Below are 115,343 nucleotides of genomic sequence, written 5' to 3'. Positions count from 1 at the left end.
CAAACTACCTACAAAAAATCCAATTTTTTTAGTCATAAAACAATTCCTCCTTCAAACTTTCTATATTTATCTTACAAAAAATAAGTAAACTCAGCAAATAAAAACACTTGAGGAACATAGCGACTAACTTAACTACTTTTTTCGACTACTTATAGTAGTTATTACGTATATATATTTGCTTCACTTGACATGGATCTTCTATAATTAGTGAATAGAAGTCTTGTCTAAAGGAGTTTGTGTGATTTTTTTAGAAAAGAGTGTAGTACATGAACTTTTGATAAAGAATGTTTTTCATTGAAACATCGGTACACATCATCGCATGACTTGGGGTAACGCAGCATCAAATAAAAAGATGAAATTGGTAGGTGGAACAAATGCATATTAACGAGTTTTTACCATTTTTGATCCCGTTAGTGATCATACAACTTGGGTTATTTTTTTATGCCCTTTATCATATTTTGACTCATACGCATTATCGATTTGGCAGTCGAACACTCTGGATCATCGTAATTCTCATAGGATTTCAATTTGTTGGTCCAATCTTGTATTTCGTGTTCGGTAAGGAGGAGGCATAATGGCGATCCTTGAACTAATCGATGTATCAAAATCTTTTGGTGAAAAAAAAGTGTTGAACCATCTTTCCCTTACCGTCAAGGAAAAGACGATCTTTGGGTTTATTGGAAAAAATGGTGCAGGGAAAACGACAACGATGAAATCGATTTTGGGGTTGCTAAAAAAAGATGCTGGAACAATCAAGGTTAATGATGAAACGGTTCACTATGGTCAAACAAAAACGAATCGCTGGATCGGCTATTTGCCAGATATTCCGATGTTTTATGACTACCTTACCGCCGAAGAGTATTTGCAATTATGCGGGGAAATCACCGAGATGCCTAAACATAAAATCCAACAAAAAACGCAAGAGTTATTAGCGTTAGTCGGATTGGCTCACGAGAAAAAAAGGATTAGGACTTTTTCAAGAGGGATGAAGCAACGTTTGGGGATTGCCCAGGGGTTACTGAATGAACCAAAACTGTTTATTTGTGATGAGCCGACTTCGGCGTTGGATCCATTGGGGCGTAAAGAAATTTTGGATATCTTATTACGTGTCAAAGAGCAAACAACGATCCTTTTTTCCACACATATTCTATCAGACGTGGAACAAATTTGTGATGAAGTGGCTTTCTTAAATAAAGGAGAAATCGTTTTAACGGGCACGGTAGCAGAATTGAAAACCCATCCTAAAAATGAAGGATTTGAAATCCAATTTTCAACTGTGAAACATTCTCAAGAATTTTTATCGCTTTTGCCGGGAGCAATCATGAAAAATGAAACCCTTATTTATCCTGGCAGAACTAACGAAGACTTACTTCGTGCACTATCTTTAATTGTTGATCACAAATTACCGATTCAATCGATTCATCGTTTAGAACCTTCCTTAGAACAAATTTTTATGGAAGTGGTGGACAAATGAAGCAATTACTCGCGTTTTCAAAAAAAGAATGGAAGGAAAATTGGCGTACAGGTAGATTATTACTGTTGCTTTCATTAACGATCATTTTTGGGATCATGAATCCACTGATAGCCAAATTAACACCCTACATCGTTCAATCGATGTCAGAAAATTTAGCAGCATCTGGTATGAAAATCGGGGAAGTCAATGTAGATGCGCTGACTTCTTGGGGACAATTTTATAAAAACATGCCTATGTTTCTTTTATTGTTTTTGTTATTGTTTAGCTCGACATTGACGAATGAATATCAAAAAGGAACATTGATTAATCTTTTAACCAAAGGGATGGTTCGCTGGAAAATTTATTTTACTAAATGGATCATGGGACAGTTTTTTTGGGCAGTTGGTTTTTGGGGTTGCTCCTTCATTACTTACTTTTATACTGCTATTTATTGGGATAATGAGCTGGTTATTCAATTAGGGACAAGAAGTTTTTATTATTATTTATGGGGTGTGTGGTTATATACTTTATTTCTATGGTTGTCCTCCTTTATTTATTCTGGCTATTTTGTGCTAGCTTGTGGAGGGATTTGTGTGGCTGGCTGTTATCTGTTATCTATGTTTACAAAAGTTGCTGAGTATTCTCCTTTTTATTTAACGACAGTTTCGAACGCATTGGGGGAAAGGATTGATTCGAGTAACTATTCTTTTTCTTTAGTGGTAACAGGTTTGATGATTGCTGCCTTTTTAGTGACAGGAATTCTTTTTTTCAATAAAAAAGAGAGTTGAAAAAATTTTTTATTAGCTGTAAAGAAAAAAAGCTTTACAGGGTAAAAAAAAACTGTTACACTACAACTTGTGAATAAAACAATGGAGGTGGAAATATATAATGGCAGTTAAAATCCGTTTAAAACGTATGGGTTCTAAAAAGAGTCCTTTTTACCGTATCGTCGTAGCTGATTCACGTTCTCCTCGTGATGGACGTTTCATCGAAACTGTAGGTACTTACAATCCTTTGAAAGACCCTGCAGAAGTAGTTTTAAAAGAAGATTTAGTTCTTAACTGGTTATCTAAAGGTGCGCAACCTTCTGATACTGTACGTAACATCCTTTCAAGAGAAGGCGTTATGCAAAAACACCACGAAGCTAAATTCTCAAAGAAATAAGGTGATCGGATATGAAAGATTTAAGCGAATTAGTCTTAACAATCGTTCGTCCGTTAGTCACTTATCCTGAACAAGTCCAGTTAGAAGTCACTGAGTCAAAAGACTTCTATGAATATAACCTAACTGTGGCTCCTGAAGATATTGGTCGTATCATCGGTAAACAAGGGCGTGTTGCGAAAGCAATTCGGACGATCGTTTACGGGGTACGAACAAATGCACCGAAAAAAGTGCGTTTAAATATCATCGATCATAAGGAATAAAAAAAGCTGTTTCGTCTTGACGAGACAGCTTTTTTCTTTTTGAGGTGACTACTTGGCAAATGATTATAGAAAGCGTATCCTTAATATATAGAAAGGAGTAGATACCTATGAAAAAAGTTGCATTATTGATACCAGCTCTTTTACTTTTAAGTGTCTGTCAAGGGACAAATAATTCTACTGAAACAACTGATACGGTGACACCAGCGACTCATTCAACGAGTCATAGTACTTCCAAAGAAACAGATACTCAATCAACAACCCAAAAGAGTGAAAGCTCTGAGATATCTGGAAATACAACGGAAACGGCGACTACAAAAACAGAAACATCTACACAGAATAAACAAGCACAAACCGCATTTGAAGAACTGAAAGAAAAATACCCAACGACACCGATGCCACAAGAGATTCCGATTACAACAGGGAAATTAAACATCGCTGCTGCCGAAACCAAACAGGGCTTTTCGATCTTATACTATGATCTACCGAAAGCCTATGTCTTAAATGCCAAAGAGTTAAACCAAGAAACCCCGATGGCTTCTTATCTTTACCAATATGGTTTTGCTTCTAGTCAAGAAGCAATTGATGCCTTGCAACCAGTTACGGTTGATACAAACGGCCGACAAGTCGATTTGGGCTACAATATTACTGGCTATCAACAAGGAGCAGCGGGATCTAGTATTCTAGAATGGCAAGAAGGAAATTGGAGTATTCGTGTCCGGGCAAGTAATATTGAAGGACAAGATCCTGTACCGTTAGCCAAAGAAATCGTTGCTTACTTAGAAAAAGCAAGTTTGCCTGCTCCTGAGAAGTACGGGAAAATTACGGTTGAAATGAATGATTCTTCCCAACAAGCTACACAAGTAAGCTGGCAAGAGCCTAAAAATGTTTATACTGTTACCCACAAAGATACTCTTTCCGCATTGAAAATGGCTGTTTCTATGAACCAATAAATGATTGGAAAATGATATAGAAAAGCGAAAAGAAAGTAGAATTGCATATGCACACATGCTAAAATAAGGCAGATACGTCAAAAACACGTTCAGCCATTTAAAAACCATTGTTTGGTTGAAACATGTGTGAAAAGGAAAAGGGGATACAAGTTGACTGAATATTTAAATGTTGGAAAAATCGTAAATACTCAAGGGATCAAAGGAGAAGTGCGCGTCATTTCTACCACAGATTTTCCAGAAGAACGATATAAAAAAGGTGCTGTACTTACCTTGTTTCAAGAGAAGAAAGCGCCAATTGAATTAACCGTCAAAAGTCATCGTAAACATAAAAATTTTGACTTGTTAAGTTTTGAAGGTCATCCTTCAATCAATGATGTTGAAAAATATCGAGACGGTATTTTAAAAGTTTCAAAAGAAGAAACGATTGAGTTGCCAGAAAATGAATTTTATTATCATGAGATCATTGGAGCAAAGGTCGTTGAGGAAAATGGAAATGAATTAGGTAAAATCAAAGAAATTCTTTCACCAGGTGCTAACGATGTTTGGGTAGTCCAACGACCAAAGAAAAAGGATGTTTTGCTTCCTTATATTGACTCAGTGGTTAAAACAGTTGATTTAGAAAATGGGGTCATTTACGTCGAGATTCCAGAAGGATTGATCGATGATGAAAATTGATGTCTTAACACTCTTCCCACGAATGTTTGAAGGACCAATGGGTGAATCGATCATCGGCAAAGCGGTCAATAAAGGATTGTTAGAGATCAATGTTTCTAATTTTAGAGACTATTCCGATAATAAACACCAAACGGTCGATGATTATCCATATGGTGGCGGGGCAGGGATGTTGTTAAAAGTCCAACCTATCTATGACAATATCAAAGCAATTGAACAAGCAAATCCTGAAACAAAAAAACGTGTGATTTTATTGGATCCAGCTGGTAAACGATTTGATCAAGCGATGGCGGAAGAATTTTCGAATGAAGAACATTTAGTATTTATTTGTGGACATTACGAAGGCTATGATGAACGAATCCGTTCGCTAGTTACGGATGAAGTCTCTTTAGGTGATTATGTCTTGACTGGTGGCGAACTTGGCGCAATGGTGATGATCGATGCAACAGTCCGCTTACTACCGGATGTTTTAGGAAATCAAACATCCGCTCAAACAGATTCTTATTCAACGGGATTATTGGAACATCCTCAATATACACGGCCAGCAGAATTTAACGGGATGAAAGTCCCAGAAGTTTTAACAAATGGAAACCATAAATTGATTGAAGAATGGCAACTGAAAGAATCCTTAAGAAGAACCTATCAACGCCGACCTGACTTATTGGAACAATTATCAATGACTCCACAAATGCTGAAATTGTTAGAAGAAGTCAAAAAAGAAGAATCAGACGAAATAGAATAAGAAATATCAATATGACTCTTTACACTAAATTGATAGTATGATAGTATCTTATGGTGAGTGCAAAAGCACTTAACTATTACGATGTTCCGCTGTGAGGGAAAACTCATAAGAATGTTTGGAATAAGGAGAAAAGATCAATGAATCCATTAATCGAAGAATTAACAAAAGAACAACTACGTTCTGACATCCCAGCTTTCCGCCCTGGTGACACTGTACGTGTTCATGCGAAAGTTGTCGAAGGTACACGTGAACGTATCCAGTTATTTGAAGGTGTTGTAATCAAACGCCGCGGAGCTGGAATCAGCGAAACTTATACAGTACGTAAAGTTTCTAACGGAGTAGGCGTTGAACGTACATTCCCATTGCATACACCACGTGTTGCAAAGATCGAAGTCGTTCGCTACGGTAAAGTACGTCGTGCAAAATTGTACTACTTACGTGCATTACACGGAAAAGCTGCTCGTATCAAAGAAATCCGTCGTTAATCTATCGTTATCTGATAGTGGAAGAACCCTTGATTTTCAAGGGTTCTTTTTTTTGATTATTTTTATAAGCAGTAAGTCTAAATTATTTGACATTATAGATTTTGCAAGAGTGGCAAACAAGGAGCAAAAAGTCGAGTCACTTTGGTATATCTTAAATATACGTCAATCAGATGACACGATGACAGTCCTATTCATACCAAAGGGGCGACAGATCTGGTAGGTGAACGTAATCAGCTTATCAAGTTTATATGTACTACACGCAAACGCTATGCGTATTAAAGAGATCAGAAAAAAATCCTGCTAGAGAGTGTCTAAAAATATAAATTGCGACAGTCCTTGAATAATAAGAACTTTTTTTGAATGTTTTTACTAACAATCGTTTTGTCATTGGCAAGTTAACTGAAAATGAGACTGAAGAATCTGTTCTGATTCATCAGTCTCATAATTTCAATTTATTCAAAATGCAACGATGATCCCAAATGTCGGTTGTTAAGAGAATTGAGGACGTTTTTTTACATATTTACTAAACGAGAAAGGCCACTTTTTTAGGAGCGGAGGTGTCAATTATTGATTAGTGATTTCAGCTTCCTTTTGAGCCATTTTTGCCGTTACGTGTTCATCAATTCGTAGGAATGGTAGATAGATAAATACGCTAACCGCAATGATTAGAACTTGCAATACTGCTGCTCGCCAATCCCCACCTGTCGCAAGGAATCCTGAAATAACTGGTGGTGTGGTCCACGGTATCTGAACTACCACATGATTGATTAAGCCGGCTGCAGTCGCAAAGTAGGCAGTTACTAACGAGAAGATTGGTGCTAACACAAACGGAATAATTAGACTCAAGTTAAATACGATCGGTAATCCAAAGATGATCGGCTCACTGATATTAAACATCGCTGGTGTTACCGATAGTTTAGCAAAGTCTTTATAATCTTTTCGGCGACTGAAGATGAAAATCGCAATCAATAAGGCGATCGTATTTCCTGAACCACCCATAACAGCAAAAGTATCCTTGAAAGCCATGTTGATAATATGTGGGATGTGTTCATGGTTTGCATAAGCTGCCATATTTTCTTGCATGTTTTGTAATAAGAACGGATCAAGTAAAGAACCTGAAATTACAGCTTGATGAATTCCAAAACCAAAGAATAAATTGGCGATTGATGTGATTAAGATAAAGCCAGGTAAACCAGTTGTGATGTGACTTAAAGGTCCCGTGATCGCTTTAGTGATCAAGCCATTTACGTCCATGTTGAATAACTGATTGACAGCGAAAGATAGAATCGCAAAACCAGTAACAGTAATCATGATCGGGATCAATACATTGAATGACTTCAACACTGCGGGCGGGATATTTCCAGATAGTTTGATTTGCAATTTTTCATTTGTAGATAATTTAATGAATAGCTCAGTAGCTACTAATCCAACAAAGATTCCGACAAACATTCCTGATGCACCTGTATGGGAACCTGGAATAACTCCGGTTACTTCAATCGCTTTTTTTGCATTTTCCGGAGTGAACATCATTTTCATTGGTGTTAAAACGATGAAAGTTGAGATCGAAACTAAAACCGCTGCGATATGATTTGTATAATTTCTGCTAACACACATATGATAAGATACTGCAGCTACAACTAATAGCGTCGTAATACTCAATGTTCCATTGGCGATCGACATGCCAATTTCTTGAACTTTCATTAATGTTTCGGGTTTAACAATTTTACCCATAAAACCAGTTGGTTCTAAGATAACGTAATTAATCAAAGTCACGAATCCAGCTAACATCATAAATGGCATGAATGTTGCAAATGCATCGCGTAAATGTACGCATATGAATTTGATTTCCTAGCTTCGATGCGATCATACCAAATCGTTCAAACACCTGTTCCTTCTTATTTGTTTTCTTCATGGTATATTCTCCTTGTTTTTATTTGTAAGCACTTACCGTAGTTCAATAATAGAACGGAATTTGATAAAAGTAAATAACTTTTTTTAAAATTATATACTTTAATGAAAAAGGGCAAAAAAAAGAGCTGATTTCCTCAGCTCTTTCAATCATTTTTCAACAAAAACGGCTTCAAAAACAAAATCTTGATATAAATGCCTTGTAATGGAGTATTCAAAAGGAGTCCCGTTTGCCAAAGAAACACTTTTTTCAACTTCGATCATAAAGTCTCCGGCATCAATTCCTAATATAGTTGCATCAAACTCGGTTGCCAGTACGCCCTTCATCCAAACGTGAGAAGCATTGATCTCTAACTGCAGTTCATTGCGAATATAGGAATAAACCGATTTTTTCAAGTGTTTAGGTTCCAAACCAGGAATAATTGATAGCGGCATAAAAGTTTGTTCCAATGAATAGGGTTGTTGATCGACAAAACGACTGCGAACAATATTATAAATGTATTCCTTGTCGTTAATCTGTAATCGCTCTGCTATTTTTTTTGACGGTAATTCAATTGAAAACATATGAATTTCAGAGTCTACATGTTCTTCGCCAACTACGCTCATAAAACCTTCGCTTGGACCGAAAACTTTCGAATTATGGATCGGTTTGCGCAAAACTTCGGTTCCAAATCCACTTCGACTATGTAAAACTCCTTCAGAAACTAACATGTCTAATCCTTTTTTTACTGTCAATTTACTCGTATGATATTGTTTTGCCAATTCGGAACCAGTTGGTAATTTTTCACCGATTGCGTAAGTACCGTTTTCAATTTTCTTTTTTACATCAGAATAAACTTCCATATATTTCGCATTCTTCTTCATTTTTTCCCTCCTATAGTTACCGCGTAAAGATATAAATAATTATATACCTTTCTTTAATTTTAGCAATCTTTAAAGGGTAAAACAATTAACATTTATAAAAAGTATATATTTTTTAATAAAAAAATATTCCAATTTATTGGAAGCGGTGTTATGATGGAGTAGTACTCAAGAGAATGTCATTTTAGGAGGATACAATGAACAAACAACAATTAACATTTCCAGAAAACTTTTGGTGGGGTTCTGCTTGGTCAGCTGAGCAAGCAGAAGGTCGTGGTGAAACTGGAAAAGCCGAAACGGTTTGGGAACGTTGGTACAAAGAACAACCATACCGTTTTTATCAAAGGATTAGTTCAGAAATTACGACAGATCACATTCATCGTTATAAAGAAGACGTTCAACTGATGAAGCAAACCGGACATAATTCCTTTCGGGTCTCGATCTCTTGGGCGCGGATGTTCCCAAATGATGGAGTAGGGGAGGTAAATCCAAAAGCGGTTGAATTTTATCGGGATTTATTTACTGAGATGAATAACAATGGTATTAAAGTATTCGCCAATCTTTATCATTTTGATATGCCAGCAGCCCAACAGGATAAAGGCGGTTGGGAATCACGGGAAGTTGTCGATGCATATGTGCAATTTGCAGTTACTTGTTTCAAGGAGTTTGGCGATCTCGTCTACCACTGGTTCACTTTCAATGAACCGTTGGGGCCGATCTTAGGGTCATATTTGGAAGACTTCCATTATCCAAATTTGATTGATTTCAAACGAGGAGCGCAAGCGGCTCACTTTACTATTTTGGCTCACGCGAAAGCAATTGCAGCACACAAAGAGTTGAATTTGAACAGTAAAATAGGTGTTATCTTGAATTTAAGCCCGACGTTTCCAAGGAGTCAAACCCCCGCTGATGTGAAGGCAGCTGAAATTGCGGATCTTTTTTATGTTCGCAGCTTTTTAGATCCAATGGTCAAGGGTGTTTATCCAGAAAAATTAATTAACCTTTTACGTGAATATGATCAATTGCCAACGGATTATACCGAGGAAGACCTGCGTTGTATCAAAGAGAACACGGCACAAATCTTAGGATTGAACTATTATGAACCACGTCGTGTGAAGGCTCGTTTAACTGCAATCAATCAAGATGGTCCGTTCTTACCGGATTGGTTTTTTGAGAATCATGTGATGCCGGGACGACGGATGAATGAATATCGTGGTTGGGAAATTTATGAAAAAGGTATCCATGATTTATGCATGGATATCAAAGAAAACTATGGGAATATTGAATCCTTTATCTCTGAAAATGGGATGGGCGTAGCAGATGAGGAACGTTTTATGGATGAAAGTGGGCAAGTGATTGATGATTACCGGATCGAATATATCCAAGATCACCTCGCTTATCTTTGGAAAGCAATCAATGACGGCTGTAATATCAAAGGGTATCATCTTTGGACCTTTATTGACTGCTGGTCCTGGATCAATGCATATAAGAACCGTTATGGACTAATTTCTCTTGATCTGCCAACCCAAAAACGGACGATCAAGAAAAGTGGTGAGTTCTACAAACAGTTAAGCAATCAAAATGGGTTTGAGTATGATATTGATCGATTGGTATAGCAAAAAATGAGTGGAAAAACTTGTATTTTTGTTTGAAAATCTTTTATCTAAAAATCATAGAGTTATTCATTCAATGGGATTGTTCAAATAAGCATCGGGACTGGGACAAAAGTTCTCTCAGTATCTTCTAGTATCTCTAAAAACGAATAAACGGTGTTCAAAGAGCTGACCTTCGGCGATAAGTCAAAAAATCTCAAAACATGGGGAGCTGTTTCGAGATTTTCATCCTTAATACTCCTGCGATTACTCGTCGCAGTTTTTACTTGGTGAGTGCTCAGGTCAAGACACTCTTTTCACGACCTCAAGAGAAACACAAAAAACGCTTGGTGTTCGTTTATTTGTTCCCATAGATCTACTGGCTATAAATAGCTCATCGCTTTGTTCAAAAAACCAGAAGCCATTTTCAGTATTGTACACGAATTGTTTAACTATCACACATTGATTAGTAACTGGGATAGTAGTTGAGAGCGTAGCGTATTCTTTTGTAAAATGAAAGGTCTGAAACAATCATTAACCTAAAAAGAAAGTAAGCCTGATCTTGATTCATTACGTCAAAGTCAGGCTTATTTTTTCTGTTCTAGGCACGATCTTTCACAAATTTTCTTCAATTAAGTACCATGAGTGCGAAGGTGCTTAATTAATAGATTCTGTTTTCCACGTAAATGAAAACGACGGAATGTCAATTAGATACCTGATTGTTTTTCTATGTTTTTACTAATTGTTCAAGCAACGATTGAATGAACATTAGCAAGAAATTTCATTTAGCTATACGAACAACTGCAAATTATTTTGAAAATAGAAGATTCAATGAGTAAACCAACGCACCAGTATGTCCTAGTACAGCCGGAAATCAAAAAGCCTAAAATAATTAGGAGCAGTGAGATTGAAGAGGGATCGGAATATTCAGATGGGAAATACCGAAAGAGTTTTTATAGGGTGAGTCATTTTCATTTTTAACAAAACAATTTACTCCGGTTTCAGTGAGGTAGTTTGGTAATGGAATAAGATAAAAATTTTTTATCGTTATTTTAAAATAACGTTTTTAATAGGAAGGTGTATCTCGTTTATTATATGTATCTTTATTCTTAATATTGATAATGTAATTTTTTTGTTGTAATATTTTTTTATGATAACAGACTTTTTGTTTTTATTATAACAAATTTATCTTATTAAATGTTTTCTATTTTTTTATTTTATAAATGAATATACTGAATATATTATGAGATGTGTACTTATGTTATATATGAAGGGGTAGGGAAGGAAAAGGGGACATAAGATGACATAAAATGGCTTTACACTCAGTTCAAAAGGAGGGAAGTGTCCAGTGAGGTTGTAGATTAAGGAGTATCATCTTATTTTGATCAGATCATAAAAGAGCAAGTATACATATCATGTGAAAAATCTGTATGGCATCATGAATTATTCTCTAATTCATTTATAGGAGGAATCGTTATGGCTATTGATCATAAACAAGTGACTCAATTGGAAAAATTAGCATTAAACATTCAACTAGATATTTTGATAAGTGTTAAACAAAGAGGAGAAGAATCAATGGATTGTTCTTTTTCTATGATCAAATTGTTAGCTGTTTTATACGGTAAACAGATGAAGATTGACCCGAAAAAACCAGATTGGGGAAATCGTGATCAATTAGTTTTAGCTAAAAGTCATGCGGTATTGGAATTATATAGTACTTTATCTAATCTAGGGTATTTTGATAAGAAGTGGCTATGGACGATGAGTCATCAAGGGGACAGACTCCCTAAAAAGTTAGATCGTTCAAAGACCCCTGGAATCGATGTGACAATCGGGGACTTAAATAACGGTGTTGCAATAGCTGCAGGTCTTGCGATGGGATTAAAAATAGCAAATAAGGAAAATGATGTTTATTTAGTGATGGATGAAGACGAATTAAAAGATGAACGTTGCTGGCAAGTATTTCAGTGTATTGCTCATTTTAAATTAGATCATTGCTTGGTAATTATTGATAGTGGTTATAGAAAACGAGAACAGTTAAGCAAAAGGTATGAGAAATCTTATCTATTGAAAAGAAAAGCAGAGAAGGCTGGGTTTTATACGTTGCTCGTTGATGGGACAAATATCAAAGCAATCAATGAGGCGATTGAAGAGTATAAAATGAGGACGACACAAGCCTTCTGTATTGTTTTAGAAAGTTATCCAGAGCGAGTGCTATCAGACTTAACAATGGACGATCATGAGGATTCAAGTAAAAAAATTCCTAAAATATTCCATCAAGAGATAGAAAAAACGATTTTGAAATTACAAGAAAAGCTTGAAAGGATGAGTTAAATGGTTCAGTTAAGTAACTCGTTATCTGTAAGGAAAGAACTTCGTACTTGCATAGTTGATACATTAAATGAATTAATGAAAAAAAACCACAATATCGTTGCGTTAGAAAATAAGTTTGAATCATTTAGTAATTGGATTGATTTAAAAAATGAACACCCAAAGAGATATCTCAACATGCCTGTGGATGAAGAGAACATGGTAGGTATTGCAGCGGGGTTAAGTTTAGCTGGCTACCAACCTTTTATCCATCTTTTTGATTCTCATGCGATTCGAAAAATTTTTGATCAATTATTTATTTCCGAAGGATACGGTGGAAATACCATCAATATTTTTGGGGAATATTTCGCTTCTAATCGAAATGGAAAGGAACGCGTCAATGAACTAGGGGAAGATTTAGCGTTGATGACAATGATCCCAAATTCAATTATTTGTGAAGCGACAGATGAGGTACAAATGGCATGGATCATCAAAGAATTTAGCCAATTGAGCGGTATTCACTATGTACGCGGAGAAAATAAAAGGATACCTAATATCTATAAAAAAGAAACGACTTTTCAATTAGGCAAAGGAAACATTGTTTGGCATGGTACAGATATTTTAATTATTGTCGCTGGCAGATTAGTTTACGAAGCTCTCAATGTTGCTAAGCGGTTAAAGTCCTGTCAAATTAGTTGCGAAGTCATTGATATGTTTACGATCAAACCAATCGATAAACAGTTGATCCTTAACGAGTTGAAAGGGAAAACACAAGTGGTCACTATCGAAAATTATGCAGTTATTGGTGGCTTGAGCAGTGCGGTGAACAGAGCTCTTACAGAAAATAAAGCAGCTGTTCCGTTGAGAAAGATAGAGATTGTGAAGCTTAGGCAACAAACGGATGTGCCAATCCAGACAGAAGGTTTTGACTTAGTGGTTCAGTTGATTGTTGAAACAATATTAGCGAATGAGCTAGATCGATAACGGAAAAATTGAGTTAGATCAAGATAAAGGGTAAAATTTCTTGAAAAAAATTAGTGTATCAAAGAAAGCACATGAAATATTGATTCTAATCGAAATACATAAAGAGCCTTGATTGATCAAGGGAATGAAGAAAACGAAAAAGGCAGCGTTTGGATTGGCCCGATGAAAGGGCCATTTGGGCGCTGTCTTCCTTTAATTTTTCGTTTCTTTAACTACTTAAAAGAGTTTTAATCAATTAATAATTGAACATGTTTGCCAAAAGTTTCTTTTTGACTATCGGATATAGCAGAATCGGTAATCAAATAGTCGACTTCTTGGAGTGGATAAAAGCCATAGAAATCTTTTTTATCAAGTTTATGATGATCTGCTACGATATATCGTGTTTCAGCGCTGTTCAATGCGTAACGTTGAGTCAATCCTTCATCTTCATTTGAAGTGAAAACGGATGTTTTATCTAATCCATTTACCCCGATGAAACTTTTTTTTACATGGATATTTGCAATAAAATCATTGGCGATCGTCCCAACGAAAGCGCCGGTCTTATTTCGATAGGAGCCGCCGATCAGGATGATCTCAAATCGAGGATCACTTTTGAATTTGTTAAACACATGGATCGAATTGGTAATGATTTTAGCGTGGTTAATCGTCAAGAAATCATAAGCTAATTCAATCGTTGTTCCAGGTCCTAAAAAGACAGTATCGCCTTCGTGGATATGATTCGCAATGATTGTGGCAATTTCTATTTTTTCTGACAAATGAAGATCCTTTTTTTCCCGATGACTTAGTTCGATCACGGAAGTTTTAGGATTTAATAGTTTGGCACCACCATGAATGCGAATGATTAACCCCTTATCCTCCAATTCCTGCAAATCTCTACGAACAGTCATATCAGCTACTTTCAATTCTTGAACAATATCGGCCACTTTCACGATGCCGTTCTTCTCTAGTTGTGCTAATAAGTATTTTTGTCGTTCTTCTTTTAACATGATATAAACTCCCTGATATTTCGTGGTTCTTATTTTTTTGTTTGAAATAAACATAAAACATTCAGAGGAGGTTGTCAAATATTAAAGGTTTGTATAAGAAAATAGATTGACATGTTAAAAACATTCGGTTACTATTTGTTTGTAAAGGACAAAAACGAACACAAACAAACATAAACTAGAACAAATATAATGTTCTTGTAAGAGAATGGAGGAAGAAAAATGGATAAAGAAACAGTAGCAATGATTGGATTTGAAGTGGTAGCTTTTGCTGGTGAAGCAAGATCGAAATTGATCGAAGCGTTAGCTAAAGCAGAGAAGGGGGAATTTGAAGAAGCCAATGGATTAGTTGAAGAAGCAAATCAGAGTTTGGTTGAAGCGCACAATTCTCAAACTAAAATGTTAGCTGCTGAAGCGAGTGGTGAAACAATTGAAGTAGGGTTTATTATGGTTCACGCCCAAGATCATCTAATGACCACGTTGCTATTGAAAGATGTCATTCAACATCTCTTTAATATTTATAAAAAATCATAGAGGAGCCTGGGTATGAATGCAATGATCAAACGTATCGAAAAAATGAAACCGTTTTTTGAGAAAATTTCTAATAATTCTTATTTAAGAGCAATTAGGGATGGTTTTATCAGTCTTATCCCTGTCATTCTTTTTTCAAGCTTTTTTTTATTGGTAGCATATGTTCCCAACGCATTCAATTTTCATTGGGGAGAAGAAATAGAGTCCATTCTAATGAAAGCGTATAACGGGTCCATGGGGATATTAGGGATCTTAATGGCTGCTACAGTGACCAAGAGTTTGACAGAAAACTTTAATACTAAATTGCCAAAAACGAATCAAATCAATAGTACTTCAACCATGATCGCTGCTTTTATTGGTTTCTTGATTGTTGGGGTTGATTCGTTAGAAGGTGGATTTGCTTCTGATTACATGGGGACCAAAGGATTGATGACAGCGTTCATTGTTGGTTTTATTGTTCCTAATATCTATCGATTCTGTGTTAGCAAGAATTTGACAGTGAAAATGCCAGAGGAAGTTCCTGGTAATATCTCACAGACATTTAAGGATTTGATCCCGATTACACTGTCGACCGTCTTTTTTTGGGGCTTTGATTTGGGTTTTCGTAACCTTGTCGGTAGTGGGTTTTCAGAAAAATTGATTGAGCTGTTCCAACCAATTTTCTCAGCGGCCGATGGCTATTTTGGGTTAGCACTCATTTTTGGGGCAATGGCGTTTTTCTGGTTTGTCGGTATCCACGGTCCCTCTATTGTTGAGCCAGCTGTTGCTGCCATCTACATAACAAATGTAGAGATGAATTTTCAACTGTATCAAAGTGGGGAACATGCACCGAAAATTTTATCTCAAGGCTTACAATACTTTGTTGCCACACTAGGTGGGACGGGTGCGACATTGGTCATTACGTTGATGTTTGCTTTTCTAGCAAAGTCAAAGCAGTTAAAAACAATGGGACGTGCCTCAGCGATTCCCGTTTTGTTTGGTGTGAATGAACCCATGCTGTTTGGTGCACCAATTGTATTGAATCCTATCTTTTTTATTCCTTTTATTCTTGCACCGATCCTCAATGTCTGGATCTTTAAATTTTTTGTTGAGGTATTAGATATGAATGGATTCATCTACAATCTGCCATGGACAACTCCTGGACCAGTAGGGTTGATCTTAGGGACAGGTTTTGCTGGACTATCGATCGTTTTGATGATTGTTTTATTAACCGTTGATTTTGCGATTTACTATCCATTTTTCAAATCCTATGACAATGAATTATTAGTGAAAGAAAAAGAGATAGGGCACGGGGATCAGTTGGAAAGTACAACTGTCAAACCAGCAGTCGTTTCACCGGCATTTGCTAAACAAAAGAATGATCAGACTAATGTTCTTGTACTTTGTGCCAATGGAGCAACTAGTTCGATGTTAGCCAATGCAATTAAAAAGGGTGCGAAGGAATTGAGTATCGGTGTGGATGCGACGGCAATGGCTTATGGGCAACATAAAGATCAGATTGGCGAGTTTGACTTGATTATCTTAGCTCCACAAATGGCTTCGATGCTTGAGGAACTGAGAGAAAGTGCGAAGGACCATAAAACACAAACTGTTTCTACTACGGGAATCGAGTACGTCAAACTTGCAAAAGCACCTACTGATGCGGTCAACTTTGTTTTTGAAAATCTAACATGATGTGGAGGATGCGATGAATAAATTTCCAGAACATTTTATTTTTGGAGCGGCAACGGCCGCTTATCAAGCTGAGGGTGCCTTTTCAGTAGGAAACCGTGGGAAAAATTATTGGGATGATTACCTTAAAAAGACAGGGACATTTGACCCTAGTCAAGCAAGTGATTTCTATAATCGATATGCAGAAGACTTACAAGCATGTCATCAGTTTGGCATCAATGGCATTCGGATTTCGATTGCCTGGTCTAGGATCTTTCCTAGTGGGAGAGAGAAGGTCGATCCGATCGGTGTCCAATTTTATCATCGTTTGATCGATTCTTGTATCAAAAATGGAGTCACGCCGTTTGTGACTTTGCACCATTTTGATACACCAGAGAAGCAATTTAAAGATGGTGATTGGTTGTCTGCAAATATGGTGGATGATTATGTTGACTTTGCGCAATTTTGTTTTAAAGAATACGGGGACAAAGTGAAACATTGGATCACGATCAATGAACCTTGGTCAGTGGTTGCCGGTCAATACATCATCGGTCATTTTCCGCCGAACAATCAATATGAGCTGGGTAAAGCGATCCAATCGATGCACAACATGATGGTTGCCCATGCTCGCGTAGTCAAAAAATACAAGGAAGCTAATTACCAAGGTGAGATCGGGATCGTTCATATTTTAGAATCAAAGTACGGGATAACTGATCAGAGAGAAGATAGCCTGTCAGCGAAGAAAGAACATATCTTGGCGAATCAATTTCTATTGGATGCGACGTTTAAAGGGGAATACTCAGCAGAAACGATGCGTGGGATCAATGAGATCTTATCTGCAAATGGGGCGCAGCTTGAACTCAAAATAGAAGATTTTGATCATCTAAAAGAAGCAGCAAAAATGATTGATTTTTTAGGAGTCAATTATTATGCGAGTCATTTTTTAAAAGGCTATAAAGGAACATCAAAAATCCAACATAACGGAACTGGTGAAAAAGGAAGTAGTATCTTTGCCTTGCAAGGTGTAGGAGAAAGGGTAACAAATCCTGTAATCCCAACGACTGACTGGGATTGGCCGATCTATCCACAAGGGTTGGAAGATATGCTTCTCTTGATCAAACAGAATTATCCGAACTATGGAAAAATCTATGTAACAGAAAATGGTTTAGGGAGTAAGGATCATTTTGAAGCGGGACAAATCAATGATGAGGAGCGGATCGATTATGTTCGTCTTCATCTAGCCGCTATTTTACGGGCGATCGACCAAGGTGTGAGAATTGAGGGATACTTTATTTGGTCGTTGATGGATATGTTTTCTTGGACGAATGGTTACAATAAACGTTATGGATTATTTTACGTAGATTTTGATACGCAGCAACGATTTCCTAAAAAGAGTGCTTATTGGTACCAAAAAATCAGCAAAGAAAAAGTATTGGATCAACCGATTAAAAATGAAACTAGCGAGAAATGAGAAAACTAAACAGGAGGAAAAATGAGTATGCGAGTAGTCATTGGTGCGGATAGCGACGGAATGGAATTAAAAGAATGGTTAAAAGATAAGCTCGTGCAAGAGGGATTTGAAGTAGAAGATAAAAGTATTCAACCAGCAGAAGATTTTATTGCATCTACATTAGCTATCACAACAGATTTAAAAGAACACCCGGAAAGTCTAGGGATCGCTATTGATGGTTATGGTGCAGGGAGCTTTATGGTCGCAACAAAAATAAAAGGAATCGTGGCAGCTGAAGTGTCGGATGAAAGAAGTGCTTATATGACTAGAGACCATAATGATGCCCGAATGATTACCTTAGGCGCAGCGATTGTTGGTAAAGAGCTTGCGTTAAATATCGTTAAGGGATTTTTGACCGCATCTTATAGTGGTGGTCGTCATCAGATTCGTGTAGATATGTTAAATGAAATGGGTTAAGAAAGGAGCAGATAATGAGAATAGCAATTGGATGTGACCACATCGTAACAGATACAAAAATAGCAGTTGCGGATTTTTTGAAATCAAAAGGGCATGAAGTATTGGATGTAGGGACCTATGATTTTACCCGCACACATTACCCGATATATGGGAAAAAAATTGGAGAAGCAGTAGTTAAAAAAGAAGTTGATTTAGGCGTATGTTTATGTGGAACAGGTGTCGGGATTACCAATGCAGTCAATAAAGTACCTGGAGTAAGAGGTGCGTTGGTTCGTGACATGACCAGTGCCATCTATGCAAAAGAGCAACTAAATGCGAACGTCATTGGTTTTGGTGCCAGAATCACAGGAGAATTTTTGATTTGTGATGTCATCGAAGCCTTTATTCAGGCAGAATATCAAGAAACAGATAAAAACAAACAGTTGATCGAAAAAATCAACCAGTGTGAAAGCACAAATGCTTCGCAAGAGAAGCCGGAATTTTTTGCAAAATTTCTTAAAAAATGGGAAATGGGCGAATACGAAGACTAAAAAGGAGCGTGACATAGAAGCAATGGATGGAAAAATGAAACATTTAAAAAAACTCTGGAATAAAGAACAAATCTTTGCTGCTTTAGCAATTGATCAACGAGGTGCATTACGTAAAATGCTTACCAAAGCAAAAGGAGAAGAAGCAAGTGCTAAAGAGCTGGAAGAATTTAAGATGATCGTGTCTTCGCAACTAACAAAAGATGCGTCAGCGATTTTGTTAGACCCAGAGTATGGCTTGCCTGCAGCGAAAGCGAAAGCGCAAGAAGCTGGCTTACTTCTTGCCTATGAAAAAACGGGGTATGATAGTACCGTTCCTGGAAGACTTCCTGATCTTTTACCTACTTGTTCAGTTAAGAATCTAAAAGAAGCAGGTGCAGATGCTTGTAAATTCTTACTTTATTATGATGTTGATGAAAGTGACGAAATCAATGAGCGAAAACAGGTATTTATTGAACGGATTGGCTCAGAATGTCAGGCAGAAACTTTACCATTCTTTTTAGAATTAGTTTCATATGATCAAAACATTTCTGATAGTCAATCAAAAGAATATGCGATGAAAAAACCTGGCAAAGTCATAAAAATGATGGAGAAATTTTCTGAAGAGCGATTCAATGTCGATGTCTTGAAAGTGGAAGTTCCTGTCAACATGCACTATGTAGAAGGATATGGTCAAACGGATTTCGTACATACGAAAGAAGAAGCAGCGAAATTTTTCCAAGAACAAGCTGCTGCTACCCATTTGCCTTATATCTTTTTAAGTGCCGGTGTCGAAGCAGAATTATTTTATGAAACACTACGTTTTGCCAAGGCAGCAGGATCGACCTTCAATGGGGTTCTTTGTGGTCGGGCAACGTGGAGTGCTGGGGTAGAAACTTTTGTCAAACACGGAAAAGAAGCGGCAATGACGTGGATGAACGAAGAAGGAAGTAAAAAAATCCAACAACTCAACCAAGTGCTGCAAGAAACTGCAACACCAGTAGCGTTATAAAAAAGGCTATGAATACCATTTGTTCGGAGGGTATAAACATAGCGGGCAACTTTACTGAATGAACATTTTTTGAAACGCTTCTTCTATTTTTATAATGGAGAAAAATAGACAAGAATAAATAATCAAGAGATATAAAGATAGTGTAAAGAAACGATTTAAAGTTTCACACTATCTTTATATCTTTTTTTGTATGATCAAATCATAAAGGAGAGAGGAAAAATGATGATTATATTTGGTTTGATTAGTGCTTTATTAATGATTTATCTTTTCTGGTTTTTATTTAAGGGGGAAGAGTTATGAGTAGTATCATTTATCAAGGATTGTTTTTTTTATTTGTGTTACTAATTCTAGCGTTACCTCTTGGGTGGTATATTAAACAAATCATGCAAAATAACATACCTAAAGGCGTACGATTTTTGCAACCCGTTGAAAAACTATTTTATAAAATAATCGGACCAGTAAGTCAGAAAGAAATGACGGCGAAACGCTACATTTTTAGTGTATTGTCATTAAGCCTTTTTTCGCTCATTTTACTGATTGGTCTGTTAATGACACAAGAATGGTTGCCGGGAGGGAATACAGTTAAAAATCTTTCTTTCCCATTAGCCCTCAATACGGCAGTTAGCTTTGTAACGAATACTAATTGGCAAGCCTATGCTGGGGAAACTACCTTATCGAATTTTTCGCAAATGTTTGGCTTAACAGTTCAAAATTTTGTATCTGCAGGTGTTGGTTTAGCAGTTTTGATTGCCTTATTAAGAGGTTTGACTCAAGTGAAAAATAAACGACTAGGGAATTTTTGGCAAGATTTAACCAGAGGTCTAGTCTATATCTTATTGCCGCTTTCCATCGTTTTAGCCATCTTATTGATCTCTCAAGGAACGATCCAAACGTTTCAATCAGGGCTAGCTTATCAAGGATTAGAAGGAAAAGATTTGTGGTTGTATCTAGGACCAGTAGCAAGCCAAGTAGCTATCAAGCAGTTAGGAACGAACGGTGGTGGTTTTTTTGGAGCAAATTCAGCTTATCCTTTTGAGAATCCAACGATTTTAGCGAATTTTTTGGAAAATATTGCCATTTTGCTTATTCCTGCTGCATTGATTTTTACACTAGGTTTTTGGGTAAAAGAATGGAAACAAGGGCGGACGATCTTGATCGTTGCAACCACTTTTGTTCTATTAGCGTTTATCGGGGTAACAGTTAGTGAATATTATGGACCAAACTTTATTCAAGTGTTAGGTTCGGCCAACATAGAAGGAAAAGAAGTTCGTTTCGGTGTAGGATGGTCAAGTTTATGGGCTGTCAGCACGACTGCTGCTTCTAATGGTTCGGTCAATGCGATGCTAGATAGTTTTACGCCATTAGGTGGAGCGATCCCACTCTTTTTGATGCAATTAGGAGAGATTATTTTTGGTGGGATTGGTAGTGGATTATACGGCATGCTTGCTTTTCTTTTGTTAGCCGTTTTTATTGCTGGTTTATTAGTTGGTCGTACGCCCGAATATTTAGGGAAAAAAATTGAAGCGTTTGACATCAAGATGGCTAGTTTAGTTATTTTGACTCCTTTAATGTTGACCCTTTTTGGAGCTATGGCCTTGATCAGCCACAGTGAAGTCTTCACTTGGTTAACTAATGAAGGACCTCATGGATTTAGTGAATTATTATATGGTGCAACTTCCTTAGCGAATAATAATGGGAGTTCATTTGGCGGTCTATTAGCAGATACGCCGTTTATTAACTATTTAGGCAGTTTCTTGATGCTGCTTTCCAGATATCTACCGATCGTTGCGATTTTATTCCTAGCAGAAAACATGGGGAATAAGAAAAAAGCAGCGTTGAGTCCAGGGACATTATCAACCGTCAGTCCAACGTTTGTTACGATGTTGATTATTGTCATTTTAGTGATCGGCGCCTTGAGTTTCTTACCAGCATTAGCCTTAGGACCAATTGCTGAGTATTTTACAGTAAAGTGAGTGAGAAAAATGAAAAAAATCTATTTATGGGCTGTGGGTCAATCGTTCAAGAAGTTGGACCCACGACAGCAATTAAGAAACCCAGTCATGTTTGTTGTCTATTTAGGTGCGATTTTGACAACCATTTTGTGTTTTTACCCGATGGATGTACCGTTATGGTTTAGTCTTGCGATTACGGTTTTCTTATGGTTGACTCTATTATTTGCCAATTTTGCTGAAGCCGTTGCTGAAGGTCGTGGGAAGGCACAAGCGGATAGTTTGAAGCAAGCGAAGAAAGAAGTAATGACCTATAAGATCACCCGTTTAGAAGATGTGCAAGAAAAAAACTTTATTGAGATCCGTTCTTCTGATTTGAAAAAAGGCGATCTGGTTTATGTCCAGGCAGGTGAACAAATCCCAGCAGACGGGGACGTTATTGAAGGGGCTGCCTCCGTCGATGAAAGTGCCATTACTGGAGAATCAGCACCAGTCATTCGGGAATCCGGAGGGGATCGAAGCGCTGTGACAGGAGGAACGACAGTCGTCTCTGATTATTTAGTGATACGGGTCACTTCCGAAAACGGGCAATCATTTTTAGATAAAATGATTGCGATGGTGGAAGGCACCCAACGAAAAAAAACACCCAATGAAATCGGGCTGCAAATCTTTTTGATCACTTTGACGATCATTTTCTTAACAGTTTCGATTACGCTGATCCCGTTTACTCACTTTAGTAGTCTGCTAGCAGGAAAAGGTGGCCCGCTTTCTTTAATCATTGTGATTGCGTTATTGATTTGTTTAGCACCCACGACAATTGGTGCGTTGATCTCTTCGATCGGTATTGCTGGTATGAGTCGATTGACAAAAGAAAATGTCATTGCCATGAGTGGTCGAGCAATCGAAGCGGCAGGAGACGTCGATGTCTTATTATTGGATAAAACAGGAACGATTACGCTGGGCAATCGACGTGCAAGTGAATTTTTACCAGTTCATCAAGTGAGTGAACGAGAACTGGCGGATGCTGCCCAACTTTCCTCTTTGGCAGATGAAACAGCAGAAGGCAGAAGCATTGTGATTTTAGCCAAAGAACGATTCAATCTACGGGAACGTGAATTTCAGCAATCTGAGGTGAAATTTATTGATTTTAGTGCCAAAACAAGAATGAGCGGGATCGATTATCGCGGGGACGAAATTCGTAAAGGCGCGGCTGACACTATGAAAAAATACGTGGAAGCAAATGGACATACCTATCCTGAAGAATGCGATCAATTAGTGGCTCAAATCGCACGTGCAGGGGGAACCCCATTAGTAGTTGTCAAAAATTACCAAGTTTTAGGTGTCGTTTATCTCAAAGACATTGTAAAAAATGGTGTGAAAGAAAAATTTGCGGATATGCGGAAAATGGGGATCAAAACGATCATGATCACAGGGGATAATCCCATGACGGCGGCAGCGATTGCAGCAGAAGCGGGCGTTGATGACTTTTTGGCAGAAGCAACACCAGAAAACAAAATGGAATTAATCCGTGAGTACCAAGAAAAAGGTCACCTTGTAGCAATGACGGGTGATGGAACGAATGATGCTCCGGCATTAGCACAAGCTGATGTAGCGATGGCAATGAATACAGGAACCCAGGCTGCCAAAGAAGCAGGGAACATGATCGACTTAGATTCAAGCCCTACGAAGCTCCTGCAAGTAGTTCAAATCGGCAAACAACTATTGATGACTCGTGGAGCGTTAACGACCTTTAGTATTGCCAATGATGTTGCTAAATATTTTGCGGTGATCCCAGTCTTGTTCTATAGCATCTATCCACAACTAGATCAATTGAACATCATGGGACTTAGTACGCCTTTAACAGCTATTTTATCTGCGGTCATTTATAACGCGGTGGTGATTGTGGCATTGATCCCGTTAGCGCTGAAAGGTGTTGCTTACCAGGAAAAACCAGCTAGTCAAATCCTAAGACATAATCTACTTGTCTACGGATTAGGAGGGGTCATTGCACCATTTATTTTTATCAAACTGATTGATGTCATTTTATCATTCGTGATTTTGTAAAGGAGAAAAGTGATGCGAAAAACAGTTATGGGAAGTATTCGTTTTTTATTGTTAAGTTTACTTGTTTTTGGAGGGGGTTATACATTACTAGTTACCGGGGTCGGTCAACTATTTTTCAATGAACAAGCTAATGGTAGCCAAGTTACCAATGATGGGAAAGTCATAGGTTCGAAGTTGATTGGGCAACCTTTTGAATCAACTCGCTATTTTTCTGGACGGAATGAAAAAGTTAGCCAACTGTCACCGGTATCCAAGGAACAGGCTTCACGTGTGGAACAGAGAACGAAAAAACAACTTCAAGAAAACCCAGCGCAAAAAGAAGTTCCGGTGGATCTAGTGACTGCTTCGGCAAGTGGTGTAGACCCGGATATCAGTGTGGAAGCAGCCAATTTTCAAGTGTCAAAAATCGCTCAAGAGCGAGGTCTTAAAGAAGCGGATATCTATGCTATAATAGAAAAAAACAGCCATAAGGATTGGTTTTCAGATCGCAAATACGTTAATGTATTACAATTGAATCTTTCGTTAGATCAGATGTCTGATTCATAATCGGTTCTAGCCATTTTCTTGATTGGTTTTAGCCAATCGGAAAATGGCTCAGACTTACATAAAGGATAAGTTGGAGGGGGAAAGGATGTCGTTATCGAGTGTATCAGAAGATTTTATGCAAAGACAGCAAGGGAAGAAAGGTAAACTAAGAGTATTCTTTGGTTTTGCGGCTGGTGTCGGCAAAACGTATGCGATGCTCTTAGAAGCTAGAGAATTATTTGCCTTAGGTAAAGATGTCGTGATTGGCTATATTGAGCCTCATGATCGACCAGAAACGAATCAACTACTCGAAGGTATGCCTCAGATCCCACCCAAAGAAATCAATTACAAATCAATCACTTTATTTGAACCTGATATTGATCGCTTGATCAAGCGAAAGCCCGAAGTAGTTTTGATCGATGAATTAGCACACACCAATGCGCATGGTTCAAGAAATAAGAAACGTTACCAAGACGTGGCAGAGTTACTGAATGCTGGAATCAACGTTTTTACAACGATTAATGTGCAACATATCGAAAGTTTGAATGATGTTGTTGTTAATGTAACAGGTGTGGAAGTAAAAGAAACCGTACCAGACACTTTCTTTCAACAAGCATCTTTGAAAGTGATCGATGTTGAGCCGGAAGAATTGATCTTACGGTTAGAAGAAGGAAAGATTTATACCAACGAAAATGCAAAACGAGCCTTAAAAAATTTTTTTACCCCACAAAAGTTGAACCATCTGAGAGGTTTAGCGATCCAAAGAGCTTCCGATCATATCAATCAAGTTAGTAGTCAAACCAATCGAATTCAAAGCAAGTTGTTGACTATTGTTAATGACGATTTTCCTAAAATGGCAGAAAAGTGTATACGTTGGACTGCAAGATTAGCGCAAGGCTTAGGTGCGCAATGGGTCGTGATTCAAGTTCGTTCACATGAAGACACGCCGACAAACTTACCACTTGCCGATAAACTTGGTGGAGAAGTGATCAGTATGGAAGAAGAAGGAAGCTTTGAAACGATCGTTGAATACGCTAAGATGACTGGTATCACAGATATTATCATGGGAAAGAATCTACGACAACCATGGTATGAACGATTATTTTTAGAATCGTTTGAAAACCGATTACTGAAGCGATTGAATGATACAGAGATCCATTTGATCCCATTTCAAGAAATTAGACCGTCCTTTTTATTTCATACAAGAAAAATCATTGAAGGCGGCGGGAAAGATCTAGGGTATGCATTAGGTGCTGTTTTTTGTGCCACTTTAATTACTGAGTTGATGCAGTATTTGAACGTCGGTGATCAAAATCTGATGTTGATCTATCTCTTTTTCGTCTTATTAGTCGCTCGGATGACTTCCGGTTATTTTTGGAGCGCTTTAGCATCAATCCTTAGTGTACTATCGTTCAATTGGTTTTTTGTTGAGCCGCTTTATTCATTGACAGTCTATAAACAAGGCTATCCGTTCACTCTTTTGATCATGTTTTTAGTTGCTCTGATGATTAGTAACTTAATGGTGCGGTTAAAAAAACAAGCAGTTTATTCTATGGAAAAAGAGCATCAAATGGAAATTCTTTATGAATTGAATAAACAATATGTGTTGGCACAAGATCAACAACAAATTTTTGATATTACTGCGACGTATCTTTCACGTTTGTTAGATCGGGAAGTGGTTCTCTTTGATTCTGAAGGACAAGTGAAAAGTGTGCATCGTGTCGATCGGAAAAAATCAAGACTTAATATCAGTGAAGAAATTGCAGTAGCTGTTTGGACAGCAAAAAATCAACAGGAAGCAGGAAATGGAACCGATACCCTCGGAGGAGCAAAAGGATTCTATTTGCCGATCCTTACTAATGGAAAAGTCGTAGCTGTTTTAGGAATGGAACGAAGTCATTCCCACGACCTACAAAACGATCAACTAAACTATTTAAAGTTGCTCATTACACAACTGGCAACGATTCTGGAACAAAATCAATTGAAAAATGAGAAAGAGCAAATCGAACTTGAGAATGAGCGAGAAAGAGTCCGCAGTAATTTGCTCCGAGCGGTCTCGCATGATTTGCGGACACCATTAACGGCAATTTCAGGGATTGCGGAGACGTTAAACAATGAAAAAAGTGTGTCGAAAGAAACCCAACAAAAATTATTGCAAGATATTCAAGATGAGTCCCAATGGTTGATTCGGATGGTGGAAAATTTATTATCGATTACACGGATCAACATGAATACAATGAAAGTGAATAAATCAGCGGAACCGATTGAAGAAATTATCGAAGCTGTGTATAGTCATTTGAAAAAAGTGTATCCAGATAGCCAATTAGATGTCGTATTACCAGAAAACATGCTATTCATCCAAGCAGATCCTATTTTAATTGAACAAGCTTTGTTCAATTTGATTGAGAATGCTTTGAGACACGGTGAAAAACAGCAACCTGTACGATTGACTGTGAGCCAAAATGGAGAAGAAACGAGGATTGAGATTAGAAATAAGGGTGAGATTCCTATCGAACAATTTCAAAAAATCCAAAATAATCTGACTCAACCAAATGAGGTGCCTGTTGATTCTAAAAACGGATTGGGAATTGGTTTAAGTATTGTCAACACGATCATTCGTGCTCATAACGGACAAATGGAGATGATTGCCGATAATGGGGAAACGATTGTCCGAATCTATTTAAAGTAAGGAGTTTTTTATGAATAAGATGATCTTATTGATTGAAGATGATCCCAATATTACCGACTTCATGGAAGTGGTTTTTGAGCGAGAACAATATAGATTAACGGTAGCAGCAAATGGGATGGAAGCTTTAACTGCTTTACAGGCAGAAACATTTGATGTCATTTTACTTGATCTAGGTTTACCTGATATTGATGGAATGGATCTCTTGAAAATATTGAGGAAACGGATGGATCTTCCGATCGTGGTGATCTCTGCACGAAAGGACGAAAATGAAAAAGTAGCCGCCCTTGATATAGGAGCAGATGATTACGTCACCAAACCTTTCGGGACTAACGAACTTCTAGCTCGTATAAGAACAGCTTTACGCCATAAGAAAACCAAAGAAGAACAGACGTTGATCGTAGTAAATAATGCATTGAAAATCGATTTTGATAAGCAGTTGGTTTATAAAAATGACCAAGAAATCCATTTAACAAAAAATGAATATCGATTACTTAAATGTTTATTTGAGCAGATTGGTAAAGTAGTCACTTATCAAACCTTAATGACCCAAGTATGGGGACCATACAGCGAAGATTCCCAAATTTTGCGAGTCAATATGTCAAATATCCGCAAAAAAATTGAAACAAATACGTTGAAGCCTGAATATATCATTACTGAAATTGGTGTTGGTTATCGCTTACGTGATTACCGCTCGTAAACATAAAGATGAAACAGTGAAGTCTGTTTAATAAGTATTAGATCCGAGAAAGATAATTAAAAAAGGTTATGAAAGAAGCAAATAGCTCCGAGCAAAGCAGAGCAGAGCTAGCTGTATCTTTCATGACCTTTTTATGGTGTTCATCGTATTACTTCTAGGGAATTAAACCTAGGTTATTCACTTACTCTTTTATAATTAGGCCTAACAATGTAGAGAATTTTAAGGCCTGGTAGGTTGAGACCTGGCAACCTTTTAATTCATTGATCGTAATGCCTAATGTTTCAAAATTAGAGGAGCTTAAATCAACGCCTTTTAAAGAGGTTTGCTGAAAATTCGCTTCGTTCAATTCACAATTGTCAAAAATGATTCCTTTGAAGTGACAATGATAAAGATCGGCGTTTTCCAATGAACAATGGCAAAATTGATTATTCTCCATTTTAGCATAGCCAAAAGCAGCTAGATTGATTAGACAATCTTTAAAAGTAACGTTTTTAATCGTTGATTCTTGAAAGGTTGTCCCAAGTAGTTTGCAATTGATAAATTCTACTCGGTGGATAGAGGCTTTTGTCATATTGACGTTGGAAAGATCACAATTTGTAAAGCGAACATCTACGAACTCGACCTGACTAAAATCGCTATTTGTAAATTGACAGTGATCAAATTCCATATTGTAAAAACGTGGACGATCGAAAAATGCTTCGATTGCTTCGTCATTGACTACTTTGCACATTTCAAGCATTGGTTCCTCTTCGGAATAGATTGTAGAAAAGGGCTTAAGTGGTAATGTGGGAGAAATTTTTGGAGGAACGATTTTCATAGATTCATCTACTTTCCTATATAAGATTTTTCCATATCAGTAACGGAATCATCGCTGTCTGCTTATTATAGCACAAATCATTTGATTACATTTGGCAATTTTTTTGCGACAAAATGCGATATATTGCAAAATATTGCAAAAAGTTGCAAACTGTAGTAAAGTGACTTAAGGGAGGCGGTTTCATGCTGAGGGAAATTCGTTTGAAAAAAATAATCAAAATCATGAAAGAAAAACAAAATGCTGCGATTGATGACTTAGCAGAACAGCTGGAAGTATCTAAAGACACGATCAGACGTGATTTAATGAAGTTAGAAGAAAAAAATATAGTTCGCAGAACACACGGCGGAGCGATTTTATTAGAAAGAGAAGCAACTATTTTTGATTATGAGCAACGTTCAACTAAATTAAATGGAGTGAAACTTCAGTTAGGAAAAACCGCTGCAGCTATCATTAAAGACAATTCATCGGTTATTTTCGATTCCTCCACTACTGTAGAAAGTGTGATCAATCAAATAGGGATGAAACCTTTGACAGCTATCACTAATTCTTTGACTCATGCGATGCTGTTGGCAAAAAGGTCAGCAACTACGATTACGCTATTGCCGGGAAAATTGCACAAAACACAACTTTTTTTACATGGCGCAGATACTATTGAGAAATTAAAACAATACAGTGTAGACTATACATTTTTAGGTGTTTTTGCTTTATCGTCTGAGGGGATATTCATCCATACGGAAGAAGAAGGACTTGTTAAACGCCAAATGGTCAAACAGGCAAAAACGGTGGTTGCTTTAGCAGATCATACAAAAATGGATAAAACCGGTTTTTTTAAGGTTTGTGATTTAAAAGAGATTGATTTTCTAGTAACAGATCAACCTCCCAGCAAGCAGTTGCAACAAGCTTTGATAAATAATCAGGTGGAATGTCTTATATTAGATCAATAAAGGAGTAAGTATGGAAAAGAAAAATATAATTTTAGATGTGTTGACTGAGCCGAAAACATTTGCAGATGTCTCACCGGTTTTCTTAACAGATGAAACGATTGAGATGAGAAAAAAACGAATGATACAAAGGATGAGAGAAGAAGCGATTGACACACTAATCATTTATGCAGATCGTGAGCATGGTAGCAATTTTGAATATTTTACAGGATTTATTCCACGGTTTGAAGAAGGATTATTTGTTATGGAAAATAGTGGAAAAAGTACCTTGATTTTGGGAAATGAAAATCTGAAACTATGTAAACATGCACGAATCCAATCAGAATTGGTTCATTATCCACTTTTTTCATTGCCGAATCAACCAATGGATCACGAACAACCTTTAGAACAATTATTTACCTCGTTAGGGTTCGTTGAAAAGAAAAAAATCGGGGTAGTTGGTTGGAAAATGTTTACTACACGGAAGAAAGAAGCGACCAAGCTATTCGATGTTCCTCACTTTATTATTGAAGCAATCGAAAAAGCAAAAGGTGAAACGACTGAACTACTAAATGCTAGTTCGCTGTTGATTGGGGAAAAAGGAATACGGAGAACAAATAATGCCAATGAGATCGCTCATTATGAATTTGGTGCCAATCTAGCTTCTAGTTGCATGTTACAAGCACTAAACAAGATTGAAGTAGGTGTAAAAGAGTCTGAAATTGGAGCATTGTTAAATGGAAAAGGACAACCGAACACGGTAGTGACAATTGCTGCGACAGGGCAACGTTTCGAATATGCTAATCTTTACCCAACCGATAAAACAATTAAACTTGGGGATGCGTTGTCTTTAACTACTGGGTTTAAAGGTGGTTTATCTAGCAGAACCGGGTTTGTCATCGAACATGAAAAACAACTTCCATCAGAGCAAGCGGATTATTTAGAAAAAGTGGCTAAACCTTATTTTCAAGCAATTGTTCATTGGTTAGAAACAATCAAAGTGGGGATGAGAGGCGAAGAAGTTTATCAACTAGTTGAGACTGTTTTGCCGAAAAAGCAGTTCCATTGGCATTTAAATCCTGGTCACTTGACAGCAGATGAAGAGTGGTTAGCTTCACCTATTTATCAAGAGTCGCAAGAAATACTTGAAAGTGGGATGATTTTTCAACTAGATATCATTCCTTCAGTTCCGGGTTATACAGGTGTTAGTGCGGAAGAATGTGTGGTATTAGCTGATGAGGCACTGCAAGCAAAAATCAAAGAAAAGTATCCAGAATTATGGCAACGTATGATGATTCGTCAAACGTATTTGAAAGAAGTGCTAAATATTGATTTAAGTAAAGACATTTTACCGCTTTCCAATACGGTTGCATACTTACGCCCTTTTTATTTAGCAAAGAATCAAGCATTTCGTGTATAAAGAATAAAATCCACATCTTGATGTACGAGTGAATGATAAGAGAAAATTCGTAGGAGTAACAGGAGCTGTATGGTTCGTTACTTCTCGAATTTTTTAGGTCTGCTAGCTTTTTTGAGAAAAATCCCTTATAGTGAAAGCCGAAAGACTAGATCATTTTTTGTGTGTTGTTTCAAAAGCGACGATGATTATGCATAAAACTTCATTCGTTTATTGGTTTTGGCCAAGCAGATAAATGTTAGGTTAGTCAATTATGAACGAGATGGAGCAGAAAAAAGGGGATATCAACTATGAACATCAAACAAGTGAGCGAAGCGAAAGGGATCTCGCCCGATACATTACGTTATTATGAGAAAATTGGTCTCATTCCACCTGTACATCGCACGAAAGGCGGAATTCGTGATTATACAGAAGAAGACCTCAACTGGGTAGATTTTACAATTTGTATGAGAAATGCTGGTTTATCCATTGAGTCGTTGATCGAATACAATAAATTGTGTAAGCAAGGAGACCAGACAATTGCTGCTAGGAAGCAATTATTGATGACAGAAAGACAGCATTTGATTCAAAAGATCGATGAGATGCAAGAGTGTTTAACACGATTACATAAGAAAATCGAGAATTACGATCGGTATTTATTAGAACAATAAGATATAAGTCCATGTTAGCCAACAGTTGGTTAAGAGAACTTTTATAGCCCAAATACAGCAGTTCTGAAATTTTTACCAATGATGAAATAAAAAATTTTGATGAAAAAGAAGGCATGTCGGAAGTGTCTAACTCTAAGAAATAAGCCGGATAATCCCAAATAGGAGGAACTATTTGGGGATTATCCGGCTTATTTCGATGATAGAACTCACCATGAATATCAGATAGTGAGTGAAACTACATAGCATTTAACGCTTCATCAAGATCAGCGATCAAATCTTCTACATCTTCGATCCCGCATGAAAGCCGAACTAAAGTTTCAGTGACACCCATCGCTAATCGATCCTTTTCAGGCATACTGGCATGAGACATCGCCCAAGGATAAGAAAGGATGGATTCCACACCTCCGAGACTGACAGCTACGATTGGTACACGACAGTGTGTGAATAAGGTTTCAATTTGCTTAACTGAATCTACTTCAAATGACAAAATAGCACCACAGTCTTCGCATTGTTTTTGATGGATCGAATGTCCAGCATGCTGTTCAAGACCAGGATAATAAACGTTTGTTACTTTCGGATGATTGACGAGAAAGTTAGCTAATTCACTAGCGTTTCGAACTGATTTTTCCATTCTTAACCCCAGCGTTTTAACGCCGCGCAATAGTAGCCAAGCATCTTCAGGACCTAAAATCCCGCCCAGTGCTTTTTGATGTTCCTTTAATTGCTGATACAGCTCCTCGTTATTTGTAGCGACCAAACCTGCAACAACGTCACTATGTCCATTGATAAACTTTGTTGCACTATGTATCACGATATCAACACCTAAATCTAAAGGATGTTGTGAAATGGGTGTCATAAATGTATTATCTGCAACTGTTAAAATCTGATACTCGTTAGCCAATTCAGTCACTTTCTTTATATCAGTGATTGTTAATAATGGATTGGAAGGAGTTTCAATGTAAAACATTTTTGTTTCTTTTTTAATCGCTTTTTGCCAAGAATCAATATCCGTTTCATCAACAAAAGTGCAATCGATCCCGAAACGAGCTAAGAAAAGATGGATGCTTTGGAAGGTTCCACCATAAATATTTTTACCTAGTACTAAATGATCTCCTTTGGATAAAAGGAACAGGACAGCGTTAATAGCAGCCATTCCTGATGAAAAGGCTAAACCGAACTGCGCGTTTTCTAATGAAGCAATACATTTTTCCGCCGCTTCGACAGTAGGGTTACCAAAACGAGTGTAACTAAAACCTGTGTGAGTGAAGACATTTTTTTGATGAAACGTGGAAGTTTGATATTTAGGTATCGATGATGCGCCTGTAACTGGGTCGATGACTGGGTAATCGTGTAGAATTTTTGTATTGATATTCATATGGGTTTCCTCCAAACCTACTTCATGTATCTCAAAAATAACACATTCATTTCCGTTATGTCAACGCTTTCTTGATAAAAAATTATCAATGAAATTAATTGCTTGCGTTAGATTTTAAATAACATTAGTTTTTATAATTTTATTTTAAATAAAAGAATTTTTGCGGTTTTTAAAAACTCTGAAAGTGGTTGACTGCCTTAAAAATATATGATAATTTTTTAGTGTAATTGTATTCTATGATAAAAAATTATTAAAGGAGGAAAAGAATGAGTAGCAACAAATTACCGTATGAAAAATACCGCGTGGCGGGAGACTTGATCTTTGTTTCTGGACAGTTACCAATCGATCCAACCACTGGTGAAATCGTTTCTGAAGAGATTAAAGCACAAACGAACCAAATCATGATCAATATATCACAAGTGTTGGAGGAGCTAGACTTGACCATGAATCAAGTGGTTAAAACGACTTGTTTTCTAACTGATATGAATCATTTTGAAGCATTTAATCAAGTGTACGCAGAACACTTTGGTGAACGTTTCTCAGCACGATCAGCTTTTCAAGTCGTTGCCTTACCAAAAGATGCTTTGATAGAAATCGAATGGGTTTTATCTAAAGCATAAGAAAAGAGGAAGAAAGAATGAAAATAATAATCATTGGTGGAATTGCTGCAGGAATGAGCGCAGCGGCCAAAGCAAAGAGAGTCAATCCAGATGCAGAAATCATCGTGATTGAACAAGAGGATTATATCTCTTTCGGCGCTTGTGGGCTTCCTTATTATTTAGGTGAAGAATTTAATGATGAACAAGAGATGTTTGCTCGAACGCCTGAACAAATCGAACGTTTAGGAATTAAATTATTGTTGCGCCATCGAGTAGAATCAATCGAATTTGCCACTAAAACGTTAGCTGTAAAAAATTTAAGTACAAATGAAGTAAGTCATGAAACTTATGATCGTCTGATGCTGGCTGTCGGTGCAAAGCCGTTTGTTCCTAACATTGCTGGTATTGATTCTAGTGATGTGTATACGATTACGAAACTTAATGAAGTCAAACGATTACAGCAAGAATTATCAAATTATCAAAATATTGTCATCCTGGGTGGTGGATTTATTGGCATTGAAGTAGCTGATCAGTTAACGAAAGCAGGAAAAAATATTCATTTGATCGAGATGGCTCCTCACTTGATGAATCGTTCATTTGATCCGGAATTTTCTACTAAAATTAAAGAAGCCATTGAAGAAGAAAATGTAAGGGTTTCCTTGGAGGAGTCTGTTCTAGAGATCGAAAAAAATCATGAACAAGTGGTAGCTGTCAAAACGAATAGAGGAAGTTATCAGGCGGATGCGGTGATCGTTGCTGCTGGATTTGTTCCTAATACCAGCTTTTTGAATGATCAATTGGAATTGTTAGGAAATGGTGCAATTAAAATCGATACATACGGGAGAACGTCTCAAAAAGATGTATTTGCGGCAGGTGACTGTGCTTCGATTCCCCATCGAATCTTAGGGGATATTTACCTTCCTTTAGCGACTACAGCGAATAAAATGGGACGGATCGTTGGGGTCAATCTTAGCGGTGTACAGATGCAGGAATATTCAGGGACATTAGGCAGTAGTGCGATCAAAGTAGGAGAGTACGAGGCAGCAGCGACTGGTATCACTGAAAAAATGGCAAGAGAAAAAGGATTAGATATCAAAACGACTTGTATTGAGACAATGAATCACTCGAATTATTATGGAACTCAAGAAAAAATCATGATCAAACTGGTTTATGACCGACAAACAAAAGTGTTGTATGGTGCCCAACTATTCGGGAAAAATGAAACAGTTCTTCGTGCGACTGGCTTAGCTGTTGCGATACACGCTCAAATGACGACTGAAGAATTAGGATTTGTTGATTTTGCTTATGCACCACCTTTTTCTTCTACGTGGGAAGCACTAAATGTTGTAGCAAATACTGCAAAATAAAGGGGATGAATAAATTGATCGATGCACCTTTTTTTACTCAATTTCTGAAAGTAAGTAATTATTATACTGCGGGAGGAATCGCTTTGCTGATTCTATCCCTCGGGGTAATGAAGTACCTCAAAGACAAACGGATTAATTTCTCAAAACGAATGATTTATGCTCTTATTCTTGGTTTGCTTTTAGGGGTTGTCATTGATTTGATTGGTTCCGATAGCGAAATTTATACCGAATTTGCTCGAACGGAAATCAATGCCTGGTATGCCTTAGTTGGTTCAGGATTCTTGAAGATGATCCAGTTGCTAGCTATTCCTGTCGTGTTCTTATCGATTATCAAAGTAGTGATTGATGTCAAAGGAGAACGGTTAAAATATTTGACGGGAAAAACTTTTGCAACATTACTAGGGACTACAGCTATCTCTGCGGCATTGGGGATTGCGGTTGTCAAACTCTATCGGCTTAACGGTGCAGAGTTTGCTGGAGACTTGGCAGCAGACAAAGCAGAAAGTATTAGTAATATTGCTTCGCAAAGTTTCCCAGAATTTTTCTTGAAACTGATACCTAACAATATAGTTAGCGTGATGGGGGATAATGGGAGTATTGTATCGGTTGTGATCATAGCGGCTATGTTTGCTGGAGCTATTCGCTTCTTACAAGTCAAAAAACCGGATCAAGTGGCACCTTTTGTTACGTTGTTGGACTCATTAAAAGTAACCGTCATTTCCGTTTTAACTAACGTGATCAAGTTGATGCCGTATGGGGTTGTTGCCTTAGTAAGTAATACAATTATTTCTAGAGGGATTCAAGCAATTATGGGAATGATCGGATTTATTGCAGCTCTATATACTGGTGTTCTTTTGATGTTGATCGTTTATGTCATTTTATTACTATTCATGGGTGTGAATCCAATTGTTTTTTACAAAAAAGCATTTACGACACTATTGTTTGCTTTTTCTTCCCGTTCAAGTGTAGGAACTTTACCTTATACTTTGAAAAATCTGGAAGAAGATCTAGGTGTGTCTCAAGAAACGGCAAATTTTGTTGCTACTTTAGGAACTTCGATTGGTTTGAATGGATGTGCTGGTGTATTCCCTGCTATGCTTGGTGTTTTAATGGGATCAGCTGTTGGCGCAGAAATGGATCTATCCTTTTATTTCTTGGTGGTCGTTGTCGTTACGGTAGGATCCATCGGAATTGCTGGTGTACCTGGTACGGCGACCGTTGCTGCGACAGTTACTCTTAATGGCTTAGGGTTTGGACACACGATCACAAGTATTGGAGCGATATTTGGTATCGATCCGATTGTTGATATGGGACGTACCATGTTGAACGTCGCAGGCTCAATGGTTTCTGCGATTATGGTAGATAAGTGGGAAGGAACATTTGATAAACAAGCGTTTTTGGCACCATTGAATAAAAAAAATGAAGAAGAGTAATAGACAATGGGAAAAGTTATGTGTTCAATTAGTGATCAAATGATATCTAGGTAATGAGTTGATACCAACTCGCTGATTAGATCGTTTTTACTATAGCTTTCGCCTGTTTCAAAAGTGAAACAACCAAGAAATAAGACGGCACTCCTTAGTGAAGAGGAGTGCCGTCTTTAGTTTCAAAGCCCATCATGTCTGAGAAGCTGTTAAAAAAATGCTTGCTTATTGTCATTGGAGGTAACCGATGCTTTCGCAATCTCTTTACTTTTCTCCTTCAGCAATCTTCAGGTAACGATAAACGCTGGGATCTGATATGTTGAGAATCTTAGCCACTTGTGAAACAGCGCCTTTGATTTGGAAGATTCCTTTTTCATTTAATTGGCGAATGATTTTAATTTTCAACTCTTTATTTAAAGGAGTTTGTTTGTCCAAGAGATCGGAGGGGACGATAGAGTAGATAATCCCTTCAATGGTTTCTTCCAAGATCTCAACGGATTCGGGGAGGTGATTTGTATCAAACACTGCAAGTGGTTGTTTTTCTGTTGATAAGCCAGCTAATGCGAGTATCTCCTTTGAGAGTGACTGATATTTGCTGATATCTTGATTAATGCAAAGTAATCCGACTATCTTCTGCTGATCATTGCGTATAAAAAAAGTGGCACCTCTTAATTTTTTCCCGTTGATTGTTTGTGCATCATAGTTGACTAAATAATCTTGTTTAAGATATTTCTTTGAGCGCACCATTTCTAAAGCGAAACCAGTAACAGGAGAATGGATATCTCGTCCACTTATATGATTGTTTTCAATGGCAGCGATATGAAAATGACCTTCTTCCAGATGATGAAGAACCACTTCATAGTTTTCCCCTAAAGCTTGTCCGAGGAATTTGACCAGGGATATATATAGCGTTAATTGAGTGTTATTCATTTTCTCACCTTGATAATTTTTTGTTACTTTATAATACCATCTTTGTTTGCTGTTTACATTATAAAATAATCGTTATTTCATTTTATTTTTTATTGACAAATTTTTTGGGGGAAGTTATATTGTTTGTATAAATCGTAATCATTACTATTTGAGTTCGTGAACGGTTTATTTGATAAAAATAGACTTGAAAAAGGGAGAAAGCAATGGAAAAACAAGACTTAGCGAGCGCTTATCGTCGGCTAAAGAGCCCCAATATCAAAACGAAAAAAAGAGCGTTAAAAATCATTCATCAATACAAGCGTAATAAAAATAAGTAAAAACTATTATTTGCTAAAAAACGTGTTTGTTTTGATTAGTGATCCTATCAGTAGATTCTTGTCTTAAAAATTTGAACTGGTATAATAGTTTTTAAACAAAAAAAGGTGTGTACTATATGATCCATTATTCTATAGCAGCTAAAGAAGATTTACCTCGCATCGTGGAGATTTACAATCAATCGATTTTAACGAAACAATCAACTGCCGATGTAACGCCCGTAACTATCGAGGATAAATTGGCTTGGTTTGAAGCCCATGATCCTAAGAAACGTCCGCTATGGATCATGCAAGAAGCAGGAGTAATCATTGGCTGGATCAGTTTGAGTGATTTTTATGGACGACCAGCATATGATCAAACGGTAGAAATCAGTATTTATATTGATGAGACCTATCAACATAGAGGCATTGGGCAGTATACTATGGACTTTGTAGAAAAACAGCTCCCTGGCTTAGGTATTGAGACCGTGCTAGCCTTTATCTTCGATAGTAATCAAGCGAGTCAACGTTTATTTGAAAAAAATGGTTATTGTTTATGGGGGCTACTGCCTGAAGTTGCGCAAATCGATGAGAGATTGCTTGGGTTAGCTATTTGGGGAAAATCGTATCGCTAATCAAATAAGCTGTAGTTTCATGAATTTTTCTGAAACTACAGCTTATTTTTCATATTACTACACAAATGAAAAAATTTGTGTTACACTCTTTTTGTGAAACAGTTTGTAAAACTGTACTAATAAAAAAGCGTTTTTTGAGAGAATGTTTAATGAAAAGGGAGTAATATTGTAATGGATGATGAAATGAAACAAGGTTCTAGAGCTGTAGTAGAAAGTTTAGCAAATCACCAAGTCGAATATGTTTTTGGGATTCCAGGAGCAAAAATCGATGGGGTGTTTAATGAGTTAGAAGATCAAGGACCAGAATTAATCGTTACGAGACATGAACAAAATGCCGCTTTTATGGCTCAAGCAATTGGACGGATCACAGGCGAGCCAGGCGTCGTCATTGCTACTAGTGGTCCTGGAGCTAGTAATTTAGCAACTGGGCTAGTGACCGCTACGGCTGAAGGTGATCCGGTTCTTGCAATTGCAGGACAAGTCAAACGAAGCGATCTACTTAAATTAACTCATCAAAGCATGGACAATGCTGCTTTATTTCAGCCAATCACTAAATATAGTGCAGAAATTCAAGATCCAGAAACAATTTCAGAAGTGATTGCCAATGCTTATCGAATGGCTAAAAGTTCGAAAAAAGGAGCAAGCTTTATTAGTATCCCACAAGATGTGGTAGATGCGACTGTAAAAAATGAAGTCATCAAACCTCTAAAAGATCCACAATTAGGTTCTGCTTCCGCTGGCGATATCGATTATTTAGCGGAACGTATTCAAGAAGCGAAATTACCTGTTTTATTAATTGGGATGCGAGGTTCAAGTAAAAAAGAAACAGCAGCGATCCGTAGATTAGTAGAAAAAACAGGCTTGCCGGTGGTGGAAACTTTCCAAGCCGCTGGTGTGATTTCTAGAAAATTAGAAAACTATTTTTTTGGCAGAGTCGGTTTGTTTAGAAATCAACCAGGAGATATGTTATTGAAACGAAGTGATCTAGTGATTGCGATTGGGTATGATCCAATCGAATATGAAGCAAGAAACTGGAATGCTGAAAAAGATGCTCGAGTAATCGTTATTGATGAAACACCAGCTGAGATTGATTCTTACATGCAACCAGAAAGAGAATTAATCGGGGATATCTCTGAAACATTGGATCTGTTGACGGATTCTTTAACACCGCATCAAGTATCACGTGATGCGAAAGAATACTTAGCCTTTTTGCAAAATAAATTAACTGAGCGTGATATTGTGCCAACAAAAGACCGCGAAGGAATTTTGCATCCTCTAGAAGTCATTAATACACTCCAAAATAAAGTGACAGATGAGATGACTGTTACTGTAGATGTAGGTAGTCACTACATTTGGATGGCACGTCATTTTAGAAGTTATGAAGCAAGACATCTATTATTTAGCAATGGGATGCAGACACTAGGCGTTGCCTTACCATGGGCAATCTCTGCTGCATTAGTACGTCCTAAGACACAAATCATTTCGGTATCTGGTGATGGTGGTTTCTTATTTTCTGCTCAAGATCTAGAAACAGCTGTTCGTAAAAATTTGAAGATCATTCATTTGATTTGGAACGATGGTCGTTACAATATGGTGGAATTTCAAGAGATCATGAAATACCAACGAGCTTCCGGTGTAGATTTTGGCCCAGTTGATTTTGTAAAATATGCAGAAGCTTTTGGTGCTAAGGGGCTTCGTGTGACCTCTGTCGCTGAGTTGGAACAAGCAATAGAAGAAGGATTTAAAACGCAAGGTCCAGTTATCATCGATATTCCAATCGACTACCGTGACAATGAAAAACTTGGTGAAACGATTTTACCTGATCAATTCTATTAAGGAGATGCTAAGATGAGTGAAAGAATACTTTTTCAACATGGAACACTAGGAGCATTGATGGCAGGACTAATGGATGGTACTGAGACGATTGAACAGATACTCAAACACGGGACTTTAGGTCTGGGAACGCTACATGGGTTAGATGGGGAAGTAATCTTCTTGGATGGCGAAGCTTATCAAGGGCGTTCAGATGGAGTAGTTGTTAAGCTGACAGGAAAAGAAACCACTCCTTATGCAGCAATCACCCCATTCATTACAGATGAACGGTTTGAAGTCGAAAATCAAACAAAAGGCGAAGAATTAAAACAATCAATTTTAGCCAGTCAAGCAGGAAACAACTTATTCTTAGCGATAAAAATTACTGGGCTGTTTAAAACAGTCCACACACGTATTATGCCAAAACAAGAAAAGCCTTACCGAAGATTAGCAAAAATATCAGAGTCTCAACCTGAATTTCATGAAACAAATAGTCAAGGAACGTTAGTTGGATTTTATACGCCAGAACTGTTTCAAGGAGTAGCAGCTGCTGGATTTCATTTGCACTATATCGATGAAGCTAAACAATTCGGAGGGCATGTCATTGATTTTGAGCTGACAAAAGGCACTGTCGAAATCAGTAAAATCGAAACACTTGTTCAACATTTTCCCAGCGATGACCCAACGTTTATTGGAACGACGATTGATTATGCAAACTTGGAACAAGAGATCCAGCAAGCAGAATAATTTTCTAATGAGTCCGTGCTAAAAATTAATAATGAAAGTATTTTATATTTGAAGGACGTTCTTTTCCCGTCTTTCTGTCTAGTAAGGTCAGTTTTTTCTCAATGACTAGTCAGCAAATCATTTCTAAGCTATAATTTTTTCATAGAAGGAGTGGTTGAGATGTTGTGGACAGAAAAGCAAAAAGAAGATGCCTATCAAATTTTATTATTACAGCAAAAAGGGTTATTAGAGGTAGAAGATCATTGGCTAGCAAATTTAGCGAATTCTTCTGCTTTGTTGAACGAGACATTACCAGAAACAGTTTTTGCAGGTTATTACCTATATAATGGCGAAGAATTGATTTTAGGACCATTTCAAGGTCGTGTTTCTTGTACTAGGATCACAATGGGAAAAGGGGTTTGTGGTGAGTCAGCACAAACAAAAACTACATTGATCGTTGATGACGTCAAGAAACATGAAAACTATATTTCTTGTGATTCTGCAGCTCAATCTGAAATCGTTGTGCCCATGATCAAAGAAGGACATCTGATTGGCGTTCTAGATATTGATTGTGGTGTAACAGGAGGATACGATCATATTGATCAAGAATATCTTGAGAAATACGTAGAAATGCTTATTGATATCGTGCCTTTAGATGTTATTTCTTAAAAAAATTCAATAACTTTAATAAGTGAAATCAAAAGAACGCTCGAAAAAGTCGTTCTTTTGATTTTTTTCTAAAATTATAATGGTTTTTGGTTTTCATAATCTAATTTTAATGCTATTATCATTTTATAAAATGTTAGAACGATTAAAGGTGGATGAGATATGAATAACGAAGAAATCATTTTGGGACAAAAATATGCGTGTAAGCCAATCGGTTTAAAGCATGTAGTAGTAGGTGAAGTCATTAATAAATTAGAAAATTGTATCGTGTTATGTGTGGAAAAATACCAAGAAAGTGATCATGAAGAAATATTAGAAAAATGTGGGAAAGTGGTTGCGAAATATGCGGATGTATATGATTTAACTACTATAGAAGCCATTTTTGAAACTTCTTCAAAAATTTATGAACCAGCGCTTGTCTCATAAATAAAAAATAGTTTAAAAGAGAGGCTCTTTGTCAAATGATGTTGGTAAAGAGAAATCTTAGAATAATTTGGGCAGAAAGAAGAAAAACTTCTTTCTGTTCTTTTTATTTGGTTAAAAAGATGTTGGTGAATTTCACCAACATCAAAAAGTATAGAGCCCTTTTTAGATTTATTTGCAGGTGTAGGTGGATTTCGCTTGGGGTTAGAGAAAGCAGCTCATAAATGTGTCGGGTTTTGCGAAATCGATGCGAAGGCGAGAGAGAGTTATAAGGCAATTCATAACACTGAAGGAGAGGTGGAAATGGATGACATCACAACAGTATCATATGGTTTATTCGATCAATTGGAAGTGTTGATGTTACCTGTGGAGGATTTCCGCGTCAGGCTTTCTCGATTGCAGGAAAACGGAAAGGCTTTGAAGATACTCGGGGAACTCTCTTCTTTGAAATTGCAAGGTTCGCATCTATTCTCAGAACACGCTATCTATTCCTTGAAAATGTTAAAGGATTGCTCAACCATGAAAGAGGAGCTACGTTCGAGACAATTATACGAACCTTGGATGAATTGGGGTACGACATGGAATGGCAATTGTTTAACAGCAAAAATTATGTCGCACAAAATAGAGAACGTGTCTTTATTATCGGACATTCTCGAAGACAATGTACCAAAGAAATATTTCCTATCACAGGAAAAGAAAAATCAATTACAGTTTATAATTAGAATGTTTATTACTAAAAGAAGTATGCTGTACTATTTTCGTAGTAAGTTTATGACGGTGGCTACTCAGGGGGTGATGCTTATGTGCATTTTCCTACTTCGTAGAAGGGAGTAGCGTTTTTTGTCTGTTGCTGAAGCAATCGGATTAATGGTTCAGTTTGGATCATTTGTCATTGCTTTAGTTGCCTTAATGGTGACAATAAGCAAAAACAACAAAAAGTAAACCCGTCATAATCTTTGGCGAGAGATGACAGGTTTACAAAACTTATATAATCTGAGCCACCGTCTTAAACGGGCTACAAAGGAGCTATGTTAGTGCATAGCTCCTTATTTATTTACAGTATAACTTATATGATAGAAAAATGGAAGACTGAGGATTTACATGAAATTAAATTAAGTATCTGTTTTTGATTCAACAAAAAATATTATGTTGAAATGTTGAATATCGAGTTATTTGAATTAGTAAAAGTCAATCATAAAGACTTTATTATGATATTTCTAACATTTGTAGATTTAGATTAAATCATTGGATTCAAAGTATCGTGTTATAATTAGCACAACAATTCTTAAAAGAAGTGTAAAATTTGATTGAAATACGTTCTTTAAGTGAATTCATAGAGAAAAATGTGCTTTATGAAAAAAAACAAAAAATAAATTACTAACTCAGGTGTCACTTTTCTAGATAAATGGCATAAATTTTCAGCGCTAAGTGGCAAAAGCAACTAATTTTCATGATATCTTTTTTAATATATCTCAATCTATCTCCAAAATTAGTTACTTTGGTGGCTATTGTTGCTATGAATATGACAAATAATTAGAAAAAACTGTGCCAATTAAATATAAAAATGACAACTTCCTTAAAGATTGGGAAGTTGTTTTTGTCTATTTAGGGTACACTCTAAATAAACACTTAGTGGATTTTATAGACTATAAGGTCTATCATTATTTATAAGCTATATAGTGTATAAGAGGAGATTAATATATCAGAAAAGAAATATGATTTGCATGACAATGATTTGATGACTGCGACTGAAGCTAGTCTAAGATGGGGATATGATTCAGATTATGTAAGATTTAATGGGATGGGAATATAAAAATATATATTGTCGATCATATTATCTAAAATAAGTTAACTTATTTGGAGGTGAGAAAATTGTCAGAAAAAGATTTTTTTAATTACTTAACTTTAGCTTTAAAAAATTTAGGAAGTTCTAAATCGCTCATTTACAATATTGAAAATGAAATAAAAAGATTAATGAAAGTTTATTCTCCAGATGAAATAGCACAGGAGAATGAAAACTTAAAGTAATTCAGAGAGAAAAACCACTTAATTTATGATAAAACTGTTTTTATAGTACTAGGATTTTTCTAGTTTTTATTTTAAACAGATAGAACATAAATTTAAGTGGTTTTTCAAATTTCATAAAACAAAAGACTTAAATAAAACAAATAACAGTAGCGTATAAATAATTTGAATGATCGGGAGTAATGAATATATCTTCGTTTTAATTTGAATTTGTTTATTTTGACAAAATTTTTTAAAAAAAATATTATTCAATAAACACGTCAAATTTATGAGTATATAAAATATTATTACAACTCGTAAATTATCAAAATTGCTGATTTTCTAGTAAAAATTAATTTCCAAGAGGTGTCCTGCATATGCCAAAATTGATGTTCTCAGTTTTAGAAATTTCATTTTTTATAAAGGGAAGTAGCGAATTTTCGAATATTTTGGCAATTTTCCCTTTTAAAGAATGATAATCCTGATTGGTTTCGTTTGCTAGTAATGAATCAAACCATTGCTTAACTTCATTTGGATATAGATTTCCAGCAATTGAAGATAAGCCATTGTACCCAAACTCGATTTTTTGTTCCAACTTTTTTCCCCACCAGCAAAATAATGAAGTGGTGTATCAGTTGCTTTGTTTAATTCTAAAACTTTTCTCGGATCCCCAGCCTCTTTTATCCCTGACACTAGATTATGATTAATTAAATCTTTGTATGATTCTATAGATAAATCAAAGCCAGTTCTTAAGGGATTATTATAGATAATCGCTTGTTTGTTAGCTGCTTCAATTATTGCATTTGTGTAGTGCAATGCTTCTTTCTGGGTCGGTAATACATACGGAGAATAGCCAATCAAAATAGCTGATATTTGAGGTATCTTGTTTATTTTTTTTGCCAGCTGTTGCGCCTCAACTTGTCTAATACTAGATACGCCAAAAATCAATTCAAAATCAGAGTCAACTTTTAAAAGCGACAAATGATCAATCAGTTCAAGTTTTTCGTTTAAACTTAATGAATGCTGTTCACCTGTGGAACCACAAACTAGCACAGAATGTATTCCAAGTTTATTTAAATGCTGAATGTGCTCAAGTGTTTCCTCGATGTTCAACTCTTCATTTTTGTGAAAAGCTGTTGGCACAGCGATATGGTAATTATTTGTTAATGTCATGTTGCTTTCTCCTCGTTAAAGTTAATGGCTGTCTTAATGGTTAGTATAACAAACGATAGAGTGACTGGAAATGATAAAGCTGTTTGATCATTTAGACTTTTCAATCAAGAAATTGGAAAGAAAAAGAACATGTTTGTTACTATGGGAAATTGTATTTTAAAAGCTCGAAATCAACAGAAAACGAAATGAATTCAAAAATCGATTTCTAATCTAGAGAATTATGAACACTTATTTTGAGATTAAAAAAAATATTTGATATGATTCTAGTTTTGAATAGTAACAAAAATAAAACGAGATTTTAAACTTTTTTACAATAGCTTGCCTTAGAGTTCACTTTAGGGCTTATGATACTTATATAAAAAGATGTGGAGGTTAATTTTAATGAATATTAAAAAAGCAGCGGAAATGTTTGATTTAAGTGTAGACACACTACGCTATTATGAACGGGTTGGTGTCATACCACCTATTCACCGCAATGAGAGCGGCTATCGGGATTATACTACGAATGATCTTAATTGGATTTATCTAGCAAAAAACTTACGAAATGCGGGATTATCGATCGAATCACTCATTGAGTTTGCTCAATTGGCCCAATTACGTGAAACGCAGAATGTAGAAAAAGCTCAGAAGCAGATTTTATCTGATCAATTAGAAGAATTAGACAAAAAGTTAGCGGAAATGCAGGAAGTACGAGACTTACTTATTTATAAGATAGAAACGTATGATGATCACATCGCAAAATTTAAAGCAGGTGAATTGGAGCCTGATAAAGTCGAAAAACTATGGGAACGAAAAAAATAAAACTTTTTTCTTGCTATGGACTTAACTCCAAGGTTTAGGATAGAACATGTAAAGAAAATTAGAGGAGGAAAACCATATGCAAACAATTACTTTGAATAATGGCGTAGAAATGCCACAATTAGGATTTGGTGTTTATCAAATTCCATTGGAGGAAACATCTGAAGCAGTCTATCAAGCCATTAAAACAGGCTACCGTCTGATCGATACAGCTTCTATTTACGGAAATGAAAAAGAAACAGGTGAAGGAATCAAACGTGCTATCAATGAAGGCCTAGTCACTCGAGAAGAACTTTTTGTTACTTCTAAATTGTTTATTCTCCAAGCACCAGAAGAAAAAGCTGCGGAAACGATTGAATATTCTCTTAAAGTAATGGGGTTTGATTATCTGGATCTTTATCTTATTCATCAACCATACGGAGATATTTATGGTGCATGGCGATCAATGGTTGCTGCTCAAAAAGCAGGAAAATTACGTACCATTGGGATTTCAAATTTCAAATCGGCTAAGATGATCGAGTTTGTTGGTTTGAATGAGGTAAAACCTCAAATCAATCAAATCGAAGTAAATCCTTGGAATCAAAGAGTTGAAGATCAAGAATGGCATGAAAAATATGGCGTACAAGTGGAAGCTTGGGCACCATTTGCAGAAGGTCGTCACGAACTATTTACCAATCCTGTACTAGCAGAAATCGCTAAACAATACGGAAAGACAGTAGGACAAGTTGTATTACGTTGGTTAATGCAAAGAGGGATTATTGCTTTAGCAAAATCAGTTCGTCCCGAACGAATGGCTGAAAACATTGATATTTTTGATTTTGAGCTTTCAAAAGAAGATATTGAAAAGATAGCGGCTTTAGATAGGGAAGAATCTGCGTTCTTTGATCATGATGCACCCCAACAAGTAGAATGGTTTATGAATCGGATGTTGGATACAGAAAAATGAGCAAAAATATCCTAATTATTGGTGCCGGTGGTCAGATTCCACAGGTATGAATCCCGCTTTTGCAAGAGAAACCTGAGTTACATTTGACTTTATTTGGGCGTCATGCCGCTGACTTGCCTTATACAAATGTAACAAAGGTTTCTGGAGATGCTAGAAATTTAACTGACTTGATCAAGGTTATGAAAAACCAAGAGGTCATTTATATGAATTTTGATAATAAAAAAGTAACAGAAATTGTGATTGATGCAATGTATAAAACGGGTGTGAAACGAATCATTCAAGCAGGTGTACTTAGCGTGTACGGTGAAGTTGCAGAACCGTTTGCCATATGGAATAGTCGCATGATGGGAGGGTCAGTCGCGCATAATCGGGGTGTAGAATCATTGGAAGTCAGTGATTTGGATTACACTTATATGCGTATGACTTGGCTCTATAATGGGAATCGAAAGGATTATATTGCTAGTCCTAAGAGAGAACCATTTTTAGGTGCTCAAATTACGAGACGTGCCATTGCTCAATTTATAATGGACAATATCACAGGAAAAAGAAATGACATACGAGCAAGCATTGGGTTGTGGGAACCTGGTTCAGAAAATAAATCAAAACCTGATTTTTATTGATAGAAGGATACCAGTTTAACCATTTAGCAAAGTAAAAGTGAATACTGTGGCATCAATCATGAGATAGTTGATGCCGCAGTATTTTTATGGGGAAATAATATGTAAAGAGGGCGATTGAGGTGTTTAAGAAACGAATTTCATACTTCTTAATAACGTTTATAAGCCTCATGATTATTGGATTTATTACTTTACCTAAATTGATAAGCAAAAATCAAGAGGATGAGAAACGATGAGAAATCCCAAAACATTGATTGTTTATTATTCACGAACTGGAAATACAAATGAAGTTGCTGAACTGATTCAAGAAAAGGTTGGTGGAGAACTTGTACAAATCGAAACAGAAGAAAAAAGACCAACAGATTATCAGAAGGAAGTCGAACAAAATGTACAAGAGCAGGAAAGAGAGGTCTTACCAGAATTAACAACGACCATTCCTGATTTTGACAAGTACGAACGGATTTTTTTGGGGACACCAACGTGGAATATGGCGTTGCCCCAAGCCGTTGTTTCTTTTTTAGATAGCTATGATTTCAATGGGAAAACAATCATACCTTTTAATACACATGGTGGTTACGGTGCGGGTTCAACTTTCAGCCAGATAAGTGCTAATACTAAAGGTGCCAATGTACTAGAAGGGTACACTGTAAAAGGTGGAGAAGAGACAAAGGGTCTCATGCTTATTATTAAAGATAAAAATAGAGAAAAAGTATCAAAAGAAATTGATACATGGTTAGAAACAATCAATTAAAGAAATAGAAAGAAGTTAGGAAATTTGAACAGAGAAAAATTTGGTGTCATTTTACCAATTACATTATTAGCTTATTTTTTGATATTAATGGATAATTCAATCATTTTTACAAGTTCTGTGCAGATAGGTGAAAGTTTAGGGTTATCTGCTGCGGCACTATCATGGGTATCAAGTGCGTACACACTCACTTTTGGAGGTTTTTTGTTATTAAATGGACGTCTTTCTGATCTATTAGGGAGAAAACGTATTTTTTTGATAGGATTACTTATTTTTGGTCTCAGTTCTTTAGTGATTGGGCTATCGCAAACAGCTAAAATGGTCATTATGATGCGCGCGGTACAAGGAATTGGTAGTTCCATTATCGCACCGACAACTTTGGCATTGATTATGGATGCTTATCAAAATAATATGAGGCAACGGGCGATTTCTTATTATGGAGCAACCGCTGGAATTGGCTCAAGTATTGGTTTATTAGTCGGTGGTGGACTGACTAGCTTGATTTCATGGCGTGCAGGATTTTTAATAAATGTTCCATTTACTCTGGTATTATTTATCTTAACATTGAAGTATGTGAATCCTTCAGCACCTCGAAAAGAAAATATCGACTATTTAGGTAGTTTACTTTCCGTACTGGGTTTGGTTGGTATTATCTATGGTTTTACAGAAGGAATACTTAGCTTCGTATTAATAGGAATTATCTGTATATGTTTGTTTATTTTATGGGAGCGAAAGACTTCTTCTCCTATTCTCCCTTTAGCACTTTTTCAAAATAAGATTCGTTCTGGTGCTTATGTGACTCGTCTCTTATTTATGATGGCTATGTTGCCATTTTGGTTCTTCTTGCCACAGATGATGCAAAGTCAATATGGTTTTTCAGCGCTAGAATCCGGTTTCGCTTTTTTACCACTGACAATTGTTAATTTTATGATTGCGATGCAATTACCGAAGTTAACTTCAAAATTTGGAAACAATAAGATATTACTGATTGGAGAAATCACATTATCTATAGGGTTGATTTTACTTGCAATTTCAAATCCAGAAAATGGCTATTGGCAGACTGTTTTTGTACCTATGATCATACTTGGATTAGGGCAAGGTTTAATTTTAGCTCCAGTTACATCTGCGGGTGTTTATGAAGCACCTGATGAATTGGCTGGTATTGCAAGTGGGGTTACAAATACAATGCATCAAATTGGCGGTCCTATCGGATTGTCATTGATTGTCGCAACAACAACTAATTTTTAAACTGAAATCTGGATGATGACAGCATTTATACTTATCTCTATATTGGTGGTTGCTCTCTTTGTTAATAATATAAAATAGGTGTTTTCTATTAATATTCATCCAAAATGAAAACTGAGATCTAAGATTTGATGAGCAATCAATCTTTTAGATCTCAGTTTTTATAACTAATTCTTATATTTATCATTTATTACTGAAAAATTTTGCCATTTAAACAGAAAAGTGACAAACGTTCGACAAAACCAACAACCAACTTGATGAAGTCAAAGAGCAAATTCCTGAACGGCAAGCACGAGGACAACAAATCAAGGTGTTCTTGAAATAATTGGAGCAGGTTGATGTGGTCGATCAATTCGATGATTTGTTTATTGGACTGGTTGGTAGTATTCAGGTTTCGGGGGATAAAGCTGTGGTGCGATTCAAGGATGAGGCTGAGGTGGAAGGTTAGGATAAAGAATGTCGCATGATCGTTTATCGAATCCCAAGCGACTTTCTTAATGTGAGTTGTCATAACTGATCTTGACCTCTTGAGGTAAGTCATCAGGAATTTGTGCTTGAACAGCGTTCTCATCCCCTTGTTTAATTGCCTCATCGTAGTACCAGCATTTGAATTTAATCATATCAAGCACTTTTTGCATCTGCTGAATTTCATTTTCAATCGTTGCTTTTTGACGTTCAAATAACTCTTTTCGCGTCTCAAAGGTTTCAGCTCCGAGTTTTGTCCACTCCATAAATTGTTTGATATCCTTTATTTCTAGTCCGGATTTTTTCAAACAGTCAATGACACGTAGTGCTTCAATTTCATTTTCCGAAAATTTGCGGATTCCTGAAACTCGTTCGATTGTGGGGAATAATCCTTCTCTATCATAGTAACGAAGTGTAGAAATAGGAATATTGAACATTTTTGATATTTCACCAATTGAATAAGTCATAATACCTCCAAAATAATTTCAATGTAGTCCTTGACCTAAAGTCAAGTTTAGGTAGTAGAATTATATTACCTTACAAATGCAATGTCAATTTCAAGGAGGAAATCAACATGAAAGAAGAATTGAACATCACTCAAGAATGGGATAAAGTTTTCCCTCAAAGTAGTCAAGTAAATCATCGCAAAGTAACCTTCCCTAATCGCTTTGGGATTACATTGGTTGCTGATTTGTATGAACCCAAAGTCCAAACAGGTAAGCTTCCGGCGATTGCAATTAGTGGGCCATTTGGTGCAGTCAAAGAACAATCATCAGGTCTTTATGCTCAAACGATGGCTGAACGAGGATTTTTAACAATTGCTTTCGATCCATCATTTACTGGAGAAAGCGGTGGCTTCCCTCGCAACGTTGCATCAGGTGATATTAATACGGAGGACTTTCAAGCAGCAGTTGATTTCTTATCTGTACAAGAAAATGTTGACCCAGAAAAGATTGGTTTGATTGGTATCTGCGGCTGGGGTGGCATGGCACTCAACGCAGCAGCAATTGATACCCGAGTGAAAGCTACAGTTGCTTCAACGATGTATGATATGTCCCGAGTGACTGCTAATGGTTATTTTGACTCAGTTGATGCCGATGGACGATATAAACTCCGTCAACAACTCAATGCCCAACGCATCGAAGATTTCAAAAATGGAGATTTTGCTCGAGCAGGTGGTGTCGTAGAGCCATTGCCAGAGGATGCACCTTACTTCGTCAAAGATTATTTTGACTACTATAAAACAGATCGCGGCTATCACAAACGCTCATTGAACTCGAATGAAGGTTGGAATGTCACATCTTCGCTTTCATTGCTGAATACCAAGTTGTTAGCCTACAGTGATGAAATCCGTAACGCTGTGTTAATTATCCATGGTGAGAAAGCTCACTCACGCTATTTTGGAGAGGATGCTTTCAAGAAGTTGCAAGGCGGTAACAAGGAATTGATGATTATTCCGGGAGCATCACATACTGACCTTTATGATCAGGTGGGCATTATCCCATTTGACAAAATGACTGAATTCTTTAACCAATATTTGAAAGTGAGATAGAATAAAGGTAAATAGGTAAGGGCGTAAAAAAGAATGGAGGGAACGATAAGTGGTTGAAAAACAAACGGCAGGAAGAGATGCTTTAAGTGAATTTGCACCAAAATTTGCAGAATTGAATGATGATGTATTGTTTGGAGAAGTTTGGTCGAGAGAGGATAAGCTTTCCTTAAAGACTCGGTCCATTGTAACGATTACGTCCCTGATTTCTAAAGGGATTGTCGATTCATCTTTGATTTATCACTTGGAAACAGCTCGGAAAAATGGTGTGACACAAACAGAAATGGCTGAGATTTTAACCCACCTTGCTTTTTATGCAGGGTGGCCTAATGCTTGGGCAGCCTTTCGCTTGGCAAAAGAAGTCTATGCGGATGATTTGAATGAAGAAGAGCACGGTGGCTTTTTTGGACAAGGCAAACCTAATACGGCTTATGCGCAATATTTCATTGGTCAAAGCTATTTGAAGACACTGACTAATCCTGAAGAGACAGTTTTTATCGCCAATGTTACATTTGAGCCTGCTTGTCGCAATAATTGGCATATCCATCATGCCAAATCTGGTGGAGGTCAAATCTTGATTTGTGTAGATGGTGAAGGTTGGTATCAAGAAGAAGGGAAACTTGCTCAAAGTTTGAAACCAGGAGATGTTGTGACAATTCCGGCAGGTGTCAAACATTGGCATGGTGCTAAGAAAGACTCTTGGTTTAGTCATCTAGCTGTTGAAGTACCTGGTGATGAAACATCAAATGAGTGGCTGGAACCGGTAACTGACGAAATGTATGACAACCTTTAGGAGTGATTTAATTGGAAGTTAGAATTCAGGATATCATTCAAGCATATGGAACTAAGGATGAGACCTCACCAAATATAGCAGCATATGCGAATGAGCTGTATCAAGAAGCAATCAAAATTGGCATGGAAATGAATACCACATACCATACGCCGGAAGAACTTCGTGAGATTATGAGTCGCTTAATCGGAAAAGAAATAGATGAAAGTTTTCGAGTTTTCCCACCGTTCTATACAGATTTTGGGAAAAATATCACGCTTGGTAAGAATGTCTTTATCAACTCTGGAACTCATTTTCAAGACCAAGGAGGCATTGTGATAGGAGATGGTGCCTTCATAGGGCACAACGTGGTGCTCCCTACAATCAATCACGACTTATACCCCAAGAATAATCGCAAAAACCATTATGCGCCCATTGTTTTGAAGGATAATGTCTGGATTGGTTCAAACGCTACGATTACTTCTGGTGTGACAATTGGCGAGTGGTCAATAGTCGCAGCAGGTGCAGTCGTAACAAAAGATGTGCCACCATGTAGTGTTGTTGGTGGTGTACCTGCAAGAGTCTTAAAGACAATTGATCCAGAGGGAGACAACGACTAATAAACCAAAAAGGAATCGACCTTACATCCTCGCATGCAGGAACGATTCCTTTTTTCGTACTCAGAAATACGCATCAACCCACAACCATCGCTAAACTTTTACAAACTCCCTATCACTTTGTAAAAGTGCAACAAGACAAAATGTAATTGTATTGCTAAGAACGTCTAAATAAAAGCACTGTTTATATGAACCGTACGCACAGTATTGTTGGGATATGCTACTAATGGCTCTTTTTTTACATGATTCAGACAATAGAATATTACTTACGATGAATATACCTGACTATAATAGGTGATCTTTAAATTGAATAATTGTAATGAAGTTTTGGACAAACTTTAATTCGATTTGACAATCTTGAAATACAAATGGGCAGATTTAGGGGTTGATATCAAGTTAGAAGATTTTTCTGATTATGAAGCTATCACAACTATCATTAAAATCACAAAAGTAAATTTCCGACTTATTCATCGTTTGGTTGCACAGATTGATCGTATTTTAAGAATCAATCAAATGGATAAAATTACTATAGAAGTTGTGGAGGCAACTAGAGATAGTTTAGTAACAGGTATTAAAAAGCTATCAAGAAAAATTAGTATTCACTTTTGAAATAATTTATAAATCATGCTTATTTGTAAGAATAAAATAAGAGCAATAGGGTATATACTCAAAAAAACCAGAGAAATGAACGAAATTCCGTTCTTTCACTGGTTTTTTTTATTTATTTCATGAACTCTTTTATGAAATAAAACCTATTAATAGGTGACACTTCCGTTTATATCAAATGTTTTTGCTCGTTCATTACTTTCGAAACGAAGAAAATATGTTCCAGAAGATAATGAGCTTGTCAAGGTTCCACTACTATTTCCAGAAAAATTCTTAGAAGAAACAACAGATGAACCGATCAAATTCTGTTTTACAATGGCAACATTTAAAATAGTTGATGCCCCAGCACTTCTTCTAGTTTGATTATGTCTTACAGTATGCGAACGCGTACTCGAAGTAGACCAACTATTTACGGATCTCCATGACCAAATTCCAGTTCCATTATAAGTCATTGCTTTGGTTTCGCTTACAAAAAAGTTGTAGAAAAGAAACTAAGGATTAAAAGAGTAACTGATAATTTTTTACACATATTTTTCATAATAAATAACTCCTTACGTTTTATTTTGTTATAATAATATTAACAAAAAAGGAGAAGTCTATCATGAATAATGGGAAAAATAAATTTAAAATGTTATTTTATGATGCTGTTTTACTCTGTGTATCGTTTTTGTTTTCAAGATGGTTTTATATGAAATATCTTTATTTTTACTCAATCTCTATTTTTCCTTTTAGTGGTGAGGTAGATTTTTGGATACCATTTATTCAGATAATCATTATTACTTTTTTTCTCTATATTTTTTTACTCAGTCTATTTACAAAGAAAATTTATAAGGAAATAATTTTAATATTTTATATCATTTATTTTTTATTGTTAACCTACCTACTTCTTTTTAAAAATATTGGCATACAAGGATTAGAAATTAATCCTCTATCATTTATCAAAGATTTCATAAATGGTGACGCTATAATCGTTCTGTTGAATATAATTATGTTTATACCACTTGGTTGGCTGCTACCATTAAATAAAAAAATTTAGGTATAGTAGTTTTAGGTATTTTTTTAATTGAAGTAGCACAATATATTTTTCATTTAGGAATATTCGATGTGGGAGATATTGTTGCTAATACAGCTGGTTTTGTTGTAGGTACAGTAATAAAAGAATCTGTGATCAATAAACTTTCATACAAAATAGTAACTTTTAATATATATCACAAATCTTAAAAAAATATAGTTATTTTTTTAGATGACAAAACTATAAATAAATAACGTATTTTAAATAATATATTTATTTTATTTAATAACGATTGATTTAAATGGAAAATAATGAAGGTATTTTAAAATGAAAGCAATAATCCAATGGTCGAACGAATGATAAAAAGTTGAGACAATAGTTTAGTTTAAAAAACTGTAGTAACAGGGGTAGCAGCCGGAATTTGACATTTTTGTTTTGTATTGGTCAATTTCAACAAAACAAAATTTATCACGCCTAGATCGAATTTCAAGACAAAGATTATTGCTTTGATACCACACTGCAAGCTTTTTATCAAAAAGAAAAATATTATGAATATCGAAAAATAAAAAAATTATATACAAGAAAGGTTAATGAAATTATTTTTCTGGCAATCAAATATGAATTATTCGGTTTGTATCCTGAAGATTATGAAATTCTAGACTCGCTTTAGTTAAGCGTTATCCTGTAAATTGAATCTATAGTATAGGAAGCTATGTAAAATGGATCATACGACGATGCTAAAGTCATTTAGAATCAATTAGTTGTATCGTTTAGTCGAACGAGATGAATGAGAAACCCTTAGAGTAGTAAAATTAGTTGAGTAAATACAAGTCAGACATTTTTGTCTGACTTTTTTCTTTTACCTATTAACCTTTACATAAAGCGTAACATGTAGGTGAAAAATTTCTTCAGATGAAAAGTAGTAGAAGAAGCTTGATTGATTTCCTCGATCAATGAAAGAAATATATACAAAAAAAGTTATGGTAAACGATCAAAATTCAAGAATATTAATTGGGAATATTGAGCGTTTATGCTTAATTAGAACAAGTAAAATAAATGTTGCAGGGGAGATGATCAATACGATTTTGTCAGCTTCGGTAACAAAATGGACATTGGAAAGAGACATCAATTGAAAACAGGGGAAACACCTAAAGCTGATGAAGTGGTATTGACGAGAAAATAATGATCAAAAATAAGAGAAAAAAAGGAGTAAATATGAGTAAGAAAAAATTAACAGCAAAACGTAAAAAACAGCTATTAACGATGTTTGCGGTGGCTGGTGTGATGGGAAATACTGGGATCGCACCAACGATGGCATTAGCGGATACTTTGTCACCAACAGCTGAAACTGCTACTGAACAAACACAGGCGAATGAAGCAAAAGAAGTCATCGATCAAACGATACAAAACGTCACAGATCCGTTAGTAAACCCAACGGATTCAACCACTACAGCTAGTGATTCATTAGCACCAACGGATGAAACAACGGATGACGCCCAAGAACAAGCAACAGCACCGACTGCCGAAAGTGAAGGGGATGCAACTAATCCAACAGCTGAAGCGCCAAAAGTAGCGCAAAAATCGAACGTGGCAGCAGTTTCTAAGATAACAGGCACATGGGGTACCAGCTCGTATACGTTTGATGAAAACACAGGAGTATTGACAATCGGAGCAGGCGAATTAAGTGGCTATGAAGAATCACCATGGAACAGCGGAACAGTGGATCTTGAAGCAATCAAGAAAATTGTTTTGTCTGGAAAAGTAGTGGCTCCAGAAAATTCAAACTACTTATTTAGTACAAGTACCGGTGGTAAGGATCTTACGAATGTAACTGAAATCGAAGGGTTAAGTCAACTGGATACCAGTAACGTAACAGATATGAGTAAAATGTTTAAAGGTATGAGTAGCATAACAAGTCTAGATGTAAGTGGCTTTGATACCAGTAAAGTAACAAATATGCAACATATGTTTTCCGGTATGAGCAGCGTAACAAGTCTAGATGTAAGTGGCTTTGATACCAGTAACGTAACAGATATGGCTAATATGTTTCGTGGTATGAGCAGTGTAACAAGTTTAGATTTAAGTGGGTTTGATACCAGCAAAGTAACAGATATGAGTGATATGTTTCTTAAAGCTCCGCTTAAGAAATTAATTCTAGGTAATCACTTTAAGGCGGTTGGAGACACTGGTTTATCAGCACCGAAAGCATTGAACGATGGAGATCAGCTGACAGGAAATTGGATTCGTGAAGATGGTCAGTCCAAAGGCTATTCACCTGCTGACTTTATGACAAATTACGGCACTGGGGATTTAACGGCAGGAACTACTTATGTGGCAGAACTAGTGAAAAGTGAGTTGAAACCACAAGAATATCATGTAGGAGATGTCAATATTACTGGAACCTACACAGGGGATATGTCTCTCGGACGATTAACCGTTAATGGCAAAGTTGTCAGCTGGGGCGGTAGCTTCAAAGATGGTCAATTCAGCTATTATGTCGGTGTTGGAAAATTAAAAGTCGGCGACAAAGTCGTGTTAGATGGCTACAACAAAGAGAAGGAATTGATAGATTCCAAAGAGATTGAAGTGATTTCCGAATCTTCAGGATCAATTGATCAAGTGGACACTTATAAGCTAGGTGATTCAACCATTACTGGATCTTATACGGGGGATATCCATAAAGGAAAACTAGTAGTGAATGGGGAAGTAATCAGCTGGGGCGGAACCTATAAAGATGGTAAGTTTAGCTATTATGTGAACTCTCAAATCATCAAAGCAGGAGATCAAGCAACGATTCAAGGCTATGATAAATTCGATACACCACTAGGGGACCCACAACCGGTAACTATAGGAGAACAACTGGGTCAATTAACAGAAGCCCATCGTGTGGGAATCAGTACAGTGATCGAAGGAAACTACACAGGCGATGTTTACCAAGGAATCTTGTTGGTCAATGGCGAAAAAGTTAGTCAAGGCGGCAGCTTCAAAGATGGCAAGTTCAGTTATTATGTAGGAAACCTTAAAGTGTCAGAAGATGATCAAGTAGTCTTGATGGGTGCCAACAATCGAGGACAACAAATTCCAGGATCAGAGATTGGGGTCACTATTCAAACACCAACAGCTGAAATCAACGAATTGACTTATAAAATCGGCACACAAACGATCAAAGGAGCCTATGGTTCTGATACCCAAGTCCACCAAGGACACTTGTTTGTCAATGGTAAACTGATCAGTAAAGGTGGGAGCTTTAAGGATGGGGCAATCAGTTATTATGTGAAGCCAGATCTAATCAAAGCTGATGATCAAGTGACAATGAATTTCTATGATGGAAGTGGCAACTTATTGGCTGAAAACCAAACAGTTTCTGTAAACTAAGGAAAAATAAATTTATGTAAGGCTAGAACTGTTTTATTCTCATTTTTTTGAAAACTCAAAAAAATGAGAATAAAACACGAAAACTGAATCAAATACATTCGTTATTTATAGTAAAGTTAAGCTTATCTAGAATAATATAATCAATTAGAAGGTAATGTCAAACAGCTGGAACAATTATTGGAAAGTATTAACCAACAATTGAACAAATATGCAGAGACTGTAGCAGAACGTGACCGTCAAGATGCGGGCTCTTTCGGATTCTAATTAGTAAATAAGAGATCGTTAGTGCAGGAATTGTGCTAACGATCTTTTTTAGGAGAAAAGTTGGATGAAAGTGAAAATTGTGAATATCACTCCATTTATTTTTTAGAAGTGGCAAGTCTGTTTCTGTACCTAAAAATGTTTTGCATAGTTTGAAAGAGGAAACATTGGATAAAATTGTAGTGCCAACAGAGGTGACTAAATGAGTATGGAATTGTCAACACCATTTTTACCATTGGGAAGTGTATTAAAATTAAAAGAAACAGAAAACGACTCATTATATTATTTTATCGTTGCTCGAGCAATTTCAAAAAATGACAAGGGAGAAATTTTTTCTCGCTATAAAGTTGCGCCACGCCAAAAGGAGTTGATAAAAGTTGGTTTAGTAAAATCAAACCAAATGCCAAAGAACAAATTGGAATGAGTAGTAATGCCTTTTTGGAACTATATCAACAAGTAAAAGAATTAATGGATCCTTTAACAAGTGGAAAAACAGACAATATGAAACGACTAGATCAACTGTTGGCACTATATCCAAAGGCACTTGTAGATAAATTAATGAAAAATGACGAATTTTGGATGCTTGCAGATAAGTTGCCTTCAAAAGCACAAACAAAATTAATCAATGGCTTAGCCAAGTATGAAGCATTTGGGCAAGCTGTAGCTCAAGGGAAATGGATTCCTAAAACAGATACTATTGGTAGAGGCTATCAGTGGTTCAACAAAATGACGAATCCGATAAAAACTTATGTCAGTGAAAGTTTGAAAAATTCTCAATTTATACAAGGTGTTAAGAATTGGGGCGTGGTCAAAGGGTTAGGAACAGCTGCACAAGTAGCGACATATGCCCAATTAGGTGTGACGTTTGTTTCCAGTGGTGTCAATGAATATGGGAAAACTGGTAGTATTTGAAAAGGTGCTATTGGTGGAGTGATAGATACAGTTAAAAGCATTGGACCACTGGAGGGAGCTACACTGGGAGCAGAATTTGGAACAGTTATACCAGGTATAGGCAATGTTGCAGGTGCCGGTATGGGATTTGCTCTTGGTGTAGGAAACAATTTATTGCAATTTGTTAAGCCTGATTTGTATGACAATATCAAAGATGGCGCTTATAAAATGCATGATAAAGGAAAAAAATTTACGAAAAGTACATTGAAAAACGCAGGTAAGGCAGTGGATCAAAGTATCGATACGGTGAAACAAATATTTGAGGATGTTCAACAAGTAGGGAAAGCAATCGGAAAGGTCCTATCTTCGGTAAAAATACCGAAAATTAGTTTTGGGTGGCAAGAAGTATGAAAACGTTATTTACAGCAACATTTGAACAAAGTTTGAACTTACAAGATGATCAGCTAATCAAGTATATGAAAAAAGATGTAGAACAACCTGGAAAAAAAGAAAAAACGATATTAGTAAAGATACTAGCAATATTGCTAGTATCTTTACAGTACGGATTTGTGAAATTTACGGAATATGGAATAGAATATCCTGTTAAAAATAGCTTCTTACCAAAGCCGATATTTAATTTCTTACCAATATCTGTATTTATAATTATGTTGAGTATATATTTGGTAATATGGATATTTACTTTGTTAAAAAGGTATAAAGAACTCAAGTTATATTTTTCATATATAAATACAGTAAATATGCTTATTATGTTATTGATAACATTGAATCTTATGTTTATAACATTCTTCTTAAAACCATTGACGATAATAGGCATGAGCTTGTTACTGAGTATATTAGTAATGATAGGTTATGTAGTATTTAGAACTAAAAAACGATCATTAGAAAATGTCTTATACGAAACAAAGACTAAGAAAGACAAAATAGATAAATTGGTAGAAAAAGTACTAAAACTGGTGATGAGATATGGATGGATAGTTGTAGTTATAGTTATGGTATGGAAATTAATTTTCCCAAGCAGTAATGAGGTACGAACAGACGTTGTTGGATTTATAGGTTTAGTAAGTATGTGGGTAGTTACAGATATAGGATTTATTGTGGCAGAAGCCTATTTATTCTTTCCATATCTTTTACATGGGTATTATAAATATAAATATTCAGAGGAATATCGTGAATGGGAAGATAAAACACAATTAGAGTGGTATGGAGAAAGGTACTACAACAAACATATCAAGGGATCAGAGAAGGAGAAAAAAGATGAGCAATAAAACAGAAGAATTATTACCCATCGGTAGCATTGTCTTACTGAAAGAGGGGTTGCAAAAATTGATGATTGTAGGACGTGGAACCATTTATACAGATCAAGAGACTGGTAAAGATACGTTTGCAGATTATATGGCTGTATTATATCCAACGGGATTGAATCCAGAAACAACTATTTTCTTTAATCACGAAAACACCGATCAAGTAGTTTTCAGAGGATATTCTGATGAAGAAGAAACGCGCTTTTTAGAAGTCTATGAAGAATGGAAAAAGAATTTAGAGAATTCTTCAAAAAAAGAGCAATAATCAACGGAAACATTCGGTTTTTAGCTATTTATAAGCGAAAGTATATCAACAAATTTTCTAAATGAGAGTGGGACAATAGTCAGAAAAAATGGCTTTTTGTCAATATGGACTTATGAGTGGCTTAAAATAGCTCTTTGTCAAATGATGTTGGTAAAGAGAAATCTTAGAATAATTTGGGCAGAAAGAAGAAAAACTTCTTTCTGTTCTTTTTATTTGGTTAAAATAGTTTTACCGTGACAGATAATGATTCGTCGTTTGAAACGATAAAAATTTCGAAACCCATAAGCATTGCGTTTTAATACTTTAATATGGTTGTTTAAACATTCTAGTGGTCCGTTTGAATAACTGTAGCGGAGGACATTTCGGATCTGTGGCAGAAACTTTTTAAATGTTCGCAAAGTTGTCGCATAAGTTTCAGGTAGCTGGCTGACTTCTCTGGATAAACAGTCCTCAAATAGGGAATGATCTTTTTTCTTTACTGCATAAAGAACATCTTGATATAACTGATAGCCTTATCGCAAGTTGGGACAAGTGGCTAACAATCGGTCGACAATCTCACTTTCAGTTAAGTAATCTTTGAAACTGGCACGCCAAACTCGTTTTTCATCGTTCAACTTTGCTTCTTCTTTTTGTAGGAGTTTCCAATAACGTTTCATTTTTTTACCAAGCCCACGTTGGTATTGAGAAGTACTTTTAAGTCGTGCATTGGTTTCCTTCACTCGGTGGTTTAAAAAAGTTCTGCCTATATGTTGGACAATATGGAAACGATCAATAATCAACTGAGCATTTGGGAAAAGCTTTTTAACCAATGAAACATAAGGCACATACCTATCAATAACAATGAATTCAACAGCTTTTCGAGTCGCTAAGGACAATCGAGAAAACAGCTTTCTAAATAAGGCAATCGTCGGTTTGAGACAATGTGGATACTCTTCGGGCGTGTATTGAAGAGTACCTTTGTAAATCAAGCAAATTTGCCCTTTATATCTTTTTTTGGTTAAACAATTTTCCTCCAAATAGATAGTTAGGTCTAGAATATTTAGGGTCTCTTTGATAAGCTGAGTATAAGACATCTTGAATCCTCCTATGAATTGGTTCGTCAAATTAATTCTAAAGGATTTCAGGGTGTCTTTTCTATGTTTTTACATCATAAACATAAAAAAGATGTTGGTGAATTTCACCAACATCAAAAAGTATAGAGCCAAAAGAGAAAGAGGAATAGCTTTCTCTTTTTTTTTGTTATTCAAACTTTTATGCTTTACAAGTCTCACTAAAACATTTATATTATTGATAAGTCAATAATTGACAAGTCAACGGAAGGAGTATGGAGATGGATTTAAGAAAACTCAGTCAGTTACTCTATAAAATCAAAATTATCAGTCAAGAAGGATCAGCTTTGTTCGAGAAAGAAACTGGATTCAGTTTGACGAGATATGAAATGCTGATGTTTTTATGGGAAAAAGGCAAATGTTTACAAAATCAAATTCAAACAGATCTGAAAATAGACAATGCAGCTATCTCTAGACATTTGAAGATATTGGAAGAAAAAGGCTATGTTTCACGAAAACGCAATCCAGCGAATAATCGTGAAGTATTTGTTCTACTGACGGATACAGCCAAACGAGAACTGGCTAAGTGTGAAAATAATCATCAACAGTCCGCTGACTCTTTGTGCATTTCGTTGACCGATGAAGAAATCACCGAACTAACAAAATTATTGAATAAACTTTATTAACTACATTAGGAGAAAGAAGAGAGAGAAATGAGCAAAGAATTAGTAAACAATGATTTTTCAAGTGTTGTATTTGGAAGAAAATCCGTTCGTGTATATGATGAAACGGTTAAGATTTCTCATGAAGAAATGTTAGAAATGATACAAGAAACAACAACAGCACCATCTTCAGTTAATATGCAACCATGGCGTTTTGTGGTGGTAGAAAGTGAAGAAGCAAAAGCAAAATTGAAACCATTGATCCGTTTTAATACGAGACAAAATGATACTTCATCTGCAATGGTCATGATCTTTGGAGATATGAACTGCTACGAATATGGGGAAGAAATCTATGACCAAGCAGTAGCAGAAGGTAAGATGCCGGCAGAAGTCCGAGACCAACAACTTGCTGCGATCCTTCCTTATTACCGAAACTTTACACGTGAACAAATGAATGACGTTGTGAAAATTGATGCTAGTTTAGCTGCAATGCAATTCATGCTAGTTGCTCGTAGTCACGGCTATGAAACAAATCCAATCGGGGGATTCGAAGCAGACCAATTGGCTGAAGCTTTTGATCTCGACAAAGAACGTTATGTTCCAGTGATGATCTTATCTGTTGGGAAAGCAGTAGAAGAAGGGTATGAATCTGTTCGATTGGCTCCAGAAAAAATTACAACTTTTAAATAAAGCGAGTGTGGAAAAATGATCGTTATCAATGCAAAATTTTCAATCAAACCAGAAAAAAGAAATGAATTTCTTGCGGAAGTCAATGAACTTGTTGCAAGTACAAGAAAAGAAGACGGGTGCTTAAGCTATCAATTGTACGAATCAATCGATATTGAAAATGAATTTGTCATGGTTGAAAATTGGCGTGATCAAGCAGCGATTGAAGGACACAATCAAAGTCCGTTACTTCAACAATTATTTAAAAATATGAGTCAGTATAGTAGTAAGAAGACAGAAATAAATGTTTCTCAAACAGTAAACTAATTTTTTTATTAAAGAAGTTATGTGTTAAATCTATTTTTTAAAAATGTATCTAAATAATTTCCAGTTCGTCATGGTAAAATGATTAATCATTTACCGTGACGGGCTTTTTTTGTTAATCAATCATTTTTACTAAATAAACAGAATCGGATTTTAAATAACGTTTGTGAATTTTTTTAAGAATGTAAAAATCATAATTTTAATTCCTTAACTAGATATTTTTTTATTTTAACACACAGAAAACCTTGGTTTAATAATAAAATAATCTTGCGAATCTTATATGTTACAGGTAACATTAATATGTAGGTTAAACTACTACTGTTTATTTTAAATAACGTTTTTTAAGGAGGCGGATAATCGGATTCAAGTACATAAATAAAAGTAACCAACCTTAGAATAAAGTAAGAAAAAGCTAGGTTAGCCAAATTTCAAATATAACTGGGGGAGCAGATAAATTAAATGACGAAAAGAAAGCAAAATAAAAAAATAAAAAAAATGAAAACAATTATCAACTCAGCATTGCTGATGACCACTGTAGTGGGGTTGCTAGCACCTAACGTATTGGCAGCATCCAACGCAGTAAGTGAAATCGAAATGATTGATGAGGTGCAACCACCATATGATTCAGGAACATTGGACCTATCCATGCCTGAACCGGAAATAGGACGGGTATCTGTCATTGGGGTAGATGTAGATACACAAAAAGTACTTTGGTTTTCAGAGGAATTCGGTTTTGTCGGAAACAATGTAACCTTATTCGCTGAAATTGTAGAAGGGTATGAATTGATCTCTCCAGATAGAGTGACTATTTATATGGAAACGCCAGAGATATATCACAATTTTTATTATAAAAAAATTGAAGATAGTCCTGAAGAAAGCTTCTCATCAGTCACTGTGCAGTATTTACATAATGAAACTGGTCAACCGATTGCCGAACCTACGGTAATTAATGATTTAGAGATTGGAACAGAATACATAGGAAATGCACTGGTGATTGATGGCTACACGATCGTAGGGCCTGAAACTTATACAATCAATGTTTCCGAGGATCCAAATAGCAATATCATTACTTTCCGTTATGATGAAAATCCAGTGCCTAAAGAAAAAGCAGCTGTTACTGTTAAGTATATGAATGAGAAGGGGGAATCGATTGCTGAAGATAAAATAATAAGTGACCTGGAAGTCGGCTCTACACATACAGAAGAAGCGTTACTTATCGAAGGATACGAATTGCTGAGTACCAAAGTCCAAACGATAGAAATACAAAGCGAAGGCAATATCATTACATTTATATATGAAACTAAGGAAACAACGCCGCCAGAAAATGAAAAAGCCAATTTGACTGTGAAATATATTGATGAGCATGGTCAATCGATTGCTAATGATAAAATAATCCAAGACTTAGAAGTCGGCTCTACATATACGGAAGAAGCGTTACTTATCGAAGGATACGAATTGCTGAGTGCCAAAGTCCAAACGATAGAAGTACAAAGTGATGGCAACACCATTACATTTATATATAAAGCCAAAGAAACATCACCGTCAGAAAATGAAAAAGCCGAGCTGACTGTCCGATATATCGATGAGCAAGGTCAATCAATTGCGGAGAAAAAAGTAATAACTGATTTAGAGATTGGGAAGCTTCACAAAGAACAAGCGTTGCTAATCAAAGGATATGAACTAGTTAATCCGAAGTTAGCGATACAAGAAGTCATGATTGAAAAGGGAACAAACACGATCACGTTTATCTATAAGAAAATCAAAACAACAGTAGCGTTAGCAGAAAACGTTGCTTTCATTTATGGTACAGAAGGAAAACAAATGACGGCGGTTATTCCAGGAGGAACAACGATGTACGTTGTTTTGAACGGGGAAATCATCGGAAAAGCCAAACAAGAAAAGGTCAATTCTTCTCGTTTAGTAGATGTAAAAGTAGAAGAACCGACGACGATTTATTTATCTAAAGCTGTAGCAAATGGGGAAACAGTTCAATACTATACAGAAAATGAAGCCGGAGAAAAATCAGTCATCTCAGAAATTACACGCCAAGAAAAGACGGATCAAACAAATAAACCAACTGAGAATGACGACAACAAACAAGATCAAAGTAAAGTGGATACCACAACTGAAACGAATAAAAATAAAGAAAGTACCGAAAAGAAAGAATCAAATCAAACGTCAACTTCAAAAAATGGTAGCACCACAAAAAATAATTCTACAGGTACGACCAAAACCACCGTATCTGGAAAAGCTACTTTACCAAAAACAGGAGAGCAACAAAATCGCTTATTGCGCAGTTTAGGAATGGCACTTTTAGTAACGGTAATGGGGATCAGTTACATATTAAAGAGAAAAAATAGAATAAAACAAGATTAAAAATCATTCAATGAAAAATAACTAAAAAAACACAGACCTCCAGAAGTATCTAGATACTTCCGGGGGCCTGTGTTTTTGTTCTCGCTTCCTATTTACTAGCAGTGATAGCGGACAGGATACTTATTTTTTCGGGATCGGATAAAACCGTCAATTCTTTATTGATCTATGTGAGTAAACTTTGTCATAATGACTGAGAAATAACCAAAATCTAACTAATTCAAGGTTGCTTATTGTTCAAATTATGCGCTTTATATGTATCAGTCAGCAGGGAATGCTTAGATTCAATCGTTAGTATAGGAAAATGTTCAGAATCATTCAATCTTATAATGAGACTAGATAATAAAATTTTATCTTTCATTACTTGGTATTTTTTTTGTAAGGGATAAGCACGAGATTTTTTGTCTCCGTAGTTTCTTCCTCGCTTAAAGGAGTGAGAATAATCGTTTCATTCTTCTTACTGACTTTGTAAGACATGATGTCACTTTTAGACCAAAGTTCCTTCCAAGTCATTATATCTCCTTTAATCGTATAACGAAACTCTTCTTTTATATGCTTACTGAATTGTTTGATAAATTTCTTCATATGTACACTATTGGATTCATCGTCTACAGAGTAATCGATACTTGAAAAATCTAAGTTAAAACTAGCTTTACGGTTAGAAAAGGTAAGGGTCATTTTGGGATCATCAGTAGAGTCCGTCCCTTCAATTACCCATGCATTTGCTTTTAGATCCTTAACTAAACGATTTGCTTGCTCGTCTTTTTTCCTTTGACACCCACATGCGCTAAGTAACAACAATGTGAATAAAACCAATAAACGAACGCTCTTTTTTTTCACTTGCTTTCCTCCTTTCTATTTTCTTTAGTGTTCAAGAGAAGAAGACTTGCCCTCTAAGCAAATAAAGAGTTGCGAGTGCTTAAATTAGATAAATAATCTCCCGCTTTTTAGATAATTTATAAAAATTGAAAACGTGGGCTCCTTTCGTTCAGGATCAAATTATTCTTCTCTTATCAGAAATAACGCAACCATTCAAAGATGAAACATGTTTCTCGTTGTGAATATCTCTAAGTTAAGTTTAAAGCTTATCTGATTTCATGACAATCAGAAATTGAAGAGAGAGAATTGATCTTGCTCAGTGACCAATCCAAACCAAACTTGAGAAGATAATGTAAAGCGTATTTCAATTTCTGAAAACAAAAAAATGATTCATTCAAAGAAATAATTATAAAAAAAGGAAAAAAATTTGTATATTTTTGGTTAAACTATTGGAAAATAAAAAGGTATTGAATGATGTACTGAGCATTGAAATGACGTAAACAAGTTTTAAAATATCTTTTAGTTAGAAAGTCGTGGGTTAGCATTGAGGAGTTGATTTTTAATATCGCTGATTTTCTTTGGTAGTAGGCCAGTTCCTATCTTTTATAATCAATTATCAAATGAGGAGGGGTATGTATGTTTCTAATATTTATGTTTATCTTTTTTATTTCCGCATTCTTACTCTTGATGTATGGCGTAATTAAAAGGCGAAAAGTTACTGTTCCATTTTTTCTGCTACTTTTTTTGGGAACTTATTGTTTCTTCAATGTAGCTAAAGATGTACTAGACGAACTGGATTTGGGAAGCAAAACGTCTTTCAATCAATTAGATGATGATATTTTTGAAATTGACGATTGATGAGATAATCATAAAATGCAGTGAAATTTTTAGCATTACCAACGATATACTATTAGTAGCTATTCCTCAAAAGTATAGAGTCAACTTTTATCAACAGTTCGAATTCTGGTCAACTTTCTAGAACAATAAAAAAACTTGCTAAATCATTAATCGATTAAGTAAGTTTTTTTATTGAGAGGGTACAAGAGATAGTGCATTGACATTCGCAGCATGTCGTTTATTACTTTATCAAACGACTAGTAAAATTTTTGTAGCAGATATATTTTTTACTATATCCATTTAAGGAATTGTGTTATTTAAAACGATGAAGGATTGTATGCAATGAAAATATATTGGATGTTGTATTTGCAAATTCTAAACAAAGCATTTTGTAGTTCTGTTCATTGGACTGATGATTTGTAATGAGTCAGAACAATGTACAGGAGAAGCATCAAGGTATTATCGACAAATCAATAAATGTTATGAGCGACGTAGAGACAGTCAAATGCACTGTAGTAAAAATGAGAAGAGAGTCGGGGAAACAGAACATTTAGCTGTTGAAAGTCATTTGAAGGATAGCGCTACTTGATTTGAGCAATAGGATAAATGATTGGTTAGGATATTAATTCTGTATCTCTTAATTTGGCACAACCACTATTAAATCTGTGTTATACTAAGTTATATTTCGAGATAAAGAGGAGTTAATTGGGTGGTATGATTAAAAAAATTAAGAGCAACAGACATTTATTTATTGTTTTATTTTGTATTTTTGGTTTTATGCTTCTTTTAAATAGTATGTCTCCTTTGGTACACGACGATTATTACTATTTTGTAAAGACCTCAAGCATAAAAACAATTTTGTTTGATGAGTATCAACAATATATGACTTGGACTGGGAGATCGGTAGTCCATATTATTTTTCGTTTTTTTACTAAACTTCCAAAAATATATTTTAATGTGTATAATTCTTGCATGTTTTCCCTATTGGTTTATCAAATTATTATGTTTTCTTTCATAGTAAAAGAGCGAACTACTAAGAATGTTTATCTAAAAGCGTTTATCATCTTTGCATTAATGTGGACATTTACCCCAGCTTTCAATAATGTTTACTTATGGTTGGCTGGTTCTGTAAATTATCTCACTGCAATGGTGATTATGTTATCTTTTATTCTGGTTTATCATCGATATATAGCAGAATCTGAAGAACAAAATAATAGTCTTTTTAAAACAATAGGCATGCTTCTTTTAGGTATAGTAGCTGGTTGGTGTAACGAAAATACCTCCGGAGGAACGTTGTTCATTGTTATAGCATATACTGTTCTTTCCTATTTTTATAAGAAGAAAAAAATTGAAAAATGGATGATCGCAGGTATTGTTGGAAATATTGTAGGTTTTCTTTTTATGGTTATGGCACCTGGGAACGATATCAGAGCGACTTATTTTCATAGAAGTACGCTTTCAACTGCTTGGAAAATTCTTGATGCAATCCCTGCAATCAGTCATGCGTTACAGGATAATGCCATGTTCCCTCTAACGATAGGATTAGCTTTGCTTGTTTTATCATACTTAAATAGTAGTTTTACACTTAGTAATATTCTAAGTTCGTTATTTTTCGTGGGAGGTATATTGACAATAGGAGTGCTTGCAATTTCTCCAACTGCATTATCTTGGTCTAGATCTTATTTTGGAGGAGTTATTTTTCTTTTCATATCTATAGTAATTAGTCTTTTTGAATTATTAACAAATTTTGATAGAAGCAATAAAGTTGTTTTTTCTATGATTTTCAGTTATTTACTAGTTAGTTTTTTATTATTGTTTTTCAATGGAACTGCAGACATCTATAAAAATTATGTAAGTTATAGTCGCCAAACTGAATCCATTAAAAAGCAAATGAAGAGTGGTGAAATGGATATAGTTGTTCCACCATTAAATTATAAGACACAAACAATTTATCCAGTTCACAATGATGGTGATATTACTATGGATAAGAATAACGAGAGAAATAGAAGCGTTGCTGCATATTGGGGAGTAAACAGTATTCGACTAGAAGAAAAAACAGAATAGTAGATTTAAGTATTTTTCTTTTCATATATGAATGTTCGGACACGATTTAGGTCGTGTCTTTTTGTTTCCATATAATTTTAGATGAATCAAAAAATAGTTGAGTGGAACCCAATGAAAAATCAGCGTGAGAGATGAATCTTTCGGACTTGAAAATAAGCTTGAATAAATTTCATTTAACGAAAACTACCGAAAATAAAAAATGCCTAAATCCTTTTAAAATAAGGATTTAGGCATTTAGTGAAATCTACCGAAATCTCACAATGGAGACGGCGGGAGTCGAACCCGCGTCCAAACACATCGCCACTTAAAAATCTACGTTCATAGTCAACTCATTTGTGGTTTCGCTTTACAGCTTGCCGAGTGACAGGCATTCTGTATCGCTAGTCTGATGATCTCTTTAACAACTTACAGACGGAAAGTTGTCACGTATCCCACTAAATTTGAGACCCTTACTCGAGCACATGGGCGATGCCGAGAGGATCTACGCTAACTGTTTTTAGGCAGCTAAAGCGTAAGAGTTGTTTTCGTTTTTAGCAGTTATATTTAACTGTAACGTTTTAACGTAGACGTAACCTACGAAACGCAATTCAAGCTCAAACTGTGCCTGTCGAATCCGTAACGTCCCCGTTATAAACAAGGGTTACGTGTATTTTTCATACAATTTATATTATAGCACAAAATTGAATTTTTTCAATGAGAAACGATCACGGAAAAAGCAAATCGTCCGAAGTATCAAGAGATGATTCTCAATAGCTAATACTGTAAAAAATCATCTCTCAGTTACTCGGAAATATACATCGTATCTAGTTAAAAAGTTTTCAACATTCACCTGATATTGGCTAGATGAATCACCTTTCTACTAGCTAGCATCCTTATCAGCAGAATTTCATCGTTTTTCGATTAAAAATCAAATCAAGTCAAAATGTTTGAGCGCATGAACGATTCCGCCCTCAGTGTTTTTCTTTGTAATAAAAGTGGATAGTTCTTTGAGATCATTGTAAGCATTGCCCATCGCGATCTTGTTGTCGCATGCTTCTAACAGTGCAAAGTCATTTGGTCCATCACCAAATCCAAATGTAGGCACATCAACAAGGTTTAATTCTTGTTTTAAACGTTTCACTCCTGCGCCTTTCGAGATTCCTTTTTTGACCGTGTCAATCGAGTAAGGACCATTTCGATAAAAAGTCAGATCAGGAAATTGTTCATGATAATATTCATCCCCAGATTGAGAGAGGATAAGTAACATATTGATTGGATGATCCAAATAAGCTTGCGGATTGATTTCTGGTACATTTGAATGGATAAAGTTATAGGCATCAATCATCGTTTGTGTGTGTGCGGTACACCAAATATGTTGATGGTTATAAAATGAGAGCTGGTGCCCTTGTATTTGGACATGTTCGAGCATCTTTTGACAGTCTTCAGTTGCGATTATTTCAGAATGAACTTCTTGACCATCCACGCTGATGTAAGAACCATTCATCGTAACTGCAGAGGAAATACCAGCATCTGACATGATATGTTTGATTTCAGCTTCAGTTCGTCCAGTTGCTATGACTGGCAGGACGTTATTTTCCTGTAGTGCTTGCATTGCTTCGGCCACTTCTGGTGTGATTTTTGATTGAGCATCTAAGAGTGTTCCATCAAGATCAAAAAAAGTAATTGCACGATAATTTGACACAAAAAAAACCCCTTTTTTATTCGATTACCCCTATCTTAACAAAGAATGAACAAAAGACAAACCTTTCGTGAAGAATTACCGAATATATTGGTTCAAGTTAATTTTTAGAGTATACTAGAAAGAGAGATTTAGGAGGGATCATATGATTTTTTTAGTTGTCGGAGTATTTTTGACTATCCTAGGTTGCTTGTTTCTTTTTATCCCTTCTAAAGGGAATCTGCCTTTTTATGGTTACCACTCACCGCGAGCCACAAAATCCGATGTTCACTGGCGGTTAGCACAAAAAACAAGTGGAAAATATTTTTTTATTTTCGGTTTATTGATGGCCTTGATCGGCTATTTACTAAAATTAACTGGACAGACAAACTATTTTATAATCGAGATGTTGGTTTTAGTTTTTCCAATTATGCCGATTTTTATCTTAACTGAAAAAAAATTACAAGAACTCGATGATAGTATTGGAGGAAATAAAAAATGAATATTTTAATGATAGAAGATAATCAATCCGTATCTGAAATGATGCAGATGTTTTTTTTGAATGAAGGATGGGAAGCAACTTTTAAATATGACGGAAAAGAAGGTCTAGATGCTTTTTTAGAAAGACCGAATTACTGGGACATGATCACTTTAGACCTGAACTTGCCAACGATGGATGGTATGCTTGTTGGTAGAGAAATTCGGAAAGTCTCTAGTACAGTTCCGATCATTATGTTAACAGCTCGTGATTCTGAAAGTGACCAAGTTATTGGATTAGAGATGGGCGCAGATGACTACGTGACAAAACCTTTTAGCCCACTAACTTTGATTGCCCGAATGAAAGCTTTACACCGTCGTAGTGAATTGGTAGAGGTAAAAGAAGAAACAAACAACTCGGACGATCACTTCGATATCGAAACAGATCACTTTAAGATGAATACAAAAACACGTGAAGCTTATTTAAATAAAGCACCAATCGAAGGTTTGACACCGAAAGAGTTTGATCTATTATTTACACTAGCTAAAAAACCACGCCAAGTATTTTCTCGGGAACAATTACTGGAATTAGTGTGGGATTATCAATACTTTGGTGATGAACGAACGGTTGATGCGCATATCAAAAAGCTTCGACAAAAAATCGAAAAGGTTGGACCACAAGTCATTCAAACGGTTTGGGGCGTAGGTTATAAATTTGATGATTCTGGTGTGGCCTAATGCGCTATCTTTACCAGCAGTTATTAGCCTTTTGCGGAATGATCGCGATGATCATTTTAATCGTAGGTGTTTCTTTTACGCAACTGACTAAGCAAACCATTGAAGAAAATAATTACCAACAACTTTTTGGCTATGCAGAATCTGTCGAGAAGACAACACAGACATACACAGACACGTTTCCTCAATTAAGCCAAGATCAAGCGTTTCAAAATGCATTATTATTAACGGAACAAGTCTTATCAGAACAAAATGTCAATTTTATTTTTATCGATAAGAACGAACGGGTCATTTATCCTACTGATAATGTGGTATTGAACTTTACGATTAAAGCGGAACAATGGGATAATCTGCGTCATGGAAGACAAGTAAAATTTACCTCCAACAAAAATATACTAGGACAAAATCAAGCGACGTCTTATGCCTTAGTACCGTTTAATTTAAATCATGAATTTTATGGTGGCTTGGTTGTTAGTCAACCGGCTAAAAATATCGATAATAGTGTTCGGTCGGTCACATTGAATCTGTTTAAAGGTTTTATTTTTTCAAGTATTGTTGCTATATTAGCGAGTTATGCGTTTGCTGCTTTTCAGGTTAAAAGGATCAATCGTTTACGTAATGCAACGAAAGAAGTCACGAATGGAAATTTTGATGTCCAATTGCCAGTTCATGATAAAGATGAATTTGATGAATTAGCGGATGACTTCAACAAAATGACGAATTCTTTAAAAGAATCTCAGGCTGAAATCGAAGAGCAAGAAAATCGCCGAAGACAATTTATGGCAGATGCTTCTCACGAAATGCGTACGCCGCTAACCACAATCAACGGGTTACTTGAAGGTCTAAAATATAATGCAATTCCTGAAGACCAAAGAGAAAATGCAATCAACTTGATGAAAAATGAAACAGAACGACTGATACGCTTAGTTAACGAAAATCTAGACTATGAAAAAATCAGAACCAATCAAATCAGTATGGTTATTAAAAGATTCAATGGCACAGAAACATTGAAAAATATTGTGGCACAGCTTGAAACAAAAGCAGAAGCTGCAGGGAATGTTTTAGTTTTACAAGCAGAAGACGATGTGGAAGTGTATGCAGACTATGACCGATTTGTGCAAATCATGGTGAATATCATCCAAAATGCGATTCAATTTACAGAAAATGGAACGATCACGATCTCTTTAGAAAAAGGTTATCTAGAAACGATTATCCGAATTAAGGATACAGGTATCGGAATGACTGAACAACAAATGAAGAGTATTTGGGACCGTTATTATAAAGTTGATCCCTCAAGAAAGAATACAAAATACGGGGAATCAGGTCTAGGACTTCCAATCGTTCAACAGTTAGTTCGGCTTCATAAAGGAAAGCTGGAAGTAGAAAGCGAATTGGGGACAGGAACAACATTTACAGTTAAATTACCAGATGTAGAAATAAAATAAACAAAGAGACTGATCCAAAAATTGGTTCAGTCTCTTTTAGTATCTCTAAAAACGAATAAACGGCGTTCAAGAAACAACTCCTCAACAATTAAGAGAGGAGCTAAATAGTGTTCAAAGAACTGATCTTCGGCAATAAGGGTGAAACTCTCAAAACATAGGAAGCTGTGAATTTCATCCTTATTACATAGGTCAAGTTGCTCTATCCACGACCTCTTTTTATCGTTCATCATAGATTTGGTCGACATACTGACTATGAGCAATGGTTTCATCATGAGTCAGTAATAGAATGGCGATTTTTTTGTTTTTGACTAGATAATCAAATAGATCAAGAATTTCTTGTGCTTCAATTACTTTAAGTTCATCCAGCACTTCTTCAATGATGAGTTTGTCTTTTTTAGCAAGTAACGCATGCAACAATTGAAGTTTGATTTTATCAAAAAGAGAGAGTTGATCAGGTTCTCTGTTAAGAAGTGCTGGATCAATCTTGAGCATCTCTTGAAAAGATAAACGTTCTTTTTTATTTTCAGATAAATTCAGTAGTACTTGATCTTTGGTTTTTAAATAAGGGAAGAGAGGCCAATCTTTTTGGACGATAAGTAATTGTTTGGGACTCGATACAATCGCTTGCTCTTTTAGCGCTGTTAATAGTTCTTCTTGTTTTGCTTTTGGGCAAAGAATAACAGCTAATTCTCCTAAAGACATTATTGGCTTACATGTATTCATGAAAGATCACCTTACCTTTTTTTAAACGTTGATAGAAAATCGTAAATTGTAAGAGACTAATACATAGACTGATGGAGATAAGAAGGCCAACCGTTTGTAGGAAACTCTTAAACGTATCGAAGAAAAAAGCATCGTTTACAAAATCAATTTTAAAAAAAGTTTGTTGATCCATCGGTATGGCTAATGGTCGAGTAGTCGATATAAGTGAATGGGTGTCAGGCAATTCAAATAATCTTAGACTCCAAAAATTAAGATGTTGTAACAGTGCTTGATAAATGTTTTGAAAAAGCACAATTCCAATAAATAAGAGTGTGCAACAGATCAGTAATGGTAAGATCATTTGCCAGATGATCAAAAGAAAAATTCTAGTTTTCGATAAACCAGCTAAACGCCAGTTGATCAATTCACGTTGGTCTTGTTTTAATGTTCGCTGAAAGAAAAAGATAAATGCGCCAACAAACAAGAACAGTAACAACAAGATCAGCTCGACATAAAATTGTTTCACTGATAGAAAAGACGGAAAGTGTACTTTTAAGGACGTCGTGTCCAAGAAACTAAGACGATCTTCAATTTGTGCATAAAGTGTTGATTGTAAATGATATAAGTTACACACAAGCATCAATAAAAAAGCAGTGACACTTGTAAATAAGCAACTAAAAAGTGTCTGTTTTTTATAATAACGCATTCTTGCAACTGAATAGCGGAGTATTCTCATCACTTTCACCTCATTTTAAATTATAGAAAATGAATATGAATAAAGTATGAAATTCATATAGTGAAATCAGGAAATCCCTATTTTTTAATAAACGAAAATGACGATAAATCAACTGTTCCGCTATATTTTGTGAATAAAATCCAATGTTCATGGATGGTTCTAATACGCGACTTTAAGCTCTATTTTCTAGAAAAACGCCAGAGTAACTCAAATTAAAGTGCATGAAAAAAGCTAAGAATTAACGAAAAACAAGAATTGGTTTTCGTCAATCTTAGCTTTTATAATCATTACTTCTATGGGCACGTAATCCTTTTGAAAGAAAGGCTAGCTATTTATCAGATTCAGAAGAAGGAACTGAATCACTCGTCTGTGTCCCATTTATTTGTTGGTAAGTTTTGGTTTCATATAGATCTTTTGTTGATTGGTTATTGTTTTGACTAAAGACACTTGTTGATTTGTCACCTAGTTCTTTTTCTTTTTCAAGCAACTGTTTCATGCCGTTTTTGTAATCAAATTGACTTGTTTCAATTGGGTCTAACCCAGTATCTGTAGAAAAGCGGAGTAAGTCACCATTGTTGATTTGATCTGAAACAGCTAACTGTTTATTCGCTTTTTCTTTCAATGCATCAATTTCATTTTGAACTTCTTGAGTCGGTTCTGTAATGGCTTGTCCAGTTTTGTTATCGTAAATCGTTCCGCCATAATAAGTGTATTTAGGAGTAATAAAATCACCATCACGGAAAGTAACAAGTTGATCATGTTGCTTAGAAAAGAGATCTTGTCCTAGCTGATTGTAATTTTTGGTATCTACTCCTAACAGATGGAGTAGAGTAGGTAATGCATCCACTTGTCCGCCATAGGTATGATTGATTCCACCGTTTGTTTGTCCAGGTAGATGGATCATGTAGGGAACTCGTTGCATTTGTGCATTGTCAAAGTTGGTCCATGTATCACTTGTTTTACCCACTAGTTCCGCTAACGATTTATTTCTAGAGTTAGAAATTCCGTAGTGATCACCATAAAGGACGATGACAGAATTATCATAAAGACCACTAGCTTTCAAATAGTTGAAAAATTCTTCAACTGCTGTATCGAGATAATTCGCTGTTGCAAAGTATCCGTTGATCGTTTCATCATTTGTCGTAGCTAGCGGGAAGCCTGCTTCTTCGTTTGTGAACTTAGAATAAGGATAATGATTAGATACCGCAATAAATTTAGAATAAAAAGGTTGTTGTAAATGTTCTAAATATTGTACTGATTGTTGGAAGAACGGTTTATCATGCAATCCATATTGGAATGAATTGTCGTCATTGACATCATAATAAGAAGCATCAAAGAAATAGTTGTAACCTAATTTTTTATAGGTCTCATTACGATTCCAGAATGTACCAGCGTTACCATGGAAGGCGGCACTCGTATAACCTTGTGTCTGACTCAAAATATCAGGAGCAGCTTGGAAGGTATTCTTTCCACCCAATTGAGTGAATAACGATCCTTGATTTAAACCAAATAGTGAATTTTCAAATAAGGTTTCAGCATCACTGGTTTTACCTGCTTTAACTTGATGGAAGAAATTGTCAAAGCTAAATGTACTGTTACTATGATATAAACTATTCAGAAATGGCGTTACTTCATGTTCTACACCATTGGCATCTTTTAGTTTATAGTCGATCAAGAATTGTTGGAAACTTTCTAAATGGATATAAATCACATTTTTTCCTTTAGCAATACCAAATGTTTCATCATTTGGTTCAGCATAGTGATCTTTGATATAACTTTCTACTTCTTTCAGATTATTAGGACTTGCTTCTGCTCGTACTTGGTTCGTTTGATAAGTCTGGATACCATCATAGACGGTAAACGCATTGATACCTAAATATTTGACTAAATAATCTCTAGAAAAAGTACGAGTCAATAATTCTGGGCGATCGGCTTCTGCTAAAAATAAATTTCCAGAAAAAATCATGACTGACAGAGTCGAGATCGCAAAAGCCATTCGTGCACGAATCGGTTGTGGATCCATTTTGATTTTTTTGGTTATCAATAATGCAGCGACAATGATAAAGTCGATCCAATAAAGGACGTCATATGGTCTAAATAAGCGAATAGCACTTTCGCCAAGTCCGCTAGCTACTTTTCCTGCTCCCAAGATGGTATTGATCGTAATAAAATCCGTAAACTCACGATAATAAGTTACGTTAGAGAACACCAGTAAAGTCAATAGGAAATAAATGACCATCATTGTAATATAAGACGCCTTCGTCCGTCTCACATATAACGCAATCCCCATTAACAACAACGTGGTAGCGATCGGATTGATAAACAGTATAAAGTATTGTATGCCACTTTCGATGCCTAAATTGAAATCAAACAAATAGGCAAAAATTGTTTTTAGCCAAAGTAAAACAGCTAATAAAGAAAAAAATCCGAGCCTTTTATTCAAAAAGGCGGGTGTTTTTATTCGTCTCAATGTAATCTCCCTTTCCCCACTCTTCTCATTTACAGAGTGTTATGAAGTTATGATTGCTCAAACTACATATTCCATCCTATTTTACTAGTACGCAAATCCAGTGTCAATCGAAACCAAACGCTTACACCGGTGATTAAGGATTTCTTATTCTTTTGTGAACGCTAGCACTAAGACAGCCTGCTTAATATTTGGTATACTGATTAATGATAAAGGTAAAGTAGGTGAGTCAATGAAAGTACAAATTAAGAAAAAAGCAGGAAATCGTATCAAGAACGGTTATCCATTGATTCAAAAGGAAGATTTGGTCCAGTCGTACAATGAAACCACGCAGTGGATCGAATTGGTTGATCAACAAGATAATTTCTTAGCTAAGGGCTATTTAGGTAAACAAAACAAAGGAATCGGTTGGGTTTTGAGTCAACAAAATGAAACGTTTGACCAGGCATTTTTTGAGAAAAAGTTTTCTGAAGCTAAAGCAAAAAGACAAGCTTTTTTCATAGATGAACAAACAACAGCATTTCGTTTATTTAACGGAGAAGGGGATGGCATCGGTGGTCTGATCATTGATTATTATGAACACTATGCAGTATTTTCTTGGTATAATGAAACTCTTTATACTTACCGCCATTTGCTCTTCTCAGCGTTTCAACAAGTTTATCCTGAGATAAAGGGTGCTTACGAAAAAATCCGTTTTGAAACAAATGAATTTCCTGAAAGTCAGTATGTTTATGGAGAAACAGCTCCTGAACCTTTAATCATCAAAGAAAATGGCGTCTCTTACGCCACTTATTTGAATGAAGGGCTGATGACAGGCATCTTTTTAGATCAAAAAGAAGTCAGAGGAGCTTTGATCGATGGACTTGGTCTAGGAAAGTCTGTTTTGAATATGTTTAGCTATACTGGGGCTTTTTCAGTTGCGGCAGCAATGGGTGGTGCTTTGGAGACCACTAGTGTTGACCTAGCAAAGCGAAGTTTGAAAAAAACACAGGAACAATTTGAAATCAACGGTTTGGATCTTCAGACACAAAAAATCATTGTGATGGATGTTTTTGCCTATTTTAAATATGCTAAAAGAAAGCAGCTGACTTATGATCTCATTGTGCTTGACCCTCCAAGTTTTGCGAGAAACAAAAAGAAAGTGTTCCGAGTAGCCAAAGATTATGGCGAATTGGTTAAAGATAGCTTGGCTATTTTATCGGACGAGGGAACGCTTATCGCTTCAACGAACGCAGCTAACGTGAGTACCGATCAGTTCAAAAAAATGATTGAAAATGAACTAATGCTAGCCAATGTTGAATATGAAGAAATCACTCGTTTTCGATTACCACAAGATTTCCAAACCATTAAAGCCTTTCCAGAAGGGGATTATTTAAAAGTATTTATCTATCAAATTAGGAAATAAGGGGGGAGGACAGATGGTGCAAGTGAAAGGACTAAACTTAGGAAAAGGACATCCTAAAATTTGTGCGCCAATGATCGGAGACACTCGTGAAGAACTTTTGCGAGAAGCAATTTTAGCCAAAGAAGCTGGTGCTGATTTAGTGGAGTGGCGAATTGATTATTATGAAGATGTCTTTCAATATGAAAAAGTCACAGAAACGTTGGTACTGATCCATGAGATGCTCGACGGGTTACCGGTGCTTTTCACTTTTAGAACAATAGCAGAAGGTGGCAAACGAGATATAACGATCCGAGCATATCACGAGTTGTACCTACAGATGATCCGCTCTGGTTTAGTCGATATGGTTGATTTAGAATTAGATAAAATTGAAAGCCTTGAAAAAGAGTTGTTAGCAGAAATCAAACAGCGCAACATCCCGATGATTATCAGCAGTCATAATTTTAAAGAGACCCCAGCTGATCCAGTCTTATTGTATCAATTGAATATGATGGAACATCTTGGTGCAGATATCGGTAAAATAGCGGTAATGCCCCATAACGAACGAGATGTGTTACGTTTGATGGAGCTAACGAGACGGGCAGGAGCGTTTGTGTCCATGCCTCTGATTACAATGTCAATGGGACAGCTCGGAATGATTTCGCGCTTATCGGGAAATTTGACTGGTTCGGTCATGACCTTTGGTGCGTTAACCTCTGAAAAAGCATCAGCACCTGGACAAATCACTGTAAAGGAACTAAAATCAATAATCAAATTATTAAATTGAAACAATCTAATTTGAAGGTGAAAATGTTGGCAAAGAAAAAACAAGTGAAAACAAATGCGATCCGCTTAGTAGAACAAAAGAAAATCAAGTATACTGAACATGAGTATGCTTGGGATGAAGCGCATTTAAGTGCATCTTCTGTCGCGGAGCAACTTTCTGAAAGTGAACACCGTATTTATAAAACACTCGTAGCGGTTGGAAACAAAACAGGAACGATCGTAGCGGTCATTCCTGGTAATCGAGAGTTAGATCTAAAAAAATTAGCAAGAGTATCTGGAAACAAAAAAGTAGAAATGTTACATCTGAAAGACTTAGAAGCTACCACTGGTTATATTCGTGGTGGTTGCTCGCCAATTGGGATGAAGAAATTATTTCCTACTTATTTAGAACAAACAGCACAATCACAAGAAACGATCATTGTATCAGCAGGAAAAAGAGGGCACCAAATGGAGCTAGCACCTCAAGCCATTTGTGATTTAACTAAAGGGACTTTTGCTGATCTTGTACTGTGATGCAGTCGGCAATTCATCAGTTTATCAACTAAAAAAAGAAAAAACAGTAACGAAAAGAGTCAGACATCTTCTACTCCCTTCGTTACTGTTTTCATTTAATCAGCTAAGAAAAGCGGCATTCATTCCTGCTACATGTCCAGTTGCAAAAGCCGCAGTAATATTGAACCCACCAGTATATCCATTAACATCTAGCAATTCACCAGCAAAAAATAATCCATTGACCAATTTGCTTTCTAATGTTTTTGGATTGATCTCTTTTAGTGAAACGCCACCACCAGTCACAAAAGACTTTTCGATGGCAAAAGTTTTGGTTATTTTGAAAGAAAAATTTTTGCAAAGCTCCGCAAATTGTTGGATCTCTTTTTCTGTCGTTTGACTACCAGTTTGTTCCGTTAATCCACTTTTTTCAAGGAAAAAGAGAAGCAAGCGTTCAGGTAAAAAGCCATGCCAAGCATTACTCAATGTTTTCTTCGATTGTTGGCTTTTAGCAGTCAATTCGTTGATCAATTCTTGAAGCGAACGATTCGGAAAACAGTCTAAGACGACCGTGACAGGTTCTCCAGTCGTTTGCAACTCTTGATTGATGAAACTTGAACATCTCAATGCCGCAGGTCCAGAAATCCCAAAATGCGTGAAAAGCAAGTCCATAACATGTTCGGTGATGACTTTACCTTTCTTGTTTAATACGCTTAAAGAAATATCTTGTAAAGATAATCCTTGCAAGGTTTTATCCTTGATAAAAGTTTCTTCAGAAACCAGTGGAGATTCTGTTGCATACAAGGGAGTGACAGTGTGACCGACTTTTTTAACGATTTTATAGCCATCACCTGTAGAACCAGTCGACGGATAGGTTCGCCCCCCAGTAGTTAATACGACACAAGAGGATTGAAATTCTTCAAATTCCGTCCGTACGCCATAGATTTTTCCGTCGCTATGCACTAATTTTTCGACTCGGGTGCCAAAGAGCATCGTAACATTTAATTCATTTAAACGATGGATCAAGGCTTCGATAATCGTTTTTGACTTATTCGTCACAGGGAACATCCGACCATGATCTTCTTCTTTTAGATGAACACCTTGAGATTCGAAAAATTCCATGATATCAAAATTATTCCATTGGGAAAATGTACTGTATAAAAATTTGCCATTTCCAGGAATATGAGCAATCAAATCATCAACTGGACGGTTATTCGTGACATTACATCTTCCGCCACCTGTCATTAATAATTTTTTTCCAGCTTTTTTATTTTTTTCAATTAAGAGAACCTTTGCGCCATATTCAGCCGCACTAATTGCAGCCATCATACCACTAGTTCCAGCACCGACTACAATCACATCATAGGTTGTTTCCATTTCCTCACCTCAGAGAAAGTGTAGCATATTTATGAAAAGAAAGCAGGAAATGTTTTGAGCATCTAATAAAAATAGGCTAAAATAAAAGAAGATTATAAAAGGAGTGTGAAACAATGACAAACGCAACAGAATACGTCCAACGAATTCAAAATAATATTCATCAAAAAGACACAGGACAAGTCGAATTTTTACAAGCCATTGATGAATTTATGCCTTCAGCTACTCAATTTTTAGAAAAACATCCTGAATACATCAAACGTAATATTTTAGGATTGTTGTCAGAACCAGAAAGAATCATTCAATTTCGCGTGCCGTGGCAAGATGACGAAGGAAACTGGCAAGTCAATCGTGGATACCGCATTCAGTACAATTCAGCAATCGGCCCTTATAAAGGCGGGTTGAGATTCCATCCGAGTGTGAATTTAAGTATTCTTAAATTCCTAGCTTTTGAACAAATTTTCAAAAATAGTCTAACTGGTCTACCAATCGGTGGAGGAAAAGGCGGAAGTGACTTTGATCCAAAAGGAAAATCAGACGATGAAATCATGCGTTTTTGTCAAAGTTTCATGCTGGAGCTATCCAAGCATATCGGTCCATCCATCGATGTACCTGCTGGAGATATCGGAGTCGGTGCCAGAGAAATCGGTTATTTGTTTGGAGAATATAAACGATTAAAACAATATGATGCCGGTGTCCTTACTGGAAAACCATTAGATTTTTGGGGAAGTAAGATTCGTACGGAAGCAACTGGTTACGGATTGGTTTATTATGTCAAACATCTTTTACAAGCAGAAAAAGACTCTTTTGAAGGAAAAACAGTTCTGGTATCTGGTAGCGGAAACGTTGCCATCTATGCTATTGAAAAAGTTCAAGAATTAGGTGGGAAAGTCATCACATGTTCTGATTCCAGTGGGTTTATCTATGATCCAGAAGGAATCGACCTGGCACTATTAAAAGAAGTCAAAGAAGAAAAAAGGGAACGGTTGACCGCTTATGCAGAAAAACGTGATTCTGCTGTCTATCATGCTGGTCAATCTGTCTGGACTTTGAAAGAAACTGCAGATATCGCCCTTCCTTGTGCTACTCAAAACGAGATAGACGAAACGCTTGCTAACAACTTGGTTGAATGTGGAGTGAAAATCATCGCAGAAGGCGCAAACATGCCATGTACTCTTGAAGCTGTCAATGTTTTTGAAAAAGCCAATGTGTGGTATTGTCCTGGGAAAGCAGCTAATGCCGGCGGTGTCGCTGTCTCAGCATTAGAAATGAGTCAAAATGCTCAACGATTGTCTTGGGAAAGTGAACAAGTGGATCGCCAATTAGATGAAATCATGAAAAATATTTATCAAACGTGTCGCCAAACGGCAGCAGCTTATGGCAATGAAAAAAATCTATTGCTAGGAGCAAATGTTGCAGGTTTTGAAAAAGTAGCGAAAGTGATGTATGCGCAAGGATTAGTTTAGTGTTTGAAATTTTCTTGTAAATATTAGCTTCAATTCATTTATTTGCTTGAAAAATTGTAAAAAAAAACGTAAAGTATAAGCTGTATATTGATCTTTTAAAGGAGGAATAAAAAATGGCACATATTCATTTTGATTATTCAAAAGTAGCACCATTTGTTAATGAACATGAGTTAGGTTACATGCAAAGCCAAGTATCAATGGCAGATAAAGTATTACGTGAAGGTACAGGCGCAGGAAGTGATTTCCGTGGTTGGATCGATCTACCTACTAATTACGACAAAGAAGAATTTGCTCGTATCAAAGAAGCAGCGAAAAAAATCCAATCTGATTCTGAAGTTTTAGTAGTTATCGGAATCGGTGGTTCTTACCTAGGCGCTCGTGCAGCAATCGATTTCTTAAACCACACTTTCTTCAATTTATTAGATGGTGAACAACGTAAAGCACCACAAATTTTCTTTGCAGGAAACTCAATCAGCTCAACTTATATCGCTGATTTGATTGAAGTAATCGGAGATCGTGACTTCTCAGTAAACGTGATTTCAAAATCAGGTACAACGACTGAACCAGCTATCGCATTCCGTGTCTTCAAAGAATTACTTGTTAAAAAATATGGTCAAGAAGAAGCGAATAAACGTATTTATGCAACAACTGATAAAGCAAAAGGTGCAGTTAAAGTAGAAGCCGACGCAGAAGGTTGGGAAACATTCGTGATTCCTGATGACATCGGTGGACGTTTCTCTGTCTTAACAGCAGTAGGATTACTACCAATCGCTGTTAGTGGAGCAGATATCGATGCGTTGATGCAAGGAGCTGCAGATGCAAGCAAAGCTTATTCAAGTGATAAACTAGAAGAAAACGAAGCTTATCAATATGCAGCAATGCGTAACATCCTTTACCGTAAAGGGAAAGTAACTGAATTATTGATCAACTATGAACCAGGAATGCAATATTTCTCTGAATGGTGGAAACAATTATACGGTGAATCAGAAGGTAAAGACCAAAAAGGAATCTACCCTTCAAGTGCGAACTTCTCAACTGACTTACATTCACTAGGTCAATATATTCAAGAAGGACGCCGTAACATCTTTGAAACGATCGTTAAAGTTGAAAAACCACGTAAATCAATTACAATTCCTGAACAAGCTGAAGACCTAGATGGTTTAGGTTACTTGGAAGGAAAAGAAGTAGATTTCGTCAATACAAAAGCTTTTGAAGGAACTTTATTGGCTCATACAGATGGCGACGTACCAAACTTATTAGTTAAAATTCCAGAAATGGATGCTTACACATTAGGTTATACAATGTACTTCTTTGAAATTGCTGTAGGTATTTCAGGTTACTTAAATGGAATTAACCCATTTGACCAACCTGGTGTTGAAGCATATAAGAAAAACATGTTCGCACTTCTAGGCAAACCAGGCTTTGAAGACCTTGCGAAAGAATTGAACGAACGCCTGTAAGATAAGGGTTTTTCGCTAGATTTAAAAAATCAGTGATAGAAACATGTTCGCTTCTAAATAAAATTAGTGATAGCTTTAGTGATAGTGAACTTAAAAAAAGCACTCAATTTGAGTGCTTTTTTATTTGCTCTTCTATATAGTTTTCTAGTTGATTCATTGATCTTTTTTTCACTTCGGGAGAAATATGGGCATAGACTTGTGTAGTAGAAACATCTTTATGACCTAAAAAATCTTTGATATCTTCTAAAGGTATTCCTGCTTGTCTCGTTCTAGCTGCAAAAGTATGTCTACCATCATGCACAGTTATGTGGGGGAGATTGGCATGTTTTTCAATTCTATGAGAAGCACCGTTAACGGTTCGATCTCTTATTGGAATACCTTTATTTTTACCGTAAGTATTTATAAAAATAAATACTTCGTGGTCATCTGTTTCAGGTAAAAAACCAAATTCTTTTATTACTTGATTTCTTAAAGTCAATAAGGCTTTCTTTACTCGTTTTGTCATAGGCAATGATCGTGTACCAGATGGGGTTTTTGTGTCATCTGTAATAATTAAACCTTTGTTAGGTCCTTTTTCAGCAGCCCCAAGTCGTTCACGATTGATATTAAGTGTATTCTGAGAAAAATCAATATCAGCCCATTGTAGCCCTAAAGCTTCTGATTTTCGCAATCCTTGATCAAATATAATAAGAAAAAAGGGATACCATATAAATGATTTCTCTTTTTTGGCAAATTCGAGAAATAGTTCAGATTGATCAAAAGTATAATATTTAACTTTCTTTTTATCAGATAGATTTCTTGGAAACTCAACAAAACTAGTAGGGTTATTCTTTATATATCCTAACTGAATAGCTTTTTTGAAAGCATTGCTAAGAGTGGCATTGATACTTTTGGCTGTTGTTACTGAGAGACCTTCCTTAGTTCTACCTAAGCCCTTTTTAGTAAGTAACTGATTGATGAATCTTTGATGATCAGCTCTAGTATATTTATCTAGTTTATATTTTCCAATATATGGATTGATGTACATTTTTATATTTGCCCTATGAACTATTCTTGTTCCTTCTTTAACATTCATTTTATAGTTATTAATCCAATCGTCCATGAATTTTTCTATAGTTAATTTCTTAGGATTATTTTGTATATATTCTTCAGAAGCTATTTGTCCTTCAACAATTTTTGCGAATTTTTCTGCTTCTTCGTGACTTTTAAACCCTTTTTTATGAATCTTTTTCTGTAGCTTAGTACCAGGATTAATTCCATTTGATATATATACTTCATAACGATATTCTTTTGATTTCTTTAAGTAATATTTTTTAATGGAGGCCACTGACATCATTCCTTTCGTATTTCAGTCCTAATAATAAGAATATTTTAGGGGAGGGATGTTATTTGAACGAAAATTTAGAAAATCTTCGTATCAATAGAGTTTTTATACGAACTTATGTTCTTTTGCGTTTAAAAAGAAAAGCCCTAAGGCTAATCTTTGGTTATTACCATTTAAATTAAAAATCTATACACGCTTTCAGGAAGCCCATACAAATTTGTTAATTCCTCGACTTTTCTAGGGTATTTATCGTTGTCTTCTTTATAAAGAGAAACAATGAGATTAGCGGCAAAGCAATTCGCTTCGCTCTCTGATTTACTTCTGGATGTTCTTGTTGATACGTAATAGCTAGATAACCCACGATGAAATATAGCGTGACCAAGTTCGTGAGCGCAAATATAGAACCGTTCTTCAGAATACTTTAGTTCGTGATTTAGAAGTATAACTGACCGTCCTAATAATTCTTGAAATTGTCCCTTTGGGTTATTCAAAAAGGGAACGTATCTAATTTGAATATCCATTTTTTCACAAATAGTAAAGGGATTAGCAGAATTATATTTTTGTTTTAGTCTACCAACTAGACTAATTACGTCCATCTCCATAGAAAATCACTTCTCTTTACTTTTGTCTTCTTTTCTAAATTCCCAAAATAGACCAGTTAAAACATCTTTTACTCTTTGTTTCTCTTCATCAGTTAACGTTTCGCCACCATAAGCCATATTAACATTGGAATCGAGCATTTTATCTAATTCAACTAAATCATTTTCATCAGCCCATTCAGGAGTTTGATTTCTTCCGAGTAAGTAATCAGTAGTAACATTAAAAATTTCTGCTAATTTCTGGAGTTCTTCTGTAGAAACCTTTCTAGTGCCATTTTCAATTTTATTCATTGCTGATTTTTCTAATCCAATTTTCCTGCCTAACTCAGCTTGGGTCCAGTCACGTTTTTCTCTTAAATCTATTATTCTATTCACTAGATCTTTTGACATTAGACTACTCCTTCCGTTGCTTTTTTCACAACTATTTTACCATAGTTGCGAAAAAAGATATAAAAAGATGCGAAAAAAGATACTTTTTCTATTGACGTATCTAAAATCGCAATGTATTATATGTATATAAGGTTGCTAAAAAAGAAACTTTGGAGGTGCAAATATGTATCAAGTAAATCTTGAATTAATAAAAGAGCGACGTAAAACAAAAGGTTACTCTTTAAAAAAAATGTCTGATCTCATGGGTTTTAATGATAAGGCGAAATATTATAGAAGAGAAACTGGCGAATATAATTTTAAACCAGAAGAACTTCCTTATTTAGCAAAGCTATTGGATATCCCATTAGCAAAAATTTTTACCCATAAAGTATCTAAAATCGAAACTTTTGACAAAGGAAGGAGAAACACCAAATGACACGACAATAAAAATAAACATCGTACTTGATGCAAGACCTAGACTAGTACACATCATCAAATGTGCTACAGATGTTCAACTTGATCTTTTAGTTGAAGAAGTTCAAAAAGAGCTTGAACGTGAATTAGACGAAACAGCTTTTGTTTGATTATTTAAATTAATAGTACAAAAAAATTGCTCGTATTGATATACGTGTGAATAAGAAATTGAGGTGTTCAAACTGTTAAAAAAATCAGCTGTCATTCGAGAATCATTAATTAAGGTGATAAATAAGAGTGGCAAAACGAAGAAAGAAATTGCAAAGCAAGTTAATGTATCTCAACAGTCATTGAGTGATTGGACAACGCCACATAATACTAAGCCTGTGACGTTAGAAAATGCTCAAGCTTTAACTGATCATTTTCGAGATTCAGATTTTACTCTCCATGTAATCCATAAATTTTTTGGATTATTTAAATCAATTGATGGAGATGTTTATAGAAGAGACCCCTCGTCACTAGATAAGCTTCAAATGATAGAATCCGATGAGCGAAAACAAAAGAAAAAAGAAGTTGAGAAAATTCTTCTCAAAAATGAGGATTATTTAACCGCTGAGGATCGTCAGCAAATCATTTCATATGCATATGAATTTTTAGACGAGATCATGATTGAAGTGACTCTGATCTGTGTACTATGCGAAATTCTTGGAATTGATATTCGTCAACTAAGCGAACAGCGTTTAACTTATTGGATCAGTCAAGGATACATGAAAGGAGAATTAAAATGAAGATTTCACAAATGGAAAGAGTGGTCCCTTTAGTTCAAAAAAAGCAACCAAAAGAAAGAGTTTGGAAGAAAGCTAAAGATATTGCTGAATATTTCGGTGTCTCATTAGCTACTATTTCTAAATGGACGAATTCAAAAAATGATCCGTTACCTTCTCGAAGGGTTCGAGGTGTTTTGCAGTATGACTTCGAGTTAGTGAAGGAATGGGAAGAACGCAATACTAATTAGAAAGGAATGTGAAGCAATGAGAACGGTTTTTAAAATGACTGTCAAAAGCGCTTTGCTTATGTGTCTTGTAGCAATCATACTGACAAGTATCAACCCGGCATATGCGCTGATTTATTGGGGAACTTTAGTAGTTGTTACTGCTGTAAGAGAAAGTTTCAAAATGCCAACACAAAAAAGACCGACCAGCGATGGCCGTCGCTAATCGGTAACATAAAAAAACATAACTAAGGAGATTTTACCATATGAATCCAAAAATTAAAAATTTAATTGAAGAACTAATACATGAGTGTAACGAAAGTGATGTAGCCATCACTCTTGGGGCGATTGATCCAAGTGTAGATGAAGCAACTGTTGTATTTGGTGGAACATTTGCTTTGCAAACAATTGTACTAACACTAATGAACGATAAGTTTAAAGAAAGTATACGAACTAATGATTGCGATTATCCTGCATGTAAGGCTACAAAGGAGATGATGTTTAATGAATGACTTTGCCTCATCGTTAGATCAATACCTAAATACTCCAGATTGGGGAAGACCACAAACTGAGGAGGATGAAGATGAGTAAATCAACTTTAGACATGAGCCATCAAGAATGGCTCGAAGACCGCAAAAGAGGTATTGGTGGTTCTGATGTCGCAACAGTACTTGGATTGAATAAATACAAATCCCCTTATCAATTATGGCTTGAGAAAACGGGTCAAATTGAATTAAAAGATTCAGAGAGCGAACCAGCTTATTGGGGCAATGTTTTAGAAGAAGTTGTTGCCAAAGAATTTCAAGAACGAACAGGCAAAAAGGTCCGTAGAAGAAACCAAGTGTTTGAACATCCGTTACATCCATTCTTAAGAGCAAATATCGATCGTGATGTAGTAGGAGAAAATGCCATTCTTGAATGTAAAACAGCGAATCAATTTTTTAGCAAAGAATGGGAAGGAGAAGAAGTGCCACTTAGTTATTTGTGTCAAGTGCAACATTACATGAATGTTTTGAACAAGGATTATTGTTATATCGCTGTGTTGATTGGTGGTCAAAGATTTATATGGAAACGAGTTGAACGAGATCAAGAACTGATTGACATCATCACAGAACGGTTAGTTGATTTTTGGGAAACGAACATTATCGGCGGAGAAGAGCCACTGATCGATGGAAGTAAAGCAACGTCAGATTTTCTAAAAGAGCGTTATTCAGAATTAGATTCAACTGAAATTATGCTTCATGCTGATTATGATGTTCTACTCGATCAAAAAGAAGAGTTACTCAAAAATAAGAAGGAACTAGAGAAGAGTATTCGACAAATCGACAATCAAATTATTCAGGAACTTGGAATAAAGAATGCCTCTACAGGTATCACACCTAATCGGATTATTTGTTTAAAATCAGTCGTTTCTAAACGAAAAGACTTGAAGAAAATAGCAGAGAAATATCCATATGTGATGAAAGATGAGGAAATTTACAGTTTATCAACTTCAAATAGATTAGTGATAAAGGAGATTCAGTGATATGGCAACAAGTAAAGATTTAAAGAATCAACTAACAGAAAAAAACAATCAAGCAGTGGATGTTTCAAAATTAGGTTTTAAAACATTGATGAGTCAGCCAGCTATGAAAAAGAAATTCAATGATATTTTACACGAAAAATCAGATGCTTTTATGGGTTCTCTTTTAACGTTAGTTGGTGGCGATGATTATTTATCTAAAGCAGAGCCGATGACAATCATCGCTTCTGCTTTAAAAGCAGCAACGATGGATTTACCAATAGATAAAAATTTAGGATATGCCTATATTGTTCCATTTAATCGGAAAGAAAAGGTAGGAAAAGATTGGATTACGCATAACGAAGCCCAATTCATCCTAGGATACAAAGGCTATATTCAGTTAGCACAACGTTCTGGACAATACAAAGCACTTAATGCAATAGAAATTTATGAAGGGCAATTAATTGAATGGAATCCTCTGACAGAAGAGTTTCAGTTTGACTACAATGCGAAACAATCTGATCGAGTCATCGGTTATGTTGGATTTCTTGAATTACTAAATGGGTTTAAAAAAACTGTTTATTGGACAAAGCAAGAAGTGGAAGCTCATCGTATTAAACATGCCAAAGGGTTTGATAAAACAAAGCTAACTGGAGCGTGGAAAGAGAATTATGATGCGATGGCGATAAAAACCGTCTTACGTAACATGTTAGCTAAATGGGGGATTTTATCTGTAGAAATGCAAAATGCGGTTACTTCTGACGAAAGAGTTTTTCGATTTGATGAAAATAATGATCTTGTAGAAGAAGTTACTTTAAATGATGCAGAACCAATTGAATCAGAACGTAAAGAAGCAGAAAAAGTGGAAGACGTGTCATCAGCGTTTGATGAATACGAAGAAACAGCAAATACAGATGAACAACAGGATTCATTGTTCGATGATATGAACCCACCACTATAGCGAGGGAGTTTCCCCTCGCTTATCTAAGGAGGTGATAGTGTGGCAAGACCAACAAAAGAAGGTCTTGATTATTTTCCTCTTGATGTTGATGTTTTCGAAGATGAAAAAATAGAGGCTATTGCTGGGGAATTTGGACTTAAAGGAGAAATTGCGGTAATCAAACTGCTTTGTGCGATATATAAAAAAGGATATTTCATTTTGTGGAATGATTTAACGCAAGCTACTCTTTTAAAACGCCTGCCAGGAGTAAGTAAGGAAATGCTCAATCAAATAGTGAACCGCTTAGTCAAATGGGGTTTTTTTGATAAACAACTGTTTGACTCGGTCGAGGTGCTTACGAGTGAGAATATCCAAGCCACCTACTTTGAAGCGACAAAAAGACGAAAATCACCAAAACCAACTAAGTATGTAATTAACGCAAACATTAATACACAAGATGAAAGAGATAATGCTGACATTAATCCCCAAAGTAAAGGAAATAAAAGTAAAGTAAATGAAACAAGAGTATCTTCTTCTAGATCTAGTATAGATATTCATTCAGAAAATATCGCAGAGAGCTATTGGCTAAATCAAGTGAATCCAGCAGAAGCACCAATGGTTTTAGAATCTATTCGTTTTTGGGTAAATGATTTTCAAGGACAAGATGAAATTGTCATCATGGCGATTGAAGAAATGCTAAAAAATGGTGCTAAAAATTATAACTATCTCGATAGAGTGCTAAAAAACTGGGAAAACAAGCAACTAGACACCGTTGAGAAAGTGAGAAAGTATTTGCAAGGTCATTATTCAAAATCACCTAGAAATGCAAATAAAACGCTTGAATACGAGAAATTTAGCACAGATGAGTTGCCTATTTGAGAGGAGGCGTAGGCATGGAAACCGTTGGAGAAATCATGGAAAAACTAATACAGAAAGTGCTTGTCCAACGTGGCGAATGTCCTGAATGCGGACAGCCCTTGTATGGATGGCGTACGAAGAATCCTGATGGCTCAGATCGTTGTAAACCAACTTGTATGCAATGTGGGTATAAAGCATTGCGAGTTCAGGAAGACTTACAAACAGAGCAAATGTACAACGAAAGTCTGAAAGCAAGAGCTATCAATTTTTTCAAAGGTGGTTCTGTCGTGCCTAATAAAGCGTTGTTTGATTGTACATTGCAGAATTATCAAATCGTTGATCAAGAAACAAGACAAGCGGTTGAAGTAACCAAACGCTTTGTTAATTCAGTCTTGTTAGGAAATCCAAGTCATCTTGTTTTAACTGGCAAACAGGGAACAGGTAAAAGTCACCTAGCGATGGCAGCGGCTTGGGAAGTTTTGAGGCGATCAAACTACGACAAGAAAATCTTGTTTATCGGGTTACAGGAAATGCTGGATCAAATCAAGTTTTCGTACAACAATCCTGAACTTAGAAAAACGATTGAGGGATCGTTGATTGCAGATATCAAAACGGCGGATTTAGTCGTCATTGATGATATCGGTTCAGAGCTAGGAAAAGATACTTCAGATAGTCGAGCATTTGGCATAAACACGTTGAATTCGTTCTTGGATGCACGACAGAACTTAGCAACGATTATCACAACGAACTTGCTTGGGGAAGAGTTGAAAAAGGCTTACGGTATGAGGACAACATCAAGAATATTTGTCAATTCTGATGGATTTACGATGGTCTTTTCTCAAACAACCGATAAACGATTAAAACCAGTAAAAGGAGCGACAGCATGAACAAATATCGCAATCGAAAAACGGTTCATCGTGAGATCAAATTCGATTCTGTAGCAGAAGCAGAGTACTATGATCTGGCAGTATGGCAAGCGGAAGCAAACGGCTGGAAAGTAAAGCTTCAGGAAAAATTTGAACTATTGCCAAAATTTGAATTGGAAGGCAAGAAGTACCGTAAAATCGAGTATATTCCTGACTTCACGTTTTATAAAAACGGTAAGCTTGTGAAAGTTGTAGATGTCAAAGGAATGCAGACAAAAGATTTTAAAATCAAAGCGAAACTGTTCTGCCATCGTTATCAAGTGCCGTTGATATTAGCTAAAAAATATGGCAAGACGTTCAAGGAAGAGCGTTTTTAAAAGAAAGGTTAGGAAGGTTTGAAAATGAGCAGAAAAAAGAAATTCATTCCAGAAGTTAACCAAGAGGTTGAATGCTTTTGATGTGACTCAGAACATGAGACACCATGGATTTATCTATTTGTATGATATGTAAAGACAGTCTACGACAGATGTTGATACGGAAGATAAAAATAAACTCGTTATTCTAGTTGAAACAGGAAAGAAACAGTACAAAAGACATCTTGTGAACATGACTAGTTGGAACATGTATGTGGTTGAAGATTTAGAAGGCGCGAAGGTCAATGAATACAAATACGAAGTAAATTACATGCCAGAAAGTATTGTGCCGTTTACGGTGACTGAGAAGAAGTAGGAGGACAGCGAATGATACCGAAGTTTCGAGCGTGGTACCACCGTTTAAAGGTAAAAAATTTGGGCAAGAAATGAAATATGGACAAGCAGGAAGGTTGATCACTCATGCTGAAATGTCTCCAGATAAATATATCCTCATGCAATCCACAGGACTGAAAGATAAGAACGGTGTAGAGATTTTTGAGGGGGATATAGTACTTTTCAGTGTAAGTGATGGTTTTAATCACTTAGATCATGAAAAAGCTGTTGTTCAAGCCTCTGGGTGTCATTCTGGCTTAATTTGTAAGCTAGTAGACTTGGACTTAGAATATCGAATTTATTATGATCCAGTATTTCACACTGACTATGAAGTTATCGGGAATATATACGAGAATAAAGAGTTATTAGAGGTAGAGTAATTGACTAAAATATTAGATGCATGTTGTGGTAGTCGAATGTTTTGGTTTGATAAACAGAATCCAAACGTAATTTTTATGGACATTCGGAAACAATACGAAGAACTAAATAGCGGACATGTCGTTGATATCAATCCTAATGTCATTGGAGATTTCAGAGATATGCCATTTGAAGATGAATCATTTTATCATGTAGTATTTGATCCGCCACACTTGCTTAAAGCAGGCGAGAATAGCTGGTTGGTCAAAAAGTATGGAAAATTAAATCCCGAAACTTGGAAAGAAGATTTAGCATTAGGATTCAAAGAATGTTTCAGAGTATTAAAGCCAAATGGAACTCTTGTATTTAAATGGAACGAGGATCAAATCAAGCTATCAGAAATATTGAATGCAATTGATTATGTGCCATTATATGGAAATAAGAGAGCTAAAACACACTGGTTAGTATTTATGAAGAGTATCTAGCTACCTCGTGAAATTGTAGGATCAATTTTGATTAAATATGTAATTTCTGAATTTACCAGATAATGGGAAGGTAAACATGCAAATTAAAAGGATCGTTTGGAAAATTAAAACTATAGTTAATGCTGTAGCGTTGAATTTTAAGTACAAGCTTAAATGTATTCCCCATTCAATCAAATTTAATCCAATTAAATAAAAGTAGTATCTCTTTTTAATCTTACAGTTTTTAAGAAAATAGTAGCTAATATAATAATCTAATAAGACAAGTATAACCAATATATGTTTATCTATAGTGACTATAATGTCATGTTTTTCTGAGAGTCTATGGAAATACATTAATAATGTTGGTAAAGGAATATATATTGTTAATAATGATATAAAGAAAAAGACTATAAATGGCATTTCGTCACTCCCATATAAATAAAACTATGTAAAAAATATCACAATCTTGTGTTGTGGTCAAATATTTTCATGTTATCTATTTTGTTATTATCGTCAATAAATGAAAAGGAGGAGGTAGAATGATGGGTTTCAAAAAGAGTGACAAAGTAGTGACTAAAATAGGATCAGGCGTGTCATTATACTTCTTGGACAACGAATATTATATAGTTCAAGATGCTTCGATGCCTGGCAGAATCGTTTTGATTGACGACGATAAACAGCGTTTGAGTTGGCCATCTAGTAAATTCGAATTATATGAGGAGGTGGCGGAAGGATGAAATTAAAAGACGGCTTTTACGCTAGCAGTCATGGAATCGGCGGTTTAATGCTAGATATGCCGACTAAGAATCCTAAGAAGAAAAAGAAAGCAAAAGTCGAAGTAGGTGACATGGTTCGTTGCGAAGCAGAAGAGTTCGTTTATCCGTTCAGAGGATATGTAGAACACGTTTATAATCATTCTGCAATCATTCGTATCGGAAATACGATGGAATGCGACAAGTGGTTAGCAAAGAGTAAAGATAATTTAGCTGTAGCTCGTTTGATGGATATCGAACTCATTGGAGGCAAATAAAAAAAGCCGGATCGCTCCGACTCAAAATAAATAAACATGACACGTTTATTATATCACAAAAAGGAGCGGTTTGACTTGATGCAATTGTTACGAGAGGTAGATTTCAAACAGACAAGATGTAATGCGAGAGATGTGCTGAAGAATTTTCGGCGTTTGGAGCGGATGGCAGGTCGCTCTTTGATAGATATTAAGTCGCCTATCATAACCGATATGCCGAAGGCACCAAAACACGGGAATAAGGCAGAAGACGCGATTATCCAGATGATGGATATAGAAGCAGAGAGAGACGCGATTTTAGCGGCTTTAATGGCTCTTAGTCTGATTAGTCGTCAGATACTCTACTACAGCTTCTGTGATGTAAATAAGCACTCTAATTATGAGATAGGGCAATTGATCTGCGGATATGGTGAGAAAAATGTCGAGAAGCTGAAATCCAACGCATTGATTGAATTTGCAGAAGCGTATAAAAGAGGGGCGCTGATTGCGTACCTGTAAAAACGTAGGGTTTTTGTAGGGATAGTGTAGGGTTTTTGAGCGTTTTAACATGATATTATGGTAGTGTCGAAAGATTAGTGATAGGTCTGAGACAAAATAATAATAAAAGGAACATCGTTTTATTATTGTTTCACAATTAAGCTTCGATAGACAGCAGCGGAAATATTAAGAATAAGGATGTGAATTTCAACTCCTTCTAAATTATTCTTATTATCTATCATCCGTTGCTGTCTATTGTCATTATGTCACTGTGGCGAAAAGGGTAGACGCTAAGCATGTGTGCTAGGTCAATGCTTCGGCAACCATGCAATGTTCGATTCATTGCCAGTGACTTAAGGAACCTACGGAAACAATTCATCTTATCGGATGCCGATGAATTGGCTGACTAGTCGGGATGTCACTAGCAGTTAAAAGGCATAAAATACTAGCGCAGACGTGCGCCACTCTCAGGTGTAGGTTAGGAGAGAAACATTAGTTAGGGTTATTAGGAATACGATAACCTGCTTGCGACAAAGCTTTGTACTGTCACGTTGGTCATGAACAGAGACGGTATTCTGTTTAAGTATTCGTTAGCAACCGAGGGATGTGGCAGTGGTGAGGTGCAGGAAGTATTAGACTTGTCTGTGTGTAGGTTGCTATTACATATTAGATCACTAATGAAGTGGTCTTTTTATTTTGCACAAAGGGGGTAACAACAATGTATAGACCACAATACTTAGAACAGAAGTATGAAGTAATCACTGTTCATAAAGGTAATGGCGAAAAAGTATATGAGTATAGGAGACTAATAAAGAGCGATACATATAAACGAAAGGAAAACAATGAAGTTATTCCTTTTCGCAGAAGGAGAAAAGTCAAATGAGAAACTACTGGTATGTATCACTAACGAATAGGTATCCACAGCCAAATACAGCTGATCCAATCAGAGTGGTTCAATCAGTCCAGATCAAAAAGAAGTATTCCATCATTGAAATGACCAGAGAAGCTACGCCAAATGAAATTGATAAATGCAAACTTATTTATTGCGGTCATGGTTTCTTTGATGAACCAAACATTCAAAATAATATTAACAAGAATTTGAGGGATTAGAATGCAAATCGAAATAATGAAGTTGGCAAATTTAAAACCTGCTGATTATAATCCGAGAATCGAACTTACTGCAGGAATGGATGAGTATGAAAAACTGAAACAATCAATTCTCGAATTTGGATTCGTTGATCCGCCAATTTTTAACAAACGTACAGGAAATCTTGTCGGCGGTCATCAACGTGTTGCTGTGGCTAAAGATTTGGAGCTGTATGAAGAGATAGAGGTATCAGTGGTAGATTTACCTCTTGATAAAGAAAAAGCACTTAATGTGGCTCTCAATAAGATTTCTGGTCATTGGGCTGACGATAAACTGGCTTTGTTATTAAAAGAGTTAGATGCTGAAAATCTTGACTTATCCGGATTTGCTGAAGAAGAAATACAAGATGTTATCGAACAATATGATATGAAGTTGGATATGGAAACCGAAGCGATGGATGATGAATTTGAAATTGAGCTTCCGGAGAAACCTAAAGCAACATTAGGGGATATTTACCAACTAGGTAATCATCGATTAATGTGTGGTGATAGTACAAATAAAGAGCATCTCGAATTATTGATGAACGGATATAAAGCAGATCTTCTCATTACCGATCCGCCGTATAACGTAAATTACGAAGGAAAAACAGAAGATTCGTTAAAAATTCAAAACGATAATAAGACTTCTAGTGAATTTTATGAGTTTTTAAAAAGTGCCTTTGATTCAGTTGCTGATTATCTGAAAGAGGGGGCTTCTTTTTATGTATGGTATGCTTCGTCAGAAGTTGTCAATTTTGTCAACTCTCTATTAGATTCTGATTTTTTAGTAAAACAAGAGTTGATCTGGCTAAAAAATTCACTTGTTCTTGGACGGCAAGATTATCATTGGCAACATGAACCTTGTTTATATGGTTGGAAGAATGATGGCAGTCACAAGTGGTATGGAGATCGGAAACAAACAACGATTCTTGAGTTCGATAAACCTTTAGCGAATAGGGAACATCCTACTATGAAGCCTGTCCCTTTATTTGATTACCAAATAAAAAATAGTTCGAAAAAAGGCGAAAAAGTTTTAGATGTATTTGGAGGAAGTGGAACGACAATGATTGCCTGTGAACAAAATGAACGGTGTGCATATCTCATGGAATTAGATCCACGATATGTCGATGTAATCATTAATCGATGGGAAGAATTGACAGGTAAAAAAGCGGTAAAATTAAATTAAAAGAAGCCGAGTGCAGCTAACACTCGACTACTTCAACGAGGCGAAAAAGCACCCCGAAGACACAGAGAATTCCCACGCGTGGTTTTTCGACACCCTCTGTGTCTTTTAGCATTTTATCAAATGCGGGGTGCTTACACAATGGAAAATGAAAACTTTGATTTAGATTATGAGATTGAAAAAGCTGTAGAGAAGGCAGAATCAATTGACGAATATAAAAAGATTATTCGTGTGGCTTTAGGAAAATGGCTTAAAAATCTCCAATCAGGACAAATCAAGTTAGATAAAGTTTCCGATTTAAAGATATTGATTGAAGCCGATCTTATGCTGAAAGATATTGATAATGATTAACAGATTTTATGAAACTCCTGATATAATTAATTTAAAAATTATGAGGAGTGTTTTTTATGGAATGGTGGAATTTATGGGTACCGTTTATAGGAACTCTTGCAGGAATATATGTAAACTATAGAATTAGCAAAAAGAATAGCGAAGAAAGTAAAGTATTTCAAGAAAATCAAAGAACTTTTCAAAAAGAAATGACACAAAAGCAAATAGATGCTAATTTGAAAGCGAAAGCAAGAATAGAGTGGATAAACGAAGCGAGACAAAAATCATCGGAGCTTATATCGCTTTTACTTTCTTTACAAAAAGATGAAGTAGTGTTTCATGAACAATGGCAAAAAGCTGAAGAAGTATCTGAATTATTAAAATTATTCTTTAGCTCAATAAAGATAAAAGAACTTGAGAAAGAAATTTATGTGAAAGAGGACAAAATCATAATTTCTGAGAGTGTTCAAACAATACTCTTTAATGAAAATAATAATGAAGAAAAAAATTCTTATATTAGGAGATATATAGAGTGTTTAATCGAGTTATATAAAAATAATCGATATAAGAGTACGGTTAAAGTCAGAAAAGAAGTATCTAGAACGTTAAATAAGGAAATGCTAGAGGAGATAGCATATTCATTTCAGGAATCTACTCAAGAAGGTGAAAAAACTATAAAACAAGGAGTTAATGAAGAAAAGACTGGCAAAGATTATATAGCAGATGAGGAAAAATTTGAATATGCGCGTTTAAAAACTAGCATACCTCATCATCAAAAGAAACTAGATGAAATTGATGAAAAGTTACAGGGATATCAGTATGTAATTAATGAGTTTTCTCAAATTATTGCTTTATATTTAAAAATAGAATGGGACAAAGCTAAAGAAGGAAAATAGAAAACAAAACTCAACCTAAGAAGATTGCGAGGTGGTGTAGTTTGAATGGCAAGACAACGTGATCCAAGACGTGATGAAGCTAAAAAAATTTGGTTAGAATCCAACGGAGAAAAGCAATTAAAGGAAATTGCATTAGAATTAAATGTTTCAGATTCACAGGTTAGAAAATGGAAATCAGTTGATAAATGGAGCGCTGAATTGAAAGGTAATGTTACCATTGGCAAAAGTAACGTTACCTTTCAAGGAGGCGCTCCTTTTGGTAATCAAAATGCTAAAGGGAACAAAGGAAATAGCAGAGCTTCTCCTCCAATGGGTAATAAAAACGCTTTGAAAACAGGCGAGTATGAAACCATATTTTTTGAGACACTAAGTGATGAAGAGAAGGACATCTATTCTAATTTGAATAATGATCCTTCTTTTGTTTTGTCTGAAGAAATACGTCTACTTAAGATAAGGCAATTTCGTATGATGAAAAGAATCAAACAAGCCGAGACTGGTTTAAACGATGAAGAAATCGAACGTCTGCAACAGTTAAGGAAAATCAAAACGCCGATTGAAAAAGACGGTAGAAAGCTAGAAATTAAGCGAGACGTAATGCAAGATGTTCAAGTTAGCAGAAAAACACATCGTAAAATTGATGACATTTTGTCTATTGAAGATGCGCTTACTAGGATCAGCAACCAATTAACAAAGGCAATTAAACAGCTTAATGCGTTAGCTACAGAGGATTCAAGAAACAAAGTTTATAACAACCAAGCCAATAAGCTTGAGGTTGAAATTGATATGCTGAAATTAAAAGCTGACTTGTTACGCAGTGATTCAGAAAAATCTACTGAAGAAAAACTTGATGAACTGTTAGAAAAGATTAGTGGTGAATTAGATGGCGCTAGTTGATATATATAATCCGAAGCAGATAGACGTGTTAAACAAAACTATTAAGAATGATTGGTTCATCACGCTATTACATGGAGCAAAACGTTCTGGAAAAACAAAAATAAACAACGATTTGTTCTTGTTTGAATTGCGACGTGTGCGAAAGATTGCAGACAAGGAAGGCATTAAGGAACCAATGTATATCCTAGCAGGAGTTTCTAGTGCAACGATTCAAAAGAACATCCTGCAGGAACTATACAACATGTACAGCATAGAACCTAAATTCGATAAACATGGGAACTTCAAGCTGTTTGGCGTTAAGGTTGTACAAGCATATACAGGAAACATCGGTGGTGTTGGGGCAATTCGTGGTATGACAGCGTACGGTGCTTACATCAATGAAGCCTCGCTCGCTCGGCAGGAAGTATTTGCAGAAATCATTTCACGTTGTTCAGGAACAGGAGCGAGAATTCTAGCTGATACAAACCCTGACAATCCAGAACACTGGCTAAAGAAAGAGTATATTGATAATTCAAGCAAAAACATCCAATCGTTCCACTTTGAATTGGATGACAATACTTTTTTATCTGAACGCTATAGAAATAATATTAAAGAATCAACTCCAAGTGGGATGTTTTATGATCGTGACATCAAAGGACTATGGGTTTCTGCTGAAGGTGTCGTTTATCGTGATTTTGATGCCAGCAAGCACTATATCCAGTCAAAAGACTTGCCACCTTTGAGCAATTATTATTGTGGTGTTGACTGGGGATATGAACACTGGGGATCAATCGTGGTTATAGGTGAAACAGATGATGGAACGTCTTATTTAATTGAAGAACATGCTACTCAGTTTGAAGAGATTGATTATTGGGTAGATGTAGCAAAAGGCATTCAAGAGCGTTACGGCTTACGAGTGCCTTTTTATTGTGACTCTGCGAGACCGGAGCATGTGGCTAGGTTTAAAAGAGAAAAGATTAATGCTAAAAATGCTCATAAAGCACGGTTATCTGGAGTTGAGGAAGTCGCCAAGAGATTTAAACAAGATAAATTGTTTATCTGTCAAGATAGAGTGATGAAATTTCGGGATGAAATTTATCAATACATTTGGGACAAGAAAAAAGGCGAGCCAATAAAAGAATATGATGATGTGCTAGACTCCGTTCGATATGCGATATATACTAATGAGCTTCTTAAGAAACCAAAAGTTAATGTCAATGAAAAGATTAAACGTGTTAAACGCATTTTTTAAGGAGAGTGAAAAATGGATAAAGTAAACGAGTTTGAATACGGAGCTGATATACATTATTCTAATGACGTAAACACAAATTATGTAAAGTTTAGCGTAGATTCCAATCTTCACTATAGGTTTAGCTCAGCAGAAGATTTACTTAACGATTTAGATACTTTAGCAGCAATGATAAAACATCACCATGAATATCAGGTAAAGCGACTTAGTGTATTAGATGATTATTACAAAGCTAGAAATACAAATATCATGGATAACCGTAGACGTAGAGAAAAGGAAAAAGCGGATCACCGATCAGCACATAACTTTGGAAAAGTTCTTTGTACTTTTGATGTTGGGTACAACACAGGCAATCCTATAAAAGTGCAAATCGAGGACATAAATCAACAAAAAGAAATCGAAGAGTTTAATATTAATAATGACATAGATGGATTAAATGCTGAACTCTGGCTTGATATGGATAAGTATGGGAGAGCCTATGAGATTATCTATCGAGATTCAGATGATACAGATTACGTTGATTTGGCTAATGTATTTGAAACGTTTATTGTATATGATACTACAGTAAAACGAGAGCCTATTTTGGCTGTACGGTATCCAAAGACAAGATTCAGCAAGGATGGTGATAAACAGTACATTCAACCAATCGTATACACAAAAGAAAAAAGTATCACTTATGATGAGACGACACTAACAGCAATTGAGTTAAAGAATCCTCAAGACGAACCGCATGAATATAAAGAGGTACCTATTACAGAGTATTCTCCTAATCGTTTTCGAATGGGCTTGTATGAAGATGTACTATCTTTAATTGATCTATACGATGCAGGGCAGTCTGATACCGCCAACTATATGACTGATTTAAACGATGCTCTTCTAGTTATTAGTGGCGATATTGAAGCAGCAGGACTATCCCCAGAGGACGCCATCAAGCAGAAAGAAGCGAATATGCTTTTGCTTGAATCTGGAACTGATGTGAACGGTAATAAAACAAGTGTGACTGCAGGATATATTTATAAACAATATGATGTGAGTGGTGTAGAAGCTTACAAAGACAGAGTGCGCAAAGATATCCATGAAATCTCAATGGTTCCTGATCTTACTGATGACAATTTTTCCGGAGTGCAATCAGGAGAGGCAATGAAATATAAATTATTTGGATTTGAACAAATGACGGCAACAAAGCAAAGGCTATTCAAAAAAGGTCTTATGCGGCGTTATCGTCTTTTATTTAGCCTAAAATCAAGTATTTCTGAAATGGATAATTTCGATTTGAAAGGTTTACGTGTAATATTTACGCCTAATCTACCTAAAGCGATTCTGGAAGAGTTGAAATCTTTGGTTGATGCTGGAGCTGAACTCAGTCAAGAGACGATCTTAGGTCTCGCTTCTTTTGTTCCGGATGTACAGGCAGAGTTGAAACGAGTAAATAAAGAAACGCAAAAGCAGATTGGCATTTTTGATTCAGATGGTGAAGAAGTAATTAACAACAAAAAAGATGAAACAGGGGAGTGATTAAATGAACTCCCAAGAATATTGGATCAAACGGGAAAAAGAATGGCAAAAGCAACAAATTAAAGATGATAAAAAGCGCATGGCAGAAATTAAAAGTCGCATGCAATATGCACAAGATGCGATACAAAAAGAAATAGACGCACAGTGGGATAGTTTTTCAAATGGGCAGAAAATAACTCGTAGCGAAGCGATGAAGCGTGCTAGTGAGATGGATGTCAAAGCATTCGCTCGCAAAGCAAAGAAATATGTCAAAGAGAAAGATTTTTCTCTTACAGCAAACCAAGAATTAAAGCTATACAATCTTACGATGCGTGTCAATCGACTGGAACTGTTAAAAGCTAACATTGGACTCGAATTGATATCTTTGTTCGATGAACTGGATAAGTATTTTTCAAACGAATTAACAAAAGCTGGACTAGAAGAGTTAAAACGTCAAGCAGGTATTTTAGAAATGACAATTCCATCAAATCGGTATGCAAAGTTTATAGAACAGATAATAAGAAGTTCGTTTTTAAGTGATGATGTGACCTTTAGTGATCGCTTATGGATGTACCAATCTGAATTAAAATCAGAATTAGGTAGGTTGTTAGTCAGAAGTATAACAATGGGGAAAAATCCCAAGCAACTTGCATCTAAATTGGCAGAATATTTAACAACTGAAGGACGAGAAAACACTAAGTTTAACACTCAACGTTTGATGGTGACTGAAACGACTAGAGTTCAGGTAGGAATACAAGAACGAAGTTACAGAGATGCAGGCGTTACCCAGTACATCTATATAGCAGAACCAACGGCGTGCAAGCTATGTATACCGTTAAATAATCAAGTTTTTGATGTTGCCGATATGCAGCCAGGAAGTAACGCTCCTAACATGCATCCATTTTGTCGATGCAGTACAGCGCCATATATAGAACGAATATCAAGTCGTTAATGCAAATTAACGGCTTTTTATTGTGCCTTCTTACTGCTTACAGGCGTTAAAGAGAAAGCTGTTCCGACTGACTGGCGTAACTAGTTAAATTATCGGGTAACGGCGTAACCGTGGAGGATAAATCATGAAAAAACGTTTATTAATGCCAACGTTCTTTTTGAAAATGAATTTACAACTATTTGCTGAAGGCGGAGACGGTGGTGATGGTGCTAGCGGAGGAGCGTCGACTAACTCACAACAAGGGCAACAAGCACAAGGCGATGGCCAACATCACGCGAACAGTGAAGGTGATCAAGGGACTGGTAAAACATTTTCTCGTGATGAAGTAGCGAAAATGATCGCTGCTGAGACGAATAAAGCAAAAGCAGCGTGGGAAAAAGAACTAGAAGTAAAAAAAGAAGAAGCTAAAAAGCTGGCAAAAATGAATGCGGAAGAAAAACTACAGCATGAGTTGAAACAAAAAGAAGCTGAAATCGCTGAATTAAAGCGTGGGAAGGCATTATCTGAAATGACGAAAGAAGCTTCTAAAATGCTGACAGATGCAAATTTACCACACGATGATGATTTACTTGGGCTGATTGTTTCTGATGATGCAGATGCCACAAAACAAGCTATAGCAGTCATCACTAACTTTGCTTCTTTGATTAAGAAAGAAAACGCAAGACAAACACCACCAAATGAAGGTGGACAATTTACAGCATCTAAAAATACTAAAGAAAACGTAGCTAAACTAGCTGCTAAAAATCGAATTATAAAATAGGAGGAAAACTTAATGAAAAAGAAACAACTTTTACCAATGAACTTGCAAATGTTTGCTCAAACATGGGATCCAGACAATGTCATGGTTTATGAAACAAAAGAAGGGAAAATTCCTGATAAATATAATACGCTCATTTTGAGTGAAATTATGGAAAACTCTAAGATCATGCAGTTAGCAAAATATGAAGAAATGACTGACAAAGAAAAGAAATTTGAATACTTTGCAGAAGGACCAGGCGCATACTGGGTGGGTGAAGGTGAAAAAATTAAAACATCTAAACCTAAATGGATGCAAGCTACGATGACTGCAAAAAAACTCGGTGTCATTCTTCCGGTTTCTCGTGAATACTTAAACTATAAATTATCAGATTTCTTCGAGGAGATGCAACCGAAAATTGCTGAAGCTTTTTATAAAAAATTTGATGCAGCTGCCTTATTAAATAAAGAAAATCCATTTCCTCAGTCATTAGACGAATCAGTTATTAGTACGGGGAATGTGGTTGAAGGTGGATTGACTTATGATAATATCCTAGCCTTAGAAGACAAGTTAGCAGAAAATGAATTTGAACCTAATGCGTTTATTTCAAACCGAAAAAATCGTACAGAATTACGTTCTGCAGCTCAAACAGTCGGGTCAAATGTTGAGTTCATTTATGATCGTTCTGCTAATACAATTGACGGATTACCAGTAGTAGACCTTAAGTCTTTAGATAAAGGGACTCTTTACGCTGGAGACTTCAACTACATGTTTTATGGAATCCCATATAATATTTCATTTAAGATTTCTGAAGAAGCTCAATTGTCTACTTTAACTAATGAAGATGGAACCCCAGTTAACTTGTTTGAGCAAGAACTAATTGCTTTGCGTGCAACAATGGATGTTGGATTTATGATTGTAAAAGATGAAGCTTTTGGGAAGATTTCCCCAAAAGCGTAACGCCTGCTACCGGTATTGTGCCAAATCAAAAGACATGGACTGGTAAAGTAGGCGATACTAAAACATTTACTATTTCAGCTGTGGCTACAGATGCTAGCGATGCAGCTACTGTTGTTGCAGCTACTACAGCAACTTCAAGTGATGGAGCTATTGCAACAGTGACCAAAAATGAAAATGGTAATTTTAATGGAACGATTGTAGCAGAAGGATCAGCAACATTCACATTTACTTCTGGAGAATTCACTACTTCAATTAATGTGACAGGGCAACCTGCTAGTTAGGAAGTAAAAATATGACGATTTCAGATGATATTAAAAAACTTCTTAAAGGAACAATAGATGAAAAGCTTGAAGTTATTGAGCGAAGAACGAATGAGCGCATGAAAGCCTTGTTAAATACGCAAGAAGTTCCTAAAGAATTTGAAACAGTTGTATATGAAGTATCGTTGAAAAGATTCAATAGAATTGGTCAAGAAGGTATGCAGTCATATTCTCAAGAAGGTTTATCTATGGCTTTTCCTGATTCGGATTTTTCAGAGTATCAAAATGAGATTGACGAATTTAAGCGTAAAGATCAGGAAGAGTTATACAAGCCAAAGCGAGGGAGGTTTAAATTTATATGAGATTTACAGATGAAATTATATTTGTTAAACGTTCATCTGACTCTAAATATGATCCAGATCTCGGTGAGTGGGTTGAAGGCAAACCAGAAAGAACAAGAACAGAGGCAAACGTGACAGATATTGGCACTGATAGAAGTGTGACTATTTTTGGTAGTGTAGAAGAAGGGGCGAAGGTCATTAGGACGCAGCCTCTTTTTTCTATCCCTACATTTGACTATATCGAGATTGAAGGAAAGACTTGGCAACAAACAACAGCTAGAAATCCAGCATATAGAAATAGTTTAATTGTGCAAGAGGTGGTTCTTAATGAAGGCACAACTTGAATATAAAGGAATCGATCAGCTGATGCGACATCTGAAAAAAGCAGCAACGCTTAATGACGTTCAAAAAGTCGTGAAAAGTAATACTGCTGAAATGACTGAACGAATGCAAAAAGGTGCGCCAGTGGATACAGGTTATTTACGAAGATCCATAAACATGAGTCTTTTAGAAGCTGGTTTAACTGGTATTGTAGGACCGACGGCAGACTATGCTCCTTATGTAGAATATGGAACTCGTTTTATGTCGGCCAAGCCTTATGTTAGACCAGCTTTTAATTATCAAAAAGTCAAATTTATGGCTGAAATGAAAGCCTTGGTGAAATGATGATTAAAACAAGAGATCAATCAATTTTTGATGAACTTTTTAAAATATCCCAAGACAAACTTGGATATAAAACATACGATTACAAACCTTTAGATGATGTTGGCTATCCTTTTGTAGAAATTGAGAATACTCAAACTACTCATGAAGCAAATAAAACTGATATCAAGGGATCTGTGATTGTAGTTCTATCCATTTGGGGATTACAGAAGAAGAGAAAGCAGGTGTCCGACATGGCATCTGCTCTTTTTAATGAAGCTAGATTAATAGAAGCCACAGAAGGCTATTATTGGGCTTTGAATTATCAAGCAAGTGGAATTCAAGTGATGGATGATACAACGACAAACACACCGTTAAAAAGAGCATTGATCACGCTTGAATTCATAATTAGATAGGAGGAAGAATATGGAAGCATTAAAAGGTATTGATGTCATTTTGCTTTATCGCTTATTGAAAAAAGAAACTCAGGAAGCTGCTTGGAAAATGGCATTTCAAACAGAACACGAAAATGGTTTATCAAGAGATTCAGACTCTACAGTGACAAAAGACGGAAACGTTCAAAGTTTGAGTCCGGTTGAATATGATTTTTCGGCTACTTCAATAGTTGCTAAAGGGGATCCTCATGTAGATGAAATGAAACAAGCCTTATTAAATGGCGATATTATTGAAATTTGGGAAATCAACAAAGCAGAACAGGGAACAGATGATAATGCAAATAAATACAAAGCTACTTATTATCAAGCATATGTGTCTGAATTTACTCCATCGGCTGCTGCAGAGGATAACGTTGAATTAAGTCTATCATTTGCAGTAAATGGTATTGGTCAAGATGGTTATGCAACCTTGACAGAAGATCAAGCTGCTGTCGTTCAATATACATTCAAAGATACCGTAAAAGCAACTTCAACAGGAGCATAAGGGGTCTTAGATGATCTCTTTTTTATTTTAGGAGGATGAAAAATATTGAAATTAAAAATTAAAGGTAAAGAATATTCGTTTAAATTTGGCACTAAATTTGTACGTGAATTAGACAAAGTGATGCCTTTCATCGATGGAAATATGGAATTCGGAATGGGACTCTCAGCAAAAGTCTTACCGGAATTACGTTCTTATAATGTCAATACGTTGTCACGAATCTTAGAAATAGCAAATAGAACAGAAGATGAAACTATCACATTGGATGAAATGGATGATTACATCGATGAAGTTAAAGACATCGAAAAATTGTTTGATGAAGTCCTAAAAGAATTGGCGGAGTCGAATGCGGGAAAGTTAGCGGTCCAAAACCTGAATCAGAAATTGAAAGAAGCGGAAAAACAACAAGCGGAATAGATTCTGCACTTGCATACGAACAAATTTTTATCAATTCTTTTCGATATTTGGGAATGACCAATATCTCAGATATTGAAAGAATGACTTTATATGAATACAACATTCGTATGACTGCAGCCCAGTTATCTTGGCTTGACAAAGAAAAGTTGATTCACGAATTAGCGTGGGCAAATCAGCAAGTCCAAGCGGAGAAAAAAGTAGGCAAAAAGACAGTTCCTGTATATCGATCCTTTGAAGAATTCTTCAATTATCAAAAAATCGAAGATTCAATCATGGGAGTTTCCGAACTTTCAAAACAAGATAAAAAATTCCAAAGCTTACTAACTAAAGCTAACTCTTGAGGAAAGGAGGGAAATCATGGAACAATTTTCTGTTGAAGCTTTATTAAAAGCCACAGACAGTGGATTTGTAAAGACTTTTAAAGATGCACAAGATGCTGTTAAAACTTTTGAAAAGAATTCAAATAGTATGACAACCGCTGTTGGTAAAGTGATGCAAGGTACTGGTGCTGCAATGACAAAGTATATTACCACACCTCTTATAGGAGTAGGCGTAGCAGCTGCTAAAGTTGGTGGTGACTTTGAAGCACAAATGAGTCGTGTAAAAGCTATATCAGGAGCAACTGGCGACACATTCGAACAGATGAAACAGCAAGCGATTGATCTAGGAGCAAAAACTGCTTTTAGCGCAAAAGAATCGGCTGCCGGCATGGAGAATCTTGCTTCAGCTGGATTTAACGCACAAGAAATCATGCAAGCCATGCCAGGTCTGTTGGATTTAGCTGCCGTATCTGGCGGCGATGTCGCTATGGCTTCAGAGAATGCCGCTAGTGCACTAAGACAATTCGAAATAGACGCTAGTGATGCAGGACATGTGGCAGATGTATTTGCAAGAGCGGCTGCAGATACAAACGCTGAATGTAATGATATGGGTTATGCCTTGAAATATGCAGGTACAGCAGCACACACGGCTGGTTGGAGCTTTGAATCAACAGCAGCAGCTATTGGTATTATGTCAAATGCAGGTATCAAAGGTGAACAGGCCGGAACTACTTTGCGTGGTGCGTTAACTCGTTTAATGAATCCAACAGAAGCAATGTACAACAAGTTCCAAGAATTGGGCATTGCTATTAATAATCATGATGGATCAATGAAGAGTTTGAGTGAAATTATTACAGAGTTACGTGAGAAAACAAAAGGTCTGGGAGATGATCAACGGAACTCTGCACTGGCAACTATTTTCGGTACAAACGCCTTAAGTGGGATGTTAGCTTTAATTGATGCTGGTCCAGAAAAACTTGATTCGTTAACTAAGAGTCTCCAAAACTCAGATGGTGCAGCTGACGAAATGGCAAGAACGATGCAGGATAATGCTAATTCATCTATTGAACAAATGATGGGAGCATTGGAATCTGCTGCAATAGTAATTCAAAAGATTTTAGCCCCATCCATGAGAAAAGTAGCAGATGCTATTTCTGGATTAGTAGAGAAATTTGTGAGTGCTCCAGAATCAACTCAAAAATTAGTGGTTGCCATAGGAGCAATCGCTATTGCAATTGGTCCAGTATTGTATGCATTAGGAATGCTGGTTAAAGCGTTTCAAACCATGAAAGTGGGGTTAGGTGTATTAGGTGACGGTATCTCTCTGTTCAAGAAATTAGGTTCCGCTATAGGTTTTCTTACCAGTCCAGTTGGATTGGTTATAGCTGCGGTAGCACTACTAGTTGCAGGTTTCATCTATCTTTGGAATACGAGTGAAGATTTTAGAAACTTTTGGATTGGCTTATGGGAGGAAATCAAGTCTGCTGTAAGCTCGGCAGTAGAATGGATTCAGAACACGTGGAAATCTATAGGAGAATGGTTTAACAATTTATGGAAATCCATTAAAGAAGGCGCAGATAATGTTTGGACTACCATTCAAGAAGCTCCTGGGAAAGCAGCAGACTGGATTGTTAGCAAATGGTCTGAGACTAAAGAATTCTTTTCAAATATTTGGAAAGGTATCAAGGAATCAGCTAGCGAAGCTTGGGAAGGTGTCTTAAACATACTTTCGCCATACGTTACTGCAATAAAAAATGTTTTTCAGCCAATGATTGATTTCTTTACGAACCTATGGACTCAAATTGGATCAATCGCAAGTTCTGCATGGGGAATTATAAAAACTGCTGTAATGGGTCCAATTCTACTTTTAATTGATTTGATAACAGGTAATTTTAATCAGTTAAAAGAAGATGCTTCAATGCTGTGGACTACATTAACTACAAATATCGAAAACATTATCACAACGTTTGTAGATATAGTTGTTGGTTATTACACCTCCTTAAAGGATACTGTTATAAATATCTGGAATGTGTTAGCTACTACTATCAAAGATGTGTGGAATTCTTTTACTACATGGATCAAAGAGACAACTAATAATATTGTAAATAGTATTAAACAGGGATGGAATAACCTGAAACAAGGGACAATCGATCTGTTTAATAATATGATTCAAGGAGCGAAGGATTTATGGAATTCTTTCAAAGCTTGGTTTATTAATCTAGTTATTGGAACTAAGGATAATATCATTCATGGATGGGAAAACCTAAAACAAGGCACTATAGATACTTTCAACAATTTAGTAAATGGCGCTCAAGAAGCGTGGGATAATTTAGTAAATGCTGTTAGTGATACGGTTGATAGAGTAACTGGCTGGTTTGATAACTTGAAAAATATCGATTTACTAGCAGCCGGAAAAGCCATCATGAATAGTTTTCTAGAAGGGTTACAAAATGCATGGAAATCTGTGCAAGATTTTGTTGGAGGTATTGGTGATTGGATTCGTGAACATAAAGGACCTATCCAATATGATAGAAAGCTATTGATTCCAGCTGGTCAGGCTATTATGAACGGTCTGAATAAAGGACTGACAGTAGGATTCAATGATGTACAGAATACTGTTGGAAGTATGGCAGAATTTATCGCGGAACTTTTCAATACAAATTCTGATGTAGATATAGCTGCAAATCTGAAAAATGCAAATAAAAACATTGGTGCACAAGTTGAACATAAAGTAAATATGGGCGGCTCTACTAAACCAGCTGTATTTAAATTCAATCTTGGAAGACAATCATTTAGATTGTTTGTAGACGATATTTCACAAGCTATGGGCGAAGGTGCAGATATTAATCTGGAATTTTAGGAGGGAATATTTTGGATCAACGAGAAAATAAAATGTACTCATTCAAAGATACAACCATTAATCTCAATAGTTCTAAACGATTCCTTCCGACGTCTGCCATGATGTACGATGGAATGTATTTAGAAGATTTGATTGAGGGGTATCAAACACTTACGGTGGAAGGTAGAGAAATGCTTTCTGTAGAAGTTGAACAGCAAGAGATACAAATTGGTTCAATCATTACAAATCAGAAAATACCTTCAAGAACACTAAAAATAACATACAAGTTGGAAGACAGAGATCCAGAAAAACTACAGTTTAAATTCAAAGAGCTGTTGAATTATTTATACCGGAATGAAGACGTGGAAATTAGGTTTCATGATGAATTAGATTTTTATTACTACGGTCGCTATACATCAACTGATACTGTTCCAGGAGACTCCAACTCTATTATTTCAAGTTTTAATGTATTCTGTGCGGACCCACTAAAGTATACGAAAGAATGTGTTAGTGATGGTTATATTGGAAATCCGATACAGTTTCCTATAACACCAAGAAAAATTGAAGTTACTTTATCTATGAATAATTCAATCAAAATTACAAACGGAGAACAAAATATCACGATTACTGATGCAGCAATAAAAACAGGAGACGTGTTGGTTTTTGATTTCTCCGATGAGCAACTAACTGTAAACGGAGAAGATTGTACTTCTATTATTGATTTAGAAAGTGATTTTGAGAACTTTTATCTCAAACAAGGTCAGAAGATAACTAGCAATAATGGAAACCTTACAATATTCTATAGGGGGGCGACAATTTGAGTGAGACAGTTTATTTCTTTGATCACTTGCAAAAACTTATTAAAAGGAAAAATACAAGAAGTTTGATTGAAGTCTCCCAAGAAAAAGAAATTAGTTCTGATAAGAGCGATCTAATGAAAGATACTCTTTACGTTACGACAAAATATGATAAAGAAATAGAGGATGCAAGATATATGGCGATTCGTGAAAACGAGTCGTCTTTTTCATTATATCGAATTACTAAAGTTAGCGACCCATCTGAAACATTAGAGTTTACAGGGTTAGGATTTGCGACAAATGAATTAGATGCTTACATCATCAAAGATATTAGGCCGAGTGGGCAGCCCTTAAAAAATGTTCTTGATCGATTGATTGAATTTACTGAAGGAAATTGGCGCGTTGGTCACGTAGAAGCAATGTTACCAGCAGTAACTGCAACTTTTTACTATGTCTCTGTAAAAGAAGCGTTGAAAGAATTGCAAACCTTAGGCATGGAATTTGTCTTTAGGTGTTCTTTGAATTCTGATGGAATAAAGGATAAATGGATCGAAGTATATGAACAAATTGGTGAAGAATCGAATACACGTTTTGTATATGGTAGTAAAGCATTAACAGTTGTAAGAGAGATAGATAGAAGCTCAATCTCAACTTCAATGATAGGTCGTGGGCGAGGCGAAGAGGTTGGTGACGGATACGGTAGAAGAATTGAATTCACTGATGTTGAATGGAAAAAGTCGAATGGTGATCCTTTAGATAAGCCTAAAGGCCAAAATTGGCTTGAAGATCCGGAAGCAACTCAAAAGTATGGGATACCACAAAAAGATGGATCAATGAGAAAACGAGAAACCGTAGTAGTGTTTGATGATATAGATGATCCAACAGAATTACTTAAAAATACTTATTCAACCTTAATCGATTCTGCTAGACCGTTAGTACAATTCAAAGCTGAAGTCACTGGAGGAGATGTGATAGGAAATACAGTGACTATTCACAGATACGATAAAGGTTATCACTATAAAACTCGTATTTATAAAACTACATTCAATCGGCTTACCGGTCAAACGAATATCGAATTAGGGGATAATTTAACACAAGATGTTAGAAAACAAACGGCTTCTATTGTCAATAATATTAATAGTTTAGAATCTAGCAAAATGACATTTTACGAATCGACAGAGATTGGAAAATATCAAGATGACATTATGCGAGGCGCAGGAGATAATGGTGGTTCTATTTATTGGGTAAACGGAATTGAAGCTGGTGTTAGTGATAGTAGAGAAATCTATGAAACTGTTTATATGAATGGACCTAACATTCCTGAGTCGCGTTTCTTTATGGTTCAAAATAACTCAGGAATATCTTTCAAACAATGTAAAAAAGGTGAATGGAAAACAATTCAAGATGTACACAACGGCGATAGTACAACTGCTTGGACGTTGGATGGAACCTTCAATGCTAATTTTATTCAAGCGGGAATTCTTTCGGGTATTCTCGTACAAGGGGTAGCTTTAAAGACGTTAGATGATAAAGATTTCCAATTAGTGGCAGAAGGAGGAGAACTTTCCTTTGAAAAAAAAGTCAACTCTACTGGCTTAGATGATGTACATGGAGAACGCCTAGGTTCAATTGTATCTACTTATGGTTCTAAAGGGATTAACGGCTTTGCTGTATGGAAGGAACCGAACTATATTTTTTCCATTAATGCTGGGAACGGTGGAGATTTAGGGAATCCCGTTTTTCAAATTCCTGCAGATGTTACTGCTGATAAACGCAAATATAATTTTTACGGTGATGGTAAATTTTCAAAAGGAAATATAACCGTGGATGGTCGGCTAGATGTCAAGGAGCTTTATGTAAATGGTGTGAAAATTGATACTAACGGTGGTGGAAACAGTGGCGGAGGAAACGACAATGGTTGGAATGGACAATATCCACCAGAAGTAACTACTGATCGGGATAAACGATATTGGCAGATTTGGGCAATGGCAATAGGTGCTGGCTTTACTAAACAAGCTGCTGCAGCCTTACTTGGAAATGCACAAGGAGAATCAGATGCTAATCCAACCGCCAATGAGGGCAATGGCGCACCAGGGTTCGGTTATGGTGTATGGCAATGGACCGATTCTTCTGGCGCAACTAGCGGACGTGTTTACATGATCAATTTAATGACAAAGGCTGGCATCAGTGATGATCCAGACACGATCGCGGCGCAGTTTAAATTGTTGATGTGGCATGCGCCAAATGGTCAATGGATTGCAACTAGCGCTTATCCTTATACATGGACACAATTCATGAATCTGACCGATATCAACACAGCAGCACAAGCATTCGTGGCTAACTTTGAACGTCCACGTGATCCACATCCAGAACGGACGACATGGGCACAAGAATGGTATGACAAATTTAAAGATTTGGAAATTCCTGCATCAAAAGGATATATAAAACCAATTGCAGATCCAATCAAAGTGACGAGCGAATTTGGCTGGCGCACTTCTCCAATCACAGAAGCACAAGAGTTTCATAACGGTATTGATCTTGTAAATGGAAACCCTAATACACCTATATTTGCTTCAGCAGATGGCGAAGTGATCGTTGCAGGAGATGCGAACTATTATGACTGGTATGGAAACTGGACAGTAATCAAACATGCTGATGGAATGTATACAGGTTATGCACATCAAAGCCGTGTGGATGTCTCAAAAGGTCAAAAAGTAACTGCTGGTCAGCAAATTGGACTGATGGGGACAACGGGACCATCAACTGGAGAACATCTTCATTTCCAATTTATGGATGAATTTTATCCATCTTCTTCTGGCCATTTCCATAATGCAAGAGACTATATCAATTTCTAAAGGAGGGATAGTCGTGGCAGAAACGCAACATAAAATGGTCCTATCCACCACAGAAGCAAATAACGGAATAAATTTGGTTCGGATTCGGCAAGGGGATGTTTTAACTCAAAAATTCGTTGTTGAAGTAGTGGAACATGGAAAACTAAAAACATTCGATGGCCTAGTGCCATTTTTTATTAACACAACAAAATTTGGCGAAAATCAACCTGTTGAACAAAAAGTACAAGAATATAGTCCATCACAAGCAAGGCTTGTCTATACGTTAAGTGAGCCTGACTGGCAATGGGGTGGTGAAAACACTGCACATTTCAGTTTTCGATCACTCAACGGCGATGGTACTTGGAGTGAACAATTTAGCACGCAGGATTTTACTTATCGGGTTATTTCTGGAATATCTAGAAGTCAGTTACGGGATTCTGGTTACGTGTGGACCTTTGAGGATTTGCTAAGAAAATTCAAAGATTACATGAATCAGGGGAAAAGTGACTGGGAGCAGTGGTTAGAAGATAATCGTGAATTACTGGAAAACATAGATCCTGGTGGTACGATCATTAACATTCTGAATGAAGCGAAAGGAAATTATGATAGTTTAGCTGATCGCTTAA

118 protein-coding genes, 1 other RNA gene and 11 pseudogenes (1 of these 130 running past the window's edge) are annotated in these 115,343 nt (G+C 36.1%); 108 read left to right on the top strand and 22 right to left on the bottom strand.

The window, feature by feature from the left end; genetic code table 11:
- Nucleotides 1-36 carry the start of an NADPH-dependent FMN reductase gene (locus AB3H90_RS05915; RefSeq protein WP_010718468.1) on the bottom strand. 519 nt of this gene lie to the left of the window's left edge, so only the first 36 of its 555 coding nucleotides appear in the window; its start codon is at nt 34-36; the stop codon falls past the left edge of the window.
- 338 nt (nt 37-374) lie between these two features.
- Between AB3H90_RS05915 and AB3H90_RS05910 the strand changes: the two genes are divergently transcribed.
- The 9 genes from AB3H90_RS05910 to rplS all read left to right on the top strand — a co-directional run bounded on the left by AB3H90_RS05910 (nt 375) and on the right by rplS (nt 5,726).
- Complete coding sequence (locus AB3H90_RS05910) at nt 375-575, top strand: PLDc N-terminal domain-containing protein (RefSeq protein ID WP_010737914.1); 201 nt, start codon at nt 375-377, stop codon at nt 573-575.
- Nucleotides 575-1,474, top strand: coding sequence for an ATP-binding cassette domain-containing protein (locus AB3H90_RS05905; RefSeq protein ID WP_368016370.1), 900 nt, complete (start codon nt 575-577; stop codon nt 1,472-1,474). The genes AB3H90_RS05910 and AB3H90_RS05905 overlap by 1 nt, the downstream gene beginning before the upstream one ends.
- Nucleotides 1,471-2,241, top strand: coding sequence for an ABC transporter permease subunit (locus tag AB3H90_RS05900; RefSeq protein WP_368016368.1), 771 nt, complete (start codon nt 1,471-1,473; stop codon nt 2,239-2,241). The genes AB3H90_RS05905 and AB3H90_RS05900 overlap by 4 nt, the downstream gene beginning before the upstream one ends.
- Nucleotides 2,242-2,341: 100 nt before the next feature.
- Nucleotides 2,342-2,617, top strand: a complete 276-nt coding sequence (gene rpsP, locus AB3H90_RS05895; RefSeq protein WP_010718464.1) for a 30S ribosomal protein S16 — start codon at nt 2,342-2,344, stop codon at nt 2,615-2,617.
- Between the two features lie 11 nt (nt 2,618-2,628).
- Nucleotides 2,629-2,877 carry a KH domain-containing protein gene (locus AB3H90_RS05890; RefSeq protein ID WP_010718463.1) on the top strand — a complete coding sequence of 83 codons (249 nt, stop codon included), beginning with the start codon at nt 2,629-2,631 and terminating at the stop codon, nt 2,875-2,877.
- A 107-nt stretch (nt 2,878-2,984) separates the two neighbouring features.
- Entirely contained in the window at nt 2,985-3,827 is an 843-nt protein-coding gene (locus AB3H90_RS05885; protein ID WP_368016366.1) for a hypothetical protein, read from the top strand.
- A 150-nt stretch (nt 3,828-3,977) separates the two neighbouring features.
- Entirely contained in the window at nt 3,978-4,502 is a 525-nt protein-coding gene (gene rimM / locus AB3H90_RS05880) for a ribosome maturation factor RimM (RefSeq protein WP_010718461.1), read from the top strand.
- On the top strand, nt 4,492-5,241 hold the full coding sequence (gene trmD, locus AB3H90_RS05875) for a tRNA (guanosine(37)-N1)-methyltransferase TrmD (RefSeq protein WP_025480115.1): 750 nt from the start codon (nt 4,492-4,494) through the stop codon (nt 5,239-5,241). Before rimM ends, trmD begins: the two co-directional genes overlap by 11 nt.
- Nucleotides 5,242-5,378: 137 nt before the next feature.
- A complete protein-coding gene (gene rplS, locus AB3H90_RS05870; protein WP_002286913.1) occupies nt 5,379-5,726 on the top strand; it encodes a 50S ribosomal protein L19 in 348 nt (115 codons plus the stop codon).
- Between the two features lie 564 nt (nt 5,727-6,290).
- On the opposite strand, the pseudogene AB3H90_RS05865 reads toward rplS, so the two are convergent.
- Nucleotides 6,291-7,638 (bottom strand): annotated as a pseudogene (locus AB3H90_RS05865) (PTS sugar transporter subunit IIC).
- Between the two features lie 146 nt (nt 7,639-7,784).
- Nucleotides 7,785-8,498: a GntR family transcriptional regulator gene (locus AB3H90_RS05860; RefSeq protein WP_034700829.1), complete on the bottom strand. Its 714-nt coding sequence runs from the start codon at nt 8,496-8,498 to the stop codon at nt 7,785-7,787.
- Between the two features lie 194 nt (nt 8,499-8,692).
- On the opposite strand from AB3H90_RS05860, the gene AB3H90_RS05855 reads away from it, so the two are divergent.
- The 3 genes from AB3H90_RS05855 to AB3H90_RS05845 all read left to right on the top strand — a co-directional run bounded on the left by AB3H90_RS05855 (nt 8,693) and on the right by AB3H90_RS05845 (nt 13,381).
- Nucleotides 8,693-10,111 carry a glycoside hydrolase family 1 protein gene (locus tag AB3H90_RS05855; protein WP_368016364.1) on the top strand — a complete coding sequence of 473 codons (1,419 nt, stop codon included), beginning with the start codon at nt 8,693-8,695 and terminating at the stop codon, nt 10,109-10,111.
- 1,452 nt (nt 10,112-11,563) lie between these two features.
- Entirely contained in the window at nt 11,564-12,421 is an 858-nt protein-coding gene (locus AB3H90_RS05850; protein ID WP_368016363.1) for a transketolase, read from the top strand.
- Nucleotides 12,422-13,381 carry a transketolase family protein gene (locus AB3H90_RS05845; protein WP_368016362.1) on the top strand — a complete coding sequence of 320 codons (960 nt, stop codon included), beginning with the start codon at nt 12,422-12,424 and terminating at the stop codon, nt 13,379-13,381. It abuts the gene before it with no gap.
- A gap of 227 nt (nt 13,382-13,608) precedes the next feature.
- On the opposite strand, the gene AB3H90_RS05840 is transcribed toward AB3H90_RS05845, so the two are convergent.
- Nucleotides 13,609-14,367 carry a DeoR/GlpR family DNA-binding transcription regulator gene (locus AB3H90_RS05840; protein ID WP_034700821.1) on the bottom strand — a complete coding sequence of 253 codons (759 nt, stop codon included), beginning with the start codon at nt 14,365-14,367 and terminating at the stop codon, nt 13,609-13,611.
- A gap of 219 nt (nt 14,368-14,586) precedes the next feature.
- On the opposite strand from AB3H90_RS05840, the gene AB3H90_RS05835 reads away from it, so the two are divergent.
- The 11 genes from AB3H90_RS05835 (at nt 14,587) to AB3H90_RS05785 (ending at nt 27,914) form a co-directional block, all read left to right on the top strand.
- Nucleotides 14,587-14,898: a PTS lactose/cellobiose transporter subunit IIA gene (locus AB3H90_RS05835; RefSeq protein WP_034700819.1), complete on the top strand. Its 312-nt coding sequence runs from the start codon at nt 14,587-14,589 to the stop codon at nt 14,896-14,898.
- A 12-nt stretch (nt 14,899-14,910) separates the two neighbouring features.
- Entirely contained in the window at nt 14,911-16,569 is a 1,659-nt protein-coding gene (locus tag AB3H90_RS05830; RefSeq protein WP_368016360.1) for a PTS transporter subunit EIIC, read from the top strand.
- Nucleotides 16,570-16,582: 13 nt separating this feature from the next.
- Nucleotides 16,583-18,016, top strand: coding sequence for a 6-phospho-beta-galactosidase (gene lacG, locus AB3H90_RS05825; protein ID WP_368016359.1), 1,434 nt, complete (start codon nt 16,583-16,585; stop codon nt 18,014-18,016).
- 27 nt (nt 18,017-18,043) lie between these two features.
- Nucleotides 18,044-18,472: a galactose-6-phosphate isomerase subunit LacA gene (gene lacA / locus AB3H90_RS05820; protein ID WP_010718450.1), complete on the top strand. Its 429-nt coding sequence runs from the start codon at nt 18,044-18,046 to the stop codon at nt 18,470-18,472.
- Nucleotides 18,473-18,486: 14 nt separating this feature from the next.
- Nucleotides 18,487-19,002 (top strand): galactose-6-phosphate isomerase subunit LacB, encoded by a 516-nt coding sequence (gene lacB / locus AB3H90_RS05815; protein WP_010718449.1) that lies wholly within the window; start codon nt 18,487-18,489, stop codon nt 19,000-19,002.
- 34 nt (nt 19,003-19,036) lie between these two features.
- A complete protein-coding gene (gene lacD / locus AB3H90_RS05810) occupies nt 19,037-19,990 on the top strand; it encodes a tagatose-bisphosphate aldolase (protein ID WP_368016357.1) in 954 nt (317 codons plus the stop codon).
- 296 nt (nt 19,991-20,286) lie between these two features.
- On the top strand, nt 20,287-21,963 hold the full coding sequence (gene kdpA, locus AB3H90_RS05805) for a potassium-transporting ATPase subunit KdpA (RefSeq protein WP_368016355.1): 1,677 nt from the start codon (nt 20,287-20,289) through the stop codon (nt 21,961-21,963).
- Between the two features lie 9 nt (nt 21,964-21,972).
- A complete protein-coding gene (gene kdpB, locus AB3H90_RS05800) occupies nt 21,973-24,003 on the top strand; it encodes a potassium-transporting ATPase subunit KdpB (RefSeq protein WP_034700808.1) in 2,031 nt (676 codons plus the stop codon).
- 12 nt (nt 24,004-24,015) lie between these two features.
- The gene (locus tag AB3H90_RS05795) at nt 24,016-24,549 is read left to right on the top strand and encodes a potassium-transporting ATPase subunit C (protein WP_034700806.1); all 534 of its coding nucleotides are present in this window, start codon (nt 24,016-24,018) and stop codon (nt 24,547-24,549) included.
- A gap of 85 nt (nt 24,550-24,634) precedes the next feature.
- Complete coding sequence (locus tag AB3H90_RS05790) at nt 24,635-27,217, top strand: DUF4118 domain-containing protein (RefSeq protein WP_368016354.1); 2,583 nt, start codon at nt 24,635-24,637, stop codon at nt 27,215-27,217.
- A 10-nt stretch (nt 27,218-27,227) separates the two neighbouring features.
- Nucleotides 27,228-27,914: a response regulator transcription factor gene (locus tag AB3H90_RS05785; protein WP_368016352.1), complete on the top strand. Its 687-nt coding sequence runs from the start codon at nt 27,228-27,230 to the stop codon at nt 27,912-27,914.
- A gap of 181 nt (nt 27,915-28,095) precedes the next feature.
- Here the strand turns inward: AB3H90_RS05785 and AB3H90_RS05780 are convergent, their stop codons facing one another.
- Nucleotides 28,096-28,653, bottom strand: a complete 558-nt coding sequence (locus AB3H90_RS05780) for a pentapeptide repeat-containing protein (protein WP_228012171.1) — start codon at nt 28,651-28,653, stop codon at nt 28,096-28,098.
- A gap of 260 nt (nt 28,654-28,913) precedes the next feature.
- On the opposite strand from AB3H90_RS05780, the gene AB3H90_RS05775 reads away from it, so the two are divergent.
- The 3 genes from AB3H90_RS05775 to AB3H90_RS05765 all read left to right on the top strand — a co-directional run bounded on the left by AB3H90_RS05775 (nt 28,914) and on the right by AB3H90_RS05765 (nt 31,718).
- The gene (locus AB3H90_RS05775; RefSeq protein WP_034700802.1) at nt 28,914-29,675 is read left to right on the top strand and encodes a DeoR/GlpR family DNA-binding transcription regulator; all 762 of its coding nucleotides are present in this window, start codon (nt 28,914-28,916) and stop codon (nt 29,673-29,675) included.
- A gap of 10 nt (nt 29,676-29,685) precedes the next feature.
- Nucleotides 29,686-31,071 (top strand): M24 family metallopeptidase, encoded by a 1,386-nt coding sequence (locus AB3H90_RS05770; RefSeq protein WP_368016350.1) that lies wholly within the window; start codon nt 29,686-29,688, stop codon nt 31,069-31,071.
- 287 nt (nt 31,072-31,358) lie between these two features.
- Complete coding sequence (locus tag AB3H90_RS05765) at nt 31,359-31,718, top strand: MerR family transcriptional regulator (RefSeq protein WP_010718439.1); 360 nt, start codon at nt 31,359-31,361, stop codon at nt 31,716-31,718.
- A 235-nt stretch (nt 31,719-31,953) separates the two neighbouring features.
- On the opposite strand, the gene AB3H90_RS05760 is transcribed toward AB3H90_RS05765, so the two are convergent.
- Nucleotides 31,954-33,093 (bottom strand): PLP-dependent aspartate aminotransferase family protein, encoded by a 1,140-nt coding sequence (locus AB3H90_RS05760; protein ID WP_368016348.1) that lies wholly within the window; start codon nt 33,091-33,093, stop codon nt 31,954-31,956.
- 266 nt (nt 33,094-33,359) lie between these two features.
- On the opposite strand from AB3H90_RS05760, the gene AB3H90_RS05755 reads away from it, so the two are divergent.
- Genes AB3H90_RS05755 through AB3H90_RS05745 form a run of 3 tightly spaced genes read left to right on the top strand, consistent with a single transcriptional unit; the run spans nt 33,360 to nt 36,492 of the window.
- Nucleotides 33,360-33,713 (top strand): Rid family detoxifying hydrolase, encoded by a 354-nt coding sequence (locus AB3H90_RS05755; RefSeq protein WP_368016347.1) that lies wholly within the window; start codon nt 33,360-33,362, stop codon nt 33,711-33,713.
- A 17-nt stretch (nt 33,714-33,730) separates the two neighbouring features.
- On the top strand, nt 33,731-35,059 hold the full coding sequence (locus AB3H90_RS05750; RefSeq protein ID WP_010737900.1) for a CoA-disulfide reductase: 1,329 nt from the start codon (nt 33,731-33,733) through the stop codon (nt 35,057-35,059).
- A 14-nt stretch (nt 35,060-35,073) separates the two neighbouring features.
- Nucleotides 35,074-36,492, top strand: a complete 1,419-nt coding sequence (locus AB3H90_RS05745; protein ID WP_368016345.1) for a cation:dicarboxylase symporter family transporter — start codon at nt 35,074-35,076, stop codon at nt 36,490-36,492.
- Nucleotides 36,493-36,747: 255 nt separating this feature from the next.
- Here AB3H90_RS05745 and AB3H90_RS05740 read toward each other — a convergent pair whose 3' ends face one another.
- Entirely contained in the window at nt 36,748-37,413 is a 666-nt protein-coding gene (locus tag AB3H90_RS05740) for a transcriptional regulator (RefSeq protein WP_010737898.1), read from the bottom strand.
- A 203-nt stretch (nt 37,414-37,616) separates the two neighbouring features.
- Here AB3H90_RS05740 and AB3H90_RS05735 point away from each other — a divergent pair, with 203 nt between their 5' ends.
- The 9 genes and pseudogenes from AB3H90_RS05735 (at nt 37,617) to AB3H90_RS05695 (ending at nt 43,996) form a co-directional block, all read left to right on the top strand.
- Nucleotides 37,617-37,730, top strand: a complete 114-nt coding sequence (locus AB3H90_RS05735) for a putative metal homeostasis protein (protein ID WP_010718433.1) — start codon at nt 37,617-37,619, stop codon at nt 37,728-37,730.
- A gap of 116 nt (nt 37,731-37,846) precedes the next feature.
- Nucleotides 37,847-38,341, top strand: a complete 495-nt coding sequence (locus AB3H90_RS05730) for an N-acetyltransferase family protein (RefSeq protein ID WP_368016344.1) — start codon at nt 37,847-37,849, stop codon at nt 38,339-38,341.
- A 171-nt stretch (nt 38,342-38,512) separates the two neighbouring features.
- Nucleotides 38,513-40,177 carry an acetolactate synthase AlsS gene (gene alsS, locus AB3H90_RS05725; protein WP_034700787.1) on the top strand — a complete coding sequence of 555 codons (1,665 nt, stop codon included), beginning with the start codon at nt 38,513-38,515 and terminating at the stop codon, nt 40,175-40,177.
- A 12-nt stretch (nt 40,178-40,189) separates the two neighbouring features.
- Nucleotides 40,190-40,900: an acetolactate decarboxylase gene (gene budA / locus AB3H90_RS05720; protein ID WP_010718430.1), complete on the top strand. Its 711-nt coding sequence runs from the start codon at nt 40,190-40,192 to the stop codon at nt 40,898-40,900.
- Between the two features lie 162 nt (nt 40,901-41,062).
- Complete coding sequence (locus AB3H90_RS05715; RefSeq protein WP_368016466.1) at nt 41,063-41,548, top strand: GAF domain-containing protein; 486 nt, start codon at nt 41,063-41,065, stop codon at nt 41,546-41,548.
- Between the two features lie 159 nt (nt 41,549-41,707).
- Nucleotides 41,708-41,971 (top strand): hypothetical protein, encoded by a 264-nt coding sequence (locus tag AB3H90_RS05710; protein WP_010737894.1) that lies wholly within the window; start codon nt 41,708-41,710, stop codon nt 41,969-41,971.
- Between the two features lie 150 nt (nt 41,972-42,121).
- A pseudogene (locus tag AB3H90_RS05705) lies at nt 42,122-42,666 on the top strand (DNA cytosine methyltransferase); the annotation flags it as partial.
- Between the two features lie 105 nt (nt 42,667-42,771).
- A pseudogene (locus AB3H90_RS05700) lies at nt 42,772-42,910 on the top strand (putative holin-like toxin).
- A 930-nt stretch (nt 42,911-43,840) separates the two neighbouring features.
- Nucleotides 43,841-43,996 (top strand): hypothetical protein, encoded by a 156-nt coding sequence (locus tag AB3H90_RS05695; protein ID WP_207413696.1) that lies wholly within the window; start codon nt 43,841-43,843, stop codon nt 43,994-43,996.
- 474 nt (nt 43,997-44,470) lie between these two features.
- On the opposite strand, the gene AB3H90_RS05690 is transcribed toward AB3H90_RS05695, so the two are convergent.
- Nucleotides 44,471-45,145 (bottom strand): dihydrodipicolinate synthase family protein, encoded by a 675-nt coding sequence (locus tag AB3H90_RS05690; protein ID WP_368016343.1) that lies wholly within the window; start codon nt 45,143-45,145, stop codon nt 44,471-44,473.
- A gap of 381 nt (nt 45,146-45,526) precedes the next feature.
- Between AB3H90_RS05690 and AB3H90_RS05685 the strand changes: the two genes are divergently transcribed.
- From AB3H90_RS05685 to AB3H90_RS05665, 5 genes and pseudogenes are all read left to right on the top strand, one after another.
- On the top strand, nt 45,527-45,946 hold the full coding sequence (locus AB3H90_RS05685) for a MerR family transcriptional regulator (RefSeq protein ID WP_002332330.1): 420 nt from the start codon (nt 45,527-45,529) through the stop codon (nt 45,944-45,946).
- Nucleotides 45,947-46,022: 76 nt separating this feature from the next.
- Nucleotides 46,023-46,889, top strand: coding sequence for an aldo/keto reductase (locus AB3H90_RS05680; protein ID WP_368016341.1), 867 nt, complete (start codon nt 46,023-46,025; stop codon nt 46,887-46,889).
- A 59-nt stretch (nt 46,890-46,948) separates the two neighbouring features.
- A complete protein-coding gene (locus AB3H90_RS05675; RefSeq protein WP_368016340.1) occupies nt 46,949-47,509 on the top strand; it encodes an NAD(P)H-binding protein in 561 nt (186 codons plus the stop codon).
- Nucleotides 47,510-47,738: 229 nt separating this feature from the next.
- Nucleotides 47,739-48,257: a flavodoxin family protein gene (locus AB3H90_RS05670; RefSeq protein ID WP_368016339.1), complete on the top strand. Its 519-nt coding sequence runs from the start codon at nt 47,739-47,741 to the stop codon at nt 48,255-48,257.
- 24 nt (nt 48,258-48,281) lie between these two features.
- Nucleotides 48,282-49,580, top strand: a pseudogene (locus AB3H90_RS05665) (MFS transporter).
- A 413-nt stretch (nt 49,581-49,993) separates the two neighbouring features.
- On the opposite strand, the gene AB3H90_RS05660 reads toward AB3H90_RS05665, so the two are convergent.
- The gene (locus tag AB3H90_RS05660) at nt 49,994-50,431 is read right to left on the bottom strand and encodes a MerR family transcriptional regulator (RefSeq protein WP_207494146.1); all 438 of its coding nucleotides are present in this window, start codon (nt 50,429-50,431) and stop codon (nt 49,994-49,996) included.
- A 107-nt stretch (nt 50,432-50,538) separates the two neighbouring features.
- On the opposite strand from AB3H90_RS05660, the gene AB3H90_RS05655 reads away from it, so the two are divergent.
- The 4 genes and pseudogenes from AB3H90_RS05655 to AB3H90_RS05640 form a co-directional block, all read left to right on the top strand.
- Nucleotides 50,539-51,516 (top strand): alpha/beta hydrolase, encoded by a 978-nt coding sequence (locus tag AB3H90_RS05655; protein WP_368016338.1) that lies wholly within the window; start codon nt 50,539-50,541, stop codon nt 51,514-51,516.
- Between the two features lie 49 nt (nt 51,517-51,565).
- Entirely contained in the window at nt 51,566-52,306 is a 741-nt protein-coding gene (locus AB3H90_RS05650) for a carboxymuconolactone decarboxylase family protein (protein ID WP_368016337.1), read from the top strand.
- A gap of 35 nt (nt 52,307-52,341) precedes the next feature.
- Nucleotides 52,342-52,902, top strand: a complete 561-nt coding sequence (locus tag AB3H90_RS05645) for a DapH/DapD/GlmU-related protein (protein WP_368016465.1) — start codon at nt 52,342-52,344, stop codon at nt 52,900-52,902.
- Nucleotides 52,903-53,253: 351 nt separating this feature from the next.
- Nucleotides 53,254-53,508, top strand: a pseudogene (locus tag AB3H90_RS05640) (hypothetical protein); the annotation flags it as partial.
- A 146-nt stretch (nt 53,509-53,654) separates the two neighbouring features.
- On the opposite strand, the gene AB3H90_RS05635 reads toward AB3H90_RS05640, so the two are convergent.
- Nucleotides 53,655-53,957, bottom strand: coding sequence for a T9SS type A sorting domain-containing protein (locus tag AB3H90_RS05635; RefSeq protein WP_368016336.1), 303 nt, complete (start codon nt 53,955-53,957; stop codon nt 53,655-53,657).
- A gap of 149 nt (nt 53,958-54,106) precedes the next feature.
- Between AB3H90_RS05635 and AB3H90_RS05630 the strand changes: the two genes are divergently transcribed.
- From AB3H90_RS05630 to AB3H90_RS05595, 8 genes and pseudogenes are all read left to right on the top strand, one after another.
- On the top strand, nt 54,107-54,541 hold the full coding sequence (locus AB3H90_RS05630; protein ID WP_368016335.1) for a hypothetical protein: 435 nt from the start codon (nt 54,107-54,109) through the stop codon (nt 54,539-54,541).
- 2 nt (nt 54,542-54,543) lie between these two features.
- Nucleotides 54,544-54,726: a VanZ family protein gene (locus tag AB3H90_RS05625; protein WP_368016464.1), complete on the top strand. Its 183-nt coding sequence runs from the start codon at nt 54,544-54,546 to the stop codon at nt 54,724-54,726.
- Nucleotides 54,727-55,732: 1,006 nt separating this feature from the next.
- On the top strand, nt 55,733-57,892 hold the full coding sequence (locus AB3H90_RS05620) for an immunoglobulin-like domain-containing protein (protein ID WP_368016334.1): 2,160 nt from the start codon (nt 55,733-55,735) through the stop codon (nt 57,890-57,892).
- Between the two features lie 120 nt (nt 57,893-58,012).
- Nucleotides 58,013-58,156 (top strand): annotated as a pseudogene (locus AB3H90_RS05615) (WXG100 family type VII secretion target); the annotation flags it as partial.
- A 199-nt stretch (nt 58,157-58,355) separates the two neighbouring features.
- Nucleotides 58,356-58,577, top strand: a complete 222-nt coding sequence (locus tag AB3H90_RS05610; protein WP_368016333.1) for a hypothetical protein — start codon at nt 58,356-58,358, stop codon at nt 58,575-58,577.
- A pseudogene (locus AB3H90_RS05605) lies at nt 58,511-59,455 on the top strand (hypothetical protein); the annotation flags it as partial. The gene AB3H90_RS05610 and the pseudogene AB3H90_RS05605, both read left to right, overlap by 67 nt.
- Nucleotides 59,452-60,330, top strand: a complete 879-nt coding sequence (locus tag AB3H90_RS05600; protein ID WP_368016332.1) for a DUF4176 domain-containing protein — start codon at nt 59,452-59,454, stop codon at nt 60,328-60,330. The pseudogene AB3H90_RS05605 and the gene AB3H90_RS05600, both read left to right, overlap by 4 nt.
- A complete protein-coding gene (locus AB3H90_RS05595; RefSeq protein ID WP_368016331.1) occupies nt 60,320-60,631 on the top strand; it encodes a DUF4176 domain-containing protein in 312 nt (103 codons plus the stop codon). Before AB3H90_RS05600 ends, AB3H90_RS05595 begins: the two co-directional genes overlap by 11 nt.
- Before the next feature lie 209 nt (nt 60,632-60,840).
- Here the strand turns inward: AB3H90_RS05595 and AB3H90_RS05590 are convergent.
- Nucleotides 60,841-61,704: pseudogene (locus AB3H90_RS05590) on the bottom strand (transposase).
- Between the two features lie 257 nt (nt 61,705-61,961).
- On the opposite strand from AB3H90_RS05590, the gene AB3H90_RS05585 reads away from it, so the two are divergent.
- The 4 genes from AB3H90_RS05585 to AB3H90_RS05570 all read left to right on the top strand — a co-directional run bounded on the left by AB3H90_RS05585 (nt 61,962) and on the right by AB3H90_RS05570 (nt 65,708).
- Entirely contained in the window at nt 61,962-62,366 is a 405-nt protein-coding gene (locus tag AB3H90_RS05585; protein ID WP_010737892.1) for a MarR family winged helix-turn-helix transcriptional regulator, read from the top strand.
- 27 nt (nt 62,367-62,393) lie between these two features.
- Entirely contained in the window at nt 62,394-63,032 is a 639-nt protein-coding gene (locus tag AB3H90_RS05580; protein ID WP_368016330.1) for a nitroreductase family protein, read from the top strand.
- A gap of 15 nt (nt 63,033-63,047) precedes the next feature.
- Nucleotides 63,048-63,335: a putative quinol monooxygenase gene (locus tag AB3H90_RS05575; protein ID WP_010718425.1), complete on the top strand. Its 288-nt coding sequence runs from the start codon at nt 63,048-63,050 to the stop codon at nt 63,333-63,335.
- A gap of 456 nt (nt 63,336-63,791) precedes the next feature.
- Nucleotides 63,792-65,708 (top strand): MucBP domain-containing protein, encoded by a 1,917-nt coding sequence (locus tag AB3H90_RS05570; protein WP_368016329.1) that lies wholly within the window; start codon nt 63,792-63,794, stop codon nt 65,706-65,708.
- A 357-nt stretch (nt 65,709-66,065) separates the two neighbouring features.
- On the opposite strand, the gene AB3H90_RS05565 is transcribed toward AB3H90_RS05570, so the two are convergent.
- Nucleotides 66,066-66,545 (bottom strand): hypothetical protein, encoded by a 480-nt coding sequence (locus tag AB3H90_RS05565; RefSeq protein WP_010718422.1) that lies wholly within the window; start codon nt 66,543-66,545, stop codon nt 66,066-66,068.
- Nucleotides 66,546-67,160: 615 nt separating this feature from the next.
- Here AB3H90_RS05565 and AB3H90_RS05560 point away from each other — a divergent pair.
- Together AB3H90_RS05560 and AB3H90_RS05555 are read left to right on the top strand one after the other, a co-directional pair.
- The gene (locus AB3H90_RS05560; protein WP_034700775.1) at nt 67,161-67,382 is read left to right on the top strand and encodes a hypothetical protein; all 222 of its coding nucleotides are present in this window, start codon (nt 67,161-67,163) and stop codon (nt 67,380-67,382) included.
- Between the two features lie 693 nt (nt 67,383-68,075).
- The gene (locus AB3H90_RS05555) at nt 68,076-69,425 is read left to right on the top strand and encodes a DUF6056 family protein (RefSeq protein WP_368016463.1); all 1,350 of its coding nucleotides are present in this window, start codon (nt 68,076-68,078) and stop codon (nt 69,423-69,425) included.
- A 258-nt stretch (nt 69,426-69,683) separates the two neighbouring features.
- On the opposite strand, the gene ssrA is transcribed toward AB3H90_RS05555, so the two are convergent.
- Both ssrA and AB3H90_RS05545 read right to left on the bottom strand, forming a co-directional pair.
- Nucleotides 69,684-70,051: a transfer-messenger RNA gene (gene ssrA, locus AB3H90_RS05550) on the bottom strand.
- A 281-nt stretch (nt 70,052-70,332) separates the two neighbouring features.
- Nucleotides 70,333-71,106 carry a Cof-type HAD-IIB family hydrolase gene (locus tag AB3H90_RS05545; protein WP_130029514.1) on the bottom strand — a complete coding sequence of 258 codons (774 nt, stop codon included), beginning with the start codon at nt 71,104-71,106 and terminating at the stop codon, nt 70,333-70,335.
- A 142-nt stretch (nt 71,107-71,248) separates the two neighbouring features.
- Here AB3H90_RS05545 and AB3H90_RS05540 point away from each other — a divergent pair.
- The 3 genes and pseudogenes from AB3H90_RS05540 (at nt 71,249) to AB3H90_RS05530 (ending at nt 73,739) form a co-directional block, all read left to right on the top strand.
- Nucleotides 71,249-71,606 (top strand): annotated as a pseudogene (locus AB3H90_RS05540) (SdpI family protein).
- On the top strand, nt 71,581-72,297 hold the full coding sequence (locus AB3H90_RS05535) for a response regulator transcription factor (protein ID WP_010718417.1): 717 nt from the start codon (nt 71,581-71,583) through the stop codon (nt 72,295-72,297). Before AB3H90_RS05540 ends, AB3H90_RS05535 begins: the two are co-directional and overlap by 26 nt.
- Nucleotides 72,297-73,739, top strand: a complete 1,443-nt coding sequence (locus AB3H90_RS05530; RefSeq protein WP_010718416.1) for a HAMP domain-containing sensor histidine kinase — start codon at nt 72,297-72,299, stop codon at nt 73,737-73,739. Before AB3H90_RS05535 ends, AB3H90_RS05530 begins: the two co-directional genes overlap by 1 nt.
- Nucleotides 73,740-73,955: 216 nt before the next feature.
- On the opposite strand, the gene AB3H90_RS05525 is transcribed toward AB3H90_RS05530, so the two are convergent.
- The 3 genes from AB3H90_RS05525 to AB3H90_RS05515 all read right to left on the bottom strand — a co-directional run bounded on the left by AB3H90_RS05525 (nt 73,956) and on the right by AB3H90_RS05515 (nt 77,647).
- Nucleotides 73,956-74,462 (bottom strand): hypothetical protein, encoded by a 507-nt coding sequence (locus AB3H90_RS05525; protein ID WP_010718415.1) that lies wholly within the window; start codon nt 74,460-74,462, stop codon nt 73,956-73,958.
- Nucleotides 74,449-75,177 carry a hypothetical protein gene (locus tag AB3H90_RS05520; protein WP_010737848.1) on the bottom strand — a complete coding sequence of 243 codons (729 nt, stop codon included), beginning with the start codon at nt 75,175-75,177 and terminating at the stop codon, nt 74,449-74,451. The genes AB3H90_RS05525 and AB3H90_RS05520 overlap by 14 nt, the downstream gene beginning before the upstream one ends.
- A gap of 328 nt (nt 75,178-75,505) precedes the next feature.
- Complete coding sequence (locus tag AB3H90_RS05515; protein ID WP_368016327.1) at nt 75,506-77,647, bottom strand: LTA synthase family protein; 2,142 nt, start codon at nt 77,645-77,647, stop codon at nt 75,506-75,508.
- Nucleotides 77,648-77,876: 229 nt separating this feature from the next.
- On the opposite strand from AB3H90_RS05515, the gene AB3H90_RS05510 reads away from it, so the two are divergent.
- Genes AB3H90_RS05510 through ybaK form a run of 3 tightly spaced genes read left to right on the top strand, consistent with a single transcriptional unit; the run spans nt 77,877 to nt 80,324 of the window.
- Nucleotides 77,877-79,049, top strand: a complete 1,173-nt coding sequence (locus tag AB3H90_RS05510) for a class I SAM-dependent rRNA methyltransferase (protein WP_368016326.1) — start codon at nt 77,877-77,879, stop codon at nt 79,047-79,049.
- A gap of 13 nt (nt 79,050-79,062) precedes the next feature.
- A complete protein-coding gene (aroD, locus tag AB3H90_RS05505) occupies nt 79,063-79,812 on the top strand; it encodes a type I 3-dehydroquinate dehydratase (protein ID WP_010737845.1) in 750 nt (249 codons plus the stop codon).
- A 26-nt stretch (nt 79,813-79,838) separates the two neighbouring features.
- Nucleotides 79,839-80,324, top strand: coding sequence for a Cys-tRNA(Pro) deacylase (gene ybaK / locus AB3H90_RS05500; RefSeq protein ID WP_025480513.1), 486 nt, complete (start codon nt 79,839-79,841; stop codon nt 80,322-80,324).
- A 99-nt stretch (nt 80,325-80,423) separates the two neighbouring features.
- Here the strand turns inward: ybaK and AB3H90_RS05495 are convergent, their stop codons facing one another.
- On the bottom strand, nt 80,424-81,677 hold the full coding sequence (locus tag AB3H90_RS05495; protein WP_010737843.1) for an NAD(P)/FAD-dependent oxidoreductase: 1,254 nt from the start codon (nt 81,675-81,677) through the stop codon (nt 80,424-80,426).
- A 113-nt stretch (nt 81,678-81,790) separates the two neighbouring features.
- On the opposite strand from AB3H90_RS05495, the gene gdhA reads away from it, so the two are divergent.
- Nucleotides 81,791-83,140 carry an NADP-specific glutamate dehydrogenase gene (gene gdhA, locus AB3H90_RS05490; RefSeq protein WP_010718408.1) on the top strand — a complete coding sequence of 450 codons (1,350 nt, stop codon included), beginning with the start codon at nt 81,791-81,793 and terminating at the stop codon, nt 83,138-83,140.
- A gap of 113 nt (nt 83,141-83,253) precedes the next feature.
- On the top strand, nt 83,254-84,600 hold the full coding sequence (locus tag AB3H90_RS05485) for a glucose-6-phosphate isomerase (protein WP_010718407.1): 1,347 nt from the start codon (nt 83,254-83,256) through the stop codon (nt 84,598-84,600).
- Nucleotides 84,601-84,703: 103 nt separating this feature from the next.
- On the opposite strand, the gene AB3H90_RS05480 is transcribed toward AB3H90_RS05485, so the two are convergent.
- The 3 genes from AB3H90_RS05480 to AB3H90_RS05470 all read right to left on the bottom strand — a co-directional run bounded on the left by AB3H90_RS05480 (nt 84,704) and on the right by AB3H90_RS05470 (nt 86,913).
- Nucleotides 84,704-85,927 (bottom strand): tyrosine-type recombinase/integrase, encoded by a 1,224-nt coding sequence (locus tag AB3H90_RS05480; RefSeq protein WP_368016325.1) that lies wholly within the window; start codon nt 85,925-85,927, stop codon nt 84,704-84,706.
- Between the two features lie 170 nt (nt 85,928-86,097).
- Nucleotides 86,098-86,526 carry an ImmA/IrrE family metallo-endopeptidase gene (locus AB3H90_RS05475; RefSeq protein WP_207413395.1) on the bottom strand — a complete coding sequence of 143 codons (429 nt, stop codon included), beginning with the start codon at nt 86,524-86,526 and terminating at the stop codon, nt 86,098-86,100.
- A gap of 6 nt (nt 86,527-86,532) precedes the next feature.
- The gene (locus AB3H90_RS05470; protein ID WP_034866875.1) at nt 86,533-86,913 is read right to left on the bottom strand and encodes a helix-turn-helix transcriptional regulator; all 381 of its coding nucleotides are present in this window, start codon (nt 86,911-86,913) and stop codon (nt 86,533-86,535) included.
- Between the two features lie 163 nt (nt 86,914-87,076).
- Here AB3H90_RS05470 and AB3H90_RS05465 point away from each other — a divergent pair, with 163 nt between their 5' ends.
- The 13 genes and pseudogenes from AB3H90_RS05465 to AB3H90_RS05405 all read left to right on the top strand — a co-directional run bounded on the left by AB3H90_RS05465 (nt 87,077) and on the right by AB3H90_RS05405 (nt 94,050).
- The gene (locus AB3H90_RS05465; protein ID WP_081123692.1) at nt 87,077-87,328 is read left to right on the top strand and encodes a helix-turn-helix transcriptional regulator; all 252 of its coding nucleotides are present in this window, start codon (nt 87,077-87,079) and stop codon (nt 87,326-87,328) included.
- Nucleotides 87,329-87,539: 211 nt separating this feature from the next.
- Entirely contained in the window at nt 87,540-88,094 is a 555-nt protein-coding gene (locus AB3H90_RS05460) for a hypothetical protein (RefSeq protein WP_034698489.1), read from the top strand.
- Nucleotides 88,091-88,321, top strand: a complete 231-nt coding sequence (locus AB3H90_RS05455; RefSeq protein ID WP_010718399.1) for a DNA-binding protein — start codon at nt 88,091-88,093, stop codon at nt 88,319-88,321. Before AB3H90_RS05460 ends, AB3H90_RS05455 begins: the two co-directional genes overlap by 4 nt.
- Before the next feature lie 16 nt (nt 88,322-88,337).
- A complete protein-coding gene (locus AB3H90_RS05450; RefSeq protein WP_010718398.1) occupies nt 88,338-88,523 on the top strand; it encodes a hypothetical protein in 186 nt (61 codons plus the stop codon).
- Between the two features lie 40 nt (nt 88,524-88,563).
- On the top strand, nt 88,564-88,809 hold the full coding sequence (locus tag AB3H90_RS05445) for a hypothetical protein (RefSeq protein ID WP_081127925.1): 246 nt from the start codon (nt 88,564-88,566) through the stop codon (nt 88,807-88,809).
- A gap of 65 nt (nt 88,810-88,874) precedes the next feature.
- Nucleotides 88,875-89,822 carry a YqaJ viral recombinase family protein gene (locus AB3H90_RS05440; protein ID WP_179287073.1) on the top strand — a complete coding sequence of 316 codons (948 nt, stop codon included), beginning with the start codon at nt 88,875-88,877 and terminating at the stop codon, nt 89,820-89,822.
- A 1-nt stretch (nt 89,823) separates the two neighbouring features.
- A complete protein-coding gene (locus AB3H90_RS05435) occupies nt 89,824-90,759 on the top strand; it encodes a recombinase RecT (RefSeq protein ID WP_368016324.1) in 936 nt (311 codons plus the stop codon).
- Between the two features lie 39 nt (nt 90,760-90,798).
- Nucleotides 90,799-91,617, top strand: a complete 819-nt coding sequence (locus AB3H90_RS05430; RefSeq protein WP_010720131.1) for a Lin1244/Lin1753 domain-containing protein — start codon at nt 90,799-90,801, stop codon at nt 91,615-91,617.
- A 14-nt stretch (nt 91,618-91,631) separates the two neighbouring features.
- Nucleotides 91,632-92,483, top strand: a complete 852-nt coding sequence (locus tag AB3H90_RS05425) for an ATP-binding protein (RefSeq protein ID WP_010719519.1) — start codon at nt 91,632-91,634, stop codon at nt 92,481-92,483.
- Nucleotides 92,480-92,839: a DUF1064 domain-containing protein gene (locus tag AB3H90_RS05420; RefSeq protein WP_034698477.1), complete on the top strand. Its 360-nt coding sequence runs from the start codon at nt 92,480-92,482 to the stop codon at nt 92,837-92,839. Before AB3H90_RS05425 ends, AB3H90_RS05420 begins: the two co-directional genes overlap by 4 nt.
- Before the next feature lie 151 nt (nt 92,840-92,990).
- Nucleotides 92,991-93,191, top strand: a pseudogene (locus tag AB3H90_RS05415) (hypothetical protein); the annotation flags it as partial.
- Nucleotides 93,192-93,202: 11 nt separating this feature from the next.
- Nucleotides 93,203-93,588 (top strand): annotated as a pseudogene (locus AB3H90_RS05410) (YopX family protein).
- Entirely contained in the window at nt 93,589-94,050 is a 462-nt protein-coding gene (locus AB3H90_RS05405) for a class I SAM-dependent methyltransferase (protein WP_002325355.1), read from the top strand.
- Nucleotides 94,051-94,071: 21 nt separating this feature from the next.
- Here AB3H90_RS05405 and AB3H90_RS05400 read toward each other — a convergent pair whose 3' ends face one another.
- A complete protein-coding gene (locus tag AB3H90_RS05400; RefSeq protein WP_080704590.1) occupies nt 94,072-94,449 on the bottom strand; it encodes a hypothetical protein in 378 nt (125 codons plus the stop codon).
- A 122-nt stretch (nt 94,450-94,571) separates the two neighbouring features.
- Between AB3H90_RS05400 and AB3H90_RS05395 the strand changes: the two genes are divergently transcribed.
- From AB3H90_RS05395 to AB3H90_RS05270, 26 genes are all read left to right on the top strand, one after another.
- Entirely contained in the window at nt 94,572-94,766 is a 195-nt protein-coding gene (locus AB3H90_RS05395) for a hypothetical protein (protein WP_240143997.1), read from the top strand.
- A complete protein-coding gene (locus tag AB3H90_RS05390) occupies nt 94,763-95,059 on the top strand; it encodes a hypothetical protein (protein ID WP_034698471.1) in 297 nt (98 codons plus the stop codon). Before AB3H90_RS05395 ends, AB3H90_RS05390 begins: the two co-directional genes overlap by 4 nt.
- Before the next feature lie 78 nt (nt 95,060-95,137).
- On the top strand, nt 95,138-95,554 hold the full coding sequence (locus AB3H90_RS05385) for an ArpU family phage packaging/lysis transcriptional regulator (RefSeq protein ID WP_034698468.1): 417 nt from the start codon (nt 95,138-95,140) through the stop codon (nt 95,552-95,554).
- 697 nt (nt 95,555-96,251) lie between these two features.
- A complete protein-coding gene (locus tag AB3H90_RS05380) occupies nt 96,252-96,416 on the top strand; it encodes a hypothetical protein (protein WP_162847507.1) in 165 nt (54 codons plus the stop codon).
- The gene (locus tag AB3H90_RS05375) at nt 96,413-96,643 is read left to right on the top strand and encodes a hypothetical protein (protein ID WP_137206350.1); all 231 of its coding nucleotides are present in this window, start codon (nt 96,413-96,415) and stop codon (nt 96,641-96,643) included. The genes AB3H90_RS05380 and AB3H90_RS05375 overlap by 4 nt, the downstream gene beginning before the upstream one ends.
- A 1-nt stretch (nt 96,644) precedes the next feature.
- A complete protein-coding gene (locus AB3H90_RS05370; RefSeq protein WP_137206348.1) occupies nt 96,645-97,844 on the top strand; it encodes a site-specific DNA-methyltransferase in 1,200 nt (399 codons plus the stop codon).
- Nucleotides 97,845-97,982: 138 nt separating this feature from the next.
- Nucleotides 97,983-98,192: a hypothetical protein gene (locus AB3H90_RS05365; RefSeq protein WP_368016322.1), complete on the top strand. Its 210-nt coding sequence runs from the start codon at nt 97,983-97,985 to the stop codon at nt 98,190-98,192.
- 56 nt (nt 98,193-98,248) lie between these two features.
- Entirely contained in the window at nt 98,249-99,067 is an 819-nt protein-coding gene (locus AB3H90_RS05360) for a hypothetical protein (protein ID WP_368016321.1), read from the top strand.
- Between the two features lie 45 nt (nt 99,068-99,112).
- Nucleotides 99,113-99,961 carry a phage terminase small subunit gene (gene terS, locus AB3H90_RS05355; protein ID WP_368016320.1) on the top strand — a complete coding sequence of 283 codons (849 nt, stop codon included), beginning with the start codon at nt 99,113-99,115 and terminating at the stop codon, nt 99,959-99,961.
- Nucleotides 99,948-101,192 (top strand): PBSX family phage terminase large subunit, encoded by a 1,245-nt coding sequence (locus AB3H90_RS05350; protein WP_226062892.1) that lies wholly within the window; start codon nt 99,948-99,950, stop codon nt 101,190-101,192. The genes terS and AB3H90_RS05350 overlap by 14 nt, the downstream gene beginning before the upstream one ends.
- Before the next feature lie 12 nt (nt 101,193-101,204).
- Nucleotides 101,205-102,704 carry a phage portal protein gene (locus tag AB3H90_RS05345; RefSeq protein ID WP_368016318.1) on the top strand — a complete coding sequence of 500 codons (1,500 nt, stop codon included), beginning with the start codon at nt 101,205-101,207 and terminating at the stop codon, nt 102,702-102,704.
- 4 nt (nt 102,705-102,708) lie between these two features.
- A complete protein-coding gene (locus AB3H90_RS05340) occupies nt 102,709-103,635 on the top strand; it encodes a minor capsid protein (RefSeq protein WP_368016317.1) in 927 nt (308 codons plus the stop codon).
- Nucleotides 103,636-103,759: 124 nt separating this feature from the next.
- The gene (locus tag AB3H90_RS05335; protein ID WP_368016316.1) at nt 103,760-104,395 is read left to right on the top strand and encodes a DUF4355 domain-containing protein; all 636 of its coding nucleotides are present in this window, start codon (nt 103,760-103,762) and stop codon (nt 104,393-104,395) included.
- Between the two features lie 12 nt (nt 104,396-104,407).
- Nucleotides 104,408-105,331 (top strand): phage major capsid protein, encoded by a 924-nt coding sequence (locus AB3H90_RS05330; RefSeq protein ID WP_088762477.1) that lies wholly within the window; start codon nt 104,408-104,410, stop codon nt 105,329-105,331.
- A gap of 17 nt (nt 105,332-105,348) precedes the next feature.
- A complete protein-coding gene (locus tag AB3H90_RS05325) occupies nt 105,349-105,612 on the top strand; it encodes a hypothetical protein (RefSeq protein WP_081115370.1) in 264 nt (87 codons plus the stop codon).
- A gap of 11 nt (nt 105,613-105,623) precedes the next feature.
- Entirely contained in the window at nt 105,624-105,953 is a 330-nt protein-coding gene (locus AB3H90_RS05320; RefSeq protein ID WP_081115371.1) for a phage head-tail connector protein, read from the top strand.
- Complete coding sequence (locus tag AB3H90_RS05315) at nt 105,950-106,276, top strand: hypothetical protein (protein WP_286335834.1); 327 nt, start codon at nt 105,950-105,952, stop codon at nt 106,274-106,276. Before AB3H90_RS05320 ends, AB3H90_RS05315 begins: the two co-directional genes overlap by 4 nt.
- Nucleotides 106,260-106,598, top strand: coding sequence for an HK97-gp10 family putative phage morphogenesis protein (locus AB3H90_RS05310; protein WP_088762536.1), 339 nt, complete (start codon nt 106,260-106,262; stop codon nt 106,596-106,598). Before AB3H90_RS05315 ends, AB3H90_RS05310 begins: the two co-directional genes overlap by 17 nt.
- Nucleotides 106,598-106,990: a phage capsid protein gene (locus AB3H90_RS05305; protein ID WP_081115373.1), complete on the top strand. Its 393-nt coding sequence runs from the start codon at nt 106,598-106,600 to the stop codon at nt 106,988-106,990. Before AB3H90_RS05310 ends, AB3H90_RS05305 begins: the two co-directional genes overlap by 1 nt.
- Before the next feature lie 10 nt (nt 106,991-107,000).
- Nucleotides 107,001-107,513, top strand: a complete 513-nt coding sequence (locus AB3H90_RS05300; protein ID WP_081115374.1) for a phage major tail protein, TP901-1 family — start codon at nt 107,001-107,003, stop codon at nt 107,511-107,513.
- 45 nt (nt 107,514-107,558) lie between these two features.
- Complete coding sequence (locus tag AB3H90_RS05295) at nt 107,559-107,927, top strand: tail assembly chaperone (protein WP_081115375.1); 369 nt, start codon at nt 107,559-107,561, stop codon at nt 107,925-107,927.
- A gap of 53 nt (nt 107,928-107,980) precedes the next feature.
- Nucleotides 107,981-108,268, top strand: coding sequence for a hypothetical protein (locus tag AB3H90_RS05290; protein WP_002318903.1), 288 nt, complete (start codon nt 107,981-107,983; stop codon nt 108,266-108,268).
- A gap of 16 nt (nt 108,269-108,284) precedes the next feature.
- Complete coding sequence (locus AB3H90_RS05285) at nt 108,285-111,107, top strand: phage tail tape measure protein (RefSeq protein ID WP_368016315.1); 2,823 nt, start codon at nt 108,285-108,287, stop codon at nt 111,105-111,107.
- Nucleotides 111,108-111,118: 11 nt separating this feature from the next.
- The gene (locus AB3H90_RS05280; protein WP_286335836.1) at nt 111,119-111,907 is read left to right on the top strand and encodes a distal tail protein Dit; all 789 of its coding nucleotides are present in this window, start codon (nt 111,119-111,121) and stop codon (nt 111,905-111,907) included.
- Complete coding sequence (locus AB3H90_RS05275) at nt 111,904-114,738, top strand: phage tail spike protein (protein ID WP_368016314.1); 2,835 nt, start codon at nt 111,904-111,906, stop codon at nt 114,736-114,738. The genes AB3H90_RS05280 and AB3H90_RS05275 overlap by 4 nt, the downstream gene beginning before the upstream one ends.
- Nucleotides 114,713-115,343: BppU family phage baseplate upper protein (locus AB3H90_RS05270; protein WP_368016313.1), on the top strand; the 631-nt coding region annotated here is incomplete at its 3' end. The genes AB3H90_RS05275 and AB3H90_RS05270, both read left to right, overlap by 26 nt.

The sequence above is a fragment of the Enterococcus sp. C63 genome (genome assembly GCF_040887215.1).
In the GTDB taxonomy this organism is placed as follows: Bacteria; Bacillota; Bacilli; order Lactobacillales; family Enterococcaceae; genus Enterococcus_B; species Enterococcus_B hirae.
The sequence above is the reverse complement of the archived record's forward strand: the minus strand, read 5'-3'. Positions and strand labels throughout refer to the sequence as shown.

Coding starts and splice junctions, on each gene's coding strand:
- AB3H90_RS05910 (WP_010737914.1), top strand. CDS start 375: ATGCATATTAACGAGTTTTTACCATTTTTGATCCCGTTAGTGATCATA.
- AB3H90_RS05905 (WP_368016370.1), top strand. CDS start 575: ATGGCGATCCTTGAACTAATCGATGTATCAAAATCTTTTGGTGAAAAA.
- AB3H90_RS05900 (WP_368016368.1), top strand. CDS start 1,471: ATGAAGCAATTACTCGCGTTTTCAAAAAAAGAATGGAAGGAAAATTGG.
- rpsP (WP_010718464.1), top strand. CDS start 2,342: ATGGCAGTTAAAATCCGTTTAAAACGTATGGGTTCTAAAAAGAGTCCT.
- AB3H90_RS05890 (WP_010718463.1), top strand. CDS start 2,629: ATGAAAGATTTAAGCGAATTAGTCTTAACAATCGTTCGTCCGTTAGTC.
- AB3H90_RS05885 (WP_368016366.1), top strand. CDS start 2,985: ATGAAAAAAGTTGCATTATTGATACCAGCTCTTTTACTTTTAAGTGTC.
- trmD (WP_025480115.1), top strand. CDS start 4,492: ATGAAAATTGATGTCTTAACACTCTTCCCACGAATGTTTGAAGGACCA.
- rplS (WP_002286913.1), top strand. CDS start 5,379: ATGAATCCATTAATCGAAGAATTAACAAAAGAACAACTACGTTCTGAC.
- AB3H90_RS05860 (WP_034700829.1), bottom strand. CDS start 8,498: ATGAAGAAGAATGCGAAATATATGGAAGTTTATTCTGATGTAAAAAAG.
- AB3H90_RS05855 (WP_368016364.1), top strand. CDS start 8,693: ATGAACAAACAACAATTAACATTTCCAGAAAACTTTTGGTGGGGTTCT.
- AB3H90_RS05850 (WP_368016363.1), top strand. CDS start 11,564: ATGGCTATTGATCATAAACAAGTGACTCAATTGGAAAAATTAGCATTA.
- AB3H90_RS05845 (WP_368016362.1), top strand. CDS start 12,422: ATGGTTCAGTTAAGTAACTCGTTATCTGTAAGGAAAGAACTTCGTACT.
- AB3H90_RS05840 (WP_034700821.1), bottom strand. CDS start 14,367: ATGTTAAAAGAAGAACGACAAAAATACTTATTAGCACAACTAGAGAAG.
- AB3H90_RS05835 (WP_034700819.1), top strand. CDS start 14,587: ATGGATAAAGAAACAGTAGCAATGATTGGATTTGAAGTGGTAGCTTTT.
- AB3H90_RS05830 (WP_368016360.1), top strand. CDS start 14,911: ATGAATGCAATGATCAAACGTATCGAAAAAATGAAACCGTTTTTTGAG.
- lacG (WP_368016359.1), top strand. CDS start 16,583: ATGAATAAATTTCCAGAACATTTTATTTTTGGAGCGGCAACGGCCGCT.
- lacA (WP_010718450.1), top strand. CDS start 18,044: ATGCGAGTAGTCATTGGTGCGGATAGCGACGGAATGGAATTAAAAGAA.
- lacB (WP_010718449.1), top strand. CDS start 18,487: ATGAGAATAGCAATTGGATGTGACCACATCGTAACAGATACAAAAATA.
- lacD (WP_368016357.1), top strand. CDS start 19,037: ATGAAACATTTAAAAAAACTCTGGAATAAAGAACAAATCTTTGCTGCT.
- kdpA (WP_368016355.1), top strand. CDS start 20,287: ATGAGTAGTATCATTTATCAAGGATTGTTTTTTTTATTTGTGTTACTA.
- kdpB (WP_034700808.1), top strand. CDS start 21,973: ATGAAAAAAATCTATTTATGGGCTGTGGGTCAATCGTTCAAGAAGTTG.
- AB3H90_RS05795 (WP_034700806.1), top strand. CDS start 24,016: ATGCGAAAAACAGTTATGGGAAGTATTCGTTTTTTATTGTTAAGTTTA.
- AB3H90_RS05790 (WP_368016354.1), top strand. CDS start 24,635: ATGTCGTTATCGAGTGTATCAGAAGATTTTATGCAAAGACAGCAAGGG.
- AB3H90_RS05785 (WP_368016352.1), top strand. CDS start 27,228: ATGAATAAGATGATCTTATTGATTGAAGATGATCCCAATATTACCGAC.
- AB3H90_RS05780 (WP_228012171.1), bottom strand. CDS start 28,653: ATGCTTGAAATGTGCAAAGTAGTCAATGACGAAGCAATCGAAGCATTT.
- AB3H90_RS05775 (WP_034700802.1), top strand. CDS start 28,914: ATGCTGAGGGAAATTCGTTTGAAAAAAATAATCAAAATCATGAAAGAA.
- AB3H90_RS05770 (WP_368016350.1), top strand. CDS start 29,686: ATGGAAAAGAAAAATATAATTTTAGATGTGTTGACTGAGCCGAAAACA.
- AB3H90_RS05765 (WP_010718439.1), top strand. CDS start 31,359: ATGAACATCAAACAAGTGAGCGAAGCGAAAGGGATCTCGCCCGATACA.
- AB3H90_RS05760 (WP_368016348.1), bottom strand. CDS start 33,093: ATGAATATCAATACAAAAATTCTACACGATTACCCAGTCATCGACCCA.
- AB3H90_RS05755 (WP_368016347.1), top strand. CDS start 33,360: ATGAGTAGCAACAAATTACCGTATGAAAAATACCGCGTGGCGGGAGAC.
- AB3H90_RS05750 (WP_010737900.1), top strand. CDS start 33,731: ATGAAAATAATAATCATTGGTGGAATTGCTGCAGGAATGAGCGCAGCG.
- AB3H90_RS05740 (WP_010737898.1), bottom strand. CDS start 37,413: ATGAATAACACTCAATTAACGCTATATATATCCCTGGTCAAATTCCTC.
- AB3H90_RS05735 (WP_010718433.1), top strand. CDS start 37,617: ATGGAAAAACAAGACTTAGCGAGCGCTTATCGTCGGCTAAAGAGCCCC.
- AB3H90_RS05730 (WP_368016344.1), top strand. CDS start 37,847: ATGATCCATTATTCTATAGCAGCTAAAGAAGATTTACCTCGCATCGTG.
- alsS (WP_034700787.1), top strand. CDS start 38,513: ATGGATGATGAAATGAAACAAGGTTCTAGAGCTGTAGTAGAAAGTTTA.
- budA (WP_010718430.1), top strand. CDS start 40,190: ATGAGTGAAAGAATACTTTTTCAACATGGAACACTAGGAGCATTGATG.
- AB3H90_RS05710 (WP_010737894.1), top strand. CDS start 41,708: ATGAATAACGAAGAAATCATTTTGGGACAAAAATATGCGTGTAAGCCA.
- AB3H90_RS05690 (WP_368016343.1), bottom strand. CDS start 45,145: ATGACATTAACAAATAATTACCATATCGCTGTGCCAACAGCTTTTCAC.
- AB3H90_RS05685 (WP_002332330.1), top strand. CDS start 45,527: ATGAATATTAAAAAAGCAGCGGAAATGTTTGATTTAAGTGTAGACACA.
- AB3H90_RS05680 (WP_368016341.1), top strand. CDS start 46,023: ATGCAAACAATTACTTTGAATAATGGCGTAGAAATGCCACAATTAGGA.
- AB3H90_RS05670 (WP_368016339.1), top strand. CDS start 47,739: ATGAGAAATCCCAAAACATTGATTGTTTATTATTCACGAACTGGAAAT.
- AB3H90_RS05660 (WP_207494146.1), bottom strand. CDS start 50,431: ATGACTTATTCAATTGGTGAAATATCAAAAATGTTCAATATTCCTATT.
- AB3H90_RS05655 (WP_368016338.1), top strand. CDS start 50,539: ATGAAAGAAGAATTGAACATCACTCAAGAATGGGATAAAGTTTTCCCT.
- AB3H90_RS05635 (WP_368016336.1), bottom strand. CDS start 53,957: ATGACTTATAATGGAACTGGAATTTGGTCATGGAGATCCGTAAATAGT.
- AB3H90_RS05630 (WP_368016335.1), top strand. CDS start 54,107: ATGAATAATGGGAAAAATAAATTTAAAATGTTATTTTATGATGCTGTT.
- AB3H90_RS05620 (WP_368016334.1), top strand. CDS start 55,733: ATGAGTAAGAAAAAATTAACAGCAAAACGTAAAAAACAGCTATTAACG.
- AB3H90_RS05610 (WP_368016333.1), top strand. CDS start 58,356: ATGAGTATGGAATTGTCAACACCATTTTTACCATTGGGAAGTGTATTA.
- AB3H90_RS05600 (WP_368016332.1), top strand. CDS start 59,452: ATGAAAACGTTATTTACAGCAACATTTGAACAAAGTTTGAACTTACAA.
- AB3H90_RS05595 (WP_368016331.1), top strand. CDS start 60,320: ATGAGCAATAAAACAGAAGAATTATTACCCATCGGTAGCATTGTCTTA.
- AB3H90_RS05585 (WP_010737892.1), top strand. CDS start 61,962: ATGGATTTAAGAAAACTCAGTCAGTTACTCTATAAAATCAAAATTATC.
- AB3H90_RS05580 (WP_368016330.1), top strand. CDS start 62,394: ATGAGCAAAGAATTAGTAAACAATGATTTTTCAAGTGTTGTATTTGGA.
- AB3H90_RS05575 (WP_010718425.1), top strand. CDS start 63,048: ATGATCGTTATCAATGCAAAATTTTCAATCAAACCAGAAAAAAGAAAT.
- AB3H90_RS05570 (WP_368016329.1), top strand. CDS start 63,792: ATGACGAAAAGAAAGCAAAATAAAAAAATAAAAAAAATGAAAACAATT.
- AB3H90_RS05560 (WP_034700775.1), top strand. CDS start 67,161: ATGTTTCTAATATTTATGTTTATCTTTTTTATTTCCGCATTCTTACTC.
- AB3H90_RS05555 (WP_368016463.1), top strand. CDS start 68,076: ATGATTAAAAAAATTAAGAGCAACAGACATTTATTTATTGTTTTATTT.
- AB3H90_RS05535 (WP_010718417.1), top strand. CDS start 71,581: ATGAATATTTTAATGATAGAAGATAATCAATCCGTATCTGAAATGATG.
- AB3H90_RS05530 (WP_010718416.1), top strand. CDS start 72,297: ATGCGCTATCTTTACCAGCAGTTATTAGCCTTTTGCGGAATGATCGCG.
- AB3H90_RS05525 (WP_010718415.1), bottom strand. CDS start 74,462: ATGAATACATGTAAGCCAATAATGTCTTTAGGAGAATTAGCTGTTATT.
- AB3H90_RS05520 (WP_010737848.1), bottom strand. CDS start 75,177: ATGAGAATACTCCGCTATTCAGTTGCAAGAATGCGTTATTATAAAAAA.
- AB3H90_RS05510 (WP_368016326.1), top strand. CDS start 77,877: ATGAAAGTACAAATTAAGAAAAAAGCAGGAAATCGTATCAAGAACGGT.
- aroD (WP_010737845.1), top strand. CDS start 79,063: ATGGTGCAAGTGAAAGGACTAAACTTAGGAAAAGGACATCCTAAAATT.
- AB3H90_RS05495 (WP_010737843.1), bottom strand. CDS start 81,677: ATGGAAACAACCTATGATGTGATTGTAGTCGGTGCTGGAACTAGTGGT.
- gdhA (WP_010718408.1), top strand. CDS start 81,791: ATGACAAACGCAACAGAATACGTCCAACGAATTCAAAATAATATTCAT.
- AB3H90_RS05485 (WP_010718407.1), top strand. CDS start 83,254: ATGGCACATATTCATTTTGATTATTCAAAAGTAGCACCATTTGTTAAT.
- AB3H90_RS05475 (WP_207413395.1), bottom strand. CDS start 86,526: ATGGAGATGGACGTAATTAGTCTAGTTGGTAGACTAAAACAAAAATAT.
- AB3H90_RS05470 (WP_034866875.1), bottom strand. CDS start 86,913: ATGTCAAAAGATCTAGTGAATAGAATAATAGATTTAAGAGAAAAACGT.
- AB3H90_RS05465 (WP_081123692.1), top strand. CDS start 87,077: ATGTATCAAGTAAATCTTGAATTAATAAAAGAGCGACGTAAAACAAAA.
- AB3H90_RS05455 (WP_010718399.1), top strand. CDS start 88,091: ATGAAGATTTCACAAATGGAAAGAGTGGTCCCTTTAGTTCAAAAAAAG.
- AB3H90_RS05450 (WP_010718398.1), top strand. CDS start 88,338: ATGAGAACGGTTTTTAAAATGACTGTCAAAAGCGCTTTGCTTATGTGT.
- AB3H90_RS05445 (WP_081127925.1), top strand. CDS start 88,564: ATGAATCCAAAAATTAAAAATTTAATTGAAGAACTAATACATGAGTGT.
- AB3H90_RS05440 (WP_179287073.1), top strand. CDS start 88,875: ATGAAGATGAGTAAATCAACTTTAGACATGAGCCATCAAGAATGGCTC.
- AB3H90_RS05435 (WP_368016324.1), top strand. CDS start 89,824: ATGGCAACAAGTAAAGATTTAAAGAATCAACTAACAGAAAAAAACAAT.
- AB3H90_RS05425 (WP_010719519.1), top strand. CDS start 91,632: ATGGAAACCGTTGGAGAAATCATGGAAAAACTAATACAGAAAGTGCTT.
- AB3H90_RS05420 (WP_034698477.1), top strand. CDS start 92,480: ATGAACAAATATCGCAATCGAAAAACGGTTCATCGTGAGATCAAATTC.
- AB3H90_RS05400 (WP_080704590.1), bottom strand. CDS start 94,449: ATGCCATTTATAGTCTTTTTCTTTATATCATTATTAACAATATATATT.
- AB3H90_RS05395 (WP_240143997.1), top strand. CDS start 94,572: ATGGGTTTCAAAAAGAGTGACAAAGTAGTGACTAAAATAGGATCAGGC.
- AB3H90_RS05390 (WP_034698471.1), top strand. CDS start 94,763: ATGAAATTAAAAGACGGCTTTTACGCTAGCAGTCATGGAATCGGCGGT.
- AB3H90_RS05385 (WP_034698468.1), top strand. CDS start 95,138: ATGCAATTGTTACGAGAGGTAGATTTCAAACAGACAAGATGTAATGCG.
- AB3H90_RS05380 (WP_162847507.1), top strand. CDS start 96,252: ATGTATAGACCACAATACTTAGAACAGAAGTATGAAGTAATCACTGTT.
- AB3H90_RS05375 (WP_137206350.1), top strand. CDS start 96,413: ATGAGAAACTACTGGTATGTATCACTAACGAATAGGTATCCACAGCCA.
- AB3H90_RS05370 (WP_137206348.1), top strand. CDS start 96,645: ATGCAAATCGAAATAATGAAGTTGGCAAATTTAAAACCTGCTGATTAT.
- AB3H90_RS05365 (WP_368016322.1), top strand. CDS start 97,983: ATGGAAAATGAAAACTTTGATTTAGATTATGAGATTGAAAAAGCTGTA.
- AB3H90_RS05360 (WP_368016321.1), top strand. CDS start 98,249: ATGGAATGGTGGAATTTATGGGTACCGTTTATAGGAACTCTTGCAGGA.
- terS (WP_368016320.1), top strand. CDS start 99,113: ATGGCAAGACAACGTGATCCAAGACGTGATGAAGCTAAAAAAATTTGG.
- AB3H90_RS05350 (WP_226062892.1), top strand. CDS start 99,948: ATGGCGCTAGTTGATATATATAATCCGAAGCAGATAGACGTGTTAAAC.
- AB3H90_RS05345 (WP_368016318.1), top strand. CDS start 101,205: ATGGATAAAGTAAACGAGTTTGAATACGGAGCTGATATACATTATTCT.
- AB3H90_RS05340 (WP_368016317.1), top strand. CDS start 102,709: ATGAACTCCCAAGAATATTGGATCAAACGGGAAAAAGAATGGCAAAAG.
- AB3H90_RS05335 (WP_368016316.1), top strand. CDS start 103,760: ATGAAAAAACGTTTATTAATGCCAACGTTCTTTTTGAAAATGAATTTA.
- AB3H90_RS05330 (WP_088762477.1), top strand. CDS start 104,408: ATGAAAAAGAAACAACTTTTACCAATGAACTTGCAAATGTTTGCTCAA.
- AB3H90_RS05320 (WP_081115371.1), top strand. CDS start 105,624: ATGACGATTTCAGATGATATTAAAAAACTTCTTAAAGGAACAATAGAT.
- AB3H90_RS05315 (WP_286335834.1), top strand. CDS start 105,950: ATGAGATTTACAGATGAAATTATATTTGTTAAACGTTCATCTGACTCT.
- AB3H90_RS05310 (WP_088762536.1), top strand. CDS start 106,260: ATGAAGGCACAACTTGAATATAAAGGAATCGATCAGCTGATGCGACAT.
- AB3H90_RS05305 (WP_081115373.1), top strand. CDS start 106,598: ATGATTAAAACAAGAGATCAATCAATTTTTGATGAACTTTTTAAAATA.
- AB3H90_RS05300 (WP_081115374.1), top strand. CDS start 107,001: ATGGAAGCATTAAAAGGTATTGATGTCATTTTGCTTTATCGCTTATTG.
- AB3H90_RS05290 (WP_002318903.1), top strand. CDS start 107,981: ATGACCAATATCTCAGATATTGAAAGAATGACTTTATATGAATACAAC.
- AB3H90_RS05285 (WP_368016315.1), top strand. CDS start 108,285: ATGGAACAATTTTCTGTTGAAGCTTTATTAAAAGCCACAGACAGTGGA.